The organism is Acinetobacter sp. A2 (genome assembly GCF_048537555.1).
In the GTDB taxonomy this organism is placed as follows: Bacteria; Pseudomonadota; Gammaproteobacteria; order Pseudomonadales; family Moraxellaceae; genus Acinetobacter.
The window spans coordinates 2,363,243-2,478,585 of record NZ_CP183239.1 but is presented as its reverse complement, the minus strand read 5'-3'; the positions used below and the strand labels follow the sequence as shown (position 1 = coordinate 2,478,585).

Annotated in this window: 94 protein-coding genes, 1 tRNA gene and 4 pseudogenes (2 of these 99 running past the window's edge); 46 read left to right on the top strand and 53 right to left on the bottom strand. The window is 42.0% G+C overall.

Annotation, left to right across the window (positions count from 1 at the left end):
* The 5 genes from ACNS8M_RS11715 to lgt form a co-directional block, all read right to left on the bottom strand.
* Positions 1 to 311: the beginning of a DUF4105 domain-containing protein gene (locus ACNS8M_RS11715; protein ID WP_168459985.1), read on the bottom strand. The gene continues 745 nt to the left of window position 1, outside the view; the window shows 311 of its 1,056 coding nt (coding positions 1-311); it begins with the start codon at positions 309 to 311; its stop codon lies off the left edge, out of view.
* A gap of 69 nt (positions 312 to 380) precedes the next feature.
* Positions 381 to 893 (bottom strand): dihydrofolate reductase, encoded by a 513-nt coding sequence (locus ACNS8M_RS11710; protein WP_168418754.1) that lies wholly within the window; start codon positions 891 to 893, stop codon positions 381 to 383.
* An 84-nt stretch (positions 894 to 977) separates the two neighbouring features.
* Positions 978 to 1,820, bottom strand: coding sequence for a thymidylate synthase (gene thyA, locus ACNS8M_RS11705; RefSeq protein WP_419224829.1), 843 nt, complete (start codon positions 1,818 to 1,820; stop codon positions 978 to 980).
* 100 nt (positions 1,821 to 1,920) lie between these two features.
* A complete protein-coding gene (locus tag ACNS8M_RS11700; RefSeq protein WP_168417882.1) occupies positions 1,921 to 2,304 on the bottom strand; it encodes an AzlD domain-containing protein in 384 nt (127 codons plus the stop codon).
* Positions 2,305 to 2,412: 108 nt separating this feature from the next.
* Positions 2,413 to 3,222 (bottom strand): prolipoprotein diacylglyceryl transferase, encoded by an 810-nt coding sequence (gene lgt, locus ACNS8M_RS11695; protein WP_419224828.1) that lies wholly within the window; start codon positions 3,220 to 3,222, stop codon positions 2,413 to 2,415.
* Between the two features lie 94 nt (positions 3,223 to 3,316).
* Here lgt and ACNS8M_RS11690 point away from each other — a divergent pair, with 94 nt between their 5' ends.
* Positions 3,317 to 4,099 (top strand): NRDE family protein, encoded by a 783-nt coding sequence (locus ACNS8M_RS11690; RefSeq protein ID WP_168460045.1) that lies wholly within the window; start codon positions 3,317 to 3,319, stop codon positions 4,097 to 4,099.
* A 41-nt stretch (positions 4,100 to 4,140) separates the two neighbouring features.
* Here ACNS8M_RS11690 and ACNS8M_RS11685 read toward each other — a convergent pair whose 3' ends face one another.
* The 5 genes from ACNS8M_RS11685 to rdgB all read right to left on the bottom strand — a co-directional run bounded on the left by ACNS8M_RS11685 (position 4,141) and on the right by rdgB (position 8,941).
* Positions 4,141 to 6,468: a PhoX family protein gene (locus ACNS8M_RS11685; protein WP_016658553.1), complete on the bottom strand. Its 2,328-nt coding sequence runs from the start codon at positions 6,466 to 6,468 to the stop codon at positions 4,141 to 4,143.
* A gap of 171 nt (positions 6,469 to 6,639) precedes the next feature.
* Positions 6,640 to 7,425 (bottom strand): twin-arginine translocase subunit TatC, encoded by a 786-nt coding sequence (tatC, locus tag ACNS8M_RS11680; RefSeq protein ID WP_168459988.1) that lies wholly within the window; start codon positions 7,423 to 7,425, stop codon positions 6,640 to 6,642.
* Complete coding sequence (tatB, locus tag ACNS8M_RS11675; protein ID WP_168459989.1) at positions 7,422 to 7,886, bottom strand: Sec-independent protein translocase protein TatB; 465 nt, start codon at positions 7,884 to 7,886, stop codon at positions 7,422 to 7,424. Before tatB ends, tatC begins: the two co-directional genes overlap by 4 nt.
* An 18-nt stretch (positions 7,887 to 7,904) precedes the next feature.
* Positions 7,905 to 8,129 carry a Sec-independent protein translocase subunit TatA gene (gene tatA / locus ACNS8M_RS11670; protein ID WP_104852566.1) on the bottom strand — a complete coding sequence of 75 codons (225 nt, stop codon included), beginning with the start codon at positions 8,127 to 8,129 and terminating at the stop codon, positions 7,905 to 7,907.
* A gap of 176 nt (positions 8,130 to 8,305) precedes the next feature.
* The gene (gene rdgB, locus ACNS8M_RS11665) at positions 8,306 to 8,941 is read right to left on the bottom strand and encodes an RdgB/HAM1 family non-canonical purine NTP pyrophosphatase (RefSeq protein WP_168459990.1); all 636 of its coding nucleotides are present in this window, start codon (positions 8,939 to 8,941) and stop codon (positions 8,306 to 8,308) included.
* 126 nt (positions 8,942 to 9,067) lie between these two features.
* Between rdgB and ACNS8M_RS11660 the strand changes: the two genes are divergently transcribed.
* Positions 9,068 to 9,316, top strand: coding sequence for a cytoplasmic protein (locus tag ACNS8M_RS11660; RefSeq protein ID WP_168459991.1), 249 nt, complete (start codon positions 9,068 to 9,070; stop codon positions 9,314 to 9,316).
* 49 nt (positions 9,317 to 9,365) lie between these two features.
* On the opposite strand, the gene ACNS8M_RS11655 is transcribed toward ACNS8M_RS11660, so the two are convergent.
* The 8 genes from ACNS8M_RS11655 to ACNS8M_RS11620 form a co-directional block, all read right to left on the bottom strand.
* Complete coding sequence (locus tag ACNS8M_RS11655) at positions 9,366 to 9,953, bottom strand: tetratricopeptide repeat protein (RefSeq protein WP_104852563.1); 588 nt, start codon at positions 9,951 to 9,953, stop codon at positions 9,366 to 9,368.
* Entirely contained in the window at positions 9,950 to 10,543 is a 594-nt protein-coding gene (metW, locus tag ACNS8M_RS11650; RefSeq protein ID WP_104852562.1) for a methionine biosynthesis protein MetW, read from the bottom strand. The genes ACNS8M_RS11655 and metW overlap by 4 nt, the downstream gene beginning before the upstream one ends.
* A complete protein-coding gene (gene metX / locus ACNS8M_RS11645) occupies positions 10,543 to 11,703 on the bottom strand; it encodes a homoserine O-succinyltransferase MetX (protein ID WP_168417888.1) in 1,161 nt (386 codons plus the stop codon). The genes metW and metX overlap by 1 nt, the downstream gene beginning before the upstream one ends.
* Before the next feature lie 93 nt (positions 11,704 to 11,796).
* Positions 11,797 to 13,494 (bottom strand): 2-isopropylmalate synthase, encoded by a 1,698-nt coding sequence (leuA, locus tag ACNS8M_RS11640; protein ID WP_416718788.1) that lies wholly within the window; start codon positions 13,492 to 13,494, stop codon positions 11,797 to 11,799.
* 235 nt (positions 13,495 to 13,729) lie between these two features.
* The gene (locus ACNS8M_RS11635) at positions 13,730 to 14,830 is read right to left on the bottom strand and encodes an alpha-hydroxy acid oxidase (RefSeq protein ID WP_419224826.1); all 1,101 of its coding nucleotides are present in this window, start codon (positions 14,828 to 14,830) and stop codon (positions 13,730 to 13,732) included.
* Complete coding sequence (locus ACNS8M_RS11630) at positions 14,827 to 15,510, bottom strand: Fe2+-dependent dioxygenase (RefSeq protein WP_180111551.1); 684 nt, start codon at positions 15,508 to 15,510, stop codon at positions 14,827 to 14,829. The genes ACNS8M_RS11635 and ACNS8M_RS11630 overlap by 4 nt, the downstream gene beginning before the upstream one ends.
* A 159-nt stretch (positions 15,511 to 15,669) precedes the next feature.
* A complete protein-coding gene (locus tag ACNS8M_RS11625) occupies positions 15,670 to 17,904 on the bottom strand; it encodes a catecholate siderophore receptor Fiu (RefSeq protein ID WP_419224825.1) in 2,235 nt (744 codons plus the stop codon).
* A gap of 292 nt (positions 17,905 to 18,196) precedes the next feature.
* Positions 18,197 to 20,329 (bottom strand): TonB-dependent receptor domain-containing protein, encoded by a 2,133-nt coding sequence (locus ACNS8M_RS11620; RefSeq protein ID WP_419224824.1) that lies wholly within the window; start codon positions 20,327 to 20,329, stop codon positions 18,197 to 18,199.
* A 265-nt stretch (positions 20,330 to 20,594) separates the two neighbouring features.
* Between ACNS8M_RS11620 and tig the strand changes: the two genes are divergently transcribed.
* From tig to ACNS8M_RS11600, 4 genes are all read left to right on the top strand, one after another.
* The gene (gene tig, locus ACNS8M_RS11615; RefSeq protein WP_168417894.1) at positions 20,595 to 21,926 is read left to right on the top strand and encodes a trigger factor; all 1,332 of its coding nucleotides are present in this window, start codon (positions 20,595 to 20,597) and stop codon (positions 21,924 to 21,926) included.
* Positions 21,927 to 22,116: 190 nt separating this feature from the next.
* A complete protein-coding gene (gene clpP / locus ACNS8M_RS11610; RefSeq protein WP_419224823.1) occupies positions 22,117 to 22,722 on the top strand; it encodes an ATP-dependent Clp endopeptidase proteolytic subunit ClpP in 606 nt (201 codons plus the stop codon).
* Between the two features lie 29 nt (positions 22,723 to 22,751).
* Positions 22,752 to 24,062: an ATP-dependent protease ATP-binding subunit ClpX gene (gene clpX / locus ACNS8M_RS11605; RefSeq protein ID WP_168417895.1), complete on the top strand. Its 1,311-nt coding sequence runs from the start codon at positions 22,752 to 22,754 to the stop codon at positions 24,060 to 24,062.
* Between the two features lie 193 nt (positions 24,063 to 24,255).
* Positions 24,256 to 24,972 (top strand): DUF2846 domain-containing protein, encoded by a 717-nt coding sequence (locus ACNS8M_RS11600; RefSeq protein WP_136144672.1) that lies wholly within the window; start codon positions 24,256 to 24,258, stop codon positions 24,970 to 24,972.
* A 101-nt stretch (positions 24,973 to 25,073) separates the two neighbouring features.
* On the opposite strand, the gene ACNS8M_RS11595 is transcribed toward ACNS8M_RS11600, so the two are convergent.
* On the bottom strand, positions 25,074 to 26,600 hold the full coding sequence (locus ACNS8M_RS11595) for a fumarate hydratase (RefSeq protein ID WP_104852553.1): 1,527 nt from the start codon (positions 26,598 to 26,600) through the stop codon (positions 25,074 to 25,076).
* Positions 26,601 to 26,913: 313 nt separating this feature from the next.
* Between ACNS8M_RS11595 and ACNS8M_RS11590 the strand changes: the two genes are divergently transcribed.
* A complete protein-coding gene (locus ACNS8M_RS11590; protein WP_317305210.1) occupies positions 26,914 to 28,296 on the top strand; it encodes a transposase in 1,383 nt (460 codons plus the stop codon).
* A gap of 132 nt (positions 28,297 to 28,428) precedes the next feature.
* Positions 28,429 to 29,040, top strand: a complete 612-nt coding sequence (locus ACNS8M_RS11585; protein ID WP_419224822.1) for a class I SAM-dependent DNA methyltransferase — start codon at positions 28,429 to 28,431, stop codon at positions 29,038 to 29,040.
* A gap of 121 nt (positions 29,041 to 29,161) precedes the next feature.
* Here the strand turns inward: ACNS8M_RS11585 and pta are convergent, their stop codons facing one another.
* From pta to ACNS8M_RS11565, 4 genes are all read right to left on the bottom strand, one after another.
* Positions 29,162 to 31,303, bottom strand: a complete 2,142-nt coding sequence (pta, locus tag ACNS8M_RS11580; RefSeq protein ID WP_168459997.1) for a phosphate acetyltransferase — start codon at positions 31,301 to 31,303, stop codon at positions 29,162 to 29,164.
* 56 nt (positions 31,304 to 31,359) lie between these two features.
* Positions 31,360 to 32,574 carry an acetate/propionate family kinase gene (locus ACNS8M_RS11575; RefSeq protein ID WP_419224821.1) on the bottom strand — a complete coding sequence of 405 codons (1,215 nt, stop codon included), beginning with the start codon at positions 32,572 to 32,574 and terminating at the stop codon, positions 31,360 to 31,362.
* Positions 32,575 to 32,912: 338 nt separating this feature from the next.
* Complete coding sequence (locus ACNS8M_RS11570) at positions 32,913 to 33,323, bottom strand: hypothetical protein (RefSeq protein WP_180072711.1); 411 nt, start codon at positions 33,321 to 33,323, stop codon at positions 32,913 to 32,915.
* Positions 33,324 to 33,495: 172 nt separating this feature from the next.
* Positions 33,496 to 34,761: a glutamate-5-semialdehyde dehydrogenase gene (locus ACNS8M_RS11565; RefSeq protein WP_168459999.1), complete on the bottom strand. Its 1,266-nt coding sequence runs from the start codon at positions 34,759 to 34,761 to the stop codon at positions 33,496 to 33,498.
* Between the two features lie 304 nt (positions 34,762 to 35,065).
* On the opposite strand from ACNS8M_RS11565, the gene ACNS8M_RS11560 reads away from it, so the two are divergent.
* On the top strand, positions 35,066 to 36,400 hold the full coding sequence (locus ACNS8M_RS11560) for an alpha/beta fold hydrolase (protein WP_419224820.1): 1,335 nt from the start codon (positions 35,066 to 35,068) through the stop codon (positions 36,398 to 36,400).
* Positions 36,401 to 36,459: 59 nt separating this feature from the next.
* On the opposite strand, the gene ACNS8M_RS11555 is transcribed toward ACNS8M_RS11560, so the two are convergent.
* Together ACNS8M_RS11555 and nagZ are read right to left on the bottom strand one after the other, a co-directional pair.
* On the bottom strand, positions 36,460 to 37,374 hold the full coding sequence (locus ACNS8M_RS11555) for a class I SAM-dependent methyltransferase (protein ID WP_178318775.1): 915 nt from the start codon (positions 37,372 to 37,374) through the stop codon (positions 36,460 to 36,462).
* Positions 37,375 to 37,601: 227 nt separating this feature from the next.
* Complete coding sequence (nagZ, locus tag ACNS8M_RS11550) at positions 37,602 to 38,681, bottom strand: beta-N-acetylhexosaminidase (protein ID WP_419224819.1); 1,080 nt, start codon at positions 38,679 to 38,681, stop codon at positions 37,602 to 37,604.
* A 194-nt stretch (positions 38,682 to 38,875) separates the two neighbouring features.
* Here nagZ and ACNS8M_RS11545 point away from each other — a divergent pair, with 194 nt between their 5' ends.
* From ACNS8M_RS11545 to ACNS8M_RS11505, 9 genes are all read left to right on the top strand, one after another.
* Positions 38,876 to 41,074 carry a carboxy terminal-processing peptidase gene (locus ACNS8M_RS11545; RefSeq protein ID WP_168417906.1) on the top strand — a complete coding sequence of 733 codons (2,199 nt, stop codon included), beginning with the start codon at positions 38,876 to 38,878 and terminating at the stop codon, positions 41,072 to 41,074.
* A 337-nt stretch (positions 41,075 to 41,411) separates the two neighbouring features.
* Positions 41,412 to 43,478, top strand: coding sequence for a putative bifunctional diguanylate cyclase/phosphodiesterase (locus tag ACNS8M_RS11540; protein WP_168460005.1), 2,067 nt, complete (start codon positions 41,412 to 41,414; stop codon positions 43,476 to 43,478).
* A gap of 198 nt (positions 43,479 to 43,676) precedes the next feature.
* The gene (locus tag ACNS8M_RS11535) at positions 43,677 to 44,066 is read left to right on the top strand and encodes a hypothetical protein (protein ID WP_168417908.1); all 390 of its coding nucleotides are present in this window, start codon (positions 43,677 to 43,679) and stop codon (positions 44,064 to 44,066) included.
* Positions 44,067 to 44,106: 40 nt separating this feature from the next.
* A complete protein-coding gene (locus ACNS8M_RS11530; RefSeq protein WP_419224818.1) occupies positions 44,107 to 44,850 on the top strand; it encodes a hypothetical protein in 744 nt (247 codons plus the stop codon).
* A 199-nt stretch (positions 44,851 to 45,049) separates the two neighbouring features.
* Positions 45,050 to 46,642, top strand: a complete 1,593-nt coding sequence (locus ACNS8M_RS11525; protein ID WP_168417910.1) for a peptide chain release factor 3 — start codon at positions 45,050 to 45,052, stop codon at positions 46,640 to 46,642.
* Between the two features lie 89 nt (positions 46,643 to 46,731).
* A complete protein-coding gene (locus ACNS8M_RS11520) occupies positions 46,732 to 47,547 on the top strand; it encodes a hypothetical protein (protein WP_168417911.1) in 816 nt (271 codons plus the stop codon).
* Between the two features lie 85 nt (positions 47,548 to 47,632).
* A complete protein-coding gene (locus tag ACNS8M_RS11515; protein ID WP_168526522.1) occupies positions 47,633 to 48,637 on the top strand; it encodes an RsiV family protein in 1,005 nt (334 codons plus the stop codon).
* Between the two features lies 1 nt (position 48,638).
* Positions 48,639 to 49,475 carry a TatD family hydrolase gene (locus tag ACNS8M_RS11510; RefSeq protein WP_168417913.1) on the top strand — a complete coding sequence of 279 codons (837 nt, stop codon included), beginning with the start codon at positions 48,639 to 48,641 and terminating at the stop codon, positions 49,473 to 49,475.
* 45 nt (positions 49,476 to 49,520) lie between these two features.
* Entirely contained in the window at positions 49,521 to 50,291 is a 771-nt protein-coding gene (locus tag ACNS8M_RS11505) for a tRNA threonylcarbamoyladenosine dehydratase (protein WP_194558046.1), read from the top strand.
* 76 nt (positions 50,292 to 50,367) lie between these two features.
* Here the strand turns inward: ACNS8M_RS11505 and dusA are convergent, their stop codons facing one another.
* The gene (gene dusA, locus ACNS8M_RS11500; protein ID WP_286429578.1) at positions 50,368 to 51,387 is read right to left on the bottom strand and encodes a tRNA dihydrouridine(20/20a) synthase DusA; all 1,020 of its coding nucleotides are present in this window, start codon (positions 51,385 to 51,387) and stop codon (positions 50,368 to 50,370) included.
* Between the two features lie 226 nt (positions 51,388 to 51,613).
* Between dusA and ACNS8M_RS11495 the strand changes: the two genes are divergently transcribed.
* Positions 51,614 to 52,267, top strand: a complete 654-nt coding sequence (locus ACNS8M_RS11495; RefSeq protein ID WP_419224817.1) for a hypothetical protein — start codon at positions 51,614 to 51,616, stop codon at positions 52,265 to 52,267.
* 24 nt (positions 52,268 to 52,291) lie between these two features.
* On the opposite strand, the gene ACNS8M_RS11490 is transcribed toward ACNS8M_RS11495, so the two are convergent.
* On the bottom strand, positions 52,292 to 53,482 hold the full coding sequence (locus ACNS8M_RS11490; RefSeq protein WP_168541486.1) for an MFS transporter: 1,191 nt from the start codon (positions 53,480 to 53,482) through the stop codon (positions 52,292 to 52,294).
* A gap of 113 nt (positions 53,483 to 53,595) precedes the next feature.
* Positions 53,596 to 54,519: a DMT family transporter gene (locus ACNS8M_RS11485; RefSeq protein ID WP_419224816.1), complete on the bottom strand. Its 924-nt coding sequence runs from the start codon at positions 54,517 to 54,519 to the stop codon at positions 53,596 to 53,598.
* 859 nt (positions 54,520 to 55,378) lie between these two features.
* Between ACNS8M_RS11485 and ACNS8M_RS11480 the strand changes: the two genes are divergently transcribed.
* From ACNS8M_RS11480 to ACNS8M_RS11470, 3 genes are read left to right on the top strand one after another with little or no spacing between them, the layout of a single operon-like run.
* On the top strand, positions 55,379 to 56,506 hold the full coding sequence (locus tag ACNS8M_RS11480; protein ID WP_168419151.1) for a Re/Si-specific NAD(P)(+) transhydrogenase subunit alpha: 1,128 nt from the start codon (positions 55,379 to 55,381) through the stop codon (positions 56,504 to 56,506).
* 11 nt (positions 56,507 to 56,517) lie between these two features.
* On the top strand, positions 56,518 to 56,841 hold the full coding sequence (locus tag ACNS8M_RS11475) for a proton-translocating transhydrogenase family protein (RefSeq protein ID WP_168419150.1): 324 nt from the start codon (positions 56,518 to 56,520) through the stop codon (positions 56,839 to 56,841).
* A gap of 3 nt (positions 56,842 to 56,844) precedes the next feature.
* Positions 56,845 to 58,290, top strand: a complete 1,446-nt coding sequence (locus tag ACNS8M_RS11470) for an NAD(P)(+) transhydrogenase (Re/Si-specific) subunit beta (protein WP_168419149.1) — start codon at positions 56,845 to 56,847, stop codon at positions 58,288 to 58,290.
* 256 nt (positions 58,291 to 58,546) lie between these two features.
* Here the strand turns inward: ACNS8M_RS11470 and rsfS are convergent, their stop codons facing one another.
* The 5 genes from rsfS to ACNS8M_RS11445 form a co-directional block, all read right to left on the bottom strand.
* Positions 58,547 to 58,948, bottom strand: coding sequence for a ribosome silencing factor (gene rsfS, locus ACNS8M_RS11465; RefSeq protein WP_168419147.1), 402 nt, complete (start codon positions 58,946 to 58,948; stop codon positions 58,547 to 58,549).
* A gap of 75 nt (positions 58,949 to 59,023) precedes the next feature.
* Complete coding sequence (locus ACNS8M_RS11460; protein ID WP_168460014.1) at positions 59,024 to 59,818, bottom strand: hydroxypyruvate isomerase family protein; 795 nt, start codon at positions 59,816 to 59,818, stop codon at positions 59,024 to 59,026.
* A gap of 37 nt (positions 59,819 to 59,855) precedes the next feature.
* Entirely contained in the window at positions 59,856 to 60,722 is an 867-nt protein-coding gene (locus ACNS8M_RS11455) for an NAD(P)-dependent oxidoreductase (protein WP_419224815.1), read from the bottom strand.
* Between the two features lie 86 nt (positions 60,723 to 60,808).
* The gene (locus ACNS8M_RS11450; protein ID WP_168525573.1) at positions 60,809 to 61,594 is read right to left on the bottom strand and encodes a crotonase/enoyl-CoA hydratase family protein; all 786 of its coding nucleotides are present in this window, start codon (positions 61,592 to 61,594) and stop codon (positions 60,809 to 60,811) included.
* A 191-nt stretch (positions 61,595 to 61,785) separates the two neighbouring features.
* Positions 61,786 to 64,605: an ATP-binding protein gene (locus ACNS8M_RS11445; protein ID WP_419224814.1), complete on the bottom strand. Its 2,820-nt coding sequence runs from the start codon at positions 64,603 to 64,605 to the stop codon at positions 61,786 to 61,788.
* 322 nt (positions 64,606 to 64,927) lie between these two features.
* Between ACNS8M_RS11445 and cysM the strand changes: the two genes are divergently transcribed.
* The 5 genes from cysM (at position 64,928) to ACNS8M_RS11420 (ending at position 71,282) form a co-directional block, all read left to right on the top strand.
* Positions 64,928 to 65,857: a cysteine synthase CysM gene (cysM, locus tag ACNS8M_RS11440; protein WP_168541478.1), complete on the top strand. Its 930-nt coding sequence runs from the start codon at positions 64,928 to 64,930 to the stop codon at positions 65,855 to 65,857.
* Positions 65,858 to 65,900: 43 nt separating this feature from the next.
* Entirely contained in the window at positions 65,901 to 66,788 is an 888-nt protein-coding gene (locus ACNS8M_RS11435) for a 3'-5' exonuclease (protein ID WP_228284143.1), read from the top strand.
* Positions 66,789 to 66,794: 6 nt separating this feature from the next.
* The gene (rlmD, locus tag ACNS8M_RS11430; protein ID WP_168541476.1) at positions 66,795 to 68,186 is read left to right on the top strand and encodes a 23S rRNA (uracil(1939)-C(5))-methyltransferase RlmD; all 1,392 of its coding nucleotides are present in this window, start codon (positions 66,795 to 66,797) and stop codon (positions 68,184 to 68,186) included.
* Positions 68,187 to 68,215: 29 nt separating this feature from the next.
* A complete protein-coding gene (locus tag ACNS8M_RS11425; RefSeq protein ID WP_168541470.1) occupies positions 68,216 to 70,519 on the top strand; it encodes a RelA/SpoT family protein in 2,304 nt (767 codons plus the stop codon).
* 109 nt (positions 70,520 to 70,628) lie between these two features.
* Complete coding sequence (locus tag ACNS8M_RS11420; protein ID WP_168419133.1) at positions 70,629 to 71,282, top strand: 4'-phosphopantetheinyl transferase family protein; 654 nt, start codon at positions 70,629 to 70,631, stop codon at positions 71,280 to 71,282.
* Between the two features lie 68 nt (positions 71,283 to 71,350).
* Here the strand turns inward: ACNS8M_RS11420 and secF are convergent, their stop codons facing one another.
* From secF to queA, 9 genes are all read right to left on the bottom strand, one after another.
* The gene (gene secF, locus ACNS8M_RS11415; RefSeq protein WP_171525195.1) at positions 71,351 to 72,328 is read right to left on the bottom strand and encodes a protein translocase subunit SecF; all 978 of its coding nucleotides are present in this window, start codon (positions 72,326 to 72,328) and stop codon (positions 71,351 to 71,353) included.
* An 8-nt stretch (positions 72,329 to 72,336) separates the two neighbouring features.
* Positions 72,337 to 74,232 (bottom strand): protein translocase subunit SecD, encoded by a 1,896-nt coding sequence (gene secD / locus ACNS8M_RS11410; protein WP_168541468.1) that lies wholly within the window; start codon positions 74,230 to 74,232, stop codon positions 72,337 to 72,339.
* A gap of 52 nt (positions 74,233 to 74,284) precedes the next feature.
* Complete coding sequence (gene yajC / locus ACNS8M_RS11405; RefSeq protein WP_070152813.1) at positions 74,285 to 74,614, bottom strand: preprotein translocase subunit YajC; 330 nt, start codon at positions 74,612 to 74,614, stop codon at positions 74,285 to 74,287.
* A gap of 103 nt (positions 74,615 to 74,717) precedes the next feature.
* Entirely contained in the window at positions 74,718 to 75,848 is a 1,131-nt protein-coding gene (gene tgt, locus ACNS8M_RS11400) for a tRNA guanosine(34) transglycosylase Tgt (protein ID WP_168541466.1), read from the bottom strand.
* A 150-nt stretch (positions 75,849 to 75,998) separates the two neighbouring features.
* Positions 75,999 to 76,391, bottom strand: coding sequence for a hypothetical protein (locus ACNS8M_RS11395; protein ID WP_228284142.1), 393 nt, complete (start codon positions 76,389 to 76,391; stop codon positions 75,999 to 76,001).
* Positions 76,388 to 76,828: a DUF4303 domain-containing protein gene (locus tag ACNS8M_RS11390; protein ID WP_228284141.1), complete on the bottom strand. Its 441-nt coding sequence runs from the start codon at positions 76,826 to 76,828 to the stop codon at positions 76,388 to 76,390. Before ACNS8M_RS11390 ends, ACNS8M_RS11395 begins: the two co-directional genes overlap by 4 nt.
* A 372-nt stretch (positions 76,829 to 77,200) precedes the next feature.
* Positions 77,201 to 77,767: a LemA family protein gene (locus ACNS8M_RS11385; protein WP_168419079.1), complete on the bottom strand. Its 567-nt coding sequence runs from the start codon at positions 77,765 to 77,767 to the stop codon at positions 77,201 to 77,203.
* 23 nt (positions 77,768 to 77,790) lie between these two features.
* On the bottom strand, positions 77,791 to 78,819 hold the full coding sequence (locus ACNS8M_RS11380; RefSeq protein WP_168460024.1) for a hypothetical protein: 1,029 nt from the start codon (positions 78,817 to 78,819) through the stop codon (positions 77,791 to 77,793).
* A 19-nt stretch (positions 78,820 to 78,838) separates the two neighbouring features.
* Positions 78,839 to 79,876, bottom strand: a complete 1,038-nt coding sequence (gene queA, locus ACNS8M_RS11375; protein ID WP_419224813.1) for a tRNA preQ1(34) S-adenosylmethionine ribosyltransferase-isomerase QueA — start codon at positions 79,874 to 79,876, stop codon at positions 78,839 to 78,841.
* Between the two features lie 178 nt (positions 79,877 to 80,054).
* On the opposite strand from queA, the gene ACNS8M_RS11370 reads away from it, so the two are divergent.
* Positions 80,055 to 80,141, top strand: a tRNA-Leu gene (locus ACNS8M_RS11370).
* 307 nt (positions 80,142 to 80,448) lie between these two features.
* Here ACNS8M_RS11370 and ACNS8M_RS11365 read toward each other — a convergent pair.
* Positions 80,449 to 82,680, bottom strand: a complete 2,232-nt coding sequence (locus ACNS8M_RS11365; RefSeq protein WP_168541464.1) for an NADP-dependent isocitrate dehydrogenase — start codon at positions 82,678 to 82,680, stop codon at positions 80,449 to 80,451.
* Between the two features lie 814 nt (positions 82,681 to 83,494).
* On the opposite strand from ACNS8M_RS11365, the gene ACNS8M_RS11360 reads away from it, so the two are divergent.
* Positions 83,495 to 84,763 carry a sensor histidine kinase gene (locus tag ACNS8M_RS11360; RefSeq protein ID WP_168541579.1) on the top strand — a complete coding sequence of 423 codons (1,269 nt, stop codon included), beginning with the start codon at positions 83,495 to 83,497 and terminating at the stop codon, positions 84,761 to 84,763.
* 97 nt (positions 84,764 to 84,860) lie between these two features.
* On the opposite strand, the gene ACNS8M_RS11355 is transcribed toward ACNS8M_RS11360, so the two are convergent.
* From ACNS8M_RS11355 to ACNS8M_RS11345, 3 genes are read right to left on the bottom strand one after another with little or no spacing between them, the layout of a single operon-like run.
* Complete coding sequence (locus ACNS8M_RS11355; protein ID WP_168541462.1) at positions 84,861 to 86,309, bottom strand: efflux transporter outer membrane subunit; 1,449 nt, start codon at positions 86,307 to 86,309, stop codon at positions 84,861 to 84,863.
* Positions 86,310 to 86,334: 25 nt separating this feature from the next.
* On the bottom strand, positions 86,335 to 88,314 hold the full coding sequence (locus ACNS8M_RS11350) for a MacB family efflux pump subunit (protein WP_168541577.1): 1,980 nt from the start codon (positions 88,312 to 88,314) through the stop codon (positions 86,335 to 86,337).
* 7 nt (positions 88,315 to 88,321) lie between these two features.
* Positions 88,322 to 89,650 (bottom strand): efflux RND transporter periplasmic adaptor subunit, encoded by a 1,329-nt coding sequence (locus ACNS8M_RS11345; protein WP_168541460.1) that lies wholly within the window; start codon positions 89,648 to 89,650, stop codon positions 88,322 to 88,324.
* Positions 89,651 to 90,064: 414 nt separating this feature from the next.
* On the opposite strand from ACNS8M_RS11345, the gene ACNS8M_RS11340 reads away from it, so the two are divergent.
* Entirely contained in the window at positions 90,065 to 90,514 is a 450-nt protein-coding gene (locus tag ACNS8M_RS11340) for a bacteriohemerythrin (RefSeq protein WP_160243533.1), read from the top strand.
* A gap of 46 nt (positions 90,515 to 90,560) precedes the next feature.
* Here the strand turns inward: ACNS8M_RS11340 and holA are convergent, their stop codons facing one another.
* The 4 genes from holA to ACNS8M_RS11320 all read right to left on the bottom strand — a co-directional run bounded on the left by holA (position 90,561) and on the right by ACNS8M_RS11320 (position 95,427).
* A complete protein-coding gene (gene holA / locus ACNS8M_RS11335) occupies positions 90,561 to 91,559 on the bottom strand; it encodes a DNA polymerase III subunit delta (protein ID WP_168541458.1) in 999 nt (332 codons plus the stop codon).
* A gap of 21 nt (positions 91,560 to 91,580) precedes the next feature.
* Positions 91,581 to 92,111, bottom strand: coding sequence for an LPS assembly lipoprotein LptE (lptE, locus tag ACNS8M_RS11330; protein ID WP_004974973.1), 531 nt, complete (start codon positions 92,109 to 92,111; stop codon positions 91,581 to 91,583).
* A gap of 196 nt (positions 92,112 to 92,307) precedes the next feature.
* The gene (gene leuS / locus ACNS8M_RS11325; RefSeq protein ID WP_168525553.1) at positions 92,308 to 94,929 is read right to left on the bottom strand and encodes a leucine--tRNA ligase; all 2,622 of its coding nucleotides are present in this window, start codon (positions 94,927 to 94,929) and stop codon (positions 92,308 to 92,310) included.
* Between the two features lie 132 nt (positions 94,930 to 95,061).
* Complete coding sequence (locus ACNS8M_RS11320) at positions 95,062 to 95,427, bottom strand: DUF4124 domain-containing protein (RefSeq protein WP_168541456.1); 366 nt, start codon at positions 95,425 to 95,427, stop codon at positions 95,062 to 95,064.
* A gap of 332 nt (positions 95,428 to 95,759) precedes the next feature.
* On the opposite strand from ACNS8M_RS11320, the gene ACNS8M_RS11315 reads away from it, so the two are divergent.
* From ACNS8M_RS11315 to ACNS8M_RS11265, 11 genes and pseudogenes are all read left to right on the top strand, one after another.
* Positions 95,760 to 97,142, top strand: coding sequence for an IS200/IS605 family accessory protein TnpB-related protein (locus ACNS8M_RS11315; protein ID WP_419224812.1), 1,383 nt, complete (start codon positions 95,760 to 95,762; stop codon positions 97,140 to 97,142).
* A gap of 604 nt (positions 97,143 to 97,746) precedes the next feature.
* A complete protein-coding gene (locus ACNS8M_RS11310; protein WP_019836444.1) occupies positions 97,747 to 99,474 on the top strand; it encodes an acetolactate synthase 3 large subunit in 1,728 nt (575 codons plus the stop codon).
* Positions 99,471 to 99,962, top strand: a complete 492-nt coding sequence (gene ilvN / locus ACNS8M_RS11305; protein ID WP_004974986.1) for an acetolactate synthase small subunit — start codon at positions 99,471 to 99,473, stop codon at positions 99,960 to 99,962. Before ACNS8M_RS11310 ends, ilvN begins: the two co-directional genes overlap by 4 nt.
* A gap of 124 nt (positions 99,963 to 100,086) precedes the next feature.
* Positions 100,087 to 101,103 (top strand): ketol-acid reductoisomerase, encoded by a 1,017-nt coding sequence (gene ilvC / locus ACNS8M_RS11300; RefSeq protein ID WP_004974988.1) that lies wholly within the window; start codon positions 100,087 to 100,089, stop codon positions 101,101 to 101,103.
* A 390-nt stretch (positions 101,104 to 101,493) separates the two neighbouring features.
* Positions 101,494 to 101,957: pseudogene (locus tag ACNS8M_RS11295) on the top strand (transposase); the annotation flags it as partial.
* 96 nt (positions 101,958 to 102,053) lie between these two features.
* A complete protein-coding gene (gene tnpA, locus ACNS8M_RS11290; protein ID WP_286395194.1) occupies positions 102,054 to 102,437 on the top strand; it encodes an IS66-like element accessory protein TnpA in 384 nt (127 codons plus the stop codon).
* Complete coding sequence (gene tnpB / locus ACNS8M_RS11285; protein ID WP_077164742.1) at positions 102,434 to 102,769, top strand: IS66 family insertion sequence element accessory protein TnpB; 336 nt, start codon at positions 102,434 to 102,436, stop codon at positions 102,767 to 102,769. The genes tnpA and tnpB overlap by 4 nt, the downstream gene beginning before the upstream one ends.
* A 74-nt stretch (positions 102,770 to 102,843) precedes the next feature.
* A pseudogene (gene tnpC, locus ACNS8M_RS11280) lies at positions 102,844 to 104,222 on the top strand (IS66 family transposase); the annotation flags it as partial.
* Positions 104,223 to 104,797: 575 nt separating this feature from the next.
* Positions 104,798 to 106,459, top strand: a complete 1,662-nt coding sequence (gene ltrA / locus ACNS8M_RS11275; RefSeq protein WP_419224811.1) for a group II intron reverse transcriptase/maturase — start codon at positions 104,798 to 104,800, stop codon at positions 106,457 to 106,459.
* 104 nt (positions 106,460 to 106,563) lie between these two features.
* A pseudogene (locus ACNS8M_RS11270) lies at positions 106,564 to 106,791 on the top strand (transposase domain-containing protein); the annotation flags it as partial.
* 41 nt (positions 106,792 to 106,832) lie between these two features.
* Positions 106,833 to 107,579 (top strand): annotated as a pseudogene (locus tag ACNS8M_RS11265) (IS3 family transposase); the annotation flags it as partial.
* A gap of 109 nt (positions 107,580 to 107,688) precedes the next feature.
* Here ACNS8M_RS11265 and ACNS8M_RS11260 read toward each other — a convergent pair.
* Positions 107,689 to 108,858 carry a nucleotide sugar dehydrogenase gene (locus ACNS8M_RS11260; protein WP_168542397.1) on the bottom strand — a complete coding sequence of 390 codons (1,170 nt, stop codon included), beginning with the start codon at positions 108,856 to 108,858 and terminating at the stop codon, positions 107,689 to 107,691.
* A gap of 177 nt (positions 108,859 to 109,035) precedes the next feature.
* Here ACNS8M_RS11260 and ACNS8M_RS11255 point away from each other — a divergent pair, with 177 nt between their 5' ends.
* Positions 109,036 to 109,926: a mitochondrial fission ELM1 family protein gene (locus ACNS8M_RS11255; RefSeq protein WP_168542390.1), complete on the top strand. Its 891-nt coding sequence runs from the start codon at positions 109,036 to 109,038 to the stop codon at positions 109,924 to 109,926.
* 13 nt (positions 109,927 to 109,939) lie between these two features.
* Positions 109,940 to 110,746: a polysaccharide deacetylase family protein gene (locus ACNS8M_RS11250; protein ID WP_168542388.1), complete on the top strand. Its 807-nt coding sequence runs from the start codon at positions 109,940 to 109,942 to the stop codon at positions 110,744 to 110,746.
* Here ACNS8M_RS11250 and ACNS8M_RS11245 read toward each other — a convergent pair.
* Both ACNS8M_RS11245 and ACNS8M_RS11240 read right to left on the bottom strand, forming a co-directional pair.
* Complete coding sequence (locus ACNS8M_RS11245; protein ID WP_168542386.1) at positions 110,743 to 111,681, bottom strand: glycosyltransferase family 2 protein; 939 nt, start codon at positions 111,679 to 111,681, stop codon at positions 110,743 to 110,745. The two genes, ACNS8M_RS11250 and ACNS8M_RS11245, sit on opposite strands and share 4 nt — an antisense overlap.
* Before the next feature lies 1 nt (position 111,682).
* Positions 111,683 to 112,651, bottom strand: coding sequence for an ELM1/GtrOC1 family putative glycosyltransferase (locus ACNS8M_RS11240; protein WP_168542384.1), 969 nt, complete (start codon positions 112,649 to 112,651; stop codon positions 111,683 to 111,685).
* Positions 112,652 to 112,829: 178 nt separating this feature from the next.
* Here ACNS8M_RS11240 and ACNS8M_RS11235 point away from each other — a divergent pair, with 178 nt between their 5' ends.
* The 3 genes in view from ACNS8M_RS11235 to ACNS8M_RS11225 are tightly spaced (at most 58 nt apart) and all read left to right on the top strand, a layout consistent with a single transcriptional unit that may run on beyond the window.
* Entirely contained in the window at positions 112,830 to 113,915 is a 1,086-nt protein-coding gene (locus ACNS8M_RS11235; protein WP_168542382.1) for a glycosyltransferase family 4 protein, read from the top strand.
* Between the two features lie 58 nt (positions 113,916 to 113,973).
* Positions 113,974 to 115,125 carry a UDP-galactopyranose mutase gene (gene glf / locus ACNS8M_RS11230; RefSeq protein ID WP_168542380.1) on the top strand — a complete coding sequence of 384 codons (1,152 nt, stop codon included), beginning with the start codon at positions 113,974 to 113,976 and terminating at the stop codon, positions 115,123 to 115,125.
* Positions 115,125 to 115,343 carry the 5' portion of a DUF4422 domain-containing protein gene (locus ACNS8M_RS11225; RefSeq protein ID WP_228284169.1) on the top strand. The gene runs 507 nt beyond the window's last position, so 219 of the gene's 726 nt are visible here — the first part of the coding sequence; it begins with the start codon at positions 115,125 to 115,127; the stop codon falls past the right edge of the window. The genes glf and ACNS8M_RS11225 overlap by 1 nt, the downstream gene beginning before the upstream one ends.

Genomic DNA, 115,343 nt, shown 5'->3' with positions numbered 1-115,343 from the left:
ACCTGATCTTGTACTTGTTCATAACGCAGCATACGTGCGACTTCAGGGTTCCAGTCACGATCTTGTTTAGCATCCATCCCAAAATACCAGAACAGCCCCAAAGCAAAACCCAATAGATAAACCAGAATATCTTGATTGCGGCTCAGCAAATGTTGAGTGATATAAATGCCCAAAATGCTGAGCGTAAAGGCCAGCCAAGTTCCAATCAGCACACGGCTCATCAGCCAACCCAAAGGCTGATGAATCCATAAGGCCATACTCAGCCAAATAGAAGAAAGAATGACACCTAAACTGAAGATGAAATGCAGCATCCGCCATTCCTGAGACAAGTTAAATTCCGTTTAAGTCATCATAATCAAAGATTGCCAAGGCTGTCAGCATTATTTTTGGTAGCGGGCAAACTCAAAGGCAATGCCTGATTTTTCATCGACATGCTGTTCAGAGGCTACTTTTTTAAACTCGGCTGGAATGGCCGGATAATACGCATCACCCTGAACATCTAGTTCAATATGAGTCAGTTCTAGACGGTCAGCGATTGGCATGGTTTGGCTAAAAATTTCACCACCGCCAATAATAAATAGCGTATTTGGCTTTTCTGAGACTTGCACATCGGCAACGGCTTGCTGCAACGCATCTTCAATACTGTTTGCCACTTTTGTGCCTTCAAAAGCCCAGTTTGGGTCACGGGTGATCACCCAATTAACACGTTTAGGTAGAGTGCGTCCCATCGACTCCAAGGTTTTACGCCCCATAACTACCACACCACCTTGGGTGATTTCTTTGAAGTGTTTGAGGTCTGCCGAAATATGCCACGGCAATTGGTTGCCCTGACCAATGCAGCGCTGTTGATCCATCGCCACCACGTGTACAACTTCTAAATTTTGAAATGACATAAATTTGGCTCGTATTTTCTGGGTCTGCAATGCGTCTTTTCGGACGTGAAAGCAGGGCTTTTTTAATGTTGAATGAACAGTTGATTAGACGGCTACGGGTGCTTTAATTGCAGCGTGTGATTCATAGCCTACAATTTCAATATCTTCAAATTTAAAATCGAAAATATCTTTAACTTCAGGATTCAATTTTAACTGACATAAAGCCATTGGCTCACGACTGAGCTGTAACTGTGCCTGTTCAAAGTGGTTGGTATATAAATGGGTATCGCCACCTGTCCAGACAAAATCTCCCACTTCTAAATCACAGACTTGTGCAATCATGTGGGTCAGCAAAGCATAGCTGGCAATATTAAAGGGTACACCTAAAAATACATCGGCACTGCGTTGATACAACTGACATGAAAGTTTGCCGTTGTGTACAAAAAACTGGAATAGGGTATGACAAGGAGGTAACGCTACTTGTCCTGCTTCTTTCGGGTTCCAGCCCGACACGATCAAACGACGTGAATTTGGATTGGTTTTAATTTCATTGATTAACCATGCAATTTGGTCAAAACCATCTTGCTCATACAAACCATTAGCTTTTTGTGTGGCACCAAAGTTACGCCATTGATGTCCGTACACAGGGCCAAGTTCACCTTCAGGACGGCCAAAGCGCGCGGTTTGTTCTGCAGTAGACCATTCATCCCAAATGCTGACTTTATGTTCTTGTAGGTATTTGACGTTGGTATCACCTTTTAAAAACCATAACAACTCAATCACGATTGAACGGAAATGCACTTTTTTGGTGGTGAGCAGGGGAAAGCCTTGCGCTAGGTCAAATCGCATTTGATGCCCAAACACTGAACGCGTGCCAGTTCCAGTACGGTCGCCTTTATCGCCACCATGGTCAAGAATATGTTGGAGTAGGTCTAAATACTGGCGCATAGCGTTCTCTGGTCAAGCAAAAGTGAATATTTTGTGGGCTGGGCCATTCTAGGCTCAATAAATCAGAAAGAATAATAGCAGAGTTTTTAAAGTTGTGACTTTATTGTGTGTCGGAAGCTTGATGTTGATGCAGCAAAGACAACGGTGAAAACAGACAAATGGCCAAAGCGGTAAAGCCAATGCCTTGTGCACCTGAAATTAAGATTTCGCCATGTTGGATTTGCATAAAAATCAATGCGAGTAACAAAGCCAGTGGAATCCAAGTCAAAACACGTGCAATCCAGCCTGTTGGATGGTGCTGAGTAAAATGAATTTTACAGTAACGGCAAATCAGGAAAACAAGACCTGCAGCCAGAAACATTAAAATTGCATCGAATTGGAGTGGTTGTAGGGTGTATAGGCCTGCGGTAACTAGGGCAATGATAATCAGCAGGGCAATTTTCTTTAGCACTGTAACCTGAGGGTTAAACCAAAATTCCAGCATTTGAGTTCTTCAATTGTGTTCAATGAGCATTCAGAATTTGCACTGTAGCATAAAAAAAGGCGAAGATTGACTTCGCCTGAATAGATCAAATACGCAGTGCAGGGCTGCTTAGCTGTTCTTCTGCGGTCCCCAATCATAAATTTTCTTTTGATAGGCATACCACATCATCCACATGCCCACCAAAATCATTGGCAAGCTCAGGAATTGACCTTTACTCATCCATGCAATAAAGAGCTGACCGTGATCTGGCTCTCGGAAAAACTCGACTACAAAGCGTGCTAAGCCATAACCCATTAGGAATAGGGCAGAGACTGCCATACGTGGACGTGGTTTGGTACTGAACCACCACAATACAATAAACAGGATTAAACCTTCACATAAGGCTTGATACAGTTGCGATGGATGACGTACCAATTGCAAAGGATCGGTTGGGAAAATCATCCCCAATGCAAAGTTAGGATCAGTCACAGGGCGACCATACAACTCGCCCCCAATAAAGTTACCAATACGACCAAACATTAGACCTGTGGGTACACACGGGGCAACAAAATCCAAAGTTTGAAACCAGGTCATTTTGTATTTTTTACACCAGAACAGCATGGCTAAAATCACGCCAAGAAAGCCGCCGTGGAAACTCATGCCACCTGTCCAGACTTGGAATAACCATAGTGGATTTGCCAAAAATTGTTCAAAGCCATAAAAGAAGACATAACCGACACGTCCACCAATGACCACGCCCAAAGCGCCGTAAAAGATCAGGTCGGACACCATGTCTGAAGTCCAGCCACGTTGTTTGGCGCGATAAGTGGCCAGACCCCAGGCAAATAAAAAGGCCAGTAAATACATCAGTCCATACCAGTGGACTTGTAAGGGACCCAGCGATATCGCCACCGGATCAATATTTGGATAGGTCAGCATTCCTGTTCCTTGTCATTCTGTTTTGCACAGATTTTAGCTGAATAAGATGAAAAATGTTGTACATTCAATGTGTAAAGATAGCGAACAGGAAATTATGTGTATTGTGGCCTTTGCCTGGCAGGTTCTGGATGAGCTGCCTTTATGTTTAATTTCAAACCGTGATGAGTTTTATCAGCGTCCAACTGCGGCGTTGCATGCCTGGGAAAATAGCCCGATTTATGCCGGACAGGACTTGCAGTCGGGTGGCACCTGGATGGGCGTGACCGCCAGCGGCCGCTGGGCCATTGTTACCAATTTTCGTAATGGACAGGATCAGCACAATTATCCGACCTCACGCGGGCATCTGATTCAGGATTTTCTGGAATCTGAATTAAGTCCAATTCGCTTTGCGCAAGCCTTGGAGCCGCGCCAGTGCGATTATGCCGGCTTTAATTTATTTGTCGGCGACCGGGAACAGGCGGTGTATATGAGCAACCGAGGGGAGGCGCCGCAAGTGCTGGCCAAAGGGGTATATGTGGTGTCCAATGGCTTAATGGGCGAGCATTGGGAAAAAACCGGCCATTTGCGTAAACGCTTTACCCAAGAATTTTTACCGATGTTACAGCAAGCCCGGATGCCAGAAGCAGATCTGCAGCATGCTGCCTGGGATATTTTGGAAGATGAACGCAAGGTGATTGCAGATTTATTGCCAGAAACCGGCATTTCTGTCGAGCTGGAAGAGTTATTGTCGTCGACCTTTATTCAGAGTCCGGCGTATGGTACACGCTGTTCCAATATTTTAAGATTCAATGGTCAGCAATGGCACTGGTTAGAGAAAAGCCAGCAGGGTGAAACCGCCGGGCAGATCGTGGAGCTGAATATTCCACTACAGAAATAAAAAATACCGGCATCAAGCCGGTATTTTTGTGAAAGAGAGGATTATCCTGCAATCGCTTTACCATCAGTACGAGTGATGACCACTGTTGCAGAACGAGGGCGTGCAGTTTTGTTATTGATATCCGTTTGAGTTGCTGGCCAATGGCTTGTTGGTGCATCAAAACGTGGTGAATCTTCGCCTGGGTGCTGAACGTTAATGAAGATTGCTTTGTAGTCAGGTGTCATGGTCACGCCGGTGATTTCACATTCTTTTGGTCCAACCAGGAAGCGACGCAGGTTTTCATCCGTTACTTGAGCACCTGCAATAGTGGCTTGGCCGTTTACTGTAGTTACAGACTGACCATCACCGACCTGACCAGGTAATGCAGCAAGCATCATACAGTTAGTGACATCAGTATATGCACCATCATCGGTTTGAATCCAAAGCACACCACGTGGATCAAACCACATACCATCCGGGCTCGAGAAGTCATTGGCATCGGTCAAGCCTGAAAGGTTGATGTTCGCATCCATTTGAGCTTCTGCACCAAACAGATAAATATCCCACTCAAACGTTGTTGCAGCAGTGCTTTCTTCTTTAAAGCGAATAATGTGGCCGTTGACGTTCCCTTTACCCCCTTCAGGGTCTGAATAGTTACGTGGGTTAGCTGCATTTACTGGTTGTTCCGGATTATTACCACGGTTAGAGTTGTTGGTTAAAGTTACATAAACTTCACCATTTTCAGGATTCACAGCAACCCATTCTGGACGGTCCATTTTAGTTGCACCGACAGAGTCTGCAGCAAGGCGAGCAAAAGTCAGGACATCTGCTTGAGAGCTAAATGGATAAAGGGTATTGTCTTGTGTCAAACCATTTTTACCAAATGCCAGTTCAATCCATTCGCCCTGACCTGAAGCATCAAATTTGGCAACATAGAATTTCCCTGTATTCATATACTTGTCGCCAGCAGCATAACCGCCGTTGACATCTTTAGGGTCCCACACTGCATCTGATACGAATTTATAGATGTATTCACCACGAGAGTCATCGCCCATATAGAAGGCAAACTGCTGTCCTTCAATTGCACGGCTTGCACGGCAATCTTCATGCGCAAAACGACCTAAAGCAGTACGTTTTACCGGGTTTGCACTATTATCAAATGGGTCAATTTCAACAATCCAGCCAAAGGTATTTGGTGCATTACGATAGTCTTCAGTCGCAGATGCTTTGGTTACGTTAGCTGACCAGCGATCATACATATCTTGTGATTCAACACCAGCCTGAGCAGTTTCCCATGCATAACGTGAAGATTTATCTAAATAAACAATACGGCCTTGTTCGTCGAGTTCCGGCACTTTTTGTTTTTGTGCATCGAGAACATAAACAATGTTATTTTTCTCATCACGTTTAATTGAACCATCTGCATTTTTTTCAGTTTGATATGAAATATCTAAGCCTAAGCCATAACGTTTGAGTGCAGTTTTCTCTGCTTCGCTACGGTCTGCGTATTGGTCTGTGCCTGAACGTTGGAAATAACCAATAAAGTTTTCTTCGGCAGTTAAATAAGTGCCCCATGGTGTATAACCATTACCACAGTTATTTTGTGTACCACGTGTTTGGCGACCGGCAGGAGAGAACGCTGTACGCAGTAATGGAGAATTTGGATTGACCGCTGGACCTGCAAAATCCATTACTGTTGAAGCTGTAATACGACGGTTAAATGGTGATGATTTAACAATTTCTACCGCTTGAGTTTCGGTATTTTTCTTAATGTGTACCACAGAAACACCGTGAGCATTCACTTCGCGGATAACTTCATCTTCTGGACGACGGCCATTTACTTTGGTTGGACCTTCTGGGTGCAAGAAGGTTTGGTTAATATATTCATGGTTTAAAACCAGTAAGCCATGATCAGATGCGTTTGCATCATAGCGCCCCGTTTTGGTACTCAAGCCAAAATAACTCATACCATCGTGGCAGTCACCAGAACGGAACTGGAAACTTGGACCTAATGGAACATTTTTGTCTGCATTCCAATCGCTAAAAGCAGGGTGAATCGAGTCACCTAAAGCATATAATACAGTTGCCTGATAGCCTTCTGGAACGGTCACAATATCATTTAAGTTTTTATCAACAGCTGTGAAAGAAAGTGACTCCGGTTTGCTGTTTGGATCTTCCTGGTCAGCTGGTGGAGTAACACTGTTGTCATCATCGTCATCACTACATGCAGACAGTGAAGATGCTAAAGCTAAAGCAGCTGCACCACTTGCAGTTCTTTTAATTAAACTGCGGCGACTGATACGTTGTTCTAAAATGTCACGAAAGTGTGTATTGTCTGAAGTGTTGTTATCTAACTCTTGATCTTCATTGTAAGGCATATAGTCAGTCATTTTTTTCCTAGCAAATTCGCTTGGTGGTTTAAAAGTTATATGTAAATTAGTGGCTAAACATGACGTAAAGGTTAAGCTTATATGTCAAACTGGTTAAATTCACCAAACCGTAAATGGTTGCCATAAAAAAAGAAGCAACAAGTGCTTCTTTTTTAAATTCATGAGCTTATATTATTTCTGGTTGACTCGACGCTTCTCAATCAGCTTGCCTGCAAATAAGCCTAGTTCGAATAACATCCACATTGGAATGGCCAGCATAATCATCGACAGCGCATCCGGTGGGGTCACAAACATCGAAACAAAGAAACAGCCAACAATAATAAAGCGGCGTTTCTCGACCAGCTGCTGGGTACTGACCACACCAATTAAAATCAGCAATAGGGTAATAATCGGAATTTCAAAGGTAAATCCGAACACCAAAAACAGCTTCAAACAAAAAGTCAGATAGCTATTAATATCAGTCATCGGGGCAACTGTTTCCGGTGACACACTGATGAAAAAGTGCAGAATTGATGGCAGTGCAATAAAGTAAGCAAATGAAATCCCAATATAGAACAGGGCAATGCTGCTTATGAGCAACGGCAATGCCAGACTTTTTTCTTTTTCATATAATGCCGGTTTTACGAAAGCCCACAGCTGATAAATAATAAATGGCATCGCAATCATCAACGCCACAAAAAAATTCAGCTTAAACGGTGCCATAAAGGTGGCCGTGACATCGGTAGCAATCATGGTCGATGAGGTCGGCAACTGCGCACGCAGCGGTTCAGATAAAATCTGATAGGTGCGATTGGCAAAAGGCAATAAGCAGAAAAACAGCGCAATAACCAGGCCCACAATTTTAAATAGATGCTTACGCAGCACCATCAGGTGCTTGGTAATTGGCATTTCTTCTAATGCAGGTTGCTCAGACTTCACTGCCAAATGAGGAAGCTGAGTAGAATTGGGCTGACTCATACCGCGACCTTCATTTCAGTATATGTTGTTGTATTTTGAATGGGTGAGATAGATGCTGATGCTGTCCGCACTGGCGCTTTAGGGATGCGCACCATGCACTGTTTTTCTGTATTTTCAACAGGTTGATAAAACTGTTCTTGTAAGTTGTTTAAAGATGCCTGTTTTGAGTCTGTCGATGTTTTTGCATCATCAAAGATTTTTTCATTTTTCATTTCAGACATCTGAGCCTGCATTTTTGCCTCAAGCTCTTGAATACGTGCCATTTCTTGCTGCATTTGTTCACGTAATTCAGATAAACGCAATTCACGGTCGATGTCGTTTTGAACATTGCTGACCATACGTTTTATTTTGCCATACCACTTTCCAACAAAACGCGCAGCTTCTGGAAGTTTCTCAGGACCCAGCACCAATAATGCAATGATGCCGAAAATCAGCAGTTCCGTCATTCCAATATTGAGCATAATCTCAAACCCTCAGCCTTAGTGTTTTACTGTCGAATTGACATCACTGCTGTTGGCCTGATGTTCGATGGTACGAGGTTCTTTGAGTTGAGCTGTTTCAGCTTCATCGTCTTTAATTGATTTTTTAAAATCTTTGACTGCACCACCGACATCTTTACCTAAGTTTTTCAGTTTAGATGTACCAAATAATAAAATGACCACAATTGCAAAAATCAGCACGTGCCAAATAGATAATCCTGCCATGATTTAGACCTCTCATTAGTTGAGCCTATCTCAACAGGTCTGTATGACAATGCGGTGACGAATGTGTTGCGATTTAAAGACAGGGGATTAAAGAATATAAATTTGGAAAAAAGAAACAGCCTGTACATGACCGCAGGCTGTTGTATTTGAACAATTAAGATTTGACTTAGCAGTTGTTACGGTAATTCAGCTTGTAGGCTATCTTTAAACAGCTGCATGGCCTGACCACGATGACTGATTTTATTTTTTTCTGCTTTCGACATTTCAGCACTCGATACACCTAATTCAGGCAACCAAAACAGTGGGTCATAGCCAAAACCATTTTCGCCACGGGTTTCTGCTAAAATTTCTCCTTTCCAAATCCCCTGAAATATTTTAGGGAGTGGGTCATCGGCATGTTCAACCAAGGCTAAAACACAGACAAACATGCCTTCAATGGCTTCACCCTCTTGACGTAGTGGTTTGAGTTTATTGAGCAGTTTTTCATTGTTGGCTGCATCATTGCCATGTTCGCCTGCAAAACGTGCAGAGTAAATCCCCGGTGCGCCGCCTAAAATAGGCACACACAAACCAGAGTCATCGGCAATCGCGGGCTTTCCTGAAATTTTTGCGGCATGGCGCGCTTTTAAAATAGCATTTTCAACAAAGCTCAAACCATCTTCAACCGCATCTTCAATATTTAGTTGACCCTGCGGAATCACTTGCACAGGCAAGTCTAATTGCGCAAGCAGGGTTTCAAATTCTGCAATTTTTCCCTTATTGTTGCTTGCTAAAACCAAAGTACCTTGAGCGCGCCAATCAGTTGCAGCCATAATTCAGATCTTAATTCAAAATAATATTGGATATTTTAACGGATTTTGCAGACTTAAAAGTTTAATCTCGCATAGATTTGTTTTCATACATGCTAATAATATTTAGGTTGCAAAAAGTAGGGAATCATGATGAGCAAAATTTCAGAGATCTACCATTATTCGAGTCAGCACCGTGCATTACTGCAGCAAAGTGAGTGTTGTGGCTGTTTTTGCTGTCTGGAAACTTTTGCTTATAGCGAAATTGAAGATTGGTGTGATGATGAGCAAACTGCAATGTGTCCGCATTGTGGTATAGATGCGGTATTGGGTTCTGCTACAGTAGAAGAGTTCAGCCCTGAATTGCTACAGGCCATGCAGGCGGTTTATTTCGGATAAAACAAAAAGCACCCGAAGGTGCATGAAGTTAATTTAAGCGAGATTAAATTTATTGTGCTTGAATCCATTTGTCAGCGCGGTCACGTGCTTGACGAATTTGTTCTTGGGTCAAGTTCGCTGCCAATGCAGTTTTCTTACCTTCAGACAAAGAAATCACTTTGTTATCGAGCATGCCATCACGGGTAGATAATTCATACCACTGATATGCGCCCATATAGTTTTTCTTTTGTTCTTCCATCATGGCAAGGTTAAAGCTTGCGCGGTTGTCGCCGCGGCTGGCTGCTTTTTCAAAATATTGACGTGCCAAGACTTCGTCTTTTTTCGTGCCAATGCCATCTGCCAACATACGGCCTACATTCAATTGCGCTGCAGATAAACCTTGATCTGCCGCAGCTTTGTACCAAGCAAACGCTTGACGGCTGTCTTGCTGTACGTCTTTACCTTGTTGATATTTAGTCGCTAAGTAAAATTGTGCGCCTGCTTGACCTGCTTTGGCTGCTTTCGTTAAGCCGTTAATATCCATCACAGAATATTGTGCTGCTTGGCTTGCTACAGACGATGGTGGAACATAATCTGCATGGGCTTGAATGCTCAACAGTCCAACCAATAGCGTGGTGCTTAATAATAGTTTTTTCATAGAGCGCTCACTCGATAAATTGCGACTTCACCAAACAAATTAGGCAGATGCTTACTGAGTAAACTATCTTGTTGATTCCCATTCACGGCAAGTCGGTTAATGATGCGAATATTATTTTCGGCACAAAGTGCCTCAAAATCACGAAACGTACATAAATGAATATTTGGGGTGTTGTACCACATATAAGGTAATGCGTCTGAAACAGGCATTTTTCCTTTTAAGGCGAGAAAAGAGCGAGTCTTCCAATGCGCAAAGTTTGGAAAGGTAATAATTGCCTGTTTAGCCACACGCACCATATCTCTTAATAATACGTCAGGTGCATCTACTGCTTGCAAGGCTTGAGCCATGACCACATAGTCAAAAGACTGGTCGGCAAAGCGGCTAAGCCCCAAATTCAAGTCTTGTTGGATGATATTTAACCCGCGACTGATCGCAATTGCAATCTTTTCTTGATCAATTTCTAATCCGTATGCACGAATATTATGCTGTTTGCTCATGTGAGCCAACAGTTCGCCATCGCCACAACCTAAATCGAGTACTTTAGAATTCGGTTTAATCCACTTTTCGGCAAGTTGCTGATCAAGACGCATTACACGGCCTCCTGTGGGGTTGCTTGAAGATGTTCTGTTCCACCCAAGAATGCACGCATGGCTTTCACGTATAGTGGAATTGGGAACAAGAACGAATCGTGTCCTTGTTCGGCATCAATATCTAAATAGCTGACAGGCTTATGATTGCTAATTAAGGCATCCACAATTTCCTGCGAACGCTCAGGGCTAAAACGCCAGTCGGTGGTAAAAGACACCACTAAAAACTTGCATTTTGTGTTCGCCATGGCTTTTTGTAAGGATTGTTCGTATTCACGTGCAGGATCAAAATAATCCAGTGCCTTAGTCATAATTAAATAGGTATTGGCATCAAAATTACGGCTAAATTGTTCGCCCTGATAGCGTAAATAGCTTTCGACCTGAAACTCGACATCAAAGCCATACATAAACTTGCCAGATTTTAAGTCACGACCAAATTTCTGTTTCATGGCTTCTTCAGACAAATAAGTGATGTGTCCAACCATGCGCGCCAAAATCAATCCACGTTTTGGGTAGCTGTCGTGTTCTAAATAACGGCCGTGATGAAAATCTGGGTCAGATAAAATTGACTGACGCGCGACTTCGTTAAAGGCAATATTTTGTGCAGACAATTTAGGTGCACTGGCAATGATCACACATTTTTTAAGACGATCAGGATAATCAACCGACCATTGCAAAGCCTGCATGCCACCCAAAGAGCCGCCAATAATTGAATACCAGACTTCAATGCCTAAACGGTCAGATAGCATGGCTTGGGTTTTGACCCAATCGCGCACAGTGACCAATGGAAAATCTGGGCCATAAGGGCGGTTGTCATTTTCAGGGTTTGGCGATGTTGGGCCAGTCGAGCCGTTACATCCGCCAATATTATTTAAGGCCACCACAAAAAAGTGGTTGGTATCAATGGCTTTTCCCGGGCCAATACAGGCATCCCACCAGCCTGCTTTTTTATCGTCGGCATGATGATAACCTGCAGCATGATGATGTCCTGACAACGCATGACAGATCAGAATTGCATTGGATTTTTCGGCATTAAGCGTGCCGTAGGTTTCGACCATCAGTTCGAAGCGGGGTAGAACACGGCCACATTCGAGCTCTAGGGGTTCTTCAAATTGGAACTTTTCTGGAACAACAATGCCTACTGAGTCAGCTGGAAAAGACACGGGAATAATTCGCCTTAAATCCTGAGGATGAATAAACAAAAGGATACCACTTGGGGTATCCTTTTCAAAATGCTTTTATGCGTTTGCAGCGCTTTAAACTGCGGCAGCAACCACTTGATCCGTGCTTAATACGCCTTGTTCAATCAAGCGATTCGTGCAAGCAATGATCGCATCAATTGATGAGGTCACAATGTTGTCATGTACCCCTGCACCAAAGGCAGATTTACCTGTACCTTTCACTTGCAATTCAATTAAAGCCAACGCTTTTGCATGTGCGCCCGAGCTAATGCTGCGCTCTTCATAGTTCAAGACATCAATTGGCAATTGCAATGCATTCAAAATTGCTGAAATTGGACCATTGCCTTCGCCACGCAAGTGCTGCGTTTCGCCGTTTACCACAACATCTAGTTCAATGACTTGATTGCCATTTTCATCAGACAATTTGTAGTTTTGCGTTGCATATTGCGCATCTTTTACCGCAACGTAAGTTTCTTTAAACAAGTTCCAGATTTCGCTTGCGCTAATTTCTGTACCTTGTTCATCGGTACGTTGTTGCACAATTTGCGAGAATTCGATTTGTAAACGACGCGGCAAAGTCACGTTGTAGTTCGATTCTAACAAGTAAGCAATACCGCCTTTACCCGATTGTGAGTTGACACGAATCACTGCGTCATAGTCACGACCTAAATCTTTCGGGTCAATTGGTAAGTAAGGCATATCCCAAATTTCTTCGTTTTTCTGGAACTCAAAACCTTTCTTAATTGCGTCTTGGTGTGAACCAGAGAATGCAGTAAAGACTAAGTCACCTGCGTACGGATGACGAGGGTGTACTGGCAAGCCTGTGCATTCTTCAACTGTTGCAATAATTTCGTTGATGTTTGAGAAATCCAACTCTGGTGCAACACCTTGGGTGTACATGTTCAACGCAATCGCAGCAACGTCTACGTTACCTGTGCGCTCACCGTTACCAAATACACAACCTTCTACACGGTCTGCACCCGCCATGATTGCCAATTCAGAAGCAGCGATACCACAACCACGGTCATTGTGACAGTGTACTGAAATGATCACGCCATCACGACGCTCAATGTTACGGTGCATCCATTCAACTTGGTCTGCATACACGTTTGGTGTAGACACTTCCACTGTTGCAGGCAAGTTTAAAATCACTTTATTGGTTGGCGATGCTTCCCAAATTTCAGTTACCGCATCACAAACATCTTTTGCGACTTCTAATTCAGTTGCAGTAAAACATTCTGGGCTGTACTGGAATACCCACTCAGTTTCAGGTTGCTTCGCTGCGTATTCTTTTACTTTGGTTGCAGCGTTGATGGCCAATTGTTTGGCACCCGCCACATCTACATTCAAGACTTTTTGGCGGAAGGTAGGCGAGTTGGCATTATAAATATGCACAATTGCACGTTTTGCACCTTGTAAAGATTCAAAAGTACGTGCAATCAAATGGTCACGTGCTTGTACCAATACTTCAATATACACGTCATCTGGAATATGACCTTCTTCAATCAATTTACGCGTGAAATCGAAGTCAACTTGAGATGCCGATGGGAAACCAATTTCGATGTGTTTAAAACCAATTTTCACAAGCATTTGGAACATTTTGAATTTTTGTTCAATGTTCATTGGCTCAAAGATCGCTTGGTTACCGTCACGTAGGTCGGTACTCATCCAGATTGGCGCTTTGGTAATTTCGTTATTTGGCCATTGGCGGTCTGGTAAGTTGACACGCTGGTACATACGACGGTATTTTTTGCTTGGATCTGCCAACATCATGTGAAAACTCCTTGAATAGTAGCGGTTGCATCGGTCGTGGATAACGGCAACTTACTATAAATATAGATTGTGTCTATTCTATCAATTTACAAGTTGTTTTCAGGAGACTATCGCTAAAAGTCGAATCATGGCACTTGTAAACCAATATCTGTATGTTAATCGATCTGCAAGGGTAATAATTCCCTGTTTTTTACAAATATAGCCTTAGCTGTGAAAATTTTTTCTGTTATTTGTTTTATTTCTGATAAATATAACTATCGTTAATCTGTTCAATGCGGCTTGTTCCCATAAGTGCCATGCTCACTTCAAATTCTTCTTTTAAGAGCTTGATGCTATGCGCTGCCCCTAGTGCACCTGCAACTGCCAAGCCATAAATATATGGCCGTCCAATTAATACTGCATTGGCCCCTAAGGCCAATGCCTTAAAAATATCTGTGCCACGACGGATACCGCTGTCCAATAGAATAGGAAAATCGTGCGGTAAAATTTTTCGCATCGTGCTTAAAACTTGAATTGGACTGACCGTGGTATCTAAAACTCGACCACCATGATTAGACACAATAATCCCTTGTACGCCGTATTGATACGCCTGTTGTGCATCGGCAGGATGTAAAATACCTTTGAGTAAAATAGGGAGTGGACTGTGTTGGACTAGCCAAGCAATATCTTCCCATGTGGCGGCTTGCTGCATTAAGCCATCAAATAGAGCATGCTGATTGTCCTTGAGCGTTGCTGTACTCATAGGATGATGATGCACTGCCTGAATATGTGCGGGTAACTGAAAGTAAGCACGACGTTCACGATCTCGAATACCCATGTGGGGAGCATCTACAGTCAGAACAATGGCTTGATAAGCATAGTGCTGGGCTTGAAAAATCAAATCCAAAGCGGCTTCATGGCTGCCTTGCCAATATAGCTGAAACCATTTTGGAGCAGAAGAAACCTGATCAAGCGTTGCCATTGAGGTGGTGCTTAAATGACTGAGAATCATGGGCGCTTTCAGGGCGGCAGCGGCTTGCGCTGTGGCAATTTCCCCCTGCGGATGAAATAGCTGTTGATAAGCCACGGGGGCTAAAAAAATCGGGTGTGGATAGTGTTTGCCTAAAAGTTGAATCTGCGTATTGGCACCTTTAAAAGAATTTAAGTGACGTGGTAATAATTGAATATTGGCAAAAGCAGCCCGGTTATTATTTAGACTGTATTCATCGCCCGCAGCGCCTTCTAAATTGGCCCATGTGGCTGTATCCAAATGTAGTTGTGCCTGTTTTTGATAGTCGGCAATCGTTTGTAAATGTGGGGGAATATGGTTTAAGGCTGCCAATGGTGCGGTATTCATAATTGACTCCATTGACGAATCAGATTGTGATAGTGCGCAGTCAGGGACAATACTTCTGCGGTATCACCAAGTTGTTGACGTAATTGCAGAATGGTCATGTCTAAATTGAACAACATACTGCGCTGCCAGTCATCTTTCACCATACTTTGACACCAAGTAAATGCCGCAATTCTTTGGCCTACTGTTACTGGTTCAACCCGATGTAAACTGGTCGCAGGATACACAATCGCATCGCCCGCACTGAGTTTAACTTCATGACTTCCATAGTTGTCTTCAATAATCAGTTCACCTCCCTGATATTCTTCAGGTTCACTTAAAAATAAAGTCATAGAAACATCAGTACGAATCGGACGTTGCGCCTGCGCACAATATTGCACAGCACTATCGACATGATTGCCATAAGTTCCTGTGTTTTGATAACAATTGAACATCGGCTGAAGCATATGCAGCGGCAAGGCAAATGACTGCAATAAAGCCTGTTGTTTGAGAGCGCTGAGTATTTCTTGCGCCAGTGCTGCATAACTCGGATGTTTGGGATCAAACTGCAAATTTTGTTTAATTTTTTGTGCTTGCGCGCCTGCGCTGAATTGGCCATTTTGCCAAGCCGATGCACTGTCTAACTCAGCCCGAATTTGCTGGACTTGCACTTTACTGAGTACGTTAGGAATGTGAAGCATCATATTGATTCTTCCTGTGAAAGTTATAATTCAAAAAATTGAATACTCGACATTATGGTTCAGTATTAAAAGTTCGAGCGATCTGTGCTATGAAAGCGACACATCACCCGAACCAATCTATATAGCCTCTTTTGAGCTACGCTATAGATTTATTGCAATTGCTTAGAACTTGTAATTCAAGCTAAGAGTTGCCGAGCGTGGCTGTCCAAGAACCACACGACCACCACCATTGTTAAGGGTGCTGATATATTCTTTATCGGCAAGGTTGTAGAGGTTAAGATTTAGTGAAGCATGCTTGTTAAAGTTGTAGCCTGCTAAGGCATCAAAGACAACATAGCCTGGAATATTCGGCATGTTGGCAGGTGCGGTGCTGTCAGTGACTACACGTTTTTGTTCATCAACATAACGAGCGCCTAAACCAAATTTAAAGCCTGCCCAGTCGTAGGTTGACCATAAGCTTGCAGTCCATTCAGGTGACCAGCGTTCAGATAATGTTGTGCTACTCGATGAGCGTTGATTCAGTTGTTTAACTTTCATGTGGGCAATGCCTGCAGAAATATTCCAGGCATCGGTAATTTGACCCACAGCACTTAGCTCAACACCATCGACACGTTTTTTGCCTTCCTGCACGGCAAGCTGGGAAATCGGATCAATGGTCGATTGATTTTCATTTTCTGTACGATACGCAGCAGCAGCTACAGCAAGTTTGCCTTGCAATAACTCCCATTTGCTACCCAACTCATAATGATGGGTTTCTTGAGGCTGCGCATTAATCGCATCATTGCCTGATTCAGACAGCGTGAAGTTGGCACTGCCTGGTGGAGTCAGTGATTTTGCGTAAGATGCATAAACACTGCTATTTAAAGTAGGTTTATACACACCGCCAAGTTTCCAGCTTAACAATGTATCGTGCGTACTGAGGTTTTTGGCGACCAAGGCATTCCCTCCGCGTGGCAGAGTAAGCCCTTGATAATCGGTTTCATAATAATCGACCCGAACACCGCCGTTCAGTTGGAAACGCTCTCCAAATTTTAAAGTATCGAATAAATAAGCTGCGGCAGTTTGGGTTTCACCATTGGTATAACCGCCATTATAAATAAGCGCTGGCATGGCTTGATTGCGGTCAGGTCGATAAAGATTGGCCCAAGGCGTATTGACGGTCGCTTCACCTGGCAATTGTGTGGCCAACAGTTTGCTGGATTGCTGTTCTTTTAAAAACTCCATACCTGCAACAACATCATGTTCAACAGCGCCAGTTTGTAGATCGAAATTTAAAGTGGTTTGGTTAGCCAGAATCTTATTTTCCTGATCTACGCCTTGGCGGGAGCGATTCACTTCCCATTGTGCTGGGTCAGATGAACCATTGGTTCTTAAACCACTGGAACCTGTATTGATCCCTGTCAGCACCCGATTCATCTGCGTTTTGCCTACACGGGTGATATTGGTCAGTTTGAGTCGATCTGTTAAATCACTTTCAATTTTTGCCGTAAACATATCTGCATCGACATCTTCATAGTCATTGACATGACCATAAAAGTTTTCCCGATTGACTTTAGGTGCAGTCGCTAACAGCGAGTCTGAGTTATAAAAGCCCATCATGCCGATTGTTGGAATACCACCATCTGGAATATTCCGCTGTCTGATGTGTTGAGAATACAAATATAAACGAGTGGCCGTGTTTAATCCGAAAGCAAGAGAAGGAGCGATGGCATAACTGTTATTTTCGATATAGTCACGTCCTTCCACACCACCTTCTTGCCCCATCACGTTCAGGCGAAACGCCGTATTGGGGTTGATGACTTGGTTAATGTCTGCAGACAGTCGAGCATGTTCTGCGGTGTTATAGCTGGCAGAAATTTCCTGACTGTTTTCACTTTGCGGTAATTTACTCACCAAATTGATATAACCCGAAGCCGCACCACGACCTGCTTCTGAACCTGATGGGCCTTTGACCACTTCAATTTGATCAAGGTTAAAGACATCACGGCTGATAGCACCTAAATCGCGAATACCATCGACATAAGTAGAGGTTTGGGTAGAAAAACCTCGCATTTGGAAGGCATCGCCTGCACTGGTATTACCATTTTCACCAAGTTGCAGGGTAATGCCTGGGGTGTTACGTAAGGCTTCAACTAACGAGGTCGCACCTTGCTCCTGTAAGATTTCTTTTTTAATTACAGATATGGTTTGTGCAGTATCGAGTAAAGGCTGTGTGTATTTTGCAGAGCTTAAACTGTCTGCCTTGTATTTGCTTTCGGCTTCCGATTTAACCGTAATGGTGGGTAAGTGGGTGACGTCATCTTCAGGGCTTGCGGCATGTGCAAGTAGTGGAAGAGAGGCGGCTAAAGCCATCAGTTGCGCAGAGCGATTGTGTTTGCGGCTTTTGATCTGTGCCATTTATGGTATTTCCCTAAATGTAAACCAACAGGAGGCCACGCTTTATTCAGCGTTTTTAGTTCAAAATGAATAAAGTGTGAAGTTGTTGTTATGACGTCTATAACAATTGTTGCTAATTGTATTGAGAATCATTATCAACAACAATGTGTGGAATGGTGCTTTTATTTAACTCTTATTTGAAAATAATAATCATTATCAATATTTTTATTTAATAAAACGATGTAAACGTGAAAGGCTTGGGAGTAAAGACAGAAAACCCTGCCGAAGCAGGGTTTGAGATGAAGTTTAAGACTTAGAAGTCATAAGAAATAGACAACCAGTAGTTGCGGCCTGGGAGGTAAGTACCAGAAGTGCTACGGCCCGTAGATAAGTATTTATAGCCCGTAACACCATTATTGGTTTGATGTTCTGTAAAATCTTTATCTAACAGGTTGTTTACAGCCATATTCAGGCGCAATTGATCATTCACTGTATAACTTGTACCTAAATTAAATAGGTTATATCCGGCGAATTTATTGCCATACATTTTGTAGACTTCTAGGTTATCTCCAGAGGTCGGAATGCTTGAAAAGCGTGTACGACTTGACTTGTACTCATGTTGCAACCAAATATCAAGTGCTGGATTAACATGCCATGTTGAGGTTAAGTTAAATGCATTTCGAGGATTGTTGTTGTAGTACAGGCCTTCATCTTCACCATCAGTAATTTCACTTTTTGTATAAGTGTAAGCCGCTTTAATATCCCACTCAGGAATAATACTATATTGAAGGGTCGTTTCCGCACCGTAGACTTTCGCTTCTTGAGCATTGATGTCTTGTGAGCAGTTTGTGACAGGGCATATTGGTTGTCCAGATAAATCGTTGCTTACGATTGCATCTTCAATCTGGTTATAAAAGCCCGTTGCAGTAAAGTTAATTTGATCATTTGGTTGAAGATTAAAGCCAAGTTCATAGTTTGTAGATGTTTCTGGCTTTAGGTCTGGATTACCAAAAATATAAGTTGAGCCTTGACCACTCATATCAATCAAGCCGTTTTCGAGATCTTTAGCGGTAGGAGCTTTATAACCTGTAGTGATACCACCTTTGATGGTTAAAATATCATTGGTATTCCACACTAGGTATGCACGTGGGCTGAAATGACCACCAAAACCTGAGTGATCCTCGTAACGACCACCAAATGTTAGTCCTAGCTGATCAGTGAGTCGCCATTCATCTTCTGCATAAATAGCCCAAGAATTCTTGTCGAATTTATTTTTGCCTGTAATGTGCTGGGCAATATTATCTTCAATTTCTGAGTTTTTAAATTCTAAACCGGCAGTAACTTTATGGCCACCAAGCTGTGAAATAATATGGCTATCTGCTACAAGGTCAGTACTTTTTAAAGTACGGTCAGAGCCGATTAATGGGTCGGTACTACCTTTTGGGAAAGCCTCAGTTGGTAGTGTTCTTCCTTCTGTTTCAGTTTCTGAGTGGCTAATATAAGTTTTCCATAGACCAAAACTATAGTCACCTTCATGACCTATAGCCACTTGGTTACGTGAGAATTCCAGCTCATTTTTATAACCACTGGCTTTTTGTGCATTATCTTGTGTGCCTAAACGGTTATCGGTATTGTCATAAGTTTGAGAAGATTGAAAGCTATCTAACCAAAGAGAGTTTTGACTATCTGCTTGGAAAGTCAGTTTTGCACCAATATCGTAGTTTTCAGCTGTTGTTGGGCGCGGATCTCGGGAAGTGCCTTCACCAATACGTTCAGATTTATTACGATCGTAATAGCTGCCACGAAGTTGCAGGCCTAATTTTTCATTTAATAGTGGGCCGTTCAATAAGAAGCTTGTTTTCCAAGAGTCAGCTTCGTCATTATTTTCCATCACGTTACCACTGACAGTAACGTTGCCATTCCATTCATCAGATACTTTTTTAGTAATAATATTAATTACACCACCCATGGCATCTGAACCATACAGGGTAGACATTGGTCCACGGATGACCTCAATACGTTCAATTGCTGAAAGTGGTGGCATGAAACTTGTCGCTGCTTCAGCAAAGCCGTTAGGCATAATATTATCACTAGCTGTCGTTTGACGGCGTCCATCAATTAGGATCAGGGTGTCAGAAGCTTTCATACCACGCATGCTGACATTTAATCCACCCGTTTTACCAACGCCATTACGCACGTCGATACCCGGAACATCTGCTAATAAATCAGCAATGCTGGTGGCATTTTTCTTTTCAATATCTTCTTTGGTCACCACACTAATAGATGCGGGTGCATTTTTTAGCTCTTGTTCAAAACCTGCCGCTGAAACCACAATTGTGGAAAGTTGGTGGGTTGAAGTCGCATCGGTAGAGGTATTTGCGAAAACAGCAGTAGATGTTGCCCCAAGTAATGCAAGACACAGCGGGTGTAGGTTGAACTTAGCCATAAAATTATATCTCTAATATGAATCAATGATCCTAATTCAGACCTATATAGTAATTAGAATCATTCATGAAGGAGTTGGCTAATAATAATGATAAGTATTCTTATTTACAACAAGAAATATACACAAAGTTGAAAATTTACAGAAAATAGCGTGCCGATTAAAAAAATTCAGTCGAGATCAGAACGTATTTTGTATATCCTTTAATGTTGTCATATAATGTGGCACTTTTTTATAAACTGTTATTACTAACTATATCGAGGAAGCCATGCAAGTAACTTCTGAAGCGGTTTCGGGCGTTGCCCGTCGTTTAAATGTATCTGTACCGACGAGCCGTATTAACGAGCAGTTTGAAGCTCGCTTGAAACGCACTGCCAAAACTGTGAAGATCAACGGCTTCCGTCCAGGTAAAGTGCCTGTAAACGTTGTTCGTCGTGAATACGGTGCGGGTATTTATCAAGAAGTGGTGAACGACATTATTCGTGACACCGTTTTTGAAGCAATCCAACAAGAAAAAATCAACGCTGTTGGTATGCCAAACATCGAAAAAACTGAAATGAAAGACGACGCTTTAGTTTACGAAGCAACTGTTGAAGTTTATCCAGAAGTTGAAGTGAAATTTGAAGGTTTAGAAGTTGAACGTAAGTCTTCAGAAGTGAACGACAAAGACGTTGAGCAAATGCTTGAAAATCTTCAAAAGCAACGTGCTTCTTGGGCAGAAACCAAAGGCATGGCGAAAAAAGACATGCAAGTGACTTTTGACTTTGAAGGCACTGTAGATGGCGAGAAGTTTGAAGGCGGTGCTGCTGAAGACTTTAAACTAGTACTTGGTTCTGGTCGCATGATTCCTGGTTTTGAAGATGGCATCGTGGGCATGAAAAAAGGCGAAGAGAAAGTTATTGATGTAACTTTCCCTGAAGACTACCAAGCAGCAAACCTTGCAGGTAAAGCAGCTCAATTTAAAATCACTGTGAAACTTGTTGAAAAGCAAAAACTTCCAGAAATTGATGCTGAATTCCTACAAATCTTCGGTATTTCTGAAGAAGATGGCGTAGACAAATTAAAAGCTGACGTTCGTAAAAACATGGAACGTGAAGTGAAAAATGGTTTACGTAACCAAGTGAAAGGCGCAACTTTTGATGCTCTAGTTGCTGCAAACGAAGTTGAACTTCCAGCAGCGATGGTTGCTCAAGAAGTTGACCGTCAACGTCAGCAAATGATTCAGCAATTCACTCAGCAGTTTGGTGCGCAAGGTGCAAAAGCATTTGACTCAAGCATGCTTCCAGATGAATTGTTCAAAGAACAAGCTGAAAAATCTGTAAAACTAGGCGTATTGGTTAGCAAAGTATTGGCAGATGCTAAACTTGAAGTTGACCAAGCACGTGTAGATGCTTACATCGAAGATATGGCTTCTTCTTATGAAGATCCAAACGAAGTAATTGAATACTTCAAAAATGACAAACAACAGCGTTCACAAATCGAAGCAGTTGTTTTAGAAGATCAGGTTGTAGATCACATCTTGGCTTCTGCAAAAGTGACTGATACATCTGTAAGCTATGAAGACTTATTGAAAGAGCAACAAGCTCGTCAACAAGGCTAATTGGCTTTAGGTAAAAAAGGCGCTTTGTGCGCCTTTTTTATTGCATCGCAGTTTTTGGGTTTTTCACAGATCGACAACATTTAACTCAAAATATCTACGATTTAAGCTGTGAATATTTTGCAATTTAGACAATTATCCCTCATATTGTGAACATGAGTCGTGTCACAAGAATTTAGGAATAAATAACCATATGTATGTTTCAACAATTGAAAATGCTTTAGTACCCATGGTGGTTGAACAATCCTCTCGTGGTGAGCGTTCTTTTGATATTTATTCACGTCTTTTACGTGAACGTGTCATTTTTTTGACTGGTGAAGTCGAAGATAATATGGCCAACTTAATTGTGGCGCAGATGTTGTTTTTAGAAGCAGAAAACCCAGATAAAGATATTCACCTATACATTAACTCACCAGGCGGTTCAGTGACTGCAGGTATGGCAATTTACGATACCATGCAATTTATTAAGCCTGATGTTGTGACTTACTGTATGGGACAAGCAGCATCTATGGGTGCTTTCCTGCTCAACGCAGGTGCAAAAGGTAAGCGTTACTGTCTTGAAAATGCGCGTGTCATGATTCACCAACCACTTGGTGGTTTCCGTGGTCAGGCATCTGATATTGAAATTCATGCACGTGAAATTCTATTCATTAAAGAGCGTTTAAACCGTTTAATGGCAGAACATAGTGGTCAGGACTATGAAACTGTCGCAAGAGATACCGACCGTGATAACTTCATGACTGCACAGGCAGCGAAGGAATACGGTCTTGTGGATGAAGTTTTAACAAAACGTCCATAAGTTTTAAAGATTGAGATATTGGAGTGACTATGTCCGAACATCCTCAGGGACAAAAACATTGTTCATTTTGCGGTAAAACGCAGTCTGAAGTCGGGAAGCTGATTGCAGGCGAGGACGCATACATCTGTAATGAATGTGTGGACGTATGCTTAGACTTGGTTCAGACCAGTCAACAAGTTGAGTCGGGTGATTGGGCAACACGTCCATTGCCAAAACCACATGAAATTCGTGCTGCGCTAGACCAGTATGTGATTGGTCAGGACACTGCGAAAAAAACCTTATCGGTTGCAGTGTATAACCATTACAAACGTCTGAAAGTGACCCAGCAAGGGCATAAGACAGACGATACTGTCGAAATTTCAAAAAGTAACATCATGCTGGTTGGGCCAACAGGTTCGGGTAAAACCTTACTTGCACAGACTTTGGCGCGCCTATTGGATGTTCCTTTTGCAATGGCAGACGCGACCACATTAACCGAAGCGGGTTATGTGGGTGAAGATGTCGAAAACATTGTGCAAAAGCTGTTGCAAAAAGCCGATTACGATGTAGAAAAAGCACAAAAAGGCATTATCTATATCGATGAGATCGACAAGATCACACGTAAGTCTGAAAATCCATCTATCACCCGTGATGTATCAGGTGAGGGTGTTCAGCAAGCCTTGCTTAAAATGATTGAAGGCACGGTTGCATCTATTCCACCTCAAGGTGGTCGTAAGCATCCGCAGCAAGAATTCATTCAAATTGATACCTCAAATATCCTGTTTATTTGTGGTGGTGCATTCTCTGGTTTAGAGAAAATTGTACAGCAACGTCAGGAAAAAGGCGGGATTGGTTTTACTGCAGACGTGAAGAAAAAAGATGAGGGCAAGAAATTGTCTGACTTATTCCGTCAGGTAGAAGCAACTGACTTGGTGAAGTTTGGTTTAATTCCAGAATTTATTGGTCGTTTGCCAGTGATTGCAACACTAGATGAACTGGATGAAGATGCATTATTGCAAATTCTGACTGAACCAAAAAATGCCTTAACCCGTCAGTATCAATACTTATTCGAGATGGAAAATGTCGATTTAGTCTTTGAAGAGGCGGCTTTACGTGCAGTGGCGAAAAAAGCCCTTGAGCGTAATACGGGTGCACGTGGTTTGCGTTCTATTTTAGAAAATGCTTTGCTTGAAACCATGTATGACCTACCAAGCCGTACCGATGTAGGTACAGTGGTGGTGACTGAAGCAGTGATTGATGAGGGTGCGAAGCCTGAATTTCAGGTCGAGCGTCAAGCCAAAGCTGAAGAGCCGGTTGAAGAAAAAGTCGACTTAAAAGTATTAGACAGCAAAACAGCTTAATTCGCTGTTCGTCTGAAACGTGCCGAAACGCTAAGTTTCGGCACGTTTTTTATTGTCAAAAAAAACAAGGCGGTGTTAATCTTAGTTCAAGGCGCGGACGCCTATTATTCAAAACAACAATTGCAAAATGAATTTGCAGCTTGATTTGCAAAAACTTAATTTACAAAAATAAGAAACGCAGTGAGGGATAGACATGCGTGGTGTCGCAATCTTGGTCGTGACCAGTTTAATGTTAGTGGGATGTCATGGCAAAAAAAACGTGGTGCAACAAACGCAACCACCGAGTACCTTAAAAGTTTTAGATTTAGAACAAAAGCCTGGTTTTGTAGAGCAGCACCGCTTAGGCATGATGACTATTGGTGGTTGGGTTAATCAAAAGCTCGGGCAGCGTTTTCAGCCCATTCAGGCACAGCATCAAGATGCGGCCATTGTGTATTTGTATCGCCCTGACTCTAAGTGGAATAGGCAGGAAATTGTCGCAGCCAGTATGTTTATCAATAAGCATCGGATTCCAAGTTTATTGCACAATCATTATTACTGGATTGAACTTGCACCAGGTGAGTATCGTTTAAGTGTAAGTCGGCCTTTGGGGGCATTACATTTTCAAAAACCGAAGTATTTAGATTTTCAGGTGCAGGCAGGGCAGTCATATTTTATTAAGTATGACGAAGAAAATTTGAGTACCCGTAAGGAAGTTTCAGGGCCTTTAATTTTAATGCCTACAAGTACCGCACAACAGGAAATCGCATTTACCCAACTCAAAACAGAAAGCTATAACTTTGTTGCGGAAGATCAGCACACAGGCAAGTTACGCAAAAAGCCACAAAAAATTAAGCATGAGAAATATGACCCTGCAGAAGATGTGCATTTAACCCAGCCATTTAAGTTGTGGGATCCTAGAACCTGGTAAGGTTTTTCATCTTTATCTCGCGCATTGCTTTTATTCATTTCTAGCATGCATAAAAAAGCACCCAAAGTTGGGTGCTTTTTCTATATCACTGTATTGGAAAATTATTCTGCTGCAGCGTCTACAACAGGAATTTTACCAATTTTAGCTTGCCAGATTTTTGGTGCAATGGCGTGGATTGATGTACCGTTTACATCCACCGCAACTGAAACAGGCATATCTTCAACTTTGAACTTGTAGATTGCTTCCATACCTAAGTCTTCGAAAGCAACCACTTCTGCTTCACGTACAGCTTTAGATACAAGATAAGCCGCACCACCTACAGCCATAAGGTAAGTTGCTTTATGGTCTTTGATAGCTTCAATTGCTGCAGGACCACGATCCGCCTTACCAATCATACCGAACAAACCAGTGTGTTCTAATACTTGGCGTGTGAACTTGTCCATACGTGTTGCTGTTGTTGGACCTGCAGGGCCAACCACTTCGTCACCCACAGGGTCAACTGGGCCAACGTAGTAAATGAACTTGCCTTTTAAGTCGACTGGCAATTCTTCACCATTGTTGATCATGTCTACCATGCGTTTGTGCGCAGCATCACGACCTGTGTAAATCGTACCGTTTAATAATAAAGTATCGCCCGGCTGCCAAGTGTTCATTTCTTCTTGAGTGATGTTGTCCAAATCTACACGTTTAGATTTAGAAGAGTCCCAAGTCACTTCTGGGTAGTCATCCAGTTTAGGTGCTTGAATGTGTGCAACACCTGAACCATCTAACTGGAAGTGTGCGTGACGTGTTGCCGCACAGTTTGGAATCATACCCACTGGTTTGCCCGCAGCGTGGCAAGGATAGTCTTTGATTTTAATATCAAGAACGGTAGTTAAGCCGCCTAAACCTTGTGCGCCAATACCCAATGCGTTTACTTTCTCGAAGATCTCGATACGGAGTTCTTCCATTTTGTTTTGTGGTCCACGACGCAATAATTCGTCCATGTTGATTTCTTCCATGAGTGCTTCTTTTGCAAGCATCATGGCTTTTTCAGCAGTACCACCAATACCAATACCAAGCATACCCGGTGGACACCAGCCTGCACCCATGGTTGGAACAGTTTTAAGTACCCAGTCTACAATTGAGTCAGATGGGTTCAGCATGGCCAATTTAGATTTGTTTTCTGAACCACCACCTTTAGCAGCAACCGTAATATCAACTTTGTTACCTGGAACGAGTTTGTAGTGAATTACTGCAGGGGTATTGTCTTTGGTATTTTTACGACCAAATGCAGGATCAGCCAATACAGATGCACGAAGCACGTTTGAGTTTTCTAGGTAACCCTGACGTACACCTTCGTTAATTGCATCATCTAAGCTCATGGTTAAATCAAATTTAACGTCTAAGCCCACTTCAAGGAATACGTTTACGATACCAGTATCTTGACAGATTGGACGATGACCTTCTGCACACATACGTGAGTTAATTAAGATCTGTGCAATCGCATCTTTCGCAGCTTTGTTTTCTTCACGATCATAAGCACGGCTCATCGCTTGGATGAAGTCTTGTGGATGATAGTAGGAAATAAACTGAAGCGCGTCTTTGATCGAAGTGATCAAGTCTTCTTGCTTGATAATAGTTGTCATATCAAAAATCTCTTGAGCGGGCGGATAGCTAGCGGACTAAATTATAAGACAAAATGTGGTCGTTGTGGGCACTTTGATCAAGCTTTGGGCGAAAGTTTAATATCGCACATGGGCTGTGGGAGTAATTAACTATAACTAAAAATATAGACAAATATTTGCATAAGTGCTCATTTTGTCCATGTCGATTCAGTAGTGGCAAGGTGGGTATTTATTAGAGATTTAAATGATTATCTTTTGTATTTTAGGTGAGTGTCTTGGTATATTAGCATCCATATCTATTGATTATCCAATCCCTTAACCTAGGCATGACTTTGTGAAATTAACACGCATTCATCACTGTAAAAACTTGAATGTGCAAAAGTACAAACAGCTTGAGAAACAAGCTGTTTTACTTGGTCGTATTCGTAGCGAGGTGTGGGCTAAATATGGTGCTATTTCAGGTTTGAATATCAGTGACAGAGCTATTCGTGATGCGTGGATGAAAGAAAGTCGTGACTTTGGTGTTTCTGCAAATGCGTGGAAAGAAACGCTACGTGATTGCATAGGTGATATTAAAGCCTATCGAGAAGCATCAAAAGACAAAGTAAAGCAGGCGATCCGAAAACGCACCTCCTGTAATAATGAACAAAAAAGACTATACACCTTGCTTAAAAAAGATGAATGGATGACTGATAATTTCCTCCATCGTCAAATGCGTAATCACTTTAAGCATGGTGTTAATCACACACATAATCAAATTATTGTTCGTGCGGATATGTGTAAAACCTTTGAGTTAAATGGTCAATGTTGGCTTAAAGTGCCGAGTCTAGTCCCTCGACAAACCATTAAAATCCCATTAAATACGACTGTTGATTTTGCACCGCAAGGCACATTAAGAATTATTCTAAAAAATGGCAATATTGAAGTTCATTCAACCTATGATGCAGTTGAAACACAAGATTGTGGTCAGGAAACAGTAGGTGTTGATAAAGGGTACTCAGAAGCTTTTGTGGACTCTGATGGCGATGTATATGGGAGTGGTCTAGGCAAGCTGATCTCAAGTGAATCAGATTATTTAAATCAAAAGTACAAGCACAGAAACAAGCTCAGAGCGATTGCTAAAGCTAAACCACACAAGAAACAGAAAATTGAGTTAAATAATCTAGGTCGAAAAAAACTAGATAAGCGACAAGATACTCAAAAAGCAAAGCTCAAAACATTAATATTTACAGCAACTCACAAGTTGGTTGATAAAGCCAAAGTGATTGTTGCGGAAGATTTAACATCCCCAATTCAAAGTAAACGCAACTATGGCAAAAACACCAATAGACGCTTAAATACATGGGCTAAAGGTTTGTTAGCTAATGCCCTAACTTCTATATCTCACCGTAGAGGTTCTACGGTGCATCTAGTCAATTCTGCATATACTTCGCAAAGTGATTCTTTCTTGCATGGCCTTTTAATAGGTACACGTAAGGGAGATCGTTTTCACCGTTTCAATGGGGAAGTTGTGCAAGCTGATTGGAATGCTGCGAGAAACGTGCTTGCAAGATTAAACGACAATGAGATAAGTCGTTATACGCCTTATAAAACTGTAAAGCGTATATTGCAAGAACGGACTGACCGCTACAAGTCGGAACTGACCGACTCAGGCTCTAGTTACACGCTTGGCAACAAGACATTAACAGAGTGCGAATTAGTCCTTGAGTATGTTTGAATACATTTTAAGGAACAGATTGATGAAAGATCAAGCAAAAATAAACATTGCGATATGCACTGATTTTGCTTCTTTAAGGCTAAATTTTCCGCTATGTTCAGAACTCTATTTGCTCAATATTGAAGTTATGTGATGACAGATTCCTCTGCTTTGGCGGCTCAGATTATCCCAATGTATAAAAGGCATGCCCGAGCGTGGACGGCTTTACGTGGTCAGGTGCTATATGAGAAAAACTGGCTGGATCGTTTGCTGCGTTATTTACCTGCGCAGGCCAAAATTTTAGATTTAGGTTGTGGTTCAGGCCGTCCAATTGCAACGTATCTATTACAACATGGGCATCAGCTTACAGGTGTGGATAGTTCAGACACCATGCTGGAAATGGCACGAGAACATTTTCCATCACAATGTTGGATTGAAGCCGATATGCGTTCTGTAGAATTGAATCAGCGCTTTGATGCTATTTTGGCGTGGGATAGTTTTTTTCATTTAACGCCACAAGACCAGCGTGGCATGTTTACACAATTTGCAAAGTGGTCTAAACCCAATGCCGTATTGATGTTTACAAGTGGGCCAGCAGCAGGCGAGGCAATCGGGGAAATGTTTGGTGAGGCTCTCTATCATGCCAGTTTATCGCAAGAAGAATACCGTCAATTGTTAGCACAACATGGGTTTAAGGTATTGGACATGCAGGCTGAAGATCAGGATTGTGCAGGGCATACGGTGTGGTTGGCGCAGAAGTTTTGATATTAGTCATGCTAAATAATCATGTGGAACAATGATTGAGAATTGAGCGTGGAAAGTGAAAAACCATAAAAAAACCACCCAATTTTTCAATTAGGTGGTTTGTAAAACTTCAATTTACGAATTACTGTGCAGCTTGTTGCTCTGCTTGAATTGCAGTCAATGCAATGGTAAACACAATGTCATCTACCAATGCACCACGAGACAAGTCGTTTACTGGTTTGTTCAAACCTTGTAGCATTGGACCAACACTTACCACATTCGCAGAACGTTGTACGGCTTTATAAGTCGTGTTACCAGTGTTCAGGTCAGGGAAAATGAACACATTGGCACGACCTGCAACTTCAGAGTTAGGTGCTTTAGAGCGACCAACACTTTCAACAGATGCTGCATCGTACTGTAATGGGCCATCAATCAGTAAATCAGGACGACGCTGTTTTGCAATTTCAGTCGCTTTCGCTACTTTTTCTACATCAGCACCTGCACCTGAAGTACCGGTTGAATAAGAAATCATCGCAATGCGTGGGTCAATACCAAACGCTTTTGCAGAGTCTGCAGACTGGATTGCAATTTCAGCCAATTGTTCCGCATCTGGGTCTGGGTTAATTGCACAGTCACCGTACACGTAGACTTCATCTGGTAACAACATGAAGAATACTGAAGATACCAATGAGTAATCTGGAGCAGTTTTAATCAGCTGGAATGCAGGGCGAACAGTGTTGGCAGTGGTGTGTACTGCACCTGAAACCAAACCATCGACCTGATCAAGTGCCAACATCATGGTACCAAGTACTACAGTATCTTGTAGCTGATCACGTGCTTGGTCTTCAGTGAGTTTGCCTTTACGCATTTCCACCATTTTTTCGATATAGTTTTCACGGATCAAGTCAGGATCAATGATTTCTAAATCATGTGGAAGTTCAATACCACGTGCTTTGGCAACATCTACAACAGCTTCAGGTTTTGCCAATAGAATACAGTGGGCAATACCACGTGATTGACAAATTGCTGCAGCTTGAACGGTACGTGGTTCATCACCTTCAGGCAATACAATACGTTTTTTCGCTGCAATTGATTTTTGCACCAATTCGTGACGGAATGCAGAAGGCGATAAACGTGGTTTGTGTGAATCGCTAATTAATTGCGTTAACCAGTCAGCGTTGATGTGGCTCGCAACAAAACGAGTAACTTGTTCAGCACGCTCAGTGTCATCTACAGGAATTTCATTGCTGAGATTTAACAATTGTTGTGCAGTGTCAAAGGTGCTCAATTTGGTGTGTAAAATAGGCAAGCCATTTTTGATCGCCGTTTGACAGAATTCTAAAGCTTGCGCACTTGGTGCTTGATGCTCAGTTAAAACTAAACCTGCAAGTGGAATACCATTGCTGCTAGCTAAGCTACTTGCAAGCAATACATCTACACGGTCAGAACCACTGATGATTAGTTCGCCTGCAACAAACTTGTGCATTTCATGTTCGATGTTTGATGCAATCAGGCTGCTGTGTAGAACACGGCGCTGCGCAGCTTCACCTTGGCTAATCCATTCAGCAGAAATGTGCGCAGCCAAGTCAGACATACGTGGCACACTTAAAGTATTGCTGAATGGTACTAAACCAATTACAGGCATACAGTCTTTACCAATCATTGGGTGCGTAGTTTGAATCGCACTAACGAATTGGTTGGTGTCGCTAATCAAACGTAAGTTTGGATCAAGTGTAACTGGAATTTGTGCAGAATCTTCTGGCAAACCTTTGGTACGCATGAATAATACGCCCGCAGTACGTTCGCAGCTTGCGCCACCAAAGAAACGTAATTGGTTGTCTACTTTGGCAGCTGTTTTTGCAGCGTTGTTAATGTCGGCATTGCTAACAATAATGACTTTTGCATCAAGTGCTTTGGCCAAAGTAGCATTCAGTTCAGTTGCAAAAGGATCGCGTCCGTTTGGCAACACGCCTTCAACAATAATCACATCATGGTGCTTAGAAATTTCACGATGTAAACGTACTGCATCTTCGAGCAATTCGTCGTTTTCATCATTCTTTAAGCGTTCAGTCAGCGTGCTATAAGCAATCGGCTCAACAGTTTCATGCTTGAATAAATGACGATACAACGCTGTAGTGCGGTCTGCTTCTGGCTGTAATTCTTGCGAGAAAGGCTTTAAAAAGCCTGCTTTTACGCCTTGGCATTCCAAAGCGTAAATTAAACCTAGACATGCTGATGTTAAGCCAACACCAATTTCAGTAGGAACCAAAAGTATTGTTTTCATAGTTTTTTCTAAATCATTTAGGAATTTATTGAAGGCACACCAGATACTACGATTGCTTAAGCAATCGCAGCATCACATTCAGACTTTTTTCCAGCTGACTTTAGCTCCTCAGCAACGTGCGCAGTTTCTTTAGCGATACGACCTTCTTCGTCAGTTGGTACAACCCAAATTTGTGGGCCAGTACCAGCATCGATACGACCTTCAGTACCACGTTTTAAGTTGTCGTTACGCTCTTTACTGAAGTTGAAACCGAAGTGTGGTAAGTAAGATACTGTTTTTTCACGGATATAAGCAGAGTTTTCACCAATACCACCAGTGAAGAACAAGCCGTCTAAGCGTGGTAGACCACAGCTAAGCGCAGCTAAAGATTTAGCTAAACGGTAGCAGAATACTTCAATAGCAAGCGTTGCATCTTCATTACCTTGTTCAGATGCTTCAATTAAAGTACGCATGTCGTTCGATAAACCTGACAAGCCGAGTAAACCACTTTGGCTGTTTAGCATCTTGTCAATTTTGTAGATGTCCCAACCCAAGTTGCTTGCAAGGAAGCTGTGTAAGCTTGGATCTACATCACCACTACGGGTACCCATTACCAAACCTTCAAGTGGGGTTAAGCCCATAGATGTATCTACACTTTGACCATTCCAAATCGCACAAGTTGAGCTACCGTTACCTAAGTGAGCTGTTAACCAGCCGCCTTGTTTAAAGCTGCCAGCCAATTCTGAACCACGCTCTGAAACATACGCATGGCTTGTACCGTGGAAGCCATAACGACGTACGTTGTGGTCAGTATATAAGAATTTAGGTACTGCATAACGGTAAGCGTGTGCAGGCATAGTTTGGTGGAATGCAGTATCAAATACAGCGACTTGCGGAAGCTCTGGGAACAAACGCATCGTTGCTTCAATACCCACCAAGTGTGCTGGGTTATGTAACGGAGCAAGCGGAGTTGCTGCACGAATACGTTGAACAATTTCTTCTGTTAATAATTCTGCTTTGGTTAAAGTACCGCCGTGTACAACGCGGTGACCAATGGCTTGAGGCTTATATTGCGACAAGCGGCCTAAAATTGTTTCCAATGCTTTTTCGTGGTCAGCATGTGGAATAGAAAGTTCGAGAGGTTCACCACCGACGGTAACACCTTTAATGCGTGCATCAGCAGAACCTAGATTTTCTGCCAAACCAAAAATACGATCTTCGCGGCGCTCAGACACGAGTGCATATTTAATAGAAGAAGATCCGCAGTTAATCACTAATACTGATGTAGTCACGTTTATGTACCCGAATTCTAATTGAAGTTATCCCTAGTGAATCAAGCTGCGCGGCAAGGATGGCAAATGGCAATGTGTTGCGCTGCAATCTTGATCAGTATGTATGTTTTATCATGGGTTTTTTGTTGCTCCTAGATAGACTTTAGGAGATTAGACTTAAGCATTATCGACCATGAAATCATAAATAATTAAAATTTATCAGTCCGAAACTTTCATTTATTCATGAAATAACGGTCAATTTTTCTGCTTAATTCCTGTTGTATTCTCTTAACATAGCACACTTCATTGCCTAGACGAGTGGCAAACTGTTTTAAATTATTTCTTAATTTGAATTTGGTTTATTTGGATTTAGCTGCGTACTTAATTTCCGACCAGCGGACAATCACATAAGCAATTAATGCCACCATAAAAAATACCAGCATCATCCAAGCCAAACCTTGCAATGTTTCAATAATGGTGCGGTAAATTTCTAGTACCCAGCGCTCCTGAGTCAGTTCTATTACAATTTTTTTATCATTTTCGGCATAGGTCAGCGGCGTGATGTATTTTTCCATATCGTAAATACGAATGCCTGATGATGTGCCCACCACCATGCCTGCAAACTTGGTGTATTTTGCCCATGCTTCATGGATAGGGTCGTGAATGATACGTGCCAAAATATCATTAATGGAGCCAGAGAATAGACGCATCACCACAAATGACACTAAAAGTGCCAAGGCAAAAGTACTAATAATTAAGTAATAAAACATAAGCAAGGTCACTCTTTTTACTGATTTTTTCTAATCATCAATTTTTAAATTTTAGGCGAGTGTAATTTGAAAGTGTGTAGTGGAACTGTGTCTAAAGCGAGTCGTCGGGTAATGTTCAGCTTCATGTGAAACTGAACATTACATTTAGATGTTGCAAAATTACAAATGGATTTTATTGGCGAATTTGACCATCACCAAAGACCACCCATTTTTGTGAGGTTAGGCCTTCTAAGCCTACAGGGCCACGGGTATGGATTTTGTCGGTTGAAATACCAATTTCAGCACCAAGGCCATATTCAAAACCATCGGCAAAGCGAGTAGATGCATTGATCATGACTGAGCTTGAATCGACCGCAGCAAGGAACTGGCGCGCCAAGCTAAAGTTTTCAGTAATAATCGCATCGGTATGATGTGAACCATATTTATTAATATGTTCAATCGCTTCATCTATGCCTGAAACCACTTTAACCGCCAAAATCGGACCTAGATATTCGGTGTACCAGTCTTCTTCTGTGGCAGTTTTGACGGTCGTGCCTAAAATCTTTTGGGTTGCTGGGCAACCGCGTAATTCGACCTGTTTCTCTGCATACAGTTCTGCAATGCGAGGTAGAAATTGTTCTGCAACTCGCTCATCGACCAACAAGGTTTCCATAGCATTACACACGCCATAACGGTGCGTTTTGGCATTCAGTGCAATTGGTAGCGCTTTTTGCAAGTCAGCCTGTGCTTCTACAAATACGTGACAGTTACCATCTAAATGTTTAATCACTGGTATACGTGCTTCATTGCTGATGCGTTCAATCAGACTTTTACCGCCACGTGGCACAATTACATCCACATATTCAGACATGGTAATCAGTTGCCCGACTGCAGCACGGTCTGAAGTGTTAATCACTTGCACCGAAGTTTCTGGCAAACCTGAAGCTTTTAAACCGTGTTGAATCGCTGTTGCAATGGCTTGATTGGATTCCAATGCTTCAGAACCACCACGTAAAATAATGGCATTGCCTGATTTTAAAGCCAAAGATGCAGCTTCAAGGGTCACGTTCGGACGTGATTCGTAAATCATGCCTACCACACCCAGTGGCACACGCATTTTGCCTAGTTGAATACCAGATGGGCGATAGGCCATATCGGTAATTTCACCAATAGGGTCCATTAAGCCAATCACATCTTTCAGGCCTTGTAACATACCTTTAAAACGTGCGGGGTTGAGTTCTAAACGATCTAGCAGTGCGCTATCCAAGTTATTGTTACGACCTTTGGTCATATCAATTTGGTTGGCAGCTAAAATAGCAGACTCGCTATTTTCCAATGCCGTATAAATAGCCGATAACGCATTGTTTTTAGATTGGGTAGAAGCGCTTGCTAAGACACGAGAGGCTTGGCGTGCTTGTTGTCCTACCGTTTGCATATATTGTTCAATAGACTCTTGCATAGCGGTTTGATCACTTAGAAATTTCTATCTGATATTAACAGTCTGTGCCTATACAATGAAGCATCTAGGCGGAAAATTGACTAAATTGTTCAATCTTTAAATATTTTGTAATCTATTCATCTTTAAAAGTAGATGAGCGGTCATGGAAATTGTTGCGTATAAAATCAGCACCTGTATAGAATGATGCGATAAGACAATGATGTCATTCACAACAATAAGCAGGATGCCACTTCGGTAAAGATGGCAATCGTTCTATTACGAACACTTGCACAATAAAAATAAAATGCGCATGGAGGTAAGGAATATGAATTCCATGATCCAGATGGACACGGACGTACAGGACTCAGGGTCTCATGTCTGCTTTTTTGATATTTACGATAAACACAGTTTTAAACAACCTGCTCGCACCACTTGGATCAATGGCTGGAAAGTGGAATACATGGCGATTGCACAGCCTGAAACTGCTCATTTAACTCCTATTGTGATTGTTGGCGGGGCATTCCAGAATTTTAATTCTTATAAATACTGCGTAGAGCAACTATTTCGTGCTGGCCCGATTATTTTAATTGATATGCCTTCTATGGGGGCTAATCAGCAAATGACCAATGTTGAAACAGGTGAGTCTGCAGGAACGTTGGAACTGCATGACTTGGGGCACATGCTGGGTGACTGGTTGGATATAGTCGGTTTAGACAAAGTCTCGGTGATGGGCATGTCACTCGGTTCAGTGGTGGCGTCCTGTTTGGCAGATCAGCGCCCTGAATTGATTGACCGCATGATTTTAATGGGGGTGATGCAAAAGACCCGTAAAAGTTGGCGTATGTTGCTTGAAGAATCGCTGCATTTAATGAAAGAACAGCGCATGGATGAGTTTGGTCAGGCGGTGATTTTGTACTTGGTGAATCATGCCAAAATGGAACAAACCCGTATGTCGCCTACCGCAAAGCGTCTGTTTTACCGACAAATGGCAGATTTTACTGCCACTGAGCAAGATCGCTACGATGTGAACTGCAACCGTTTATTGCGCTTGACTGATGTGCCTATTCCTCAATGTAAAGTGCTGGTGGCGTGTGGGCAATATGACAGTTTTACCTTGCCACATGAAAATGCCAACTTTGCCTTACAGTGCCCGAATATGGAATTTGCCATGATTGCCAATGCCGATCATGTGCCGCAATTACAACGCCGTAAAGAAACCATGAATTTATTTGCGACTTTTTTAAGGGATGAGCCTATACAGGAATTAGAGGGTATTATTCCCATGACACGTGCGCAGCTTCTGACAATGGAACGTCGTGGTGAGGCTCGCATTGCTGTACAAAACCCGCATAGTCATTTGCAGCATCGTCATTCTGATTTGAATGTTGCCACACACATTGTCGATTTAAACTTCTTTGGTGTGTTACTTGATTTTGAAAATCCAACGTTGGCTGCACAGGCAGCACAATTTGAACGGGATATGGCCTTGCAGCTACAAGATGAAGAAGGCAGCTTTAGCATAGAGTGTTTAATTTTTGAAAGTGAAGGGTCGCAACTGCGTGCATTGTTTAAGCATGGTAGTTTTGATGTAGCAGAGCGTTTGTTGCGCTATGTAGCGTGTCAAAAAGCGCTTGCCCAAAATTTAGAATATGCCTGCTAGGTATATTGTGATTTCATAGAGCTGAAATTACTTGAATAAGAAAGAATGAAAATAGCGTGCTAAGCCACGCTATTTTTTTTGTAGGCATGAATCATCCAGACTAGATCGCCTAGATGTTCTTCATTTGAATTGTCTAGCGGGGCGCTGGAAAAATATAACTGTGGCTGTTGTACCTTGACTTGCTCAAAACCTGCACTTTGAAAAAACTGTGACAATTGCTGTGGAGATTGAAAATGGAAAGTGAAGGCACTGCGTGACATAAACTTCAGTAAGCGACTCGAACTCCAAATAAAACTGGCCAATTTGTTCTTAATGGGTTCAGGGTAAATGTCAGTTAAATAATGCAGCTCTGGAAAGTTTTGCGTGTAGTTACACATGCCTTGTAATAGCTGTTGCAGCATGTCTAAGTTAAAGTAGTTAATCAAGCCTTCACTAATAATGACCAATGGCTGCGAGTGGTCAAAATTTTCAAAAATGTCTTGGAAAGATTCACTGAAAATGTCACCTGTGAGCACTTTAGGCGCATCGGGATTAATTTGTTGCAAAGCTTGAGTCTTAATTTTTGCCATATCTGGCAAATCAAGTTCACGGTAATTCAATTCAGGAAATTTTTGTCGGAAGTTCCAACTGCGTGGCGACAATCCAGACGCAATTTCGAGTACTTGTAGTTGTGGATGCTGCTGAATCAGTTGGCTCAAATGTGCATCAATCATTTGGTGACGTTGTTTGAGTGTACTGCGCATACTTCCGCCAACATGACGTTCTGCCCAGTTTTCTAGAGGATGCACCAATTTGGCTAAAAATTTGCCTTTGCGGGTTGCAAATACAGGGTGTGATATACCCATTTGATACCAGATATAACCCGTATAATGTGCAGTAAAAGAAATATGGCGATGCTTAGATAGCGGTGGTGCTACAGGGGGAGTATTTGAACTCTGCGAGTGATCTTCTTGGGAAATTACGGTTCTTGTCATACGAATTTGGACCTTAGTTTTTTATATGGTGGTCATGTGGTTTCACAGCTATTTAGAAATAAACTCAGGTCAAAATCCTGAATGTAAGCCATGCTGAAAATATGAGAAATTTTATCATAATCAAAAAGAGACACGCTGTCGTGTCTCTTTATCGTAAAAGTAATACTCAGATTCTCAAATGAAGTGCAGGTTGAGTTTGGTTTAACTGCACTATTTGTACTGCTTATCTAAATTGTATAAGCGGTTGGGTCTCGACTGGCTTGCGCTGCCAATAAGGCTGCGCTTTGTTCTTTAAAGGTTAAGATGCGATCACGCACTGTACGCCATTCATCACCCAAGTCGAGGGTTTCACGCAACTCAACTGTGTTTAGGGCAGGAATTTTGCCACGCATACGTTCCAATCGAGCTTGATTAGGCAAAGGAAAATCCGTAATCGCATTTAAAGCCAGTTGTTGCGCTGCACGGTTGTTGCAGACCAAGCCCATATCACAGCCTGCAGCTAAGGCTGCACGCAAACGGGCATCGGCATCGCCTGCAACACAGGCTGCTTGCATGCTTAAATCATCTGAAAAGAGTACGCCATCGTAACCCATATCTTGACGCAAGACTTGTTGTAACCAAAATTCAGAAAAACCAGCAGGGTTTGGGTCGACTTGATCATAAATCACATGTGCAGGCATTAAGGCATCTAGCTGATTTTGCAACTGGATAAAGGTTTGCAGGTCATGCTGCTGAATTTCTGCAAAGGTACGTGAATCGATGGCGGCTGCCACGTGAGAATCCGCTTTAACCGAACCATGTCCAGGAAAGTGCTTGCCTGTGGTAGCCATACCTGCACGGTGCATTCCGTGTAAAAAGGCATCTGCCAAAGCAATAATGTCGGCAGGTTGTTGAGCAAAAGCACGATCTCCAATCACATCGCTGATGTCATTTAAATCCAAGACGGGTGCAAAACTAAAATCAATACCTACAGCCAGCACCTCGGTGGCCATTAACCAGCCACACTCTTCGGCAAGTTTCAGCGCACGTTCTGGTTCAGTCTGGTACAGTTCACCAAATCTACCCATAGCAGGCAATAAGGTAAAACCTTGTTTCAAGCGTTGAACTCGGCCACCTTCCTGATCCACTGCAATTAAAATATCTGGACGGACTTGGCGCATGTGATCGGTTAAGGCACGAACTTGAGCAGGTGACTGGATATTTCGGGCAAATAAAATTACGCCACCGACTTGCGGAGCGCGTAATAGTTCAATATCTTCTTGGGTAAGCTCTGTACCTGCAATGTCGAGCATCAATGCGCCAATCATAGTGGGTGTCCGTATTCGATTTTTATCAATAAAAAAACAATACCCGAATTCTGCAATGATTTGCTACATTTTGACAGTACAGATTATGATAAAACTACACGACAGAACCTAATTAAGTTATATAAGATTTTGAATCTGCTCGATTCGCATTGAAAAGCAGAGATTGGTCAAAAACCAAGGACGTAAATATTTTTATGAAACTTCAAACCATCGCTTGTGCGGTTGCTATTGCAACTGGCGGTTTTTTCTTTTCTCACGCCATTAATGAAGCGATTGCAGCCAATAACACCGCTGCAGTGGCCAACAGTATTGTGCCGACGCAGGAACAAGCTTTGGTTTCGCGTCAATTGGCGACCTTGGTCGATCGTCAGCATTATTTAAATCAGCGTTTGGATGCGTCTACATCTCAGCGTATTTTTGATTTTTATATCGACAGTCTAGACCCAGACCACACCTTGTTTTTGGCAAAGGAAGTTGAACAGTACCGTAAACAGTATGCGGCAACTTTTGGTGCATCCTTAAAAGCGGGTAATTTGGCTGGGCCGTATCAAATTCATACGCAGTACCGTGAGCGTTTAAAACAGTTTTATAATTTCATGTTGGCAGAGCTGAAAAAACCACAAAATTTAAAACAGCCAAATGTCAGTATTGAAACAGATCGAGAAAAAGCACCGTTCTTTAAAACAGAAGCAGAAATGCGTGCGCACTGGCAAAAAATGCTGGTATCTCAGCTGATTAACCTCACCATCAGCAAAGAAGAAGAACTGGCAAAACAAAAAGCCATTAAAGACAATCCTGAGTTGACCAATGGGCAAGATTTGGCTAGTCCTGAAGATTTGACTCCAGTGCAAACGCTAACCAAACGTTATACACGTCAGTTAGAGCGCATGAATCGTTTAAAGAGTGATGATGTACTGGACAAAACTTTAAATGCGATGATGCTGACTTACGATCCGCACAGTAACTACTTCCCACCAGTCGATGCGATGGAGCTAAACCGTCAAACGACTTTACAGTTGGAAGGGATTGGGGTGTCGATTCGTCCTGAACGAGGCAATGAAGATTACACCAAAATTGAAACCATTGTTGAGGGTGGCCCTGCCAGTAAAACAGGACAGGTGAAATCGGGTGACCGCATTATTGGTGTGGCGCAAGATGGCGAAAAAATGGTGGATGTGGTCGGTTGGCCAAGTAATGAAATTGTCGGTTTGATTCGTGGTAAACGTGGCACTAAAGTGACCGTGCGTTTACTTGGGGTGGGTGCTGCCATGAATCAGGCACGTAATGTGACCATTGTGCGTGATGTCATTCAGGAAGAAGATGCAGGAGTTCGTTCGCGTACTATTGACATCCAGCGTGATGGTCAAACTTATACTTACGGTGTGATTGAAATTCCATCTTTCTATTTGAACTATCGTGCACGCCGTGCGGGTAATGAATATCGCTCAGTTTCTGAAGATACCAACAATGCACTGAAAACGCTGGCTGCAAAAAATGTGGCAGGCATTATTGTAGATTTGCGCAATAACCCAGGCGGCTCACTTGAAGAAGTGGCACGTATGCTCGGGCAAGTGATTAAGTCAGGCCCTGTGGTGCAAATTCGTGATGGCAATGGCAATGTCAGCGTGTTTGAAGATGACGATGGCGGTGCACAGACTTATGCAGGCCCATTGGCGGTGATGATTAACTTAGCTTCAGCCTCTGCTAGTGAAATTTATTCTGCCGCTATTCAGGATTACCAGCGCGGGATTGTGATTGGCAGCACCACCACGGGTAAAGGCACGGCACAAGTGCAACTAGACACTTTAGCTTATGGGCAAGCGACTTTAACACAGCGTAAATTCTACCGAATTACAGGTGGCAGTACCCAAAATAAAGGGGTGATTCCAGACATTAAACTGGTGGATATTTACAATGAAGAGTTTGGTGAGCGTAAAGCTAAAAATGCATTGAAATGGGATACCATTCCAACTGCGCCATTTAAGCGTGAAGGCTCAGTACAGCCTTATATCACCAAATTAAGTCAATTGTCACAGCAACGTGTCACGCTAGATCCACAATTTAAATATTTGGAACAGCGTAAGCAAATTGCGAAGCAAGCTGAAGAACGTAAAAGTATTGTCTTAGATATTGAACAGCGCAGAGCCGAGTTAATGGCACTAGAGCAGCAAACTTTGACTGCTGAAAACAAGCGTCGTCAGGAAACAGGACTCAAACCATTTGCAAACTGGGAAAGCTATCAGGCTTCTATTGATGCCTTGGCAGAAGCACGTGCAAAAATGAAAGCAGCACAGCGTCCAGCGTTGCCTGAAGAAGAAGCATTTGTTGTTGAGGCGGCACATGTTTTACAAGACTATGCCATGTTGCAAACAGGCGCCCAAAAAGCAGATTAAACTTGTATTAATCTAAGCGTGTTTTAAAGAAAACCAGCCCATGATTGATGATGTGCTGGTTTTTTTATGCATGTTGCAAAAGCAATGGCTGTCTGGTTTTAAGTACGTTTTAAACTGATATCAGCGCTTAAATTTAATGAGGCAAAGCTAAGTTTTATATTTATTGTAACTTTGGCTATTGACCAGAAACAAGTTGTATTAGACTCTAGCGATAATGTTTTGTTTTTATGTAATTCAAGAAGTAAATAAAGTAGTTTTAATGTTTTTTTTGTTAAGCAGAGAGCATGGGATTGAGTCAGGTAAAAACAATAAATGATGATCGAAACGGAAGCCTATAATGGTTCATGTGCACTATGATCTGAGCCTTGTAATAGGTTCAATAGCAATCTCAATTTTAGCCTGCTATTTTGCAGTGTCTATTGAGCAGTTGTTATTTCAGAATGTGCAACAAAAAAATAAAACGATTGCTTTATTTATTAGTGGTGTGCTTTTAGGTGCAGCCGTGTGGTGTATGCACTTTGTGGGTATGCTGGCCTGCCATTTTCCTGCGCCGTATCAATTTAATCTGAGTTTTACCGCACTTTCCTTTTTCATTGCTTTTCTTGCCTCTACTTTTGCAGTCTGGCTCACCACCAAATCGACTTTACCTTTACCACGCTTAATTCTGAGTGGCCTGTTGATGGGCTTAGGAATTGCGGGTATGCATTACACGGGAATGATGGGTGTGGTCGTAGAAGGCTATCGTAGTCATTATGACCCGACGATTGTGCTGCTTTCAATTTTGGTCGCCATCATTGGTGCTATTGTCACCTTCTGGTTAATGTTCAGAGCAAAATGCAGGATTAGACGTCAGGCACATTATAAAATTTTAATTGCGGTATTAATGAGTCTGAGCATTGTGGCCATGCACTATATTGGCATGGAAGCATTGCATTTTCACTCTACAGAAAACTTACCCAAGTTAAGACCTGATCAATTGGAGCAAAATCAAGCACTTTTGCTAGTTTTGACCATTACAGGGCTAATTTTTGCAGCAGCCTTGGGTGTGGCGATGCTAGAACAGCGTTTAGAAGAGCAAAGCCGTAAATTATCTATCGCAAATCGTGAACTAGCCAATCAGGCGGTTAAAGATAACCTAACTAAACTGCCAAATCGTTTGTATTTGGCTGAATATGCACAATTACTTTTTTCTGAGCATCGTCAAAAAGGTAGCAAAGTTGCATTTTTATACATTGATTTAGACCGTTTTAAAGCTGTGAATGATGTATTTGGGCATCATGTAGGTGATCAGTTATTAATTCAATTGTCCAAGCGTGTGCAAACTCGTTTGAGTGACAAAACACAATTGCTCAGAATTGGCGGTGATGAATTTTTATTGGTGATTGAGCATACCGATATTGCAGAAGCGACCTTAATTTCAGAACAGGTTTTGGAACTGATCCAACAAAGTTTCTTAATCGCGGGCAAGGAAATTAATATTTCAGGCAGTATTGGGATTGCGATGTTCCCAGAACATGGCAGCAACTTGCAAGATATTTTAATGAATGCCGATGCAGCCATGCTGACATCGAAATATCAGGGACGAAATACCAGTTCGGTATTTAGTTATGATTTGGAGTTACTAGAAGCCAAAAGCCAAAGTAAATTAATCAATGATTTATATAAAGCCGTAGAACAACAACAATTTACCTTGTTTTATCAACCTAAATTTACGGCAGTGGAACACAAAAATTGTGGGGTTGAGGCATTAATTCGCTGGTATCATCCTGTGCATGGTTTATTGACGCCCAATATGTTTATTAAAGGGGCTGAAAAAACAGGTCTAATTATTCAAATAGGTTATTGGACGCTTGAAGAAGCATTTAAACAAATTCAGGCTTGGGAAAAGGCGGGAATATCTTTATTTCCAGTGGCTGTGAACTTGTCGGCAGTGCAGTTTGAGCATAAGCATCTGTTTTCAAACTTAGAAAATTTATTTAAGCGCTATAATATTCAACCGCAGCATCTTATGATTGAAGTGACTGAAACGACTGCGATGCATCATATTGAGTCGAGTATTCGTAGTTTTGAACGCTTACGTCAAATGGGTATTCAATTGGCGATTGATGATTTTGGTACAGGCCATTCCAGCTTTTTGTATTTGAAAAAACTGCCTGTGGATGAACTTAAAATTGATCGTGCATTCATTCACGATTTAACCTTAAACAGCAAAGAAGAAGTTATCTTAGAAAGTATTATTCAATTGGCCATTAAATTAGGCCTAACAGTGACAGCAGAAGGGGTTGAAAATCAGCAACAGGCTGAAATTTTAACCCGTTTGGGGTGTCAGCAATTACAAGGCTATTGGCTCGGTATGCCCATGGATGTCGAGCGTTTAGAGAGCGTATTTACTTATCCTGCTTAAAGATTGAAAACTTTTTTAATTTTAAAAATTAACAGCTTACGCTTTATACATTTTATTTTTCAAAAGCTACGACACAACCTGTCCAACTTGGGTGAGATACTCACAGTGTGGTTGAGCATGGCAGAGCAAAAGGCTTGCTAAGAACAAGCATATGATCAGCCCATTTATATAATGAATATTACTTTGGGAATAATAACAATGCCATTTTTAATTAAGCATATTGATCAAATTGCACGAGAAAAACAACGCGATGTTTTGTATGTAGATTTTGATCGAGAATTATATCCTGATTACGATTATAAAAATTGGCAGATACGCCAAGATTTAATCAATTGGCTTGATGAGCAGGATATTTCTTATCAGTTCTGTGCGGGAATGGCGAGTGAATATAGTTTTGAGTCATATCACGGACAGCTGTATTTAGATGTGATTTATGATGAAAACGACCCTGTCTATCAGCGATTAAGTCGGCATTTGGAAGACGAGCAGGGAAAACCTAAGATTAAAGGTGTGCTTTTCTTTTATTGTCCTTTGGACATGGCCATGCAGAATAAACATCACGATGAGCCAGGTTTTTGGGAAAACTGAAGCAATCTTTTTTATAGTTCCTAATAATTCAGGTGATGCGATGCAATCTAAGCACATACGTACAGCATTATTGAATCTGCTCAAACAAAATGAGCTGTCAGCACATGACCAACAGCAGTTACTTGAATATGAAGACACTTGGCAGGGTCGCGCTGTACATGAACCGAGTATAAAAATGCTGTTGGCGCAACATCCTGCTATTGGTTTGGATACACAACGTGCGCTTTTGGCAGAAAATAATGTGGTCAGACGTTTTCTGGCTAAAAACGTTTCTATTTGTGAGGAAATTCAACTTCAGCTAGTGCATGATCAGGCTATTGTTTTGGTGGGTAATCAAAACTTAACAGCTAAAGTGCAAATGGCTTTACTTCAGCAATTTCCAGTTCATTTGGAGCGCTCGAATCGCTATTTATGGAATATCCTCTTAGATCATCCTAATGTTTCAGCGCAAGCTCAACACAAAATCATGCAGGAAATGAGAGAGGAGCATATCCGAAGAAAAGCCAATCCTGAGACAGAAGTTTCAGCACAATACGGCTTTACAGTCCCTGATTTCATTGATCGAACAGCGTATATGACCACAGCGCAGCTGTTTTCTTTGTATCGCAGCGGGCATAGAAAGCAGCTTTGTAAGTTGGCACGATGTTCAAATTTAATGGAAAAGTTGCAATACAAGTTACTTGAGGTCAATGACGCGCTGATTGTTTCATTCCTTGCCGATAATCGATTTATCTGTGATGACATCAAAACGCAGATATTTGAGTCACGAAGTGCTTATATCTAAGATTTCACAATCAGACACCGACTAAAAGAATGATCTGTTTCTTTTCTCATTTGAGAAAGACAAGGTAGAAATAAGAGTACAGTGTTTTGCTGCCCAGTAACTTGTGAAGACAAAAAGCATAAATCTGCTACAATATCGCCAATTTTTCATATTGATCATTTTGGTCTTATACACTGCGATTCTGCAGTAGGTGTCTTGCATGAGTTTTAAAGATGAGTTAGCGGCGCAGGTCGCACAGCGACGTACTTTCGCGATTATTTCCCACCCCGATGCTGGTAAAACCACCATGACAGAAAAACTGCTGTTATGGGGACAGGCCATTCAGGTTGCAGGGATGGTGAAAAGCCGTAAGTCTGACCGTGGTGCTACATCTGACTGGATGGAAATGGAAAAAGAGCGTGGAATTTCCATTACCACCTCGGTGATGCAATTCCCATATAAAGACAAAATGATTAACCTGCTCGACACCCCAGGGCACGAAGATTTCTCTGAAGATACTTACCGTACTTTAACGGCTGTGGATTCAGCCTTGATGGTAATTGATGGTGCAAAAGGGGTCGAAGACCGAACCATCAAATTGATGGATGTGTGTCGTATGCGTGACACCCCCATTATTTCATTTGTGAACAAAATGGACCGTGAAATTCGTGAGCCATTGGAATTGTTAGATGAAATTGAAAACGTCTTAAAAATTAAATGTGTTCCAATTACTTGGCCTTTGGGTACGGGGCGTGATTTTGCCGGTGTATTTAACCTGATTGAAGAAAAATTTTATGTTTACAAATCAGGCTTTGGTTCAACCATTACTGAAATTGAAATTCGCGATGGTTATAACCATGCAGATTTACGTGAAAAAGTAGGTGAGTTGGCTTGGGCGGCATTTGAAGAGTCACTGGAGCTGGTGCAAATGGCGAATGAGCCATTAGACCGTGAAGAATTCTTGGCGGGCCGTCAAACTCCAGTGTTATTTGGTACCGCATTGGGCAATTTTGGGGTAGATCACGTCCTGAATGCGTTTAGTGAATATGCACCACCACCGAAGGCACATCCGACACAAGACCGTATTGTTGAAGCCAATGAAGAAGGCTTTAGTGGCTTTGTATTTAAGATTCAGGCCAATATGGACCCTAAACACCGTGACCGTATTGCATTCATGCGAATTTGTTCGGGTAAGTATGAAAAAGGCTTGAAAATGAAACATGTACGCATAGATAAAGATGTGCGTATTAGTGATGCCTTAACCTTCTTAGCAGGTGACCGCCAGCATTTAGAAGAAGCATGGCCAGGTGATATTATTGGTTTGCATAACCACGGTACCATTCAAATTGGTGATACATTCACTTCGGGTGAAAAGCTACAATTTACAGGTATTCCACACTTTGCACCTGAAATGTTCCGCCGTGTACGTTTGAAAGACCCTTTAAAATCTAAACAGCTACAAAAAGGGTTGAAAGAGCTTTCAGAAGAAGGTGCAACACAGGTCTTTATGCCACAAAACAGCAATGACTTGATTGTTGGCGCTGTGGGTGTCTTACAGTTTGAGGTGGTGGCGTATCGTCTGAAAGAAGAATATAAAGTCGATTGTATGTATGAGCCAGTCAGCATCAATACCGTGCGTTGGGTGTCTTGTGCAGATGAGAAAAAATTTAACGAGTTTAAGAAAAAAGCCCACGACCAATTGTCGGTCGATGGTGGTGGTCACTTAACTTATCTCGCACCTAGCCGCGTGAATTTACAGTTAATGCAAGAGCGTTATCCTGATATTGAGTTTAGAAATACGCGTGAGCACTAAGTTCAAGCTTTCAAAAATAAAACAGCTTCATCACGAAGCTGTTTTATTATGGCTGGTGATTATTTTTAGATAAATACATTGGGGATGTCATGCTGCAAAAAACAGTCTATCTGGGAGTAATGTTGAGTGGGGCGATCTTACTCAGTGCCTGTGACTCATCTCAACAAAATAAAAATGCAGATGAGCAAACCTCTATTTTTCAGAAAGATCAGGCTGAAGTTTTACCTTATTTAAATATCAAACAACAAGCCGCAGCTATTGCTTTGCCTTTTTGTGAAAACAGAAATTGCATAGAGCTGGAAATTCAAACTTTAAATACCCAAGATGCATGGCTAAATGACTGGATTGCCAAAAATCAGGCCATGGTGATTCAAGATCAAATTGGCTTAAAGCAAAATATGAGTTTGCAGCAAGCGGTAGATGCTTATGTGAAAAAATCTGATGCATGGCAGGCAGCACTGGCACAAAATAAAGCCTATGAATTGGCGATGTACACTCGAATTGCCTATCAGCGTAATCAGTATGTATTGTTACAGGTTGGGGTAGATACCCAGCAAGAAGGTACGCACATTAAAGAGCGTTATTATTTCTTTGTGGCAGACCGTAAACAGCAAAAAGCTTTATCTGTTTTAGATGTAATTGATCCTAAGCAACAAACTAAGATGCATACCTTTGTGCAGCAGGCCTATCAAGACTGGTTGAAAGAGCAGAGCAGTGAAATACAAAACAATGCGTCAGAAAAACTATATTGGGGGCAGGCAGACTGGTTTTTTGATGATCAAGGCTTAGGTTTGCATTACCGTACCCATGAAATTGTGCAAGATGGACCACAGTTTGATATTTACCTAAGCAAAGCACAAACACAACAAGTTTTAAAAGCAGAAATCTACCCATCTATGTTTTAGTAGGTTTTAGTAGAGATTGATTATAAGCAGCAACACGTACCTATGATTGGGTCACGTATATGCTCATCAAAAAAAGGTTGTATTCATGTTGAAACATAAAACGATATTAACGGTCAGTATTTTAATTGCAACTTTAGGGGTCACAGCGTGTCAGCCTAAAAAAACTGAGCCAGAAACGGCTGAGCCAAGTCAAACAGAAGTTGAACAGCAAAGTTTAAAACTCGTGGGTGATACTGAAAAACTGAACTTGGCATTGCCACAATGTGAGGGCAAGAATTGCCCTGAAATGACTATTGAGCGTTTAAACAGTAATCAGGCATTTATTGATCATTTTATTGATCAGCAAATTATTAAAGAACTCTCGCAAATATTGACGATTGCACCAAAACAGGCTGCTTCAGAAGCATCAGCCGCACAGGCAGCAGAAGTGACTGCAGCAAGTACTGCTGAAGCACCTGCTAGTAACCCAACAGCCGCCGCAATTGCTCAAGTAGAAACTTTGGCACAAAAACTGGAAAAGCAAACAGTGCCGTATGTGCAAAGTTTTTTAATGCTTGATCAGGAGCTGAAAGCCCTCAGCTCGAATCATAAAATCAGTTTGATGATTAAGCCTAAAATTCTGAATGCAGATCAACCCTTAGCAACGGTAGTGTTAAATAGCAGTAGCTATTTAGGCGGAGCGCATGGTACATCGGCGCAGCAGTATTATAATTTTGATTTAGAAAAGAAAAAATTAGTCACATTGAATGACATTTTGTTAGATCAGCAGCGCCCACAATTAGAAGGTAAAGCCTATGAGGCATTTAAAAACTGGGTGATCGAATCTGAATTGTCTACCAACGTGAAGGAATATGAGCAGGCGTGGAAATTTAAACTGTCTGATAATTATTACCTAGGCCAACAAGGATTGATTTTGCAATATGCAGAATATGAAATTGGGCCTTATGTGGTAGGGTTGCCACGTTTGACCATTCCTTATGCAGATTTACAGGGTATTTTAAAAACTGCTTACTTGCCACAAGCTGAAACACAGCCTGCAGCGGCAAGTGAAGCCGCAAGCAGTGATGCCCAAGCAAAGCCGAAGTCTTAATATGAACCTCCCGCTATTTGATACGCATACCCATTTTGATGTTGCCGATTTTGATGCTGATCGGGAGCAATTGGCGTATGCGGCCAAGGCTGCGGGGGTAGAACATTTAGTACTGATTGGTTTTGTGCAATCACGCTTTCAGGATTTGATTACAACCCAGCAGTATTTGAATCAACTTGATCAGGCGCCACGTAGTCATTTGGCGCCTGGGCTGCATCCGTTTTATATCGAACAGCATCAGCGTCAGCATTTACACGATTTGGAGCAAATTTTACAACAGCAACATTGTATTGCTGTGGGGGAAATTGGTTTAGATACTTTTTTAGCTGAACATAAACACGCTGAGGAATTTCAAAAACAGCAAGATTTTTTTACAGCCCAATTGGAAATTGCCCGTCATTGGCAAAAGCCTGTATTGCTACATATCCGTAAAGCGCATGCCGATGTATTAAAAATTTTAAAACAACAACAGTTTAAACTTGGCGGCATCGCTCATGCTTTTAGTGGTGGGGTCGAAGAGGCGAAAGCCCTGATCAAACTGGGTTTTAAAATTGGTGTGACAGGACAGATCACTAACCCTAATGCAAAAAAACTGCGTCGTGTTGTACAAGAAATTGGTGTTGAGCATTTGGTTTTGGAAACCGACTGTCCCGACATGACGCCATTATGTTGCCAAACCGATACTCAAACCCGTACCCGCAATACGCCTGCCAACTTGATCTATGTGCTTGAAGGTTTAGCGGCTTGTTTGAATATCTCACCACAAGCGCTAGCTGAACAGCTTTGGCAAAATACATTTCAGGTTTTAGATGTGCGTGAAACAACACCCAAGCCCTGAAACACAGTAAAATGCCCCTACCTTGAAACTATATTTGATGAGCGCATGACTGACCTTCTTCAAGATGACGAATATGAACGCCGTTTTGCAGGCGTTGCCAAAATTTATGGTGACAGTGCATTTCAACATTATGCGCATAGTCATGTGATGGTCATTGGTATTGGCGGGGTTGGTTCTTGGGCGGTCGAGGCCTTAGCGCGTACAGGCATAGGTGAGCTGACTTTGGTCGATATGGATGTGGTCGCAGCATCGAACATTAACCGTCAGTTACCTGCCATGAGTTCGACCTTAGGACATGAAAAAATTAATGTGATGGCAGAGCGTTGTCGTTCGATTAATCCACGCATCAAAATTAATTTAGTGGATGATTACTTAACCCCTGACAACGTCAAAGTGTTATTGGCAACGGCCCCTGACTTGGTGTTGGATTGCATCGATGATGTTAAAGCTAAACTGGCGTTAATGTTGCATTGCCGTTTTAACAAGATACCGCTTATTGTGTCGGGTGGTGCAGGTGGGAAGCTTGATCCACTTAAAATTCGGGTAGCAGATTTATCTAAAACCGAACAAGACCCAATGCTGGCTAAATTGCGTGCCCAATTACGCAGCAAAGGCATTTGTAAAAAGCCAAAAGAAAAGTTTGGTATTACCTGCGTGTATTCTATAGACAATCCATTTTCCAGTGCAGATGTTTGCCCAAGTGCAGGCTTACGTTGTGGTGGCTATGGTTCGGCTGTGGTGGTTACGTCCAGTTTTGCAATGGTGGCTGTGGCTGAAGTGCTGAAAAAGCTGGATGCACTGCACAGCAAAAAATAGGCAGAACACCTGCCATGCTGGGCGTATTCAGCATGATCTTTTACAACGATGTCTTGCTAAAAGTATGAATTGAAATTTATTCTGCCTGAAGCGACTGCTGCTCTTTTAAATAGGCTTCTGTACGTTGCATGGCCGCCTGAATATTGGCTAGCGCATTTTCGACATCGGCAAAGGTTTTGGCGTTGCCACCACTTAAGGCCTGACGCCATTTTCGTGCACCAGGTAAGTTTTGGAATAAACCCAAAATATGGCGGGTAATCACAGATAGGGGAGCACCTTGTTGTAAGCGTTGCTCAATGTACGGCAACATTTGCTGCATAATTTCAAAACGATCAGGCTGTTCGAGATTCCATAATTGGCCAAGTTCTGCCAATAAATATGGATTGTGATATGCCTCACGTCCAATCATCACCCCATCGACATGCTGTAAATGCGCCTGAGTTTCTGTAAAGGTTTTAATTCCGCCATTAATTTCAATGAATAAGTCAGGGCGGTCTTGTTTTAAGCGGTAGACATCTTCATAGCGCAGGGGCGGAACTTCACGGTTTTCTTTAGGCGATAGACCTTGCAGCAAAGCAATCCGTGCATGCACAATAAAATGAGTACAGCCTGTTTGTGCAACAGTATCGACAAAATGCAGCATTTCTTCATAGGAGTGCATATCATCAATGCCTATACGGTGTTTGACTGTCACAGGAATGTCCACCACTTGACGCATCGCGGCAATACATTCAGCCACTAAATTAGGCTCTGCCATTAAGCAGGCACCAATTTTATTGTTTTGTACCCGATCACTTGGGCAGCCGACATTTAGGTTGATTTCATCATAGCCCCAGTCTTGCGCCATTTTGCTGCAGCTTGCTAAATCCTGAGGGTTTGAGCCACCTAGTTGCAACACAATTGGATGTTCTTCTTTGCTGTAATCGAGGTGACGTTTGGCATCTCCAAATAAGATGGCGCCTGTTGTGACCATTTCGGTGTATAGCACAATGTTTGGATTAAACAAGCGTGCAAAAAAACGATAATCACGAGTAGTCCAATCCATCATAGGTGCAACGGATATACGAGGCTGTAAATTTTGGATGGCACGCGTCATAACACACCTGACTGGAAGAGCAAAGATAAGCCGCGCATTATACGGGGTTTGAGCAAAAATCGACAGCGCTAGCGTAGCATCCTAATAAGGGGGTATTTTGAGACTGTAGCGCCTAATAAAAGGATACAAGAAAGCGAAGCGACTGAACGATTGGGTATTTGTATCCTTTAACTTTTTTTAGTATGTTGAAGAGATAACGATAAAGCGGCATAAGAGGGATAATAATATGCTGGTTTTAGAAGAAATTTATCGAACCAAGAAAAACGAGTTTTCTGCAGCCTTTAATTTACGCATGCAGCGCAGTTTGAGTTGGTGGAAAAAAGCCATTGCTTTGCATGATGATATTGATTTGCAATTTATGAGCACTTGGGTGGCGCTGAATGCCTTATACGCACAAGGGAAAGCGGCAGAGCAAGAACAACAGACCTTACAGCAGTTTGCATTTAGAGTTTATCAAAAAGATGTTGATCAGCGGATTTCTAGAATTTTGTGGGAAAAGCATCCACAAAGTTTGGAGGTTTTACTGACTAATCCGTATTTGTGTCAAAGTTTTTGGGATTGGCGCAATCAAAAAATCAGCGAAGGTACCTGGCGTACAGATTTTGAATCGGAAAAACAGCACATCATGCAGGCTTTGCATACCCACGATTCAGCCAGTATTTTAAGCTTTGTGTTCAAGCGCTTATCGACTTTGCATCAACAACTCGTGCAAGGCGGTGCAACGTATAATAGTGCAATTAACCGCAAACAGCTCAGTCATGCCAGTCTTTTACTTTCGACATTACTGCCGTGTTTTATCCAAATTTTATTGGAGAATGTTGAAAGTTTAGAATGGAATGAGTGGAGTCAGCCTTTTTATCCTGTGATGCAAATGTCCTAAACTGGATGGTTGTCGTCAGTCACTTTAAGCTTCTGCAAGATGCTTGCGCTGATGCGTGTGATCAAGCAGGGCAAAGCACATTGCGGCTGCAACAAAACACAGTCCAACCATACAGCTCCATAGCCAGCCGCCTTGCTGCCATGCGTAAATCCCTAAAGCGGAACCGCAGGCACCACCTGTAAAATAACTGGTCATATAGACTGAATTGATACGTGATTTGGCATCTGGGCGTAAGCGGAAAATAATATTTTGATTGCTGCTATGCACAGTCGCTAAGCCAAGGTTAATCAAGCCAAAACCTAAAATATAACTCCACAGTTGGAATTGACCAAAGTAGAGAAATATCCAGCTGATACCGAGCAAGGTTAAGCCGCCCCAAGTCAGCGCTGTGACATAGCCGCGATCTGCAATTTTACCCACTTGTTTGGTCGAAAGTGCGCCAAATACTCCGACCAAAGCCACAATGCCGACCATGACATCGGCTAAGCCAAAACTAGATTTGAGTAATACGGCAATGGTGGAAAATAAAACACTCATCGCAGCAAAAGCAAAAGCCCCGAGTAATGCACGATACACCAAGCGGCGTTCTTCTAAAATCAGTCGGCCCATGGACTGAAATACTGCAAAGTAGCTGAGTTTGCTGGTAGAAATAAAAGGCAAACGTGCTTTAAGTACCGCAGCAATACACAACATGAATATCCCGCTGAGCAGATAAATCACTTTCCAGTGAAATAAATTAGATAGCAAGCCTGCTAAACTGGTCGAAAGTAAAATACCGACCAATAAACCACTCATCAGCAAACCAACAACTTCTCCCATTTTTTCAGGTTTTACGGTCATGGTCGCAAAAGGAATTAATACTTGTGCCGCCACAGAGAATAGCCCTGTGATGATGGTGCCAATCCAAAGCATGCTTAAATTGCTAGAAAAGGCACACAAAAATAAACCTACCGATGCCAAGAACATGAGCAAGGGGATGAACTTGGTTTTATTGACAATATCGCCCATCGGTACAATAAACAGTAAGCCGAGTGCATAAGAGACTTGTGCAAATGTCACAGTCAGTGCAACTTGTGACTGTGGAATTTGAAAAGATTGATGAATGGAGTAAATCAGAGGTTGGCAATAATAATTTGCACCTGCACATAAACCGCAGGCAATCGCCATTAACCATAAAAGGGTTTTGTCTTGGCTAATGTCAGGTGCAGTATTCATAGTCTTCCTAGCTTATAAGGCAGTGTGATGCTGTGAGTAAATAGGATGCTGTTTGAGTTTGAGCAATAAAAAATCGGTGAGTATCCTAAACTTTGTGGTGATGTTTTAAGTCTTTAATGTGAAAACTTGTTTTTGGACAATGTAATCATCATCACCCCTATAATATTCAGCAGACAGCCCAACCATTGTATGCCATTCAGGTGCTCACCTAAAAATGCTGTCGCCAATAAAATCGTTAAAATGGGGCCAATTGAGGCAATCATAGCTGATTGTGCTGCACCTAAACGGGCGATGCTGTGCGCCATTAACAAGGTAGGCAGTACTGTCACAAAAATGCCCAAGGCAACGCCGTAGCCCAGTACCTGTAATGGCAGCTGCTGAATCAAAGCTAGAGGATGCGGTGTGGCCAAGCAGTAATGAACCAAGGTACCTAAGCAGGCAATGCTTAAAGCCAAGCCTGTAAAATTCCATGAGCCAAAATGTTGAATCAATCGTCGAGTCAGCAGCAAATAACCCGCAAAACATACCGCACTGGCAAAGACTAAACTGCTGCCTAGCCAAAAGTATGAGTCGTGTGGTGTGTTACTTTGTTCTTGTAGCATCACAATGACTGTGCCGCCATAACTCAGAGCAATGGCAAGTAAACTCAGCCAGCTGAGTTTTTGTTTATAGATCAGGCTAGACGCCAATACAGTCAGAGTTGGATATAAAAAAAGAATAATCCGTTCTAATGATGCGCTAATGAACATCAACCCTAAAAAGTCTAACCAGCTAGAAAAGTAATAGCCGATCAAACCTGAAAAAATCAGCAGTAGCCAATTGCCTTTGGAAATGTTGCGGCTGTGCTGATGGTTGAACCAGCAAATCAACAGAAAAAACGGCAAGGCACTGGCCATACGTAAAGCCATGAGCACAGTGGCATCGACCAATGGCGAAAGTGCATAAGCCTGTTTAATAAAAATCGCTTTGGTGCTGAACAAAAATGCAGCGAATAGCGCAAAGATGGAACCCCATTGCGTGGCATTAAGTTTGATCATGGCAAAAGCTAAAGTGAGGGATGAATGTAAAGTACGATAAAAAGAGTTGAGTGATCCTGCATAGGATTTAAAGCAGCCAGTGTGGCAGGAAAAATCAACAACTAAGCATAGCGGATTTTGTGTGAAGGGTCTGCTTTAAAACATCGAAATTAAGTGAAAAGTAAAATAGATTGTGGTTGCACGATAATAGTGCAAAAACTTTTAAAATATTACAAAACACACAAAATCCATCATCAGAAAAAATGATGTTTAAAAAAATTCAAAAAAATAATAGCGGTCAACTTAGACATACACTGAATAAACTTACAGAGGGTTTAAAAGTTTTGCTGCTGCCACTTTTAGATTTTATTGATAAGGCAAAGGTTGGTATTTGTAAGGTTTTAATGGGGAGGTATAGGCTCTAAATTAGTACGTATAGCGAGCGATAAAATTTGTCAGAAAAGTCAATTTGGCATTGAAGTTTTAAGTTTTAGCGGTCAAATGTATAGATATATGATCTTTTGGGTCTAAGTCGGATTTTCCCAATTTAGCCAAATGCATGTCAGAATGATCAATGCAAAATTCATTTAAATGTGATGAACTGCTAACTCAAAACTGCTGTGCTGTCGTTTTGATCCTGCCAAATATGGTTGTTGCTGAATAATTAGACTTATATTAAAGAAGCAAAACCTATCAATTATATCTCGCAACAATATTTTTATGAATCATCAGTTCAAAATATGGGTATTTATTAAATAAATATTGGGTGGTAATTTAAAAATGTTGCATTAGAATCCAAAAATTCAACAAAACTTATCCTGAGGGGAAAGCATCGTTATCCACGATGTTGACTTAAGAAAAACTAGCTTGAGGGACGCTCATGCAGATCGGAATTCCAACCGAAACTGTTGTCGGTGAAAATCGTGTCGCTGCGACGCCAGAAACAGTAAAGAAGTTGATTAGCGCGGGTCATAGCGTAGTCATTGAACGTGGTGCGGGTGTTAAAGCCGCTTATATCGACAGTGCTTATGAACAAGTGGGTGCAAGCCTGACAGATGATGCTTATCGTGGCAGTCAAATGATTTTGAAAGTTCGTGCCCCGAAGGGTGATGAAATTCAGAAATTGGCACCGAATAGTACTGTCGTGGCGATGTTTGATCCTTACCGCAATACTGAATTAGATCAGTTTGCTGCGGCTCAGGTGTCTGCATTTGCGTTAGAGCTTTTGCCACGTACTTTGTCACGTGCACAAAATATGGATGTGTTGTCATCACAAGCCAACTTGGCAGGCTATAAGTCAGTGCTGTTGGCTGCAGCAGAATACCAACGCATGTTCCCAATGTTAATGACGGCTGCGGGTACTGTAAAACCTGCACGTGTTGTGATCATGGGTGTGGGCGTTGCAGGTCTGCAAGCCATTGCAACGGCAAAACGTCTAGGTGCGGTAGTAGAAGCAACTGACTTGCGTCCAACTGCGAAAGATCAGGTAGAGTCTTTAGGCGGTAAATGGCTAGACGTGCCAATGTCTGAAGAAGAACAGCAAAAAGCTGCAGATGCTGCCAAAAATGGCTACGGCTGGATGCCAGGTGAACAATACATTAAAGATCAAGCTGTTATTGTAGATAAAGCTGTTTCTAATGCTGATATTGTGATTACCACGGCATTATTGCCTGGTCGTGATGCACCACGTTTAATCAAAGCTGAAACTGTTGCGAAGATGAAACCGGGTTCAGTCATTTTAGATATGGCAGTAGAAACAGGCGGTAACGTCGAAGGTTCACAATGTGGTGAAACTGTTGTGACTGCCAATGGTGTGAAAATTTTGGGTATCCCAAACATTCCATCTACAGTGTCGACTGAAGCCTCTGCACTTTATGCACGTAATGTATTGAATTTTGTTGAAACATTATTTGATAACGACAAGAACTTTGCACTGAATCCTGAAGAAGAAATTCAGAAAGCATTGCTGGTGACCCATAACGGTCAAGTACTGTTAAAGCGTGGTTAAGGAGAACTCTCATGGTTGAAACAATTACGATTTTTGTCCTTGCCATTTTCGTAGGTTACTACGTGGTTTGGGGCGTAACGCCTGCATTGCATACGCCTCTTATGGCGGTAACCAATGCGCTGTCTTCGATCATTATCGTGGGTGCGATGATTCAAACTGTTGGCTTACCAATGGTGGGTGTAGAGGGTAGTGTAGATTTTCAAACTATTAACGTGGTGAGTGTGCTGGGTGCTATTGCTGTGTTCTTGGCAAGTATCAATATTTTTGGTGGTTTCGCAGTAACGGCACGTATGCTGGAAATGTTCAAACCAAAAGCAAAGAAAAAAGAGGGCTAATGCATGGAATTTATTCGTGAATATGCAGACTGGTTCTATTTAATCGGGGCTGTACTTTTTATCTTAACGCTTCGTGGTTTGTCTGGTCCAAAAACAGCAATTGCAGGTAACCGCTACGGCATGATCGCCATGGCAATTGCCGTATTGACCACATTCTTTGTGGCAGATAATCCAGTGGTTTGGATGATCGTAGGTGCTATGGTTTTAGGTGCAATTGTTGGTATTGCTCGCGCACGTACTGTTCCTATGACTCAAATGCCTGAAACAGTTGCACTGATGCACTCTTTGGTGGGTTTAGCAGCAGTTTTAATTGCCATTGCTGCAATTATTCATAACAACAAGTTGGTGGAATTAGGTCCAGACCTGTTGGCTGCAAATGGTATTAATTTCCATGAAATGAGCAAAGTTCATTTATTTGAATTGTTTGTGGGGTGTTTCGTGGGTGCAATTACCTTTACTGCATCTGTATTTGCGTACGGCAAACTGGCTGCAAAGAAATGGGCAAAAACCATTTCAGGTGCATGGGTTAAACCTGTTCAAGCATTGATTTTCATTGCTATGTTAGGCTTTGGTATCCACTTCTTCTTGACTGGAAACATGACATCATTCTGGGCAATGACTGGTCTTGCACTTGCATTTGGTTGGGTATGGATTGCACCTGTAGGTGGTGGTGATATGCCAGTGGTGGTATCACTTCTCAACTCATTCTCAGGTTGGGCTGCAGCAGGGATTGGTTTCACACTTGAAAACAACATGCTGATTGTTGCGGGTTCACTTGTAGGTTCATCGGGTGCGATTCTGTCGTACATTATGTGTAAAGCGATGAATCGTTCAATCATCAACGTATTGTTTGGTGGTGCGATGGGTGGTGCAGCAGCACCGACTGCTGGCGCTGGTGAGCAAGTACAACGTAACTACCGCTCAGGTTCTGCAGATGATGCTGGCTTCTTGATGTCAAATGCTGACAGCGTAGTGATTGTACCAGGTTATGGTATGGCGCAAGGTCGTGCACAAAATGCAGTTAAAGAATTGGCTAACTTGCTGAAAGAACAAGGTGTAACTGTTCGCTTTGCGATTCACCCTGTGGCAGGTCGTATGCCAGGTCACATGAACGTATTACTTGCAGAAGCAGACGTACCATACGAAGACATCTTAGAAATGGATGAGATCAACTCAGATTTCCCAGCAACAGATGTAGTACTTGTTATTGGTGCGAATGACGTTGTGAACCCAGCAGCAAAAGACGATCCGAACTCGCCAATTTACGGTATGCCAATTCTTGAAGCGCATAAAGCACGTACCATTATGGTGATCAAGCGCTCAATGGCAACGGGTTATGCAGGTTTGGACAACGACTTGTTCTATAACGACAAGACCATGATGATCTTTGGTGATGCTAAGAAAGTTGTGGAAGATATGACGAAGTCAATCAACGGTACAGGTCACTAAGTGAACTGACTGATAAGAACCGCCTTCGGGCGGTTTTTTTGTTCGTTGTATAAGAGATCGTAAAAGAAAGCTAAAGATCATGCTTCGGAAAATTATCAGCGCACGGAGACCATCGTCAGTGGGTTAAGGTGGGACTTGTGTGGTGCAAATACGTAAGTTGGTTTGCATATGATTTTTTAAACACTGCACATAAAAAAGCGACTTATTTAAAGTCGCTTTTGCATATTTTCTTGGGTCTGTTTTGAAGCTTTAAAGATTAGGCAACCGATTCAGGTGTGGTACGCCATAAGCTTTCAAGGTCATAGAATTTACGTGCAGTTGGTAACATAAGATGTACCACAACAATGCCAAGATCAACCAAGATCCATTCAGCATCGCGTTCGCCTTCAATGCCGATTGGGCGGAAACCCGCTTTACGTGCTTCTTCAGCAACATTATCGGCAAGGGATTTAACATGACGCGTTGATGTGCCGCTGGCAATGACAATCGCATCTGCAACATTGCTGATGCTGCTGACATCAAGCTCAACAATTTCTTTGGCTTTTACATCGAGTAGTGCTTCATGTACAACTTGAAGGCAAGTTTGTACGTCATGCTTTGCGGTGTTCATTGCAAGATCGTGAGAATTAGAAGCGCCGGGCGATGGTTCTAAATTCATGGGGTGTATAATTTCCTAAAATTATTCATCGTCTAATATAGCCGTTTTGGCCTAAAAATTCAAATCGCACCGATTTTAACCATTTTGTTGTGCCGGAAAAAACTTGTCTTTCCACGCAAATGATTGATTTGATGTTAAACGTGGGCGATATTCGGCAGCGACATAACCTGCGTAATTACTTTGCGCTAACCATGCAAATAATGCGGTATAGTCCAAATGGCCTGTGTCAGGTTCATGGCGTCCTGGGTAGTCAGCAAATTGAATATGACCAATATCTTGCAAGTTTTCCTGTAGTGCGCTGAGCACATCTTCACCCATCATGGCCATGTGATAACAATCGAATTGCATTTTGAGTGCAGGGTGTTTGACAGCTTCTAACATTTCCTGAGCTTGGGCAATGTTCTGTACCAGAAAACGTGGCATATCTGTGCCATTGATCATTTCAAATACAGGTTGAATCTGGTGCTCAGTGAGCATGGAGCAAGCCAGTTTTAGATTTTCTGCCAGTGTGTTTAAGCAAGGTAACAAGTCTGCATCGGCAGGTTGTTTGCCTGCCAAAATATTCACACTTGGAACATTTAGGGCTTTGGCATAGGTAATGGCTTGTTCTAAGCCACGATGAAATTCAAGTTCTTTACCGGGTACCCCCGCTAAGCCATCACCCCCTTGCATGAGGTCACCCGCAGGCACATTAATCAGACACAGGCTAAGCGCATGCAGCTGAAGTTGAGTTTGAATTTGTTCGATACTGAGCTCGTAGGGAAACTGAATTTCAACGTGCTGAAAACCATGTTGGCGAGCAAGGGCAAAGCGTTCAATTAATGGGACTTCGGTAAATATCATTGACAGATTAACCGCAAGTTTAGACATGCATAAGCTCCTTGCTCAGGAATGGTAATGAAAAAATTTAAGCTTCAACTTGGTAAATAATGCTGGCTAAATCTGCTTCGGCAAAACCTTTAGCCTGATGGGCTTGAAGCTGAGATAGAGCTTTTTGGGCAACAGGAATCTGCAGCTGAAACGCTGCGGCAAGTTGCACTGCATTATTTAAATCTTTAGACAGGGTTTGTACTTTCCATTGCACAGGTTCAAAACTGTGGGTGGCCATACGTGGGGTTAAAATCTGAAACGGTTTTGAATCGGCAAAACCACCTGCCAAAGCTGGGGCAAGTAGCTGTGTATCTACACCTGCTTGAGCAGCAAGGGCAACGGCTTCTGCAATTAAGGTACTATTTGCGGCAACAATCAATTGATTGCAAATTTTGGTGGCTTGTCCTGTTGCGGTTTCGCCCATGCGGGTCACACGTTGTGACAGCACCGCATAAATTGGGCTTAATTTTTCAATAGTGTTGGCATCGCCACCTGCAAAAATTACTAGCGTACCTTGTTCTGCTCCCGCGGTGCCACCAGATACAGGTGAGTCAATCCAAGTCACGTGTTTTTGCTTGGCTTGTTGTGCAAGGGCTTTGGTTTGTGCAACCGATAAGCTGGAAAAATCAACAATGACTTGTTGGGCAGTTAAGTACGGTTCAATTTGATCAAATACGCTTTGAACTGCATGATCATCGGCTAAACAGGTCAAAATGACAGGGTATTGCCCGATCTCTTGCAGCTGAAGCAGTTGAGCACCTGCACTGATTAACGGTTCGCATGCAGCAGGGCTGCGGTTCCATACTACAACCTTATAACCTGCCTGAATTAAGCGGGTCGCCATGCGCGTGCCCATGAGTCCCATACCTAAAAAAGCGATTTGTGTATCATGGTCAAAGTGCATAGCGAGTTCTCCTTTTTGCCTACATTACAAGCCCTTGGCAAAATGTCAATCTCGCCTTTGGTCAAAGTAGGCAGCAGATTTTGCGATTAAAATTGACGTGGGGCAAAGCGTACTTCTGGATTTTTATCCTTTTTACGCGCCAATTGGCTATTTTTACCCAATAATAATTTTAATTGCCAAATTTTTTCTAAGCGTAAAGATTTTGCAGGTGTGTGTTCCATGGCATCCAATACTTGTTTGGCTGCTGCCAAAGCATCGGGAGAGCGCTGTGCAATTTCTTCGGCAAGCACTTGTGCTTGTTGTAATGGGCTATCGGCAAGATGTGTCACTAAACCAATTTCTTTGGCATAGTTGGCATCAAAAATACGTGCGGTGAGGGTTAATTCTTTGGCAAGGTCTAAACCAATTAAACCTTTTAAAGAGCGGCTGAGTCCCATGTCTGGCACTAAGCCCCAGCGACTTTCCATGATCGACATTTGTGTGTCAGGATGCGCAATACGAATGTCTGCAGCCAACGCCAGTTGCATGCCTGCGCCAAAACAGTAACCTTGCATTGCTGCAATGACAGGTACAGGTAACTCCTGCCAAACCAAAAATGCTTTTTGGAATAGACTTTGCCCTGGTTTAATCAGTTCCCAAGCTGCGAAAGCACGGTTTTGTGGATTGTTGAGGTCGGCTAAATCAATGCCAGCGCTAAAAACTTGTGCTTCGCCTGTTAAAATTACACAACGTAAGCTACGGTCTTTTTTCAGTTTTTCTGCGGTACGTACCAATTCCTTGAGCAGGGCAAAGCTCATCGCATTGCGCTTGTCTGGACGGTTTAAGGAAACGATTGCAATGCCATTATTTTTTTCAATACGAAGTAAGGTCATGTTGTGAACTCTTGTTTTGACTGGGCAAAGCATAGCATGCACAGCCCCAAGATAAATGACAGCAGAGTCACGGCCAAAACGGTGGACTCTGCCTGAAATGGTTCCTAAAAATCGTGTGATGCTTTTTGTGAAACGTGCATTTAAAACGCTATTTTTGTTTTGACGAAATGCCATTCATCCTAGGTTATACACTACGAACTGGTTGCTGTATGTTGAGCAAAAATGTGTTCTGCAGCATGTTCCACCTGTTGGATACAGGCTTTTAGCTCCTGATAACGATTCAGCACTTCCTGCACAAAAAGTTCGTCAGCTTTACGACGTTCCTTGCGCAGGGTCGATACAAACTGTTCAAATGAGCCCGTGACATCCTGTAGGTTTGGTGTGCCAACATAACGGGTTGCACCATAGAGACGATGCAGTACGTGCTCGAGTTGTGGAAAATCTTCCAGTTCAATCAGTTGCTCCATTTCATTTAATTCGGTGGCAAAACTGTCGACCAGCATTTTCAGTAAATCTACTGCAAGGTCTTCTTTGTTGGCCGCGAGCATCAGACTTTGTTGCCAGTTCAGCACGTCTGGATCAAGTGCTTCAATTACAATGGCTTTATCTACCGCAGGCGGTTTATTAAAACTTTGTGTGGTCCAATGAGTGAGAATCTGAATGATCTGCTCAATCTGAATCGGTTTGGTGACATAGTCATCCATGCCCACTTTCAGTAGTTTTTGTTTTTCATCGGCAAGGGCGTGTGCAGTCAGGGCAATAATTGGCAGACGTTTGTGATTTTCCAGTGTTGATTCTAAAGAACGGATTGCCCGGGTGGTGTCTACCCCTGACATAACAGGCATTTGAATGTCCATGAAAATCAAATCGAAAGGCTGTAATCCTTGCTCAATACGTTGTTGCAGAATACCTAAAGCTTCCTGACCACTTTGTGCCTTGGTGGTGGTGACGTTGAGTTCGCCCAATAAAGCTTCTAGAACAATCAGGTTTGGCAAGTGATCATCCACTGCCAAAATGTGCAAGCCTTTACCATCAAATGAAGTTGCATCAGGTTCGACAAAGTTATGTTCATTGTTAAGTAATTGAATCAGCGCAGAGCGGCTGAGCGGTTGATACAAGGCGCGTGCGCGGTACTCATTCAACACACTTGGGTCAATAGACATTTGATAGCCATAAACAGCCAAATTCCCCTGATAACGTGTGCGAATTTCTTTCAAGAGCGCTTCGGTGTCACTGCTGTGATCCACAATTAACCATGTATTGTCTTGCGTATCTGCTACATCTTTTAAGCGGCTGAATAAATCTAAAATAGAGGCCGTTTCAATGTGTTGCACTGCATAATTTTCTAGATAATGGCGCAAAACATTGGCAGTAGCAGGGTGTGCCAAATATGACACCACTTGCACATCTTTAAAGCTCGGGTGCTGTTGCTCATGTGCTTCATCTACCGCAAACATGGCGGTAAACCAGAAGGTTGAGCCTTTTTCTGTTGGGGCACGTTCTTGATTGTCTTCAAAGCCAATTTGACCTTGCATTAAATGCACCAATTGCTTGGAGATCGCAAGGCCTAAGCCTGTACCACCAAACTGGCGCGTGACTGAAGTATCGCCCTGAGAGAAAGATTCGAACAGCTTTTTGCGGTCTGTGCCGCTTAAACCAATGCCACTATCCTGTACGCTAAAGTGAATCAGGCATTGTCCAATATCGTCATGTTCCACGCGCGCACGTACAATAATTTCACCATCGGGTGTGAATTTAATCGCATTGGAAATCAGGTTGGTTAAAATTTGTTTAAAGCGTAAAGCATCACCCAACACATGCTGTGGTACGTTGTCGGCAAAGTAAAAAACCATGTTGATGTGCTTTTGCGCGGCCAACGGCGAGAGCATATCCATCACATCAAAAATAGCTTCTTCTAAATCAAAAGGCGCAGTATCCAGTTCCAGTTTACCGGCATCAATTTTGGAAAAATCCAAAACATCATTAATTAAAGCCAAAAGGTGCGCAGACGATTTACGAATGGTTTGTAAATACAAATTCTGCTCATTACTCAGGTTTTCCTGACGCAATAACAGGTGAATAAAGCCATCTATACTGTTCAGCGGGGTTCTGAGTTCGTGACTGATATTAGCCAAAAATACCGATTTGGATTGGTTGGCAGAAATCGCTTGGTCACGTGCTTGACGGTAGGTGATGTTCTGCACTTCTAAGGTGTCGAGGGTACGACGCAAGTCATCTTCAGTTTGTTCGGTATGTTCTTTGAGTTCCAAAAAGCTGAAATGCAGGCGTTTGACTACATTGGCAATATCACGCTGTAATAAACGCAGTTCACCCGTACTGTTAATCACCATGTGTTGATCAAGCGTATCGGCATTCAGACGTTGCAACTGCATGCGAATTTCATACATCGGTGCAATCCAGCGACGTGAATAGAAATTCAGACACAGCAATAACAGTAATAAGGTCAGTAAACCTGTGGCAATCAAGACAATCATGACCCGATAGCGGGCAATTTGTAGCGGTTGATTGTCTAGCTCAATCAATAACCATGCAGGTTGGTTGATGTCTTGCTGCACTTGCATGCCATAAACATGATTATTGTTATATAGAATTGGGCCAAAAAACTCGGCATTTTTTGGAAATTTTGGCCAGCCCGCTTGGTCTTGAAAGCCCATGCTTAAGCGTCGTGTACCTGTGGCATCAATCAGTGCAGTACGAATCAAATGCTTTTCGTTCATCATATTTTGCATATAAGAACGTGCTTCTTCGTACTTCCATGGAAAGCTAGATAATTGATGTAGGGCTGCTTCAGACGGTAATTCAAATCGGGTCAAAATCGCAATTGCCATTTGCCGCTGTTGTGCTTTGGCTGCATTAGAGGTTTCAGATAGAACCAACATGGTTCCAACACATGCCAAAATCATAATTGGCACAAAAATGAGCGCAATCAGCTGTCCATAAGCATGATTTAAGTGCAAGCGCTTAAATAACTTTTTGTTGATATTTGACATGGTTCATGCAGTTTAATCCTTATGCAAGGCAGTTTAGCATGCTTTATTTCGGCTGACTGTGTTTTCATCTGCTTCTGTGCTAGAGATGTCGATTTTCATGGATGCGTAGGTCATTTATAGAAGTTAAGTCGTGTGGATTTAAACGGTATTTGATGTGGTTGAAGCGATAAAAAATGAGTCAAAGCAATGAGGGGCCGCAACGATGCAAAGGAATGCATAAATTCTCGGCAGACTCTTGTAGATTTGATAAAAAGCCAGTGAAAAACGTGCAGGAAGGTGCATTTTTTCATACAATAAGCCCACCTTGATATTGGTACAGAGCATGCGTGATACCCAACCAGATTTCCAAAGTGATGAGTTTTTACTAGACCATTATGTGGGCAAAACCCCATTGGTGCGTTTGCAGCGTTTGGCTCAACATACGCAGGCAACGGTTTTGGCAAAACTGGAAGGGAATAACCCTGCGGGTTCGGTCAAAGACCGTCCTGCCTATAACATGATTATGCAGGCAGAAAAACGCGGTGAAATTCGACCAGGTGATACTTTAATTGAAGCAACCAGTGGTAACACAGGCATTGCTTTGGCAATGGTAGCAGCCATGCGTGGTTATAAAATGCAGCTGATCATGCCTGATAATATGAGTCAGGAGCGTAAAGATGCTATGCGGGCTTATGGGGCTGAACTGATTGAAGTGACCAAAGCACAAGGCATGGAAGGTGCACGTGATTTGGCTTTGCAAATGCAACGTGAAGGCAAAGGCTTGGTGCTGAATCAATTTGGTAATCCTGACAATGTGCAGGCACACTATCTGACCACGGGCCCTGAAATTTGGCAGCAAACGGGTGGAAAAATCACTCACTTTGTCAGTTCTATGGGTACCACAGGTACCATTATGGGCGTGTCTAAATATTTAAAAGAACAAAACCCAGATATTCAAATTATTGGTTTACAGCCTTCCGACGGTTCAAGCATTGCAGGTATCCGTCGCTGGCCTGAAGTCTATTTACCGACTATTTTTGACCGTAGCCGTGTCGATCGTATTATTGATATTCCGCAAATTGAAGCTGAAAAAACCATGCGCAAACTGGCGCAAAAAGAAGGCATCAGTGCGGGAACATCTTCAGGTGGTGCGGTTTGGGCGGCATTAAAAATTGCTGAAGAAAATCCAGATGCAGTCATCGTGTGTATTATTTGTGACCGTGGTGACCGTTATTTATCGACAGGGTTATTCTCTGTTCAAGACCCTGAATAGCCGAAAAGCATTCATTTCTTTGTAGCTGACTGAGTAAAATCGTATGCGTTTACCTGTGCTGATTTTCGATATTGAAACCGTTACCGATTTGAAATCAGGCGCGCATTTATATCAGCTGAATTTACCTGAGGCTGAACTTGAACACGCGTTGATGAAACTGCGTCGGCAAGAAGCGGGCACCGATTTTCAGCGTCTGCCTTTGCATGAAATAGTCTGCATTTCAGGCTTGTGGATTGATGAACACGGCATGAAACTGTTTTCATTTAGCCGCGAACAAGACAGTGAAGCAGCAATGCTGAAAAAGTTCTTGTCTATTTTTGATAAGCGTCATCCGACTTTGGTGAGCTGGAATGGTTCGCAGTTCGATCTGCCTGTAATTTTATTCCGTGCCATGTATCATGGGCTGTCTGCGCCGAGTTTGTTTGATCAGGGCGAGATTGATCAGCAAAAACGTTATAACAATTATCAAAACCGTTACCATCAACGTCATGTCGATTTAATGGATGTGATGGCCATGTTCAATGGTCGCCATTTTCAGAAACTGGATGATATGGCCTATTTGTTGGGCTTCCCGGGTAAGCGGGTAGATGCGGGTTATCGTGTCCCTGAATTTATGCAAACAGGTGAATGGCTCAGACTGACACGCTACTGTGAAGGCGATGTACTGAATACTTGGCTAATTTACCTGCGCTGGCTGTTGCTGAAAGGGCAGTTATTGCCAGAAGATCATACTTTATGGGTACAGCACACCATTCAATATTTGCATACTCAACCGCAACATGAAGATTTTTTGAAAGTATGGCAGCAGAGTTCACAGCAAACTGAATTTACCCGTGCAGACTTTCCTGAGCAGGCTTCATCTACTACAGGGCTGAATCAGGCTAGCGAAAGTTCAGCATGGTCTGCTCCTTCACCTTCTTCTGACGCCTAGGTACACATGAAACATCGCAGCAAACAACGAACGACTCAGCAGGCTGTGCATTGCTTTCAGGTCGAGTCTTTATCGCATGAAGGGCGTGGTATTGCACATTATGGTCATCAGGCAGAGCATCCTGCTGAAAAGCACGGTAAAACGGTGTTTATTGAAGGGGCTTTGCCCGGTGAAACTGTACGCGCCAAAATTACTCAAAGTAACAAGCGTTTAGAACAAGCCGAATGTTTGGAAGTGCTCGGTGAGCCGTCAGCTTTGCGGGTAACATCACCATGTCCGCATTATCAACAATGTGGTGGTTGCAGCATGCAGCATATTCAGGTGGATGAGCAGATTCGTTTAAAGCAACAAGTGTTGCAGTCACACTTGCAGCACTTTGCGCAGGTGCAGCCTGAAGAGTGGCTTGCGCCATTACGTTCAAAACGTGAAGATTATCGTCGTAAAGCACGTGTTGGTGTGCGTTATTTGCCCAATCAAGACAAATTGGTGGTCGGTTTTCGTGAGCGCAACAGCAACAAACTGACCAGCATTGATCGTTGTTTGGTGCTTGATGAGGCTTTTGGTTCTTTGACTCGCCTTAAGCAGCTACTCCAAAGTCTAACAGGCAAAGCCCATATTGGTCATATAGAATTGGCCATGGGAGATCAAGAGATTGCTTTGGTGGTACGGCATACAGAAAAATTATCTGCAGCCGATGTCAACCAATTACAACAATTTGCGTTACAGAAACATTGGCAATTGTATTTGCAACCTGAAGGCCCAGACAGTTTACATCGGGTTGATGATCCATACGCGCCTATGCGTTTGCATTATCGTTTAGATGATTTTGATGTGGATTTTGGCTTTCATCCGCAAGACTTTACTCAGGTCAATTCAACCATTAACCCACAGATGGTGAAGCTGGCATGCGATTTGCTTGAGTTAAAATCAGGTGATCGGGTGCTTGATCTGTTTTGTGGATTGGGCAACTTTTCTTTACCACTGGCGCGCTGCGTTGGTGCGACAGGATCAGTGGTTGCAGTTGAGGGTTCTGAGCAGATGGTGCAGCGTGGTGCAGAAAATGCACAGCGCAATGATTTAGATCATGTTAGGTTTTATTCACAAGATTTAACAAAAGATTTTTCGCATCATTCTTGGGCAAATCAAGGATTTGAGGCATTATTAATTGACCCTCCGCGCTCAGGTGCAGAGGAGGTGATGCATTATGTGCCCAAATTTGGTGCAGATAGAATCGTTTATGTGTCGTGTAATCCAGCCACACTCGCAAGGGATGCAGGTGTATTGGTCAAGCAGGGCTATCAATTGAAAAAAGCAGGTGTGATGGATATGTTTACCCATACGGGTCACGTTGAATCCATTGCCTTGTTTCAGAAAGAAAAGCAAATAAACGATTTATAATATGAAGTACATAGAGGTAGGAGAAGGGTATGGTCACAGTACGTGAACAACTTCCTGGACGTTTAAATGAACTGTCTGAGGAAACGACTGTAGAACATGCCGAACAAGCACGACAAGATTTGGCAGAATGGCTAGATCGAGTACGTGATATTTATGATGGGGCGGCACTTGAACAATTAGAACACGTAGCCAATTACACCCTGAAAAAAGAGTTGGAAACTACAGTCAGTCATCGTTCTAATACCTTATATACTGGTATTGAGATGGCAGATATTTTGGCGCACTTGCATGTCGATGAAGACACCTTGTCGGCAGCTATGCTGTACCGTGGTGTGCGTGAAAATGTGATTCATTTAGATGAAGTACGTGAAGAATTTGGTGAAGTGGTATATGGCTTGATCAAAGGCACTTTATCTATGGGTAAACTGTCTGAGCTGATCGAAAAAAACAAACGTCTAGAAGATCACTTTAATAACAATCAGCGTGAACATTTAACTGGCATTTATAAAATGCTGATTTCCATGACGGAAGATGTACGTGTTGTGCTGATTAAACTGGCAGAACGTACCTATTCTTTACGTGAGTTAGCCACAGCTTCAAAAGAACGTCAGGAACGTGTTGCACGTGAAATTCTAACCATCTATTCGCCATTGGCACACCGTTTAGGTATTGCTCAACTGAAATGGGAACTTGAAGATTTAGCTTTCCGTTATTTAGCACCAGACCGTTATAAAGAAATTGCCACACTGCTCAATGAAAAGCGTTTAGAGCGTGAAAATTATATCCAAAGTGTGATTTCACAATTGCGCACAGAATTGGGCAACAACGGTATTCATGCTGAAATTAGTGGTCGGGTGAAACACATTTATTCGATTTATCGAAAAATGAAAAGTAAGAACCTGAGCTTTGATCAGTTATATGACATTCGTGCTGTACGGGTCTTGGTCAAAACTATTCCTGAGTGCTATCACTCATTGGGTATTGTGCATCAATTGTGGCGACATATTCCGCATCAGTTTGATGACTACATTACCAATCCGAAAGCCAATGGTTATCGCTCTTTACATACCGCAGTGATTGCAGAAAACAAATCACTGGAAGTGCAAATTCGTACCATGGATATGCACGAAGAAGCCGAGTTGGGGGTGTGTTCACACTTCAACTATAAAGAAGGCTCTAAGGCGACGGACCATTCGTTTAATCATCGTCTACATTCTTTACGTTCAGTGTTGGAACATTATCAGGAACGTAATGATGCCAGCGCACATAAAGATGATGATTCTGAAAACTTTGAGCAACTCCAAGAGTTTGAAGATTTTGAAAAAATTTATGTGTTCAGCCGTGATGGTGACATTAAAGAGTTACCACGTGGCTCGACCGTACTGGATTTTGCTTACCATGTGCATACCGAAGTGGGTAACAAATGTTATGCCGCACGGGTGAACCAGCGTTATGTGCCGCTGACCTATACCCTAAAAACAGGTGAGCAGGTCGAAATTCTGACCAAAAAAGACCGTGAGCCAAACCGTGATTGGTTGGTACACTCTTTGGGTTATATCAAAACAGCACGTGCACGAGATAAGTTACGCCACTGGTTTAGACAGCAAGACCGCAGTAAAAATCTGGAAGTTGGGCGTGAAGTACTGAATAAAGAATTATCACGTTTGGCAATTCACCCGAAAAGTATTGATTTGAATGATTACTGTAATCATTTCAATGTCAAAACAGGTGAAGACATTTTGATTGGTTTGGTGAATGGCGATATTGGTCTGCATGCCTTAATCAATCAGGTTAACCGCCATATGCACTTGGATCAGGATGAGCCTGAGCTAGTGCTGAAACCAACGTTGAATCCACGCGCCAGCCACACACTTTCTGCACATGGTATTTTGATTGATGGTTTGGATAACGTCGAGTTGCACATTGCACAATGTTGTCAGCCTGTACATGGCGAGGCCATTGCGGGATATATCACCCTGAACCGTGGCGTGAGTATTCATAAAGTGGCGTGTTCAGACTATATTCGCATGATTGGTAACGAGCCTGAGCGTGCAGTTGAAGCTGACTGGGAAATGCAGCCGACCCGTGGTCAGAGTGTGCAGATTGTGGTGGAAGCTTATGACCGCCGTGGCTTGCTCAAAGATTTAACTCAAGTGATTTTTGCCGATCAAATTAACATTCGTCAGGTCAATACCATTTCTGAAAATGATGGAATTGCCAATATGAAATTGTTGATTGAGGTGAAAGGTCTGGCACAGCTTTCTCGTTTGTTGGCACGTTTGGAGCAGCAACCGGGTATTATCAGTGCACGCCGTTTGGTGCAGGGTAGTTAATCTGAATCACTTCTAAAAAACCAGCATTGTGCTGGTTTTTTTCTATACGGCTTGGGTTGGTAATTTCAATTTGCTGTAGGTTAAAGCCAAAGGAATAGGAAGATTAAGGATGAGTCAAACAGCTAAAAAAATTCATGTAGATGTGAGCCCTATTCATAAAATTTTTGTTCCTACTACAACAGATTCACGAACAGAACAGATTCAACAGCAAAAGCAGGCGATTTACCGCTATCGGAATCAATTACTCTCAAAGTATTTAGCACAGGATATTCAAAATAGCGATATTCAGCGCAATGTACATGGCAAACCTTTTTTAAGTGAATTTCCAGAGTGGCATTTTAACCACAGCCACAGTCGTCAACATTATGCATTGGCCACTAGCAAACAAGTTCAAGATTTAGGTATTGATGTAGAGGATTTAGACCGTCATGTACGTTTCGATGCTTTGGCGCAGCATGCCTTTCATCCAAATGAATTAAGCTACTGGGCAGAATTAGAGCATGCACCTGAATATTGGTTTCGGGTTTGGACCACCAAAGAAGCTGTGCTGAAAGCTTCAGGTTTGGGTATTCGTTTAAGTCTAAATGAACTAGATACAGGGATGCACCCTGAAGCACAGGGGGGAATGTGTCATCATCCTCAAATTGGGCATTTTGCTTATCAAAACTTTAATTTGGCCAGCTGTATGTTGACTGTAGCATGGCGATCTGCACCTTCATGTGCAGGATTTCAGTTTCCTCAAATTCAAATTATTCAGCATTAACTTTTTGTTGGCACATTAAAAAAGCCTATCCGAAGATAGGCTTTTGAGTGATCTAACTGAATTCACAATTAAGGAATTTCTTGCTCTTCACCTTCAAATTCAGGCTTCACTTGTACAATAAAGTCCTGACGGTTCAGACCACGCCAAAGGGCAAAAGCGGTACCAATATAAATGGACGAATAAGTACCTACAAATACACCTACAAACATGGCAATCGAGAACCATTTCAGGCCATCACCACCCATGACCATCATTGCTACAACAACTAAGAGTAGGGTCATAGAGGTATGAATGGTACGACGTAAGGTTTCAGTTAACGCAATGTTAATTACTTCCAGTGGAGTTGCACCACGAATTTTACGGAAGTTTTCACGAATACGGTCAGATACCACGATGTTATCGTTCAGTGAGAAACCGATAATGGCCAAAAGTGCTGCCAAGACAGTCAGGTCAAATGGCCATTGCATCATGGCAAAAATACCCAGTGTCACTACAATATCGTGGAATAAAGACAGCACTGCACCCATCGCCAGTTTAAATTCAAAGCGAATGGTCACGTAAACCAACATTAATAACAAAGCCAATGCTACAGCACCTGCTGAACGGACGTATAGCTCGTTACCGACTTGACCACCCACCACATCAACTTTAGGTACGGCAGCTGCGTTATTTGGCAACTGTACCGCAGCGGTAATCGCTTTGGTTAGGTCCTCGGCTTCTACATCTTCCTGTACAGGCATACGCACCATTAGGTCGCGGTCAGAGCCAAGGGTTTGCACCACAGGGTCATTGAAGCCAGCTTTGATTAAAGCACTTGATACATCAGTCGCTTTAACAGGGTTGCTATAGTTTAGTTCTGCCGCAATACCGCCAGTGAAGTCCAAACCTAAATTTAAACCTTTGGTGGCAATAAAGAAGATACTGGCAACCGTAAGTAGAATAGAAAGCAATGCCGCAGGCAAAGCAATCTTCATAAACGGAATCACGCGCTCATCTTCAGGGCGACCGTATTTTTTTGAAGGTAGTTGAGTATTCTCAGTCATCAGTGATCTCCTTAAATGCTCAACTTTTTCAAGTTACGTTTCTTGCCATAAATGATTTGTACAATTGCACGGGTTACTGTAATTGCAGTAAACATTGAGCAGACAATACCAATCATTAGGGTTACGGCAAAGCCTTTAATTGGGCCTGTACCAATTGCGAACAGAATGAAGGCCACCAAGAACGTGGTCAAGTTCGAGTCGAAAATGGTGTTATAAGCTCGGTCATAACCTGCCACAATGGCTTGTTTAGGCGAGGCTCCCCACTTAATTTCTTCCCGTATTCGCTCACAAATCAGAACGTTGGCATCTACCGCCATACCAATGGTGATAACGATACCAGCAATACCTGGCAAAGTGAGTGAAGCACCAATCCAAGACATGACAGTTAAAATCATGGCAAGGTTGAAGACCAGTGCAAAGTTGGCAATCAAACCGAATAAACGGAAGAACACCACCATCCAGATTGCGACTAAAATGAAGCCGATCTGCGTGGACAATACACCTTTATCGATGTTTTCTTGACCTAAGCTTGGACCAATGACACGTTCTTCAACAAAGTACATTGGCGCAGCCAAGGCACCTGCACGGAGCATCAAGGCCAATTCTGCAGCTTCTTGCGGAGAATCCAGACCAGTAATACGGAACTGTGAACCTAAAACCGCTTGAATGGTTGCCGCATTAATAATCACAGATTCGGTATACGGGGTACGTACTTCAGTTTGTGTGCCTGTTTCATCTGCCACATAGCTAATGCGCTGTTTGTTCTCAATGAACAACACCGCCATACGTTTGCCAACCGCATTACGGGTAGCATCCGACATGAGTTTACCGCCAGCAGCATCTAGGGTGATGTTTACTTCAGCACCGCCTGTGTCTTGGCTAAAGCCACTTGAGGCATTCTGAACACGCTCACCTGTTAAAATACGGCTGCGATTTAGAAGTAACTGACGACCGCTGTCTAAGGATTCAAAAGCAAAGGCTTCGGTGCCCGGTGGCACTGTACCTGTGGTTTGGCCTGTATATGGGTCAATGTATTGATCATTCAGATCGGACACCAAACGGAATTCGAGGTTTGCAGTACGACCTAAAACACGCTTCGCTTCAGCCGTATCTTGAACACCTGGCAATTCCACCACAATACGGTTGCTGCCTTGAGTTTGCACCAAGGCTTCAGCTACACCTAGTTCGTTAATACGGTTACGCAGTGTGGTCAAGTTTTGATTGACTGCATAAGACTGAATTTCTTGTTTGCGTACATCGGTATACGTCAGGCGTAAACTCGAACCTTCTGCTGTCGCTACCGCTTGTTGAGTGTACTCATTGCCGTTACGGCGCAAGAAATCCATTACCGCATCACGGTCTGCATTGTTGGCAAACTGCAAGCTAATGGTGTTGTTGTTCAGTGACAGACTATTGAACTTCAGCTTGTTGTCACGTAACTGACGACGTAAATCTGTAGCTGAGGTTTCCATACGCTGGCTGATGGCCTTGTCCATATCCACTTCTAACAGGAAGTGAACACCGCCACGTAAGTCCAGACCTAACTTCATTGGTTTTGCACCAATTTTTTGTAGCCATTCTGGGGTGGTGGGTGCAAGGTTAAGTGCCACAACGTAGTCATCGCCCAAACCACGGCGCAAAGCTTCTTTGGCTTTGAGCTGTGCTTCTGAGGTGTCTAAACGCAACAATGCAGCATTGTTGGTAAAGCTGTTGTCATGACTGGCAATATTTTCTGATTGTAAAATTTGCTCTGCTTTTTGTACGATGCTTTGATCAATTTGGGTACCAGCTTTGGCACCTGAAATTTGAACAGCAGGTTCATCTGGATACAAGCTAGGCAGGGCATATAATGTACTCACCACAAGAACTACGAGGATGAGTAGATATTTCCATGCTGGGTAACGCATTTATTTTCTTCTTAAAATGAAAAAGTCGTGCGTGAGCACGACCCTTTTTTGATTAAAGATTGTTTAATGTGCCTTCAGGAAGAACTGAAATGACACTCGCGCGTTGAACTTTAACTTCTACACCACGGCTTAATTCAACTACTGCAAAATCACCTTCAATTTTCGTGATTTTACCCATCAAACCGCCTGCAAACACCACTTCACTACCAACGCCCAAGCTTTCAATCAGTGCACGGTGTTCTTTGGCACGTTTTGATTGTGGACGCCAAATCAAGAAGTAAAAGATTGCAATAAAAACAGCAATCATTAAAAGGTTGGCTACAAGGCTTGGTTGTTGTGCAGCTTCACCTGCTGCGTGAGCAGTCGAAATAAAAAGGCTCATTTCATTTTCCTAAACTAAAAACTGGCGATCAGTGATCTGATAATAAATTGGGTTTGTTCTGCAATTTACCTTGTCTTTTTACTCAGCGCAAATACTGAAAAGACTAATCTTCAGGACAAGGTGGAACTTCTAGACCACGGCGGGTATAAAAGTCCTGTACAAAATCATCAAAAGTACCGTTATCCAAGGCATTACGGATGTCTTGGGTGAAACGTTGGTAATAACGTAAATTGTGGATGGTACCCAACATAGAGCCGAGCATTTCGCCACATTTTTCTAAATGGAACAAATAGGCACGGGTAAAGTTTTTACAGGTATAACAATCGCAATGTGGATCGAGCGGGCTTTGATCATGGCGATATTTGCTATTGCGAATACGTACCAAGCCATCGGTCACAAAGTAATGTCCATTACGTGCATTACGGGTTGGCATCACACAGTCGAACATATCTACACCACGACGAATGGCTTCAACAATATCTTCTGGTTTGCCCACGCCCATCAAATAACGTGGTTTATCTTCTGGCATTTTCGCTGGCAAATAATCCAGCACTTTGATCATTTCTTCTTTCGGTTCACCTACCGAAAGACCACCAATGGCATAACCATCAAAACCGATATCAAGCAAGCCATTTAGAGATTCATCACGTAAATCTTCATACATGCCGCCCTGAATAATACCGAACAGGGCATTGCTGTTGTTGAGTTCATCGTGGTGATGGGTTTTACAGCGTTTGGCCCAACGTAAAGACAATTGCAGTGATTTTTGTGCTTCTTCATGTGTTGCAGGGTAAGGCGTACATTCATCAAAAATCATGACGATGTCTGAATTCAAGGTTTTCTGAATTTCCATTGAAATTTCAGGGGATAAAAATACCTTTGAGCCATCAATGGGGGAACGGAAGGTTACGCCTTCTTCTTTAATTTTACGCATAGCGCCTAGGCTGAATACCTGAAAACCGCCTGAGTCAGTTAAAATAGGCTTATCCCATTTAATAAACTCGTGTAGACCGCCGTGTTCCTGAATCACTTCCAGTCCTGGACGTAAATATAAATGGAAGGTGTTACCTAAAATAATTTGCGCCTGAATTTCTTCAATATCACGTGGCAACATGCCTTTGACCGTACCATAGGTCCCTACAGGCATAAAAACAGGGGTTTCTACAACACCATGTGCAAGGGTTAAGCGGCCACGACGGGCACGTCCCGACTGACCTAATTTTTCAAACTTCATATAAGTTCCAAATCAAGGCGAAAAAACAGTTCGCTGATTGCTAGCGCTAAAAGTGCACTATTTTCCTAGATTCTGCAGGGAATTGCCAGTTGAGATACGTTTTCATTGTTAAAAATTACGTGCAAAAAAATTCAGTCACTTTATTGGAGACTACGTGGCGTAAAATTGCTGAATCCGTTGGGTAATTTCTTCTTTATGCAAGGCAAATTCCCCCTGTTCATGGCTGTCCATCGCTGCAACATGTTGAATCAGGCGTTGTACGTACAGATTGCTGTCAATAAAACTTGGCTCTAGCGTGAGCAAATAGGCTTCATGAGCAATGCTTAAATAATCATAAGGCTCAATTTCTAAAAGCTGTGCCAAATCGGTAAGTAAATCTTTATCGACCTGTTGCAGTTTGAGTTTGTTGTGCTGTGTATTGGTGGTTTGCACAGTATGCTGCACATGATGAGCAAGTAAAAATTCATCCAGTAATGCGCTGGGTGCATTTAGAAATTGTGCAGAATAAATTTCAAAATCATGCTGTTTTGGAATATGAATCAAAATACAATCTGACTCAAATCTAGGTCATAAGCATTGGAGAGTGCTTGTTTGGCTTGTTGGAAAATATCCAATAACAGTTCTAGATGGTTGTATTGTGGGGTGTCGGGGCTATTGAGTAGGGGGTTGCCATATATATACCGCTGTTTGAAATAATCTGCAAAAATATTTTTAAATTGATGCAACCCCTGAGCACTGTGCGTTTGGGTGCGATAACGCCATTTTTCCACGTTCCATTTGTCTGCTTCAGATAAGTACTCAGCAGAATCTTCCTGTTCACTAAACAGACTGCGTGTGCTTGAAACTGCCAGATAATCGATGCCTAGATATTCATTTAAAACTAATGCGCAGGCATAGAGTTGATCGGGTTCATACTGCTCATAGAGTTGAAAAAACTCTTGAATTAGGCTGTCTTTTAAATTTTGGAGATGATTTAGCATGGTGATATCGCGACTTTTTTTATTGTAGGAATGCTCATTTTTATTGAACAGTAGTTGTTTGTATTTTGTTCAGGTTTTGATTGTCTCAAAGCTGAAAAAAATGTCAAGAATGCTCAATAATTTGTAGTCAAAGTGCAGCTAAGTTGTTAAGTTGTCCTTAGAGCCAATTCATAGAGGTGGGTTATGAGTGCGTTTGAGTTGCTGTATTTAGCCAAACATAAGGGGCGTAATCAGGTGCAATACAGTGTGGAATCTTGTATTTAAAGCCCTGTGATCTAATTTTTGTACATCTTCATTGAGGGTAAAAGCAGCAGATTTAACCCTGCTGCTTTTTTATTTGAGCTGCTTTAAATACTGCTAAGCATAGATGTATTAAAAATTTGGACGATAATCGAAACTTTGAGCTGCACTATTGTCACGAAACGCACGAACAGGTTTTTTAGCAGTAGTGGCGGTATTAATGATGTTGTTTGGAAAGACCTGAATATAATTATTAAATAATTCTACATTGCGGTTATAAATGGTAATCGCAGCGCCCACATTTTCATTTTGCTCGTCAATTTCATGCATCATTTTTAAATACAGTTGATCGGCTTTGAGTTCAGGGTAATTTTCTACCACAACATTTAAGCTACGCATTAACTCTTTGCTTAAGGCTTCAACACGTTGTAACTGACCAACATCGGCATTATTGATATTTAAGTTCATGATGTTCTGGCGCAGTTCGGTCACTTTTTCTAAAGTTCCTTTTTCCATGCCTGCATATTGCTCAACCACAGGTGCAAGTTCTTCCAAAGTTTTTAATTTTTGACGCTCAAAACTGGTGACATCTGCCCATGCACGAATGGTGGCATTGAAATGACGCACGATATTGTTGCGAATCGTTATAACAATCAAGATGATAGCAATAACGACCAAAAGAAAAATTGCGATGCCCATAGTGTTGCCCCAAGACCATTTTCTTATTCAAGAAAATCAACTAAATCGGTTTGTAATTGTTCCAAATAAGGTAATTTAAAAGTGCGTAAGTGTCCACGTAATGCTGAAATATCTTGAATATTTTTTGCTTTACTGGAAATTTCAAACAGATTTTTGCTGCCTAAAAAACATAAGGTGTGTCGTTCAGGGTGAAACAATAAATCCCCTTGCTGATGCTGGAAAAAATCATCCAGTTTTAACACCAGAGCGGGGCTGAGTGTGCGCGCCATTTGAATCGCATCACTACCAAAGAAATTGAGTTTTTGATTCAGTCGGATGTCACTGGTATGCCATGGTACATGGTAGGGCGCACCAAAAGTTTTTTTATTGGTGCTAATGGCTAAACCTTGAATTTTCACATCAAAGACAAAGACACCCGATAAATAGCGCACCACTTCTTTGACTTTATAATCATTGCCATTTTTGTCTTTAATACGTATTTCACTGACATAGCGGTATTCAAAAAGCAAAACCTGATGTTGTTTGCCCTGTTGATCAAGCCAAACGGTACTGGCATAGCGGGTAATGTCATTGGAAAGATTACCCAAATGAAATAAGGGGAACATCGCTTTTAAATGGGCGATAAAGTAAATGGGTTGCAAGGTTTTGGCGAGGTGCTGCGGTGGTTGTTGCCATGCCAGTTGGTAGCGTTGAGCAATGCTTTCCTGTTCTAAAAAAGCAATGACTTCTTTAATGGGATCATCTTGTTCATAGGTAATAAATGCCCAAAAAATACAGACTACACCAATCAGCAAACAAAATTGCAGCCAAATATTACTCGGTTGAATCAAGAGTAATAAACAGAATAGCACACCTATAATGCCCAGCAGTATCGGCAAAACATTTTCAAATTTTAAGGTAATGTCATCTTGCCAAGGGTGCAAACCATCCAAAATTTCTTGATGGCTTTGGGCTTTTTTTCCAATATCCCAAAGCCGCGCGATATTGCGAAATACTCGCTTATTCTTCTTACGTCGAATGTGAATGGAGTGTTGGACAGTATCGAGCGGCATGGAGGTTCTTCACAAAGGCTTAGGCTTGCGCTTGGTCAATCAGCATGGCATCGCCATAACTAAAGAAGCGATAGTGTTCTGACACGGCATGTTGATAAGCGCACATCACGTTCTCACGACTTGATAAGGCAGAAACTAGCATCAATAGTGTCGATTCAGGCAAGTGGAAATTGGTAATAAGGCGATCTACCACTTTAAACTGATAACCAGGATAGATAAAAATTTGTGTATCGCCCGTCCATGCAGCCAATTCGCCGCCGTGAGCTTGTGCTGCACTTTCTACAGCACGGGTAGCGGTGGTACCCACTGAAATGACTTTATTGCCACGTGCTTTGGTGGCACGAATTAAATCTACAGCAGCGTCTGAGACCTCACACCATTCACTGTGCATAACATGATTGGCAATGTCATCGGTACGTACAGGTAAGAAAGTACCTGCACCTACATGTAAGGTCACGAAGGTTTTTTGAATACCTTTATCTGCTAATTGTTGCAGCAAAGCTTCATCAAAGTGCAGGCTTGCTGTAGGCGCTGCCACACTGGCAAGTTTGCTCGGGTCATTAAATACGGTCTGATAGCGTTCGGTATCAATCGCTTCTGCTTCACGGTTAAAGTAGGGGGGAATAGGCAGCTGCCCATAAGCATCTAACACGTCTAAAATGGGTTGTGAAAACTCAACAATAAACAAGTTTTCATGGCGTCCCTGCACGGTTACTTTTACCGCATCTGGCCCGATAAACAGTTCAGCCCCAGCTTTGGGTGAATTGCTGGCTTTAATATGACAATGCGCAATAAAACGATCTTGCAGGCGCTCTACCAAGACTTCTACTGCACCGCCTGTTGCGCGTTTACCCTTAAGGCGTGCTTTCATAACTTTGGTATCATTCAGTACCAATAAATCGCCCGCTTCGAGTAAATTCAGTAAATCGGTAAATTGATGGTCATGGTATTGACCTTGTGCATCGAGATGCAGCAGGCGAGAAGCACTACGGCTTGCAAGTGGATAACGTGCAATAAGTTCATCGGGGAGATCAAAACTGAAGTCAGAAAGCTGCATGATAAAAACAAGTCAGAAAACTAGAAAAAACTGCGCTTAGTATATGCTTTTTTAAGTTTTATAGATGAAATTGGTCGATTATAAATCAAAAAAATGACAGCTGATTTAATTTTAAACAATTGCAAAAAACTTGCGTTGACAAGCCGTCAAAAAAGTTTATTATACCCATCAACACCTACCCGAGGTGGTGAAATTGGTAGACGCGGCGGACTCAAAATCCGCTGTCAGAGATGACGTGTCGGTTCGAGTCCGACCCTCGGGACCATATAAAAGAAAAGCCCTCAAGCATATTCAGACTTGGGGGCTTTTTTATTGTCTGGAAAATTGTTTGGAAGTCGGTCAATTATTTGAATATTCTCAAATTTTTTAAAAGAAGGTAGTGGTTTACTTAAATTTAACTTTCTTGGTTCATGAATCAGAATGAGCAGACAGAATAAGAAATAAAGATATATTTGAGGATATAGCTAACTTTTCAGAATCTTTATTAGTTTGCTTATAACAAAAAAACCAGTGTTTACACACTGGTTTTTTGTAGAACAAGCACTGAATAGAATCAGTGCTGGGTCATAGCATTAAACAGTTTCAAGTGCTGCGTTGAATGTTGCGCTTGGACGCATAACAGCATTCACTTTAGCTTGGTCAACTGCATAGTAACCACCGATATCAACCGATTTGCCTTGAACTTCTGCAAGTTCCGCCACGATTTTTTCTTCGTTATCTGCCAAAGCTTTTGCAAGTGGTGCAAACTTAGCTTTTAACTCAGCATCCTGGTCTTGGTTTGCAAGCGCTTCTGCCCAGAATTTTGCAAGGTAGAAGTGGCTGCCACGGTTGTCCAGCTCGCCAGTACGACGTGATGGAGATTTATCGTTGTCTAGAAGCTTGCCAGTTGCTGCATCTAAAGTCTGAGCAAGAAGTTTTGCTTTTGCATTGTCTTCTTTAATGCCCATTTCTTCTAAAGAAACAGCTAGTGCAAGGAACTCACCTAATGAATCCCAACGTAAGTGGTTTTCTTCAACCAACTGTTGTACGTGTTTCGGTGCTGAACCACCCGCACCAGTTTCGTACATACCGCCGCCTGCCATTAATGGAACAATAGAAAGCATCTTCGCAGATGTACCTAGCTCCATAATTGGGAACAAGTCAGTTAAGTAGTCACGTAAAATGTTACCAGTCACAGAAATGGTGTCTAGACCACGCGCAACACGCTCAAGCGTATAACGCATTGCACGAACTTGCGACATGATTTGAATGTCTAGACCTGTGGTGTCGTGATCTTTCAAGTATTTTTGTACTTTCTTGATCAATTCATTTTCGTGTGGACGGTATGGGTCAAGCCAGAAAATTGCAGGCATGCCTGAGTTGCGTGCACGTGTAACTGCAAGTTTAACCCAGTCGCGGATTGGTGCATCTTTCACCTGACACATACGCCAGATATCACCTTCTTCCACATTTTGCGTCATCAACACTTCACCTGTTTCTAGGTCAGTGATGTTGGCAATACCAGCTTCAGGAATTTCAAATGTCTTGTCGTGAGAACCGTATTCTTCAGCTTTTTGCGCCATCAAACCAACGTTTGGCACAGTACCCATGGTACGTGGGTCAAAGTTGCCGTTCCACTTACAGAAATTGATCATTTCTTGGTAAATACGTGCGAACGTAGATTCTGGCATTACTGCTTTACAGTCATACTGCTTACCATCAGCACCCCACATTTTACCGCCACCACGAATCATTGCAGGCATAGATGCGTCAACAATTACGTCGTTTGGTGAGTGGAAGTTGGTGATGCCTTTCGCTGAATCTACCATTGCAAGCGCAGGGCGGTGTTCTTGGCAAGCGTGTAAATCTTCAATGATTTCTTCGCGTAAAGAAGTTGGTAAGGTTGCAATCTTTTCATAAAGACCAGCCATACCGTTGTTTACGTTAATGCCAAGCTCTTCAAACAATTTACCATGTTTTTCAAACGCTTCTTTATAGTAAATTTTTACACAGTGACCAAATACGATTGGGTGAGATACCTTCATCATGGTCGCTTTTACGTGTAAAGAGAACAAAATGCCTGCTTCTTTACAATCATCTAATTCTTTTTCATAGAAGTCGCAAAGTGCTTTTTTGCTCATGAACATTGAATCGATGATTTCACCGTCAAGTAACGCAACTTTTTCTTTCAGTACAATGGTTTCACCAGACTGAGTGACGAGTTCCATTTTTACGTTACGTGCACGGTCTAAAGTCATAGATTTTTCACCGTGGTAGAAGTCGCCTTCATCCATGTGTGAAACGTGCGTTTGAGACCATTGCTTCCACTCGCTCATAGAGTGCGGGTGTTTTTTCGCATAGTTTTTCACAGCAGCAGGTGCACGACGGTCTGAGTTACCTTCACGTAATACAGGGTTTACTGCAGAACCTAAGCATTTGCCAAAACGTGCGCGAAGTGCTTGCTCTTCTTCAGTGCTTGGGTTTTCAGGATAGTCAGGAATCGCAAAACCTTTTGCCTGTAATTCTTTAATACATGCAACCAATTGCGCAACTGAAGCACTGATATTTGGGAGTTTGATGATGTTTGTATCTGGATCTTGCGTGAGACGTCCGAGCTCTGCGAGGTTGTCGGCAACCTTTTGTTCTTCGCTAAGGTAATCTGAAAATTCAGCGAGTACGCGTGCAGCAACAGAAATGTCAGTTTTGACAATTTCAACGCCCGCAGGTTTGGTAAAGGTCTCAATGATCGGCAGCAACGAGTAAGTCGCCAGTAGCGGCGCCTCATCGGTCAGTGTATAAATGATTTTTGACTTTCCACCAGCCATATATAGCCCCTTGCTTTGATTAAGTTTTTAGGAGCCAGATTTAGACTCAGCTCCTGCGAACCGATTTGCTTAATTTAACCTTGAGAGTATCGACTCTCCGTGTATTTCAGTCAACGTAGATCCTGTGATAACGACATTTCGCTACGAAATGATGTGTCGCATTTGTGCTGAGCATGTGCCGAATCTTATGCAAAGTTTGCTCAATGCCGAACATAAAACCCGTCTTCGGTATTTACGATGGAAATACGAGCCAAATCGTATAAATGATGATCAGGTCATCAAAAGTAGTTGTTATTTTATTATAAATTAATAAGATGATTGTTCGACTTAAGTCGTATGTTTGAAAAATAACCGATAGAAAGAGCCTTGTTACATATTTACACAGCTTATTTTGTAAAATTATCAAGCATTTATAAGTTAAGTTTAATATTGGTGATGACGTAAAATCTTGTAACTTTGCAAAGGTGTATGAGGTTGCTATAGCTTATACACACATAAAAGGTCTGACTTATATGTAAAAAGTTTATAAAAGTTAACAAATTATGACTATTTTATTGGAATTGGCTCTATCTATAATCACGCACAGTCAGTTTTTAGAACACAAATACAGCACATGAACAGACTTTAAATTGTCTGAACAATAACGAAAACATTAACAACTAAATGTCTAAACTGCTTTTGTTCAATAAAATGATTTTAATACTTGTACTTTGTGTTAAAATTTGTTAATGAAAAAAGTTAGATTGGTGATTTTTTATTTCTTTATTTCAAAATCGAATGCCTATCTTTAAGGATAATCATGCACGAGGCAAAAATGAAAATACAGCTGCTTGAAATTGGTCCTGAAACGGAACAGCTGAGTGCTTGCACACTGTCATTATTATTGGGGGTGCATACGCAAGCCAACCAAATTGATGGCTTTATGAAATTTTCCCGTCAAATGTTGCAGGTTGAGCATGCTATTTTAACCTTTCGCAATGAACCTTATATTTGGTATTCTAGTCACGAAACTTTTAAAGCTTTTCATTCCAATCCAAATGCACAGCTAGGTGCATTCTTTCAGGGTCAGCAATTGATTGAACCCAAGCATCCGCAATATGCTAACTTTGTGCAGCATATTGCAAGTTTGGGTATAGAGGCTGAACGCTTAATTGCCTTGGACTTGCTTAAAACCGATGGTGAATCGATTGGTCAGCTGTTGTTGTTTGATCATCATCAAGATGAATTCAGTTTGGGTGCAGTACCCACGGTTGCCGAGTTCGCAGCAGGTTTGGTGCGTTATATTGAATTAAAAGTTGATTATGTTGGGTTAAAAGAACTGTACGAACAGCAGTCGGCTTTAAATTTTAGTAAAACAAAGTTTTTCCAAATTATTGCGCATGACCTGCGTGCACCCTTTCATGGTTTATTGGGTTTTTCTGAAGTTTTGGCGCAAGAGCGTGAAACTTTGGATGATTCGAGTATTCAAAATATTGCGGACTATTTATTTGATACCGCGCAATCGACCTACAATTTATTGGAAAGTCTGTTGAACTGGGCAATGGCTGAAGGTGGACGATTTGTCTACCATCCAATCAATTTTGAGTTGAAGCAATCGACTAAAATTGTCTGTGATGTTTTAAGAAGTCTAGCCATTAAAAAGAATATTGAGCTCATTGATCAGGTGGATGAAGGCATAAAAGTCTATGCAGACATCAACATGATTACTTCGGTGATTCAAAACTTGGTGTCTAATGCTTTGAAATTTACCAGTACAGATGGCACTGGCAAAGTCATTTTAAGCGTGCAGGCGACTGAAACGAGTGTAGATATTTATATTCGTGATACAGGCTTGGGTATGACCCCACAGCAGTTGGAAAACTTGTTTGAACAAAAACTCACTGTAAGCTTTAAAGGTACTGCGGGTGAAAAAGGCACGGGCTTAGGTTTGGTCTTGTGTAAGCGCTTTGTCGATTTAAACCATGGACAAATTGTGGCGGAATCTAAAGAAGGCGAGGGTACAACCTTTAAAGTGAGTTTACCCGTGGCGACCAGTACGCATCAGGTTTTAAGCAAAGAAGCGATACTTTCAGAGAAAATTTAAGTCACAATCTAAATTTGCTGAACATATTTTAAAAAGCCTGTCGGTGGCATTATGCACTGACAGGCTTTTTGGTTTTTAAAGCGATGCTGAATAATATTTATGGCTGTTGTGGCAATTGCTGCAATGGACTACCACCTAAGGCTTGTAATAATGTTACATAAGCATTGTATTGATTTTGCTTGGTTTGCAATAGGTTTAAACGCGCATTCCGTGTTGTGGCTTGAGCATCCAAAAGGTTTTTTAAAGCAATCGCACCGTGGCGATAACGGACTTCAGTCAGACGTTCCGTTTTCTCTGCCAACAGTAAATTCTGCATTTGTAAATTGACCTGACGATCTAATTCAGAGCGTGCAGACAAGGCATTTTCAACATCAGCAAAGGCTTGGTACAAGGTTTGTCGATATTGCACAATGGCTTTTTCATATTCTAGCGCATTGACTTTTAAATCACGCTGCATATCGTTCCATTGTAAAAACGGCAGTGTTAGCCCTGCACCTAAAGTAGCAATTGGATTCTTGAGCGCATCACTTAAAGAAGTGTGTGCACCAGTACCAACACCTGTACTGAGTGTGCCAGTTAGGCTAATAGATGGATAGTAACTGGCTTTATTGGCATCTTTGTTGGCCAGTGCTTTGCGTAAACGAAGCTCCGCAGCATTTAAATCTGGGCGGCGGGATAAAAGCTCCGCAGGTAATCCTGCATGAATTTTAGGTAGGCTAATGGCACCTAAGCGTTTGGGTTCTGCAATGTTTAGCATTTGCACAGGTTGATGGAGCAAGACCGCCAAAGCAGTACGAGTTGCTACTTTTTGCTGCGCTATTTGGCTGAGTGTGGCTTTTTGGCTTTGTAAGGCTTGTTCTGCCTGCGTTAAATCTAAACCAGAGACAGCGCCTGCACGGTATTGTGCATTGACCAATTGATAGGTTTTTTCAGTGCTGGCCAAATTTTGCTGTGCGACAGTTAAATGTTCATTTAAATAGCCCAATTGCCAGTATAAATTGGCAGTGGTTGCAATCAAACCTTGGGCAGTCGCCTGTAAATCTTGTTCGGTGGCTAGGGCTTCCCAACGTGCAGCTTCAGTCTGATTGGCCAGTTTGCCAAACAAATCCAATTCATAGCTTAGCCCTGGGTAGTTCAATGAGATTCCACGGGTACGGTCACCATCGCCGTCTAGGCTAATTTGATGTCCTGTGGAAATTCCTGCAGTGCCAATTCGGACGCCTTGCTGACTCTGGCTTTGTTTTGCTTGTAATCTCGCTTGCTGTAAATTCAGCCCTGCAACAGCGAGGTCACTGTTTTGTGCGAGTACTTGCTCAACAAGTTGATTTAAGGCGGCATCATTAAACAACGTCCACCAACGGTCAGTGTTCAGTTGGCTATGAATTTGCTGACTGCTGAGGCGCTGTTGTTCAAATTGGCTTGGAATTTCAACAGCAGGGGCTTGGTAAGGGGTTTTGACCACTGCGGCACACCCCACCAAACTGCTGCCCAAAAGTAGTGCGGTTGCCAGTTGGCTGAATGTTCGTGCTTTGGAATTTAATTGCATGAGAGTTCCTTATTCTAAGACCGCATCATTCTCTAGAGAGTGCATCGACAGGGTTGAGTTGTGCGGCATTACGTGCAGGAATAAAACCAAACACAATACCAATCAGGCTTGAGCAGACAAAGGCTGCAACAATAGAGGTGGTTGAATACGCCATTTGAAAAGTACCGCCTGCAAAATGGCTAATCACTTGCCCAATGCCTAAAGCCAGTAATACCCCTAAAACGCCCCCTAAAATGCAGACTAAAATTGCTTCAATTAAAAATTGCTGCAAAATATCGCTTTGTCGTGCACCTACGGCCATACGCACCCCAATCTCTTGTGTACGCTCTGTGACAGAAACCAGCATAATATTCATTACACCAATTCCTCCGACCACTAAGGAAATCACAGCAATTGCAGAAACCAGCAGGGTCATGGTGGCTGTAGTTTGCTGAATAGTTTCACGAATACTGTCAGAGTTTTGCGTAAAGACATCTTGTGCGCCATGTCGCTGAACCAATAGACTTAAAATGGCATTTTCTGCTGCAGCGCTAGGGTATTCATCTTTCACACGTACAATAATACTGCGTACATGACTTTGACCTAGCATGCGGCTCATTACGGTCGAGTAAGGTAAATACACATTTAAGCTGTCAGAACTGCCCATCATGCTTTTTTGTTCTTCTACCACTCCAATAATACGGCTTGGCACACTGCCCAATAAAATCACTTGCCCGACAGGATTGCTGCCATCACTAAAAAACGTATTTTTTGTGTTGTGATCAATCACCACATCTTGGGCTTGTTCAATTACGCTGTGTTTATCAAACGGTTGCCCAGACTGAAAATTCATGCCACGTACATAGAAAAAGTCTTCACTAACTCCATTGACTGTGGCTGAGGCTTCCGTGTCTTTAAAACGTACTGTGACATTGCTGTTGACTGAAGGGCTGACACCATCTACATAGGGCTGTTCTGCTAAAGCATCGGCATCGGCAGGAACCAGTGTTCTGACTTGAGAGGAGCGAGAAGTATCTCCAAAACCTCGCCCCTGAAATACGGTGATGGTATTAGTGCCTAAACTGCTGATATTTTCTAAAATCTGCTTTTGTGAACCATTGCCTAGTGCCACCACTGACACGACCGAGGCAATCCCAATAATAATGCCAAGCATGGTTAAAAAAGTACGCATGCGATGTGCATTCATGGCCAGTAATGCCATGCGGAAAGCTTCGCCTAAGCGGTCTAGTGCAGAACGCCAAGCTGAGGTCTTTTTTTGTGGTGGATGTTCCAGCGTTTGTTGAGCAATCTGTTCCTGATCGGTAGGTGTGTTCGGTTGATCGGAAACGATAAGACCATCACTGATTTCAATAATCCGTGTGGCATTTTTGGCGACATTGTGGTCATGTGTGACTAAAATAATGGTGTGACCTTTGGCATTTAGTTCACGCAAAATGCGCATGACTTCAATACCACTATTCTTGTCGAGTGCACCTGTTGGCTCATCGGCTAGAATCACATCGCCGCCATTCATCAGGGCGCGAGCAATGGACACACGTTGCTGCTGCCCGCCTGAAAGTTGACTCGGTCTGTTCTGGGTTTTATCTGTCAAGCCTAAATCACTCAGCAATGCGGTAGCACGTGCTTGGCGTTCTGCGGCATCGGCACCTGCATAAATTGCGGGAACTTCGACATTACCCGCAGCGCTTAAATCACCCAATAAATGGTAGCGCTGGAAAATAAAGCCAAAATACTCACGCCGTAGTTGTGCCAATTCGTCGGCTTCGAGCTGTCGGGTTTCGCGTCCTTTAACTTTGTAGCTGCCTGTAGTAGGTTGGTCAAGGCAGCCTAGAATATTCATAAGCGTGGATTTACCAGAACCCGATTGCCCCACAATAGCAACCAACTCACCTGGGTAAATTTCCAGATCAATCCCTTTAAGAATTTGTACGGTCGATTCACCAGCAGGAAATTCTCGGGTCAGGTCTTTGACCGCTAAGAGTGGCTGTGTTTGGTGCTGCGGCATGCTCATATTACATTCTCACCGAAGGGCCAACACGTCCACTACGTTTCGCTGCATCGTTCAATGTATCAGAACCATCTGCAATAATCACTTGATCACCCAGTTTTAAGCCGCGAATGACTTGTACGGTTGCACGGTTGTTTAGCCCGAGCAATACAGGTTGCGGCTGGGCTGAACCATCAGCCTGTAAAACACGTACTGTGCCTAAAGACGCTTTGCCTTGATCTATAAGTGCTTTTTCATTGGCCGTGAGTTCTAAGCGGGCAGGGCGGTTTGAGGTATTTTCATCTGTTTTGTTGTGTTCAGTACGTGCAGGTGTGTCTGCATTGTTGCTACGACCACGTGAGCGATTGGAGCCTTGCACGGCAGCAGCTGGAATTGTGAGTACGTTACGTGCTTCGGCCAATACAATCGACACTTGTGCTGTCATGTTAATGCGCAGCTTGCCATCTTCATTGGGTACATCAAATAAGGCGTTGTAATACACTGCATTGCTAGATGAAGAAGAGCTACTATTACTGGTTTCGGTATTAATAGATTTTGGTGCAGGTTCAACTTGGCGTAAGGCTGCGTAATGCTTTTTCTCACTGTTGCCCAAAGTGGTGAAATAAACGGTTTGACCTTCTTCGACCTTCATCACATCTGCTTCAGAAATTTCTGCTTTTACAGTCATGGTGTCTAATTTAGCCAGTTTGACAATGGTGGGTGCACTTTGGTTGGCGTTTACGGTTTGACCCTCTTCGGTCACAATCGCCACCACAGTGCCGTCCATGGGTGCAAGAATTTGGGTATAGCCTAAATTTTCTTTAGAAGTGTCTAAGGTTAGGCGGGACTGTTCAATTTGAGCATTGATTGCAGCAATCTCGGCTTGTGCCGTTTTATAGTTGGCTAAAGCACTTTCCAGTTCAGCGCGTGAAGTGGCATCTTGAGCATACATGGCTTGTTGACGTTGATATTCTGCTGCGACTTTGGCGAGATTGGCTTGTCTGACTGCCAATTGTGCCTGCTGATTTTTAATACTGGCTTGTGCGGTTTTAAATTCGTTTTCCTGACGTACCGAATCAATTTGGGCAATCAATTGGCCTTGTTTGACCTGATCACCCAATTCGACATACATTTTTTTGACCTGACCTGAAACCTGCGCACCGACACTGACCATTTTGGTGGCTTCAAGTACGCCTGTTGCCAAAACCGCACTTTCAATATCGCCACGGCTGACTTCAGCGGTGATGTATTGCGGCTGCTCTGTTTTTGGTTTGAAAAAATACCATGCTGCAAGTGCAACTAAACAGGCAATCACAATTCCCAGAATAAGTTTGGTCGATTTTATTTTTGGCATGAGTCAAAAAAAGCAGAAAAAGAAATTAAGGGAATTATAGAAGCGAAATAAGGATAAATTGTGAATTTTTTAAAGAAATTGCAAATGAGAATTATTATCTGACTTTAAGGTAATTGAAGTGCTTATTAATTGCATCACACAGTGACATAAATTTGCCCTAATTTAAGTCAATTTACCCCAGCACTATTTTAGTTCATCTTTATGATATTTTTATGAATTCTAATGAAAATTTAGTTGAAACTACAACTATGGTCTAAGAGGATTAAAAAACCTTATTTTCTATATGGATTTAAAAATTAAAAGCAGCTAGTATCGAATTCCATAAAATAATTATGGCTTTAATCATTAGGATAATACGGCATCGGGATGATGCGATAAAACACGACTTTAATCAAAAAATCTGAGGGGTAAATCATGGAATGGAGTGAGAAGTTTAATATTGGAATTGATGTGATTGACAATCAGCATCGTCAAATTTTGGACTATATTAATGCGCTAGAAAAAATTCGGGCCACAGGTGCGCGTGAACAAATTAAAGAAGTTTTAGATGATTTGATTGATTACACACAATCACATTTTAGTTTTGAAGAAAACTTATTGGCGCAGGTGAATTATCAATATTTGCCTTCGCACCGCGGTATTCATGAATTGTTTGTGAAACGTCTGAATGATTGCCGTCAGCGTTTTGCTAATGGCGAATCGGTAGAAAATGATTTGTATCGTTTATTGTCTAAATGGCTAATTAACCATATTCAGCATGATGATCAGGACTATGTCGATGCTGTGCGTGACAATATGCTGCATTATTTGCGTTCGCAAGAACAAAAGAAAGGTAAAAGTTGGTTTGCGCGTTTCTTTAGCTAGGTTTTAGTTTTCACCAACCGCCTAAATCAAAAATTGACTTAAGATATTAGGCAGGTGATGTCGCAAACAGGGTTTTACCGCACAGTTCAGTGATCGCTTGAAGCACCAGATGTTCAGGGTTTTCCTTGGACATCCCTTTAATTGCAGCATCAATGCGTAATAATAAAGCTGGCCAGTGCAAAAAACAGTTTGGGTTTAAACGCCGTAAGGCCTGTTGATAAACACTGACTTTATTTTTCCAAATCCCGAGTTGCAGGGCATTTTGCGGTTGCTCAAATAGTTGCATCAGTAGACGCATTTCTTTGCTGATGCTCCATAAAATCAAACTCATGGCTTCGCCCGAAGCGATTAAGTATTGAAAAATTTTCATGGACTGCGCCAGATTGCCTGCCAGTAAAGCATCATTTAAATCATACGTACTGTAACGGGACTGATCTTGCAGGCAAGCATGTAAATGTTCAATTTGAATCTGTTGAATTTCAGGAAAGGTATCACTCACCCGCATCAAGCTATTTTTTGCAGCCAAAAGGTTGTGTTCATGGTGCTGCTCTAACCATTGCCATGCATCATGCCCTAATTGGATACCTAATTTTTCTGCTTCTAAGGCTAAAATTTGCAGTCGATCTTTGGGGTAATTGGCGGTCAGCGCAACATTGACCCCGTTGGCATCAATTAACTGGAAAAAACTGGATTTTAAGCTGTTGTTGTCCTGTTTAGGCATGACTATCAACAGTAAGTTCTGTTCATTATGCTGAATATAGCTTTTCAGTTGTTTTAGTGTGCTGGCATCAGGCTTGATATTGCCGTGTACTTCAACCGCCAATTGACTCGAAAACAGTGACAGACTGTTTAAGGCATTGAATACATTTTTCCAATCGCTAACGCTATTTAAATCATAACGCTGACGTTCAATATCCTGTTTTTGCCAACTGGCACGAAAAGCATCCAGCAAGTTTTGTTCGAGTAAGGGTTCTTGACCATGCAAAATCCATGCACCGCGTGCTTCATCAACACGTTTTAAGGCTTGTAGATAGTCAAGTTTCATAAAAAATTCGCACTCGAAAACTTATTTAGGGTTTGAATACACAGGTGGGTTGACCAAAGGTAAACGATTAGATGAAATTTGACGCACAATTTGCTGTGCTACATCATCAATAATGACTTCTTTTAAGAATTTTTGTTCCTGATCATCGGTATTCACAGTTGCGACATCGTATTGATAACTGCGCGTTGCCATGACGGTACGAGGTTCGGTGATCGGGTTGCCTTGCGCATCTTCAATACGGAAAGTCACACTCAAACGTAATAAGGTTTCTACCAGTTTGCCATTCAATTCCAAGCGACGTGGCGTATAGTCAAGTACACGCAGTACATAGGCATTAGGGTCATTGCTGAGTTGTACGCCCGCTGTACCCATGTGAATGGAAAGTTTTTCTTCTAATTCTTCAGCATTGCTCGGTAAAGCCAGACTCATTTTTGAATAAGCCACAGGTGCAATGCTTGGATTGGTGCCTTTAAGATGAAAACCACAGCCGACTAAGCCAGCACTGAGTCCACAAGTTAAAACAATGACTGCTAGACGTTGGCTAAAGTGCATGTGCTGTCCTCTGTAATATTCTTGAAAGTTTAAAAGCGGAAGTTGAGAATATCTTGATTGTAGGTGCAAAGCCCATTGACTGACAACGGGCTTTGTTTGGAAATTGTTTTAATTCCTTTTTTGTAGGAGGGTTTAGGGGGATTGTTTTATAAAATCCCTCCAAACCTCCCTTTAAAAAAGGGAGGTTTAAAAGCACTTAAACCACCAAATTCACTAACTTATTCGGTACCACAATTTCTTTCTTGGTTGGCCCAGTCAAGAATGGTTGTACTTCAGGTAAGGCTTTGGCAAGTGCAAGAATGTCTTCTTTAGATGCATCTACTGCTACATCAAGCTTGCCACGTAATTTACCATTTACCTGTACCACAATCGTTTGAGTATTGCGGGTTAATGCAGACTCATCTACGGTTGGGAAGAGGGTTGAAGTTAACTCAATTCCGAACTGTGCCAATAGGGTTTGGCTTAAGTGTGGTGCAAAAGGTGCAAGCAAGGTTAATAAAGTCACAATCGCTTCACGTTCAACGGCAAGGTCTTGTTCATCTTGTGCTTCAAACTTGTTGCACGCATTCAAGAGTTCCATCAAGGCTGCAATTGCAGTGTTAAATGCATGACGACGCTCAATATCATCTCCCACTTTTTGAATGGTTTCATGGGTTTTGCGACGTAAGTCCTGCGCTGCTGTGGCAAGTTTGCTGCTTTCAATAGTCGTTGCATTGCTGCCTTTTTCAAGGAAGCCTGCCGCCAAACGCCATACACGTTTTAAGAAGCGGTTAGCACCTTCTACACCTGCATCTGACCATTCTAAAGACTGATCAGGTGGTGCTGCGAACATCATAAACACACGTGCAGTATCTGCACCGTATTGGTCAATAATCGCTTGCGGGTCGATACCGTTGTTTTTCGATTTCGACATTTTTTCCTGACCGCCAACAATGACCGCTTGACCATCGCCCATATATTTTGCAGAAAGCACACGGCCTTTTTCGTCTTTTTCAAGTTCGATGTCGGCAGGGTTAAACCAAGTTTTCTTACCGCTTTCTGCTTCACGGTAGAAGGTATCTGCCAGTACCATGCCTTGAGTCAGCAAATTGGTGAATGGTTCATTGCCTTGAACTACACCTTCATCACGCATAAGTTTGTGGAAGAAGCGTGCATACAATAAGTGAAGGATCGCATGTTCTACACCACCAATATATTGGTTTACAGGCAACCAAGTTTGCGCAGCTTCTGGTTTGACCATACCGCCAGTAAAGTCTGGAGATGCATAGCGTGCGTAGTACCAAGATGATTCTACAAAAGTATCCAAAGTGTCGGTTTCACGACGTGCTTCGCCACCACAGCAAGGGCAGGTGGTTTGGTAGAATTCAGGCATTTTATTGAGTGGGTTGCCTGAACCATCTGGCACAACATCGGTAGGTAAAATCACAGGCAGTTGATCTTCTGGAACAGGGACTTGGCCACACTTTTCACAGTTGATCATTGGAATTGGGCAACCCCAATAACGTTGGCGTGAAACACCCCAGTCACGTAAGCGGAATTGTACTTTTACATTGGCTAAACCTTGTGGTTCTAATTTTGCCAATAGTGCATCAAATGCTGCTTGGAAATCTAAACCATCAAATTCGCCTGAATTGACCAATTTACCTTCTTTAGAGCCGTACCATTCTTGCCACTGAGTTGCGTTAAAGTCCGTATCTTCAGCACCTTTGGCATCAATCACTTGAATAATTGGCAATTGGAATTTATTAGCAAACTCAAAGTCGCGTTCATCGTGTGAAGGCACGGCCATTACTGCGCCAGAACCGTAAGACATCAACACATAGTTGGCAATCCAAACTGGTAACTCTTTACCTGTCACAGGATGCTTCACAAATAAGCCTGTTGCCATGCCTTTTTTCTCGGCAGTCGCAAGGTCAGCTTCTGCAACAGAACCCATACGGCATTCTTCAATAAACGCTTTCAATTGCTCATTATTTTCTGCGGCTTTTAACGCCATTGGGTGTTCTGCGGCAACAGCCACATAAGTTGCACCCATTAAGGTATCGGCACGCGTGGTAAATACAGTTAAACCATCTGCATAAATTTCAGGATTTGCCGAAGGAAAGGTAATTTCCATCCCTTGAGAACGGCCAATCCAGTTACGCTGCATGGTCAAGACTTGTTGCGGCCAACCATCTTTTAAAGTTTCTAAATCGTCGAGTAACTCTTGGGCATAATCGGTAATACGGAAGTAGTACATTGGAATATCACGTTTTTCTACCAATGCACCTGAACGCCAGCCACGACCATTTTCGACCTGTTCATTGGCTAAAACAGTCTGATCGACAGGATCCCAGTTTACTGTCGAGAGTTTGCGATAAATTAACCCTTTTTTATACAGTTGCACGAATAACCATTGTTCCCAGTGATAATACTCTGGGGTACAGGTGGCAAATTCACGATCCCAATCTACTGCTAAACCCAATTTTTTCAATTGGTCACGCATGTAGGCGATATTTTCAAAGGTCCATTTAGCAGGTGCAACCTGATGGGCAATAGCCGCGTTTTCAGCAGGTAAGCCAAACGCATCCCAACCCATAGGTTGTAATACGGTTTCGCCTTTTAAACGGTGGAAACGACTAATCACATCACCAATGGTGTAGTTACGCACGTGACCCATGTGCAGTTTGCCGCTTGGGTAAGGGAACATCGAGAGGATATAACGATGTGGACCTTCGACAGTGTCGGCAACTTTAAAGGCTTTGCGAGATTCCCAGTCATTCTGGACTTGAGGTTCAATCGCACTGGCTTGATATTCAGGGTCAATGTGAGTAGTCATAAGGTTAAAATCAGGAATAAACGGTTAAAAAAAGTGTGTTGCACAGCATAGCGCAAAATGCAGCAAAAAGTGAATTTTGCGCGCTGGATTGTGCAGGAAAATTTAAGTAGCCAATACTTTGCAGGCTAAAAATTAGAAAACGGCTGGATTGGCACGTTCTTGTTGTGCTTTATTCAAAGCATCATTGGCTTCACGTTGCTGCTGATCCATTACGGGAGTGGGAGCCGTATTGTTAGCATTTGCAGGCGTTGTGCTATTTGCGGGTGCTGTCGTGGCATTGGTAGTTTGATTTGGAATGTTCGGCGCAGAATTTCTCCAGCCATAGGTATCGACCTTTCCTTGTTTTTTTGCAGTTTTAGGTGGAGGTGTGGTGGTGTAATGCGTCGAACCTTTTGCATCGACCCATTTATAGTATTGTTTTGCAGATACCGCACTGGTGCCTAAAATTAACATCAAGCTTGCAGAAAGATAACTCAAGCGACGAACGTGGTTTTCCATTGTAAATGTCCTGAGTAAAGGTGCAAAAGCAGACCTGAAAAAACTAAAGATGAAATTGTCTAAATTTTAGCAAGGATGTGTCAGGATGACAGCACTTTTAGGGGCTTTTTTACACGATAACCTGCGCTATTTGATGAAGAGTAATTAACTATAACTAAAAATATAGACAAATATTTGCATAAGTGCTCATTTTGTCTATATCGATTCAGTAGTGGCAAGGTGGGTATTTATTAGAGATTTAAATGATTATCTTTTGTATTTTAGGTGAGTGTCTTGGTATATTAGCATCCATATCTATTGATTATCCAATCCCTTAACCTAGGCATGACTTTGTGAAATTAACACGCATTCATCACTGTAAAAACTTGAATGTGCAAAAGTACAAACAGCTTGAGAAACAAGCTGTTTTACTTGGTCGTATTCGTAGCGAGGTGTGGGCTAAATATGGTGCTGTTGCAGGTTTGAATATCAGTGACAGAGCTATTCGTGATGCGTGGATGAAAGAAAGTCGTGACTTTGGTGTTTCTGCAAATGCGTGGAAAGAAACGCTACGTGATTGCATAGGTGATATTAAAGCCTATCGAGAAGCATCAAAAGACAAAGTAAAGCAGGCGATCCGAAAACGCACCTCCTGTAATAATGAACAAAAAAGACTATACACCTTGCTTAAAAAAGATGAATGGATGACTGATAATTTCCTCCATCGTCAAATGCGTAATCACTTTAAGCATGGTGTTAATCACACACATAATCAAATTATTGTTCGTGCGGATATGTGTAAAACTTTTGAGTTAAATGGTCAATGTTGGCTTAAAGTGCCGAGTCTAGTCCCTCGACAAACCATTAAAATTCCACTAAACACCACTGTTGATTTTGCGCCACAAGGCACACTTAGAATCATTCTAAAAAACGGTAATGTTGAAGTTCACTCAACTTATGATGCAGTTGAAACACAGGATTGTGGTCAGGAAACAGTAGGTGTTGATAAAGGTTATTCAGAAGCCTTTGTGGATTCTGATGGTGAAGTATATGGCAATGGTTTAGGTAAATTGATCTCAAGTGAATCAGACTACCTAAATCAAAAGTACAAACGTAGAAATAAGCTCAGAGCGATTTCTAAAGCCAAACCGCACAAGAAACAGAAAATTGAGTTAAATAATCTAGGTCGAAAAAAACTAGATAAGCGACAAGATACTCAAAAAGCAAAGCTCAAAACATTAATATTTACAGCAACTCACAAGTTGGTTGATAAAGCCAAAGTGATTGTTGCGGAAGATTTAACATCCCCAATTCAAAGTAAACGCAACTATGGCAAAAACACCAATAGACGCTTAAATACATGGGCTAAAGGTTTGTTAGCTAATGCGCTAACTTCTATATCTCACCGTAGAGGTTCTACGGTGCATCTAGTCAATTCTGCATATACTTCGCAAAGTGATTCTTTCTTGCATGGCCTTTTAATAGGTACACGTAAGGGAGATCGTTTTCACCGTTTCAATGGGGAAGTTGTGCAAGCTGATTGGAATGCTGCGAGAAACGTGCTTGCAAGATTAAACGACAATGAGATAAGTCGTTATACGCCTTACAAAACTGTAAAGCGTATATTGCAAGAACGGACTGACCGCTACAAGTCGGAACTGACCGACTCAGGCTCTAGTTACACGCTTGGCAACAAGACATTAACAGAGTGCGAATTAGTCCTTGACTATGTTTGAATACATTTTAAGGAACAGCGAAACGGCTTTAAAAATAGACGATGCTCAGGGTGCTGTGTTCATTAAAAATGACGTCAAATTTAAAGCCAATTCATAAATAAACAATGTCTATTTTTTTTGACTTATTTTTTATTTTTATGGTTTTGATATGAAAAATTTATAGAAAATAAGGCAAGTGTCTGAAATTATATGTTTTATATGGGAATGTTGGATTTGAGTGAAAATTGTGAAGTACAGCACAAAGCTTAAAAAATGCACTGTTTATGAATAAAGCAGAAAAACCCGATTTTTAAACTTGACTTTAGTCGATGAAACTACAAAAATGCACACTTTAGTTTTATGTGCCTTAGATCGATCACCCTTCGAATAAGTGTCATGTCATGCAATGGGCAACTTCTCTAGCCGAGAAGCTGAACAAAGCTTATAAAATGTGTTTACCCCAACACGTTTTAGATCTCATATTGCTTATACGGTAATCAGATCGGAAATTTTTCCTATTGCCATGAAAACTATGAAATATGTGTGCTATAACAGTGCAGGAATTAATGAACAAAACACTGCAGGTGTCTCCCATTTTGCAGTGATAAGACTAGGGTGAATCACGTTGGAACTTTTATCTGGTGGTGAAATGCTCGTTCGCGCATTGGCGGACGAAGGCGTTGAGCATGTTTTTGGATACCCAGGCGGCGCAGTACTTCATATTTACGATGCGTTCTTTCAACAAGACAAAATTAATCATTACCTCGTGCGCCATGAGCAAGCTGCTGGTCATATGGCAGATGCCTACTCGCGCGTAACAGGTAAAACTGGTGTGGTGCTAGTGACTTCAGGTCCTGGTGCAACCAACACAGTAACTCCAATTGCAACTGCGTATATGGACTCAATCCCAATGGTGATTTTGTCTGGTCAGGTTGCAACACACTTAATTGGTGAAGATGCCTTCCAAGAAACCGATATGGTGGGTATTTCACGTCCGATTGTAAAACACAGTTTCCAAGTGCGTCATGCAAGTGAAATTCCTTCAGTGATTAAGAAGGCTTTCTATATTGCATCTTCAGGCCGTCCTGGTCCTGTTGTGGTTGATATTCCAAAGGATGCAACCAACCCAGCGGAAAAATTTGCTTACGAATATCCTGAAAAAGTGAAGATGCGTTCGTATCAGCCACCGCATCGTGGTCACTCAGGTCAAATTCGTAAAGCAATTGATGAATTGTTGAATGCAAAACGCCCTGTGATTTATTCAGGCGGTGGTGTGGTTCAAGGCAATGCATCTGAGCAATTAACTGAACTTGCACACATCTTGGGCTTCCCTGTAACCAATACATTGATGGGCTTGGGTGCGTTCCCGGGCAATGATCCACAATTTATTGGTATGTTGGGTATGCATGGTACCTATGAAGCCAATATGACCATGCATAATGCCGATGTGATTTTGTGTATTGGTGCGCGTTTTGATGACCGTGTAACCAATAACCCAGCAAAATTCTGTCCAAATGCCAAAGTGATTCATATTGATATCGACCCTGCGACGATTTCAAAAACCATCATGGCGCATATTCCAATTGTGGGTGCAGTTGAACCTGTACTTCAGGAAATGCTAGTGCAGTTGAAACAGTTAAATGTTTCTAAGCCAAACCCAGAAGCAATTGCTGCGTGGTGGAATCAGATCAATGAATGGCGCAAAGTTCATGGTCTGAAATATGACAAGCCAACTGATGGCAGCATGAAGCCACAACAAGTAGTTGAAGCATTGGACAAAGTGACCAATGGTGATGCAATCATTACTTCTGACGTAGGTCAGCACCAAATGTTTGGCGCGAACTACTATAAGTACAAGCGTCCACGCCAATGGTTGAACTCTGGTGGTTTGGGTACAATGGGCGTAGGTTTGCCGTATGCAATGGCGGCTAAACTGGCTTATCCAGATCAACAAGTTGTTTGTATTACAGGTGAAGCATCAATTCAGATGTGTATCCAAGAGCTTTCTACTTGTAAGCAATATGGTTTAAACGTAAAAATCTTGTGCTTGAATAACCAAGCTTTAGGTATGGTTAAACAATGGCAAGACATGAACTATGAAGGTCGTCACTCTAGTTCTTATGTTGACTCATTACCAGACTTCCCTAAATTGATGGAAGCCTATGGTCATGTGGGTATTCAGATTAACCATGCCGATGAGCTTGAGTCTAAGCTTACAGAAGCAATGGCGATTAATGATAAATGTGTATTCATTAACGTAATGGTTGACCGGACAGAGCACGTTTATCCGATGCAAATTGCGGGTCAATCTATGAAAGATATGTGGTTAGGTAAAGGGGAGCGTACAGAATGAGACACATTATTTCCGTTCTCGTTGAAAACGAATCAGGTGCGCTTTCTCGTTTAGTGGGTTTATTTTCTCAGCGTGGTTATAACATTGAGACTTTAAACGTTGCACCAACCGAAGATCCAACGCTTTCACGTTTAACACTGACCACGTATGGTGATGATCATAAAATTGAGCAAATCACCAAGCAATTAAACAAATTGGTTGAAGTGGTGAAAGTGGTCGACTTGTCAGAAGGTCCACATATTGAGCGTGAATTGATGCTGATTAAAGTAAAAGCATCTGGCGCTGCACGTGCTGAAATTAAACGCACAGCAGACATCTTCCGTGGACAAATTGTAGATGTTACACCGACCACTTATACTGTACAGCTTGCGGGTACAACTGAAAAACTTGACGGTTTTATTGATGCGATTGCAGAAAATACGATTTTAGAAGTTGTACGTTCAGGTGTATCTGGTATTGCACGTGGCGAAAAAGTTTTAACCATTTAACTGAATTTAGTTAATTTTATTCATCGAATTCATTCCATCTCAAAGGATGGAGAGCTTACTCAAGTACTGAATAGACAAGTACTTGAGTAAGATAGGAATCCTAAGCATTTTAGCGGAGACAGCAATGCAAATTTTTTACGATAAAGACTGCGACTTATCTATCATTCAATCTAAGAAAGTAGCGATCATTGGTTACGGTTCACAAGGTCACGCGCACGCGCTTAACCTTAAAGATTCTGGCGTAGACGTAACTGTAGGTTTACGTGCTGGTTCTGCTTCTTGGAAAAAAGCTGAAAATTCGGGTCTTAAAGTTTCTGAAGTTCCTGCTGCTGTTGCTCAAGCTGACTTAGTTATGATTTTGACTCCAGATGAGTTCCAATCACAACTTTATCGTGACGTAATCGAGCCAAATATCAAGCAAGGCGCAACTTTAGCATTTGCTCACGGCTTCTCTGTACTTTATAACCAAGTTGTTCCACGTGCAGACTTAGATGTAATCATGGTTGCACCTAAAGCACCTGGTCACACTGTACGTTCTGAATTCCAACGTGGTTCAGGTGTTCCTGATCTTATCGCGATTCATCAAGATGCTTCTGGTAATGCACGTAACGTTGCACTTTCTTACGCTTCAGGTGTAGGTGGTGGTCGTACAGGTATCATCGAAACTTCTTTCCGTGAAGAAACTGAAACTGACTTATTTGGTGAGCAAGCAGTTCTTTGTGGTGGTGCTGTTGAATTGGTTAAAATGGGCTTCGAAACTCTTGTTGAAGCTGGTTATGCACCAGAAATGGCTTACTTCGAATGCTTACACGAGCTTAAATTGATCGTTGACTTGATGTTCGAAGGCGGTATCGCTGACATGAACTATTCAGTATCTAACAACGCTGAATATGGCGAGTATGTAACGGGTACTGAAGTGATTAACGAACAGTCTCGTGAAGCAATGCGCAATGCACTTAAACGTATTCAATCTGGTGAATATGCGAAGATGTTCATCCAAGAAGGTGCGTTGAACTATCCATCTATGACTGCACGTCGTCGTCAAAACGCTGCACATGGTATTGAAGTAACTGGTAACAAGTTACGTGCGATGATGCCTTGGATTCAAGCGAACAAGATTGTAGATAAAGAAAAGAACTAAGTTACGCGCCTTAAGAAAAGTAAAGCAATGCTTTACTTTTCTTTCGTACCTTGGATTCAAGCAAACAAAATCGTAGACAAAGAGAAAAACTAATTTCTCGAATCAGTCGATTTGAATGTGAAAGCCCACTCAATTTGAGTGGGTTTTTTATATTTATAGTTACGTGCCTCAAAACGACTAAAGCAGTGTTTTTACTCCTTGCGCTTCATTCAAAGCAGTGCTTTGAATTCGCTCATACCTTGGATTCAAACGAACAAGATTGTAGGCAAAGAGAAAAACTAAGTTTTAGTTTAATCTTTATCTTGAAAAGCCCTTATTTTATATAAGGGCTTTTATGGAAGAAATAATGTCCCGTCCTGAAATAAGTTTACACCTTAAGAGACTTATTTTATGGAACATGCACGAGAACAACGAGTTAAGCGCACACAACGTGATTATAGCTTCGCCTTTAAAATGATGGTGGTACATGAAGTAGAAAAAGGGCAAATTACTTATAAACAAGCTCAGGCAAAATATGGTATTCAAGGAAGATCAACTGTGCTGGTATGGTTACGCAAGCACGGACAACAGGATTGGACTTCGAATATGCCGACTTCTTCTAAACGCCAATTGACACCCCAACAACGAATCCGCCAATTAGAAAAACAGTTAGCCGCAGAAAAGCTCAAAACTGAATTTATACAGGATGTGATTTATCACATTGATAAAGAGTGTGGGACTGATCTTGGAAAAAAGTATACCGAGCACGTTTCAAAGATTGGCAAAGCCAAAGAAGACTAAGCGTTTCACGTTATTGTCAGTGGTTAGGAATCACTCGACAAGCTTATTATCAAGCAGAAAAACGTGCTCAAATGACTGCACAAGGTAAGCGTCCGCTGAACACACCTTATGAATTCATCCTATAAGCCTTAATTTAGTCCCCACTTAGAAACAAGTGGGGACTAAAATTTATGACTACAAATCACCAGACATCCATCGCATCTCTTGCGAAAAAACGAAGAACATACAGTGCTGAATTTAAACAGCAGATCGTTCAGGCTTGTAAAGCACCGGACGTTTCAATTGCTTCGGTCGCTTTGCAACATGGATTGAATACAAATCTTGTATCCAAATGGATTCGCTTAATTGATGCTAAGCCAGGGAGTGATCGCTCACCACTACCGAATAAACCTGCATTTATTGCCTTATCTTGCTCTGCACCATTAGATCCTACTCCTACTGACATGTTAACGGTTCAAATTACTTTACCCCACTCAAAAGCAGAAATTGGCTTGAAATGGCAAGTATCGAAAATATCTGCTTTAGCAGAATTACTCAAGGTACTTGCAACATGATCCGCATTGATGAAATCTGGCTCTCCACCCAACCTCTGGATATGCGAGCAGGGATGGATACGGTCATGGCGCAGATTATGAAAGCCTTTGGCTCAATCAAACCGCATTGCGCCTACCTGTTCTGTAATAAACGTGGCCATCGTATGAAAGTGCTGGTACATGATGGACTGGGCATCTGGCTGTGTGCCAGGCGGCTGGAACAGGGAAAATTCCACTGGGCTCAAGTTCACCAAGGTGAAACCGTGGCCCTCAGCCCGGAACAGTTACAGGCACTGATCCAGGGTTTGCCCTGGCAGCGCATTGGACGACAGCAAGTGGTCACAATGCTCTAAACTAGCTTGGTCCATTCTGCTATTCTCCAAATGTTGTATTTCATTCTTCTCATGACCTCAGGCATACTGCGGTCATGAATACGCTGCCTGATTTAAGCCAACTGACCCATGAACAACTGCTGGAATTTACCAGACAGTTGGCGCTGCAGCATCAGTCTCTGGCACAATCAAATCAAGAATTAGAAAAATCAAACCAGCAATTGGATGCCAAAGTTCAGCATCTTTCTATTCTCAATCAAAAATACGAGCATGAACTGGCGCTGTTTAAAAAGCACAAATTCGGCAGTAAAAACGAACATCTCACTGCAAAACAAATCCACCTATGGGATGAAGCGGTTGAAGAAGATATCGCAGCAGTTGATTTGGAACTGGAGCGGCTGAATGCAGATAAAACCGATGCAGCGACAGAGAAAGCCACAGTCAACAAACCTAAACGTCGACTGCTGCCGGATCATCTACACACCATTCGTATTGAGCATGAACCAGCATCAACCCAATGCAGTTGTGGCTGCCAGTTACGTCGTATCGGCGAAGATATCAGTGAAAAACTGCATTTCAGACCGGCACAGTTCTATAAGGAACAGCATGTGCGTGGCAAATGGGTCTGTGATCAGTGTGACACCCTGACTCAGCAAGCGATGCCTGCCTATGTGATTGATAAAGGCATTGCTTCACCTGAACTGCTCAGCCATGTGCTGGTATCGAAGTATGCCGATCATTTGCCGCTGTACCGTCAACGTCTGATCTATCAGCGGGCGGGATCGAGCTTTCTAGATCAACGTTATCTGACTGGATAGGTCGCTGCGGTGTAGAACTGGAACCTCTGGCCAATGCCTTAAAAGAGGTGGTACTACAACAGCAGGTGCTGCATGCAGATGAAACACCGGTCACCATCATGCGGATGGGTGAGAATGATAAAAAACCGAAGAAAGGTTATGTCTGGGCCTATGCCACTACACAGTACAATCCAGTTCAGGCAGTGATCTATGACTTTCAGGATAGTCGTTCAGGCCAGCATGCTGCAGAGTTCTTGAAAGGCTGGCAGGGCTATCTGGTCTGTGATGATTACAGTGGTTATAAAGCACGCTTTAAATCAGGCCAGGTCATTGAGGTGGGCTGCATGGCCCATGCACGTCGTAAATTCCATGAACTGCATGTGACCGGGAAAAGTCAGATCGCTGAACAGGCATTAGTGCTGATTCAGAAACTGTATGCGATAGAAGCAGAGCTCAGGAAAAAGACCGATGGTACAGCGGAAGACCGCCGCGAATACCGACAACAGCACAGCCAACCGGTGATGCAACAACTGTATGAATGGCTCAACCAACATTATCTGACGGTGCCATCGAGTTCTCCAACCGCCAAGGCCATCAATTACACTCTGAAGCGTTGGCCAGCCTTAAGCCGCTATCTGGATGATGGCAATCTACCTATAGATAATAATTGGGTGGAAGTGCGACACGAAGTCGCTTAATGAAGTTGTTCCCCCTGCGGGAACCACCCGTGTCACCGGGTGAATCTAGAAGGCTGAATAAAGAGCGCCTTCGACAATGTAACGAGGCACCGTAAGGTGCGGGGTATCAATCGTGAGAGGCGTACTCTTCTGGCAGCCATAGCCGGACAAGGGCTAGATAATCGGTATGGTGAACACATGTGAATCTGCGCAACGATCGTTAAATTGAACGAGCGGAAATGGCTAATACGCTCGAACCAAAACGGTAATGGAGGTGGGAATCGCGTCTTTCTACTACGCATTCGTGACCCATACGCCTCCCGGTCGATAGCAGGCACCTAAGCCGATGTACTTCAGTAAGCGGAACGTGGAAATCCCGTATTACCCCCATTGGGAAAGCAGTTTGCAAAAACTGCCCATGGTGATGCGGGCGAAGGAACGAGGAAAAAGCGAATGCCAGTCTGTAATGGGTTGGATAGAGGTTGAAACATTACCTCACGCGAAAGCGGGCTGACGTCCTTATGGTCTCTCATCACAAGAGAGTGTGTAGAACCCTTTTAATGGAGGGAGAGCAAATGAACGCAGCAGTATCAGCGTGTGCGCCTTCCAGCACATCGTGGGACAGCATCGATTGGATTGCTGTACAGCGTCATGTCAGAGGGCTGCAAGCGCGTATTGTGAAGGCGGTACAAGACGGCAGGTATAACAAGGCGAAAGCTCTGCAATGGCTGCTGACTCACTCGTTTAGTGGCAAAGCATTGGCCGTAAAACGAGTGTCTGAAAACAAAGGCAAAAACACGGCTGGGGTCGACAAGGTGACTTGGAATACACCCAAGGCCAAGACCGGTGCGATGATGTCGTTGAAGAGGCGAGGTTACACGCCCCTTCCGCTTCGGAGAGTCCTTATTCCGAAGAAAAATGGCAAGATGAGACCTCTCGGGATACCCACGATGAAATGCCGGGCCATGCAGGCGCTCCATCTGCTGGCTTTGGAACCCATCGCGGAGACCACCGCTGATCGGAACTCTTATGGATTCAGACCACAACGCTCAACCGCGGATGCTGCAGCACAGTGCTTTGGTGTGCTGTCAAGAAAAGTAAGTGCGGAGTGGGTGCTAGAGGGTGACATTCAAGGCTGTTTCGACAATATCAGCCATGACTGGATGATCGCCAACCTCCCAATGGACAAGGTGATTCTACGGAAATGGCTCAAAGCCGGTTACGTCTACCAAAGCAAGCTGTTTCCCAGTCTTTCCGGAACACCGCAAGGAGGTATTATCTCCCCGGTGTTGGCCAACATGACCTTGGACGGACTGGAAACGATGCTGGCGAAGAGGTTCCCTAACGCCAAATGGACAGGCAAAAAGCTGCAACTGGTACGGTATGCGGATGATTTCATCATCACGGGGTATTCTAAAGAGTGGCTCGAAAATGAAGTTCGCCCTGCCGTGGTTGAATTTCTGGCGGAGCGCGGTCTCGTGCTCTCTCAGGAAAAGACCAAAATCACGCACATAGGGAACGGGTTCGATTTTCTTGGCTGGAACGTACGTAAGTACAACGGCAAGCTACTGATCAAGCCGTCAAAGGCAAACATCAGCGCTCATCTTGACAAGCTGCGAGCATTAATCAATGCAAACAAAGCGACACGACAGGCCACTTTGATCGGTTTGCTCAACCCGATTCTAAGGGGTTGGGCCAACTATCATAGTCATGTCGTTGCCAAGAAGGTTTTCAACCAGGTAGACAACGTAGTGTGGGAAATGCTCTGGCGATGGGCTGTACGTCGCCACCCTCGCAAGACACTCCGATGGGTCAAAGATCGGTATTTCAAAGTACAAGGAGCGCGTCGATGGGTGTTCTCATGTGATGAACAGTCCGCTGATGGTCGGAAGCGACAATACACATTAGTGTCTGCCTCGGACACGCCAATTGTGCGACATATCAAGATCAAGGCTGCTGCTAACCCTCATGACCCCGCATGGGATGAGTACTTCGAATCCCGATGGGGTAAAAGAATGCTGGTCTCCGCAAAGGGGCGAGCCAAGCTGTATCGGGTGTGGCTAAAACAAGGTGGTCGCTGCTGCGCCTGTCTTAAACCAGTCACCAAAGATACACCATGGCACAGCCGTCATATTGTGAAGCTAAGTCATGGTGGAACGGATGCAGTTGCTAATCTTGAGATTTACCATCTGTATTGTCCGAGGAGTGTTCAGTTTGCCAATGTCAACGATGTATAACCGGGTGCCGAATGGCGCCTTAGCAGAGGCTTGAGCCGTGTGCTGGGAAACTCGCATGCACGGTTCTTAGGGGGTTGGACGTAGGTAACTGCGTCTGACTACCCGACAACCAGATGCGACCTTGGGCGTTGGGACGTAAGAATTGGCTATTTGCAGGTTCGCTGCGCAGCGGTCAGCGAGCAGCCAATATCATGACATTAATCCAGTCAGCAAAGCTGAATGGGCTGGATCCGTATGCCTATTTAAGTGATGTTCTGAAAAGGTTGCCGACACATAAAGTGACCCAAATAGAAGAATTACTGCCACACCGCTGGAAATCCGACCAAAATTAAAAAATAGGCATGGGATTCAGCGGACGCTTACTGCACAAGTAACAGAACAAATACTCGAGTTGGTTATGGAGTATCGCTGTCTCATGCCAAGTATCGGAACACGTAAGCTGTATTGGCTTATTAAAGGCAAATTGTTGCAGCGTGGTTTAAAGTGTGGACGGGATCAGTTATTTAAAATATTGAAAGAAAATAATTTATTGATTCGCCCCAAGCGTCGTTATACAAAAACTACGGATAGCAAGCATTGGATGAAGAAGCATCCAAATTTATTAAAGGATTATTCAGCGGTGCAAGCCAATGAAGTCTTTGTCAGTGATATTACCTATGTTGAGAGTGCTGAAGGCGTACATTATTTATCCTTAGTGACAGATGCTTATACCCGCCAGATTAAAGGTTATAAGTTATCGAATGATATGCGTGCAGAGAATGTTGTGCAGGCACTACATATGGCGATGCAGCATGTGACAGATCGGGCAGCCAGGATGATTCACCATTCAGACAGAGGCTCTCAGTATTGCTCTGAACTATATCAATCGGCATTACGCCATTATGGGGTATGTCCTTCTATGACAGATGGAGGAGACTGTTACCAGAATGCATTAGCAGAGCGGATTAATGGAATATTAAAGCAGGAGTTTTTAACCACGCGATGTCAAACCATGAAGGAGTTAGATCACTTAATTGCGGAATCTATCATGATTTATAATTGCTATAGACCACATTTAAGTTTAAATATGAACACCCCGAATCAGATGTATGAGCAAACTAAAACCGAGCTAATTGCTTAACTCGGTTTGAAGTGGAATACTGTCAATCTATTTCAGGACAAGACATAATAGCTGGAGCGTACCTTATATTTAAAATTCGTGTGCTGAGGGATGAGTTGTATGAGTGTTTTTAATCATCCATTCCAAATACATCACGCGTATAAACCTTATTTTGTACATCTTGCAGCAATGAGCATTTACGGTTACAGACAATTAAATCGGCACGTTGTTTAAACTCGGCTAAATCATGAATGATTTTAGAGTTGAGAAATTTTTTCTGTTGTAGTCCAGGTTCATAAATAATCACTTTAATCCCGTAGGCTTTGAGATATTGCATTACACCTTGTATTGCCGAGGCGCGAAAATTATCTGAACCACTTTTCATGGTCAGGCGATAAATCCCAACCACTTTGGGTTGCTGTTTGCGAATGGATTCTGCAATAAATTCTTGACGGGTTTGATTGGCATCTACCACGGCTTTAATCAAGTTGCTTGGAACTTGAGCATAGTTTGCCAGTAATTGTTTGGTGTCTTTGGGTAAGCAATATCCGCCATAACCGAAGGATGGGTTATTGTAAAACTGACCAATACGTGAGTCTAAACAGACACCATCAATAATTTGACGTGTGTCTAGGTTGTAGATTTGAGCATAGGTATCTAACTCATTGAAATAAGCGACACGCATCGCCAGAAAAGTATTGGCGAATAGCTTAATCGCTTCGGCTTCGGTAGCTTCGGTAAACAGCACTGGACAGTCTTTTATGATTGAGCCTTCTAACAGCATATTCGCAAAAAGTTTGGCACGTTCTGATTTTTCACCCACAATAATCCGCGAAGGATAAAGGTTGTCATGTAACGCTTTACCTTCGCGCAAAAATTCAGGTGAAAAAATAATATTTTCGGTGTGATATTTTTGTTTGATGTGTTGGGTAAAACCTACAGGTACAGTGGATTTAATCACCATGGTTGCCAAAGGATTAATCGCCAATACATCTTGAATGACTGCTTCAACGCTTTGTGTATTGAAGTAATTGGTTTCTGGGTCATAATCGGTAGGGGTGGCAATAATTACAAAATCTGCATGTTGATAGGCATCGATTTTGCAATGGGTGGCTTGAAAATTTAATTCTGATTTTGTTAAAAATTCAGAAATTTCTTGGTCGCGAATGGGTGAGATGCGTTGATTGAGTAGTTTAATTTTTTCTGCTTGAAGATCGTAGGCCACGACCTGATGATGTTGAGCAAAAATCATGGCATTAGATAAACCGACGTAACCTGTACCTGCAATTGCGATTTTCATATTCAATCAAATTTCTTATTATTTATATGTTTTTAATGTGATGAAAATTTATTCAAGCTCGATGACGGTTTGGTGAAGGTTATATGTCGAATCATTGGGGATAGATCGCTTTGCTTACTTTAAATGCTTTGATCGGGTAAAATAATGCGATTCGTGCTTTAGATCTGGTGGGTGAATATGCATATTGTATATGTGAGTGATGGCAAGGCTGGTCATCGCTCTCAGGCATTAGGTCTTTTTAAGGCAATGCAAAAGCAAACACATATTGAGTTCACTTTTGAAGAAATTTCGATTGATCATTTACCACTGTTGAGTTTGGTGACTGCATATAAAAAACAAAAACATGCAGCAGTATCGCAGCTACCAGATTATATTTTTGGGGTAGGCAGTCATACTCAATTCCGTGTTTTTTTGATGGGCAAGGTTTTTCCGCAAGCAAAAACTGTCATTTTAATGAAGCCAAATTTTCCATTGTCTTGGTTTAATTATGTGGTTATTCCTGAACATGATGGTGTACCAGAGCAGGCAAATGTGATTGTTACACAAGGTGCGCTGAATCCAATTGAAAATGAGCAGCGACACATAGCAAACCGTATTTTGATTGCATTAGGTGGTTCATCTAAACGGCATGTTTGGAATGCAGATAAGGTGTTGTCTGCGATTGGGCAGATTGTGCAGCAGAATATGCAGTGTGAGATTATTTTGACGAGTTCTAGGCGTACACCTGCTGATTTTTTAGCGACATTGGCTCAGCAAAGTTTTGCTTCACAATTGCAAATTTTCCCAGTTGAAGAAACGCCGCAGGGTTGGATTTTTGAAGAGATGCAAAAAGCGGAAGCAGTATGGGTGACTGAAGATAGTGTGTCTATGATATACGAGGCACTCACCGCAGGTTGTAAAGTAGGGCTTATTCAGATAGATCGAGTGAAAGAGGATCGGATTACGCGTTCGGTACAGCATTTGGTTGATCAAAAACTTGTATCGAATGCCAGACAAATTGCTGAATTATATTCTACGCCTGCTTTTAAAGAAGCAGAGCGTGTGGCAACATATCTTTTAATCAAGTAGCTGTGATTTAATCGTGATTTATATTCTGATTGTTTTATTTATCTTGTTGTTCGCATTCAGTTATAAGTACGCATGGTGGAAGCCAGCAGTAGATTGGGATAGACCACGAATTTTAATGTATCACATGGTACGTGAGCATATAGATGGTGCAAAGTTTAATAAATTACGAGTTAAGCCTACTGAGTTTGAAAAGCAAATAGCATGGTTAAAAGCAGAAGGTTTTAACTTTGTAACTATGCAGGAATTACAAGACCATTGGGGGGAGCATCCTGCAAAAACTGTTGCAATCACTTTTGATGATGGTTATTTAGATAACTTGGAAAATGCTTTTGCAATTTTAGAAAAATACCAAGCCAAAGCGACGATTTATGTAGTGGTAGACCGACATGATCGAGATTGGTCAACCTACAAAAAAGTGCATCATAATAGTGGTGAACTTGCCCGTGAGCCTAAATTAAATGATGAACAAGTCAAATTGTTATCAAATTCCGGTTTGATAGAAATTGGTTCACATACAATGACCCATGCGAATCTTGCAAAGTTGGATGATATTGAATGCTTAGATGAGTTAACTCAATCCAAGCAATCACTTGAAGGTTTGATTCATCGCTCTGTAAATAGTTTTGCATATCCATTTGGTATTTATGCCGCGCGTGATGTAAGTTTGGCACAGCAGGCAGGATATACCAATGCAGTAACAACGCAAGAAGGCATAGATGGGAAAATGCCTGATTTTATGCAATTGCAACGTATTAAAGTGAGTGGTAAAGACTCATTATTTGCTTTTAAATTGCGAATGAAATTGGGGAAAAGAGCTTAGTTGCTTTCTCTGCTATTAATTTTCCTTACATGATTTAATTGATTGAAGTAAGTTGTAAGCTTCATCCTGTGTTTGTTCCATGTTTGAATTGGATGAAGACGACCTGTTAGGTAAATAATAAAGTCTGTAAATTTTCGCTGGGGTGTATGGCGTATACTTTTCCAATAGGTTGAAATTGCTTTTTTGATCAATAGTTTTTTATTTTGTTCAGCAATATCTGGATAGTCTCGGATAAAATCATCAATTGTGAAGAACATATCATGGTGTTGTTGTTCTAGATGGCGGGATAGGCGGTTTTCCCCACGAATAGATTTTGTTTCAGTCTCATCTAAAATAACAAAAACACTATGTAAGTCACTAGAGATTATTTTTTTTGAATATTTGGATAAGTTCAAAGCTAATGATTCATCTTGAATAAATATATTTTCATTGCAACCTTTAGACTTTTGAAATAATTCACGTGTACACATAACGCACATCTGCATAATATTATTTTCAAGTACATAATTTAAAGGTGTTGTGCTAGATTGCCATGTTGCAAGAGTATGCCTCTGAATTTCATTTAGATCGTGAATTTTCACCTTTTCTGCATAACATAAATCGGCATTTTGCTTTTGCATTTCTGCTAAAAACATCTTGAGACGATTAGGTGCTAAAATATCATCAGCATCCATGAAAAATAGATAATCGCCAGTTGCAGAAAATGCACCTTGATTTAAGCGAACAGCTGGACCTTTATTGTCTGCATTTTGAATGATTTTGATTTTTGGGTAAGTTTCTATTAGATATTTACTGTTTTTGCACCATTCTGGGTCTGTAGAGCAGTCATCTACCACAATAATTTCGTGCAAATTTTCATCTTGAGGTTGTAGTGATTCAATGGTTCTATTCAGTAATAGGCCTTTATTGTAATGAGTGAGGATGACTGAAATCATTTTAATATCCTAAATTACGTTTAAAAGCTTGGGTAATTGGGCTTGATGAGTTTAAATTTTGGGTATTTCTGACATTTGGATACTGAAAAATATCTTCGAGCATTTGTCTCTGCATGAGTTGAGCTTGAAGATATTTCTCATTTAAAGGTTCTAAAATAGACTTGGGGCTATATATTGAGCTGACAAAACGTCCACTTTGGATAGTTTCGGCAAGCATGGAAGTACTATCTTCTGTGACGAAAATATAAGTAGCTTGTTGAATTAGTTGAATTAGTGACAAAGCTTTTTCAGTATGAATAAAATGTAATTGGATATTTTTTGGAATATCAGTTTTATTCAAAAATGCACTTAGATTTGGTGTGCGACGTGAGTTGGTAATTAAGCCTTTAAGTTGATTGTTTCTACAAAATAGAATGAAGTTACTTATGATTTTTTCAAAATCTCTATAAGTAAAAGGATGTTCATCTGTAGCCCCTCCTAAAACGAGTAAAGCCGTTGTTTGATCGAGTTGATCATGTTGCATGTTAAAAAACTCTTTTTTAACAGGTGGTGTTGTTAGTACAACTTGGTCTGATAGCGTGTTTTGTGGGAGTGCAGTAATTGTGCAGCTGACTAGTTTGCTGTTTACCTTACGTAAGTCACCTGCATAAAATAGAGGAACTTTTAAACTACGGCTTACAAAAATGCCATAGATTAAGTTGGGCATTCCAGAGCAAATAATGCAGTTAATATTTTGATTTAAATAATTTTTTTTAAAAAATAAAGCAGTAAATAAATCGAATAAACGCGGATACCAACTAATTTTTTTTAAGAGGCTGATTTGCCACTTTTTTAAGGTGGGTGTAACTGTTTTATATAAAGCGGTTGAATAAGCGGTTTCTAGATTGTCGTAAACTCCTAAGCTAGGATTTAAATGTCCAGCACGTTGGTCATGAATCAGGAGAACTGCAAGGCTAGGTTTGCTTTTCATAATATTTGAAAGTTTGATCTATCTATTTGGTATGGTAGCAAAATTCATTAAATTTGTCAGAACTGCTACTTATGAGCTAAGGGTGTGGAATTTAAGAAAGGGGAATAGATTAAATAAGTTTAAAATATTAGAATATTGAGATAAAGGGTCACTGCTTAAATTGTTTTAAGGTTATATTTTGAAAAAATTGAAGATTATTAATACTGTATATGGTGATGCAACTGGCGGTAGATGGCAAGCTATGTTGAATATTGCCGATACCTTAGAGCAGATAGGAGGACATGAAGTTGTTCTATTGCGTGGTGAGGAAAATAAACATTTAAGCAGTGGTCAACGTCCTATTCATGTAATTCCAAATACTGGATTCTATAGCATTATTGCTGCCATGAAGGTTCGAAATTTTATCCAACAGCAACAACCGGATGCTGTAATCGCTCATAGTGGAAAAGCGGTATGGTTATTCAAGAATGCTATGATTGGTATGGAAAAGAAAATTCCTGTTATTGCAGTTAATCATAGTCATAATGTGAAACGGACAGTGCGTGCAGATGCATTTATTCACATTACTCCTTATATTCAGGATTTAGTTAAATCAAGGCTCACTAAGGAGCAAAATGAACATAAAATGCATCGTGTCATTTCAAATCTTATGCATTTACCTGATGAGCCAGCACTTCCATCTCCTTTGAAATCTCCACCAACTATTGGCATGCTGACACGAATGATTCCAAATAAGGGAGTTCATGTTGTAATTGAAGCTATTCATATACTTAATAAAAGAGGAATATCTATAAATGCTATTCTTGCTGGTGATGGCGAGAATAAACAAGAATATCAAGAAATGGTAAAGAGCTTCGGAATTGAACATATAGTAAAATTTCCTGGCTGGGTAGATGCTCAACAAAAAGTCGAGATTTATCATCAAGCAGATATGATGGCGATTACCTCATTAACTGATATTCAACCCCTCGGTATTTTAGATGCATTTGGCTGGGGAAAGATCGTATTGAGTAGTGATCATATTGGACCTATGCAAGTATGTAAGCATCGTCAAAATGCTTGGGTTAGTAAAGTTGGAGATCCTGAAGACTTGGCTAATGGTATTGAATATCTGATAAATCATCCAGATGAAGCATTAGAAATTGCACAAAATGCAAAACAAGAAGCATTAAATATTTATTGCTTTGAACAAATTGCGAAAGATCATAATAAGTTTATTTCAGAAGTGGTTGAGTATTTTAATATTTTAAGAGCAAAGTCTTAAATTTCAACTGTTTTTTAAATATAGAGTTGCGTAAACCTTTAGATTGATAGAGTAAATAATGAATTTTCTTATAGTTGGAGCTGGTTTTACAGGTGCTGTTATTGCCAGAGAGTTGGCCCAACACGGACATCAAATCACGGTGATTGATCAGCGTTCTCATATTGCTGGAAATTGTCATACTTTACGAGACGATAATACAGGGATCATGGAGCATGTCTATGGGCCACATATTTTCCATACAAGTGATGAACTAATATGGAAATATATTAATAAGTTTGGTGAATTTGTTCCTTACATTAATCGTGTGAAAACAACATATAATAATGAAGTATATTCGTTACCAATTAATTTACATACGATTAATCAATTTTATAAAAAAAGTATGAACCCTCAAGAGGCAAAGGATTGGATTAAATCAATTGCATCAGATGATATTCAAGAACCAAAAAACTTTGAGGAGCAAGCTTTAAAGTTTATTGGTAAAGATTTATATGAGTCTTTTTTTAAAGGTTATACTAAAAAACAATGGGGATGTGAACCGAGTAGTTTGCCTGCCAGTATTCTAAAGCGTTTGCCTATTCGTTTTAATTATGATGATAATTACTTTTCACATAAATATCAGGGTATGCCTCGAGATGGTTATACTTATTTAGTGCAAAATATTTTATCGCATGAAAATATTGCTATTAAACTTACTACAAAATTCGATGCTTTATTAAAAAATGAATTTGATCATATCATTTGGACGGGCAAGCTTGATGAGTGGTTTGATTACAAAAAAGGTCATTTAGGTTATAGAACTCTAGATTTTATTAAGTTTGAGGCGGAAGGAGATTTTCAAGGTACTGCAGTAATGAATTATGGAAATGAAGAGGTTCCATTTACACGTATTTCAGAGCACAAGCACTTTACACCTTGGGAAGAACATCATCGAACTATTTATTTTAAAGAATATAGTCGAGCATGCACAGAAAAAGATATTCCTTATTATCCTATTAGATTAGTTGATGACAAAAAAATCTTAGATGAATATATAAAGCTTGCTCGGGATGAGCGAGGAGTAACATTTGCAGGACGTTTAGCAACTTATCGTTATATGGATATGGATGTAACAATAAGAGAGGCTTTAGATTTGTCAAAAAAAATGCTTGAAGATATCGCTCAAGGAAAACTGATTGAAAGTTTTTATCATCAGGAGGGTATTTCCTGATGAAACATGAGATCTACGTCGCAACGCATAAAGCATATGACTTTCCATGTATAGAGCCTTATATTCCGATTCATGTTGGAAAGGAAAATTCATTATTAGATCTAGGTATTATCGGTGATAATACTGGAGATCATATATCTAACCTTAATTCTTCATTTTGTGAATTAACAGCTTTGTATTGGATGTGGAAAAATTCTGAGGCAAAAATATTAGGATTA

Coding starts and splice junctions, on each gene's coding strand:
- ACNS8M_RS11710 (WP_168418754.1), bottom strand. CDS start 893: ATGTCATTTCAAAATTTAGAAGTTGTACACGTGGTGGCGATGGATCAA.
- thyA (WP_419224829.1), bottom strand. CDS start 1,820: ATGCGCCAGTATTTAGACCTACTCCAACATATTCTTGACCATGGTGGC.
- ACNS8M_RS11700 (WP_168417882.1), bottom strand. CDS start 2,304: ATGCTGGAATTTTGGTTTAACCCTCAGGTTACAGTGCTAAAGAAAATT.
- lgt (WP_419224828.1), bottom strand. CDS start 3,222: ATGCTGACCTATCCAAATATTGATCCGGTGGCGATATCGCTGGGTCCC.
- ACNS8M_RS11690 (WP_168460045.1), top strand. CDS start 3,317: ATGTGTATTGTGGCCTTTGCCTGGCAGGTTCTGGATGAGCTGCCTTTA.
- ACNS8M_RS11685 (WP_016658553.1), bottom strand. CDS start 6,468: ATGACTGACTATATGCCTTACAATGAAGATCAAGAGTTAGATAACAAC.
- tatC (WP_168459988.1), bottom strand. CDS start 7,425: ATGAGTCAGCCCAATTCTACTCAGCTTCCTCATTTGGCAGTGAAGTCT.
- tatB (WP_168459989.1), bottom strand. CDS start 7,886: ATGCTCAATATTGGAATGACGGAACTGCTGATTTTCGGCATCATTGCA.
- tatA (WP_104852566.1), bottom strand. CDS start 8,129: ATGGCAGGATTATCTATTTGGCACGTGCTGATTTTTGCAATTGTGGTC.
- rdgB (WP_168459990.1), bottom strand. CDS start 8,941: ATGGCTGCAACTGATTGGCGCGCTCAAGGTACTTTGGTTTTAGCAAGC.
- ACNS8M_RS11660 (WP_168459991.1), top strand. CDS start 9,068: ATGATGAGCAAAATTTCAGAGATCTACCATTATTCGAGTCAGCACCGT.
- ACNS8M_RS11655 (WP_104852563.1), bottom strand. CDS start 9,953: ATGAAAAAACTATTATTAAGCACCACGCTATTGGTTGGACTGTTGAGC.
- metW (WP_104852562.1), bottom strand. CDS start 10,543: ATGCGTCTTGATCAGCAACTTGCCGAAAAGTGGATTAAACCGAATTCT.
- leuA (WP_416718788.1), bottom strand. CDS start 13,494: ATGATGTTGGCAGATCCAAGCAAAAAATACCGTCGTATGTACCAGCGT.
- ACNS8M_RS11635 (WP_419224826.1), bottom strand. CDS start 14,830: ATGAATACCGCACCATTGGCAGCCTTAAACCATATTCCCCCACATTTA.
- ACNS8M_RS11630 (WP_180111551.1), bottom strand. CDS start 15,510: ATGATGCTTCACATTCCTAACGTACTCAGTAAAGTGCAAGTCCAGCAA.
- ACNS8M_RS11625 (WP_419224825.1), bottom strand. CDS start 17,904: ATGGCACAGATCAAAAGCCGCAAACACAATCGCTCTGCGCAACTGATG.
- ACNS8M_RS11620 (WP_419224824.1), bottom strand. CDS start 20,329: ATGGCTAAGTTCAACCTACACCCGCTGTGTCTTGCATTACTTGGGGCA.
- tig (WP_168417894.1), top strand. CDS start 20,595: ATGCAAGTAACTTCTGAAGCGGTTTCGGGCGTTGCCCGTCGTTTAAAT.
- clpP (WP_419224823.1), top strand. CDS start 22,117: ATGTATGTTTCAACAATTGAAAATGCTTTAGTACCCATGGTGGTTGAA.
- clpX (WP_168417895.1), top strand. CDS start 22,752: ATGTCCGAACATCCTCAGGGACAAAAACATTGTTCATTTTGCGGTAAA.
- ACNS8M_RS11600 (WP_136144672.1), top strand. CDS start 24,256: ATGCGTGGTGTCGCAATCTTGGTCGTGACCAGTTTAATGTTAGTGGGA.
- ACNS8M_RS11595 (WP_104852553.1), bottom strand. CDS start 26,600: ATGACAACTATTATCAAGCAAGAAGACTTGATCACTTCGATCAAAGAC.
- ACNS8M_RS11585 (WP_419224822.1), top strand. CDS start 28,429: ATGACAGATTCCTCTGCTTTGGCGGCTCAGATTATCCCAATGTATAAA.
- pta (WP_168459997.1), bottom strand. CDS start 31,303: ATGAAAACAATACTTTTGGTTCCTACTGAAATTGGTGTTGGCTTAACA.
- ACNS8M_RS11570 (WP_180072711.1), bottom strand. CDS start 33,323: ATGTTTTATTACTTAATTATTAGTACTTTTGCCTTGGCACTTTTAGTG.
- ACNS8M_RS11565 (WP_168459999.1), bottom strand. CDS start 34,761: ATGCAAGAGTCTATTGAACAATATATGCAAACGGTAGGACAACAAGCA.
- ACNS8M_RS11560 (WP_419224820.1), top strand. CDS start 35,066: ATGAATTCCATGATCCAGATGGACACGGACGTACAGGACTCAGGGTCT.
- ACNS8M_RS11555 (WP_178318775.1), bottom strand. CDS start 37,374: ATGACAAGAACCGTAATTTCCCAAGAAGATCACTCGCAGAGTTCAAAT.
- nagZ (WP_419224819.1), bottom strand. CDS start 38,681: ATGATTGGCGCATTGATGCTCGACATTGCAGGTACAGAGCTTACCCAA.
- ACNS8M_RS11545 (WP_168417906.1), top strand. CDS start 38,876: ATGAAACTTCAAACCATCGCTTGTGCGGTTGCTATTGCAACTGGCGGT.
- ACNS8M_RS11540 (WP_168460005.1), top strand. CDS start 41,412: ATGGTTCATGTGCACTATGATCTGAGCCTTGTAATAGGTTCAATAGCA.
- ACNS8M_RS11535 (WP_168417908.1), top strand. CDS start 43,677: ATGCCATTTTTAATTAAGCATATTGATCAAATTGCACGAGAAAAACAA.
- ACNS8M_RS11530 (WP_419224818.1), top strand. CDS start 44,107: ATGCAATCTAAGCACATACGTACAGCATTATTGAATCTGCTCAAACAA.
- ACNS8M_RS11525 (WP_168417910.1), top strand. CDS start 45,050: ATGAGTTTTAAAGATGAGTTAGCGGCGCAGGTCGCACAGCGACGTACT.
- ACNS8M_RS11520 (WP_168417911.1), top strand. CDS start 46,732: ATGCTGCAAAAAACAGTCTATCTGGGAGTAATGTTGAGTGGGGCGATC.
- ACNS8M_RS11515 (WP_168526522.1), top strand. CDS start 47,633: ATGTTGAAACATAAAACGATATTAACGGTCAGTATTTTAATTGCAACT.
- ACNS8M_RS11510 (WP_168417913.1), top strand. CDS start 48,639: ATGAACCTCCCGCTATTTGATACGCATACCCATTTTGATGTTGCCGAT.
- ACNS8M_RS11505 (WP_194558046.1), top strand. CDS start 49,521: ATGACTGACCTTCTTCAAGATGACGAATATGAACGCCGTTTTGCAGGC.
- dusA (WP_286429578.1), bottom strand. CDS start 51,387: ATGACGCGTGCCATCCAAAATTTACAGCCTCGTATATCCGTTGCACCT.
- ACNS8M_RS11495 (WP_419224817.1), top strand. CDS start 51,614: ATGCTGGTTTTAGAAGAAATTTATCGAACCAAGAAAAACGAGTTTTCT.
- ACNS8M_RS11490 (WP_168541486.1), bottom strand. CDS start 53,482: ATGAATACTGCACCTGACATTAGCCAAGACAAAACCCTTTTATGGTTA.
- ACNS8M_RS11485 (WP_419224816.1), bottom strand. CDS start 54,519: ATGATCAAACTTAATGCCACGCAATGGGGTTCCATCTTTGCGCTATTC.
- ACNS8M_RS11480 (WP_168419151.1), top strand. CDS start 55,379: ATGCAGATCGGAATTCCAACCGAAACTGTTGTCGGTGAAAATCGTGTC.
- ACNS8M_RS11475 (WP_168419150.1), top strand. CDS start 56,518: ATGGTTGAAACAATTACGATTTTTGTCCTTGCCATTTTCGTAGGTTAC.
- ACNS8M_RS11470 (WP_168419149.1), top strand. CDS start 56,845: ATGGAATTTATTCGTGAATATGCAGACTGGTTCTATTTAATCGGGGCT.
- rsfS (WP_168419147.1), bottom strand. CDS start 58,948: ATGAATTTAGAACCATCGCCCGGCGCTTCTAATTCTCACGATCTTGCA.
- ACNS8M_RS11460 (WP_168460014.1), bottom strand. CDS start 59,818: ATGTCTAAACTTGCGGTTAATCTGTCAATGATATTTACCGAAGTCCCA.
- ACNS8M_RS11455 (WP_419224815.1), bottom strand. CDS start 60,722: ATGCACTTTGACCATGATACACAAATCGCTTTTTTAGGTATGGGACTC.
- ACNS8M_RS11450 (WP_168525573.1), bottom strand. CDS start 61,594: ATGACCTTACTTCGTATTGAAAAAAATAATGGCATTGCAATCGTTTCC.
- ACNS8M_RS11445 (WP_419224814.1), bottom strand. CDS start 64,605: ATGTCAAATATCAACAAAAAGTTATTTAAGCGCTTGCACTTAAATCAT.
- cysM (WP_168541478.1), top strand. CDS start 64,928: ATGCGTGATACCCAACCAGATTTCCAAAGTGATGAGTTTTTACTAGAC.
- ACNS8M_RS11435 (WP_228284143.1), top strand. CDS start 65,901: ATGCGTTTACCTGTGCTGATTTTCGATATTGAAACCGTTACCGATTTG.
- rlmD (WP_168541476.1), top strand. CDS start 66,795: ATGAAACATCGCAGCAAACAACGAACGACTCAGCAGGCTGTGCATTGC.
- ACNS8M_RS11425 (WP_168541470.1), top strand. CDS start 68,216: ATGGTCACAGTACGTGAACAACTTCCTGGACGTTTAAATGAACTGTCT.
- ACNS8M_RS11420 (WP_168419133.1), top strand. CDS start 70,629: ATGAGTCAAACAGCTAAAAAAATTCATGTAGATGTGAGCCCTATTCAT.
- secD (WP_168541468.1), bottom strand. CDS start 74,232: ATGCGTTACCCAGCATGGAAATATCTACTCATCCTCGTAGTTCTTGTG.
- yajC (WP_070152813.1), bottom strand. CDS start 74,614: ATGAGCCTTTTTATTTCGACTGCTCACGCAGCAGGTGAAGCTGCACAA.
- tgt (WP_168541466.1), bottom strand. CDS start 75,848: ATGAAGTTTGAAAAATTAGGTCAGTCGGGACGTGCCCGTCGTGGCCGC.
- ACNS8M_RS11390 (WP_228284141.1), bottom strand. CDS start 76,828: ATGCTAAATCATCTCCAAAATTTAAAAGACAGCCTAATTCAAGAGTTT.
- ACNS8M_RS11385 (WP_168419079.1), bottom strand. CDS start 77,767: ATGGGCATCGCAATTTTTCTTTTGGTCGTTATTGCTATCATCTTGATT.
- ACNS8M_RS11380 (WP_168460024.1), bottom strand. CDS start 78,819: ATGCCGCTCGATACTGTCCAACACTCCATTCACATTCGACGTAAGAAG.
- queA (WP_419224813.1), bottom strand. CDS start 79,876: ATGCAGCTTTCTGACTTCAGTTTTGATCTCCCCGATGAACTTATTGCA.
- ACNS8M_RS11365 (WP_168541464.1), bottom strand. CDS start 82,680: ATGGCTGGTGGAAAGTCAAAAATCATTTATACACTGACCGATGAGGCG.
- ACNS8M_RS11360 (WP_168541579.1), top strand. CDS start 83,495: ATGAAAATACAGCTGCTTGAAATTGGTCCTGAAACGGAACAGCTGAGT.
- ACNS8M_RS11355 (WP_168541462.1), bottom strand. CDS start 86,309: ATGCAATTAAATTCCAAAGCACGAACATTCAGCCAACTGGCAACCGCA.
- ACNS8M_RS11350 (WP_168541577.1), bottom strand. CDS start 88,314: ATGCCGCAGCACCAAACACAGCCACTCTTAGCGGTCAAAGACCTGACC.
- ACNS8M_RS11345 (WP_168541460.1), bottom strand. CDS start 89,650: ATGCCAAAAATAAAATCGACCAAACTTATTCTGGGAATTGTGATTGCC.
- ACNS8M_RS11340 (WP_160243533.1), top strand. CDS start 90,065: ATGGAATGGAGTGAGAAGTTTAATATTGGAATTGATGTGATTGACAAT.
- holA (WP_168541458.1), bottom strand. CDS start 91,559: ATGAAACTTGACTATCTACAAGCCTTAAAACGTGTTGATGAAGCACGC.
- lptE (WP_004974973.1), bottom strand. CDS start 92,111: ATGCACTTTAGCCAACGTCTAGCAGTCATTGTTTTAACTTGTGGACTC.
- leuS (WP_168525553.1), bottom strand. CDS start 94,929: ATGACTACTCACATTGACCCTGAATATCAAGCCAGTGCGATTGAACCT.
- ACNS8M_RS11320 (WP_168541456.1), bottom strand. CDS start 95,427: ATGGAAAACCACGTTCGTCGCTTGAGTTATCTTTCTGCAAGCTTGATG.
- ilvN (WP_004974986.1), top strand. CDS start 99,471: ATGAGACACATTATTTCCGTTCTCGTTGAAAACGAATCAGGTGCGCTT.
- ilvC (WP_004974988.1), top strand. CDS start 100,087: ATGCAAATTTTTTACGATAAAGACTGCGACTTATCTATCATTCAATCT.
- tnpA (WP_286395194.1), top strand. CDS start 102,054: ATGACTACAAATCACCAGACATCCATCGCATCTCTTGCGAAAAAACGA.
- tnpB (WP_077164742.1), top strand. CDS start 102,434: ATGATCCGCATTGATGAAATCTGGCTCTCCACCCAACCTCTGGATATG.
- ltrA (WP_419224811.1), top strand. CDS start 104,798: ATGAACGCAGCAGTATCAGCGTGTGCGCCTTCCAGCACATCGTGGGAC.
- ACNS8M_RS11260 (WP_168542397.1), bottom strand. CDS start 108,858: ATGAAAATCGCAATTGCAGGTACAGGTTACGTCGGTTTATCTAATGCC.
- ACNS8M_RS11255 (WP_168542390.1), top strand. CDS start 109,036: ATGCATATTGTATATGTGAGTGATGGCAAGGCTGGTCATCGCTCTCAG.
- ACNS8M_RS11245 (WP_168542386.1), bottom strand. CDS start 111,681: ATGATTTCAGTCATCCTCACTCATTACAATAAAGGCCTATTACTGAAT.
- ACNS8M_RS11240 (WP_168542384.1), bottom strand. CDS start 112,651: ATGAAAAGCAAACCTAGCCTTGCAGTTCTCCTGATTCATGACCAACGT.
- glf (WP_168542380.1), top strand. CDS start 113,974: ATGAATTTTCTTATAGTTGGAGCTGGTTTTACAGGTGCTGTTATTGCC.